This is a genomic window from Chitinophaga sp. SYP-B3965 (assembly GCF_009647655.1).
GTDB lineage: Bacteria > Bacteroidota > Bacteroidia > Chitinophagales > Chitinophagaceae > Chitinophaga.
In genome coordinates, this window is the sequence record NZ_WJFD01000002.1 from 691,775 (window position 1) to 807,117 (window position 115,343).

At 44.3% G+C, this 115,343-nt stretch carries 104 protein-coding genes (2 of these 104 running past the window's edge); 60 read left to right on the top strand and 44 right to left on the bottom strand.

The window, feature by feature from the left end; genetic code table 11:
- From GFS24_RS17050 to GFS24_RS17065, 4 genes are all read left to right on the top strand, one after another.
- A protein-coding gene (locus GFS24_RS17050) for an ATP-dependent helicase (protein WP_153661332.1) crosses the window boundary here: on the top strand, nucleotides 1–566 show its 3' portion. The gene continues 1,765 nt to the left of window position 1, outside the view; only the last 566 of its 2,331 coding nucleotides appear in the window; its start codon lies beyond the left edge, outside the window; its stop codon occupies nucleotides 564–566.
- Between the two features lie 11 nt (nucleotides 567–577).
- On the top strand, nucleotides 578–1,036 hold the full coding sequence (locus GFS24_RS17055) for a regulatory protein RecX (RefSeq protein WP_153661334.1): 459 nt from the start codon (nucleotides 578–580) through the stop codon (nucleotides 1,034–1,036).
- A 74-nt stretch (nucleotides 1,037–1,110) separates the two neighbouring features.
- Nucleotides 1,111–1,902 carry an amidohydrolase gene (locus GFS24_RS17060; RefSeq protein ID WP_153661336.1) on the top strand — a complete coding sequence of 264 codons (792 nt, stop codon included), beginning with the start codon at nucleotides 1,111–1,113 and terminating at the stop codon, nucleotides 1,900–1,902.
- 11 nt (nucleotides 1,903–1,913) lie between these two features.
- Nucleotides 1,914–3,590, top strand: a complete 1,677-nt coding sequence (locus tag GFS24_RS17065; protein WP_153661338.1) for a glycosyltransferase family 39 protein — start codon at nucleotides 1,914–1,916, stop codon at nucleotides 3,588–3,590.
- A 140-nt stretch (nucleotides 3,591–3,730) separates the two neighbouring features.
- On the opposite strand, the gene thiL is transcribed toward GFS24_RS17065, so the two are convergent.
- Nucleotides 3,731–4,762: a thiamine-phosphate kinase gene (gene thiL, locus GFS24_RS17070; RefSeq protein ID WP_153661340.1), complete on the bottom strand. Its 1,032-nt coding sequence runs from the start codon at nucleotides 4,760–4,762 to the stop codon at nucleotides 3,731–3,733.
- A gap of 3 nt (nucleotides 4,763–4,765) precedes the next feature.
- A complete protein-coding gene (locus GFS24_RS17075; RefSeq protein WP_153661342.1) occupies nucleotides 4,766–5,539 on the bottom strand; it encodes an inositol monophosphatase family protein in 774 nt (257 codons plus the stop codon).
- Between the two features lie 86 nt (nucleotides 5,540–5,625).
- Here GFS24_RS17075 and GFS24_RS17080 point away from each other — a divergent pair, with 86 nt between their 5' ends.
- Together GFS24_RS17080 and GFS24_RS17085 are read left to right on the top strand one after the other, a co-directional pair.
- Complete coding sequence (locus GFS24_RS17080) at nucleotides 5,626–7,167, top strand: GH3 auxin-responsive promoter family protein (protein ID WP_153661344.1); 1,542 nt, start codon at nucleotides 5,626–5,628, stop codon at nucleotides 7,165–7,167.
- Between the two features lie 14 nt (nucleotides 7,168–7,181).
- Entirely contained in the window at nucleotides 7,182–7,820 is a 639-nt protein-coding gene (locus GFS24_RS17085) for a LysE family translocator (protein WP_153661346.1), read from the top strand.
- Between the two features lie 108 nt (nucleotides 7,821–7,928).
- Here the strand turns inward: GFS24_RS17085 and GFS24_RS17090 are convergent, their stop codons facing one another.
- The 4 genes from GFS24_RS17090 to GFS24_RS17105 all read right to left on the bottom strand — a co-directional run bounded on the left by GFS24_RS17090 (nucleotide 7,929) and on the right by GFS24_RS17105 (nucleotide 13,075).
- Nucleotides 7,929–8,969 carry a 2-oxoacid:ferredoxin oxidoreductase subunit beta gene (locus tag GFS24_RS17090; RefSeq protein WP_153661348.1) on the bottom strand — a complete coding sequence of 347 codons (1,041 nt, stop codon included), beginning with the start codon at nucleotides 8,967–8,969 and terminating at the stop codon, nucleotides 7,929–7,931.
- Between the two features lie 28 nt (nucleotides 8,970–8,997).
- Nucleotides 8,998–9,342 carry a carboxymuconolactone decarboxylase family protein gene (locus tag GFS24_RS17095; RefSeq protein ID WP_074243154.1) on the bottom strand — a complete coding sequence of 115 codons (345 nt, stop codon included), beginning with the start codon at nucleotides 9,340–9,342 and terminating at the stop codon, nucleotides 8,998–9,000.
- Nucleotides 9,343–9,434: 92 nt separating this feature from the next.
- Entirely contained in the window at nucleotides 9,435–11,186 is a 1,752-nt protein-coding gene (locus tag GFS24_RS17100; protein WP_153661350.1) for an N-acetylmuramoyl-L-alanine amidase, read from the bottom strand.
- A 92-nt stretch (nucleotides 11,187–11,278) separates the two neighbouring features.
- Nucleotides 11,279–13,075 carry an acyl-CoA dehydrogenase family protein gene (locus GFS24_RS17105; protein ID WP_253906503.1) on the bottom strand — a complete coding sequence of 599 codons (1,797 nt, stop codon included), beginning with the start codon at nucleotides 13,073–13,075 and terminating at the stop codon, nucleotides 11,279–11,281.
- Between the two features lie 108 nt (nucleotides 13,076–13,183).
- On the opposite strand from GFS24_RS17105, the gene GFS24_RS17110 reads away from it, so the two are divergent.
- Both GFS24_RS17110 and GFS24_RS17115 read left to right on the top strand, forming a co-directional pair.
- Nucleotides 13,184–13,990, top strand: a complete 807-nt coding sequence (locus GFS24_RS17110) for an alpha/beta fold hydrolase (protein WP_153661352.1) — start codon at nucleotides 13,184–13,186, stop codon at nucleotides 13,988–13,990.
- A 56-nt stretch (nucleotides 13,991–14,046) separates the two neighbouring features.
- Nucleotides 14,047–15,138 carry a glycosyltransferase gene (locus tag GFS24_RS17115; protein WP_173003106.1) on the top strand — a complete coding sequence of 364 codons (1,092 nt, stop codon included), beginning with the start codon at nucleotides 14,047–14,049 and terminating at the stop codon, nucleotides 15,136–15,138.
- A gap of 15 nt (nucleotides 15,139–15,153) precedes the next feature.
- Here the strand turns inward: GFS24_RS17115 and GFS24_RS17120 are convergent, their stop codons facing one another.
- Complete coding sequence (locus tag GFS24_RS17120; RefSeq protein ID WP_153661356.1) at nucleotides 15,154–16,146, bottom strand: hypothetical protein; 993 nt, start codon at nucleotides 16,144–16,146, stop codon at nucleotides 15,154–15,156.
- Between the two features lie 289 nt (nucleotides 16,147–16,435).
- Here GFS24_RS17120 and GFS24_RS17125 point away from each other — a divergent pair, with 289 nt between their 5' ends.
- The 22 genes from GFS24_RS17125 (at nucleotide 16,436) to GFS24_RS17230 (ending at nucleotide 36,849) form a co-directional block, all read left to right on the top strand.
- Nucleotides 16,436–17,563, top strand: a complete 1,128-nt coding sequence (locus tag GFS24_RS17125) for an ABC transporter permease (protein ID WP_153661358.1) — start codon at nucleotides 16,436–16,438, stop codon at nucleotides 17,561–17,563.
- Between the two features lie 72 nt (nucleotides 17,564–17,635).
- Nucleotides 17,636–18,073, top strand: a complete 438-nt coding sequence (locus GFS24_RS17130; RefSeq protein WP_153661360.1) for a hypothetical protein — start codon at nucleotides 17,636–17,638, stop codon at nucleotides 18,071–18,073.
- A gap of 115 nt (nucleotides 18,074–18,188) precedes the next feature.
- Nucleotides 18,189–19,259: a glycosyltransferase gene (locus GFS24_RS17135; RefSeq protein WP_173003107.1), complete on the top strand. Its 1,071-nt coding sequence runs from the start codon at nucleotides 18,189–18,191 to the stop codon at nucleotides 19,257–19,259.
- Nucleotides 19,260–19,295: 36 nt separating this feature from the next.
- Nucleotides 19,296–19,643: a gliding motility protein GldC gene (gldC, locus tag GFS24_RS17140; RefSeq protein ID WP_153661364.1), complete on the top strand. Its 348-nt coding sequence runs from the start codon at nucleotides 19,296–19,298 to the stop codon at nucleotides 19,641–19,643.
- Nucleotides 19,644–19,662: 19 nt separating this feature from the next.
- Entirely contained in the window at nucleotides 19,663–20,112 is a 450-nt protein-coding gene (locus GFS24_RS17145; protein WP_153661366.1) for a GatB/YqeY domain-containing protein, read from the top strand.
- A 7-nt stretch (nucleotides 20,113–20,119) separates the two neighbouring features.
- Complete coding sequence (locus GFS24_RS17150) at nucleotides 20,120–20,662, top strand: CvpA family protein (protein WP_173003108.1); 543 nt, start codon at nucleotides 20,120–20,122, stop codon at nucleotides 20,660–20,662.
- 68 nt (nucleotides 20,663–20,730) lie between these two features.
- Complete coding sequence (locus tag GFS24_RS17155) at nucleotides 20,731–21,516, top strand: alpha/beta fold hydrolase (RefSeq protein ID WP_153661370.1); 786 nt, start codon at nucleotides 20,731–20,733, stop codon at nucleotides 21,514–21,516.
- Between the two features lie 112 nt (nucleotides 21,517–21,628).
- The gene (locus GFS24_RS17160) at nucleotides 21,629–22,291 is read left to right on the top strand and encodes a CBS domain-containing protein (protein ID WP_153661372.1); all 663 of its coding nucleotides are present in this window, start codon (nucleotides 21,629–21,631) and stop codon (nucleotides 22,289–22,291) included.
- A gap of 33 nt (nucleotides 22,292–22,324) precedes the next feature.
- On the top strand, nucleotides 22,325–23,806 hold the full coding sequence (locus tag GFS24_RS17165) for a POTRA domain-containing protein (protein WP_153661374.1): 1,482 nt from the start codon (nucleotides 22,325–22,327) through the stop codon (nucleotides 23,804–23,806).
- A 21-nt stretch (nucleotides 23,807–23,827) separates the two neighbouring features.
- Nucleotides 23,828–24,718 (top strand): NAD kinase, encoded by an 891-nt coding sequence (locus tag GFS24_RS17170; protein WP_153661376.1) that lies wholly within the window; start codon nucleotides 23,828–23,830, stop codon nucleotides 24,716–24,718.
- 60 nt (nucleotides 24,719–24,778) lie between these two features.
- Nucleotides 24,779–25,645, top strand: coding sequence for a DUF6089 family protein (locus tag GFS24_RS17175; RefSeq protein WP_153661378.1), 867 nt, complete (start codon nucleotides 24,779–24,781; stop codon nucleotides 25,643–25,645).
- 133 nt (nucleotides 25,646–25,778) lie between these two features.
- On the top strand, nucleotides 25,779–26,540 hold the full coding sequence (locus GFS24_RS17180; protein ID WP_153661380.1) for an isoprenyl transferase: 762 nt from the start codon (nucleotides 25,779–25,781) through the stop codon (nucleotides 26,538–26,540).
- Complete coding sequence (locus GFS24_RS17185) at nucleotides 26,521–29,268, top strand: outer membrane protein assembly factor (RefSeq protein ID WP_153661382.1); 2,748 nt, start codon at nucleotides 26,521–26,523, stop codon at nucleotides 29,266–29,268. The genes GFS24_RS17180 and GFS24_RS17185 overlap by 20 nt, the downstream gene beginning before the upstream one ends.
- 76 nt (nucleotides 29,269–29,344) lie before the next feature.
- Nucleotides 29,345–29,860 carry an OmpH family outer membrane protein gene (locus GFS24_RS17190; protein ID WP_153661384.1) on the top strand — a complete coding sequence of 172 codons (516 nt, stop codon included), beginning with the start codon at nucleotides 29,345–29,347 and terminating at the stop codon, nucleotides 29,858–29,860.
- 60 nt (nucleotides 29,861–29,920) lie between these two features.
- Complete coding sequence (locus tag GFS24_RS17195; RefSeq protein ID WP_153661386.1) at nucleotides 29,921–30,457, top strand: OmpH family outer membrane protein; 537 nt, start codon at nucleotides 29,921–29,923, stop codon at nucleotides 30,455–30,457.
- Nucleotides 30,458–30,969: 512 nt separating this feature from the next.
- Nucleotides 30,970–31,125: a 50S ribosomal protein L34 gene (gene rpmH, locus GFS24_RS17200; protein WP_012788729.1), complete on the top strand. Its 156-nt coding sequence runs from the start codon at nucleotides 30,970–30,972 to the stop codon at nucleotides 31,123–31,125.
- Nucleotides 31,126–31,147: 22 nt separating this feature from the next.
- Nucleotides 31,148–31,531, top strand: a complete 384-nt coding sequence (locus GFS24_RS17205) for a ribonuclease P protein component (RefSeq protein ID WP_371731050.1) — start codon at nucleotides 31,148–31,150, stop codon at nucleotides 31,529–31,531.
- 11 nt (nucleotides 31,532–31,542) lie between these two features.
- Nucleotides 31,543–31,773, top strand: a complete 231-nt coding sequence (gene yidD / locus GFS24_RS17210; protein WP_153661390.1) for a membrane protein insertion efficiency factor YidD — start codon at nucleotides 31,543–31,545, stop codon at nucleotides 31,771–31,773.
- Nucleotides 31,774–31,829: 56 nt separating this feature from the next.
- Nucleotides 31,830–33,491: a S41 family peptidase gene (locus GFS24_RS17215; RefSeq protein WP_153661392.1), complete on the top strand. Its 1,662-nt coding sequence runs from the start codon at nucleotides 31,830–31,832 to the stop codon at nucleotides 33,489–33,491.
- Between the two features lie 346 nt (nucleotides 33,492–33,837).
- Nucleotides 33,838–34,647, top strand: coding sequence for an endonuclease/exonuclease/phosphatase family protein (locus tag GFS24_RS17220; protein WP_153661394.1), 810 nt, complete (start codon nucleotides 33,838–33,840; stop codon nucleotides 34,645–34,647).
- 36 nt (nucleotides 34,648–34,683) lie between these two features.
- Complete coding sequence (locus tag GFS24_RS17225) at nucleotides 34,684–36,069, top strand: Gfo/Idh/MocA family protein (RefSeq protein WP_153661396.1); 1,386 nt, start codon at nucleotides 34,684–34,686, stop codon at nucleotides 36,067–36,069.
- 3 nt (nucleotides 36,070–36,072) lie between these two features.
- Nucleotides 36,073–36,849, top strand: a complete 777-nt coding sequence (locus GFS24_RS17230; RefSeq protein ID WP_153661398.1) for a DUF1080 domain-containing protein — start codon at nucleotides 36,073–36,075, stop codon at nucleotides 36,847–36,849.
- A 225-nt stretch (nucleotides 36,850–37,074) separates the two neighbouring features.
- Here GFS24_RS17230 and GFS24_RS17235 read toward each other — a convergent pair whose 3' ends face one another.
- Nucleotides 37,075–37,668: a superoxide dismutase gene (locus GFS24_RS17235; protein ID WP_153661400.1), complete on the bottom strand. Its 594-nt coding sequence runs from the start codon at nucleotides 37,666–37,668 to the stop codon at nucleotides 37,075–37,077.
- 259 nt (nucleotides 37,669–37,927) lie between these two features.
- Between GFS24_RS17235 and GFS24_RS17240 the strand changes: the two genes are divergently transcribed.
- The 3 genes from GFS24_RS17240 (at nucleotide 37,928) to GFS24_RS17250 (ending at nucleotide 40,184) form a co-directional block, all read left to right on the top strand.
- Nucleotides 37,928–38,620, top strand: coding sequence for a LuxR C-terminal-related transcriptional regulator (locus tag GFS24_RS17240; RefSeq protein ID WP_173003109.1), 693 nt, complete (start codon nucleotides 37,928–37,930; stop codon nucleotides 38,618–38,620).
- A 214-nt stretch (nucleotides 38,621–38,834) separates the two neighbouring features.
- Nucleotides 38,835–39,047 (top strand): hypothetical protein, encoded by a 213-nt coding sequence (locus GFS24_RS17245; protein ID WP_153661404.1) that lies wholly within the window; start codon nucleotides 38,835–38,837, stop codon nucleotides 39,045–39,047.
- Between the two features lie 186 nt (nucleotides 39,048–39,233).
- Nucleotides 39,234–40,184 (top strand): SPFH domain-containing protein, encoded by a 951-nt coding sequence (locus GFS24_RS17250; protein WP_153661406.1) that lies wholly within the window; start codon nucleotides 39,234–39,236, stop codon nucleotides 40,182–40,184.
- An 80-nt stretch (nucleotides 40,185–40,264) separates the two neighbouring features.
- On the opposite strand, the gene GFS24_RS17255 is transcribed toward GFS24_RS17250, so the two are convergent.
- The 3 genes from GFS24_RS17255 to ligA are packed head-to-tail and all read right to left on the bottom strand — an operon-like array spanning nucleotide 40,265 to nucleotide 43,065.
- A complete protein-coding gene (locus tag GFS24_RS17255) occupies nucleotides 40,265–40,534 on the bottom strand; it encodes a hypothetical protein (protein WP_153661408.1) in 270 nt (89 codons plus the stop codon).
- Nucleotides 40,535–40,975, bottom strand: coding sequence for a nucleoside deaminase (locus GFS24_RS17260; protein WP_153661410.1), 441 nt, complete (start codon nucleotides 40,973–40,975; stop codon nucleotides 40,535–40,537).
- The gene (gene ligA / locus GFS24_RS17265; RefSeq protein ID WP_153661412.1) at nucleotides 40,972–43,065 is read right to left on the bottom strand and encodes an NAD-dependent DNA ligase LigA; all 2,094 of its coding nucleotides are present in this window, start codon (nucleotides 43,063–43,065) and stop codon (nucleotides 40,972–40,974) included. Before ligA ends, GFS24_RS17260 begins: the two co-directional genes overlap by 4 nt.
- A gap of 73 nt (nucleotides 43,066–43,138) precedes the next feature.
- Between ligA and GFS24_RS17270 the strand changes: the two genes are divergently transcribed.
- From GFS24_RS17270 to GFS24_RS17305, 8 genes are all read left to right on the top strand, one after another.
- A complete protein-coding gene (locus GFS24_RS17270) occupies nucleotides 43,139–44,773 on the top strand; it encodes an amidohydrolase (RefSeq protein WP_153661414.1) in 1,635 nt (544 codons plus the stop codon).
- A gap of 35 nt (nucleotides 44,774–44,808) precedes the next feature.
- Nucleotides 44,809–45,513 (top strand): NUDIX domain-containing protein, encoded by a 705-nt coding sequence (locus GFS24_RS17275; RefSeq protein WP_153661417.1) that lies wholly within the window; start codon nucleotides 44,809–44,811, stop codon nucleotides 45,511–45,513.
- 558 nt (nucleotides 45,514–46,071) lie between these two features.
- Nucleotides 46,072–49,413 (top strand): methylmalonyl-CoA mutase family protein, encoded by a 3,342-nt coding sequence (locus GFS24_RS17280; RefSeq protein ID WP_153661419.1) that lies wholly within the window; start codon nucleotides 46,072–46,074, stop codon nucleotides 49,411–49,413.
- A gap of 378 nt (nucleotides 49,414–49,791) precedes the next feature.
- Nucleotides 49,792–51,570, top strand: coding sequence for a hypothetical protein (locus GFS24_RS17285; protein WP_153661421.1), 1,779 nt, complete (start codon nucleotides 49,792–49,794; stop codon nucleotides 51,568–51,570).
- 49 nt (nucleotides 51,571–51,619) lie between these two features.
- Complete coding sequence (locus GFS24_RS17290) at nucleotides 51,620–52,702, top strand: PA0069 family radical SAM protein (RefSeq protein WP_153661423.1); 1,083 nt, start codon at nucleotides 51,620–51,622, stop codon at nucleotides 52,700–52,702.
- Between the two features lie 196 nt (nucleotides 52,703–52,898).
- The gene (locus GFS24_RS17295) at nucleotides 52,899–53,231 is read left to right on the top strand and encodes a hypothetical protein (RefSeq protein WP_153661425.1); all 333 of its coding nucleotides are present in this window, start codon (nucleotides 52,899–52,901) and stop codon (nucleotides 53,229–53,231) included.
- An 8-nt stretch (nucleotides 53,232–53,239) separates the two neighbouring features.
- A complete protein-coding gene (locus tag GFS24_RS17300; RefSeq protein ID WP_153661427.1) occupies nucleotides 53,240–53,590 on the top strand; it encodes a hypothetical protein in 351 nt (116 codons plus the stop codon).
- A gap of 237 nt (nucleotides 53,591–53,827) precedes the next feature.
- The gene (locus tag GFS24_RS17305) at nucleotides 53,828–54,433 is read left to right on the top strand and encodes a hypothetical protein (protein ID WP_153661429.1); all 606 of its coding nucleotides are present in this window, start codon (nucleotides 53,828–53,830) and stop codon (nucleotides 54,431–54,433) included.
- A gap of 83 nt (nucleotides 54,434–54,516) precedes the next feature.
- Here the strand turns inward: GFS24_RS17305 and GFS24_RS17310 are convergent, their stop codons facing one another.
- The 6 genes from GFS24_RS17310 to GFS24_RS17335 form a co-directional block, all read right to left on the bottom strand.
- Nucleotides 54,517–55,083, bottom strand: coding sequence for a DUF6169 family protein (locus GFS24_RS17310; protein ID WP_153661431.1), 567 nt, complete (start codon nucleotides 55,081–55,083; stop codon nucleotides 54,517–54,519).
- 9 nt (nucleotides 55,084–55,092) lie between these two features.
- Nucleotides 55,093–55,287: a hypothetical protein gene (locus GFS24_RS17315; RefSeq protein WP_153661433.1), complete on the bottom strand. Its 195-nt coding sequence runs from the start codon at nucleotides 55,285–55,287 to the stop codon at nucleotides 55,093–55,095.
- 413 nt (nucleotides 55,288–55,700) lie between these two features.
- On the bottom strand, nucleotides 55,701–56,345 hold the full coding sequence (locus GFS24_RS17320; RefSeq protein WP_153661435.1) for a class I SAM-dependent methyltransferase: 645 nt from the start codon (nucleotides 56,343–56,345) through the stop codon (nucleotides 55,701–55,703).
- 4 nt (nucleotides 56,346–56,349) lie between these two features.
- A complete protein-coding gene (locus GFS24_RS17325) occupies nucleotides 56,350–57,345 on the bottom strand; it encodes an NAD(P)-dependent alcohol dehydrogenase (protein WP_153661437.1) in 996 nt (331 codons plus the stop codon).
- Nucleotides 57,346–57,357: 12 nt separating this feature from the next.
- The gene (locus GFS24_RS17330) at nucleotides 57,358–58,191 is read right to left on the bottom strand and encodes an ion transporter (RefSeq protein WP_153661439.1); all 834 of its coding nucleotides are present in this window, start codon (nucleotides 58,189–58,191) and stop codon (nucleotides 57,358–57,360) included.
- 105 nt (nucleotides 58,192–58,296) lie between these two features.
- On the bottom strand, nucleotides 58,297–59,916 hold the full coding sequence (locus tag GFS24_RS17335; protein WP_153661441.1) for a WG repeat-containing protein: 1,620 nt from the start codon (nucleotides 59,914–59,916) through the stop codon (nucleotides 58,297–58,299).
- A gap of 79 nt (nucleotides 59,917–59,995) precedes the next feature.
- Here GFS24_RS17335 and GFS24_RS17340 point away from each other — a divergent pair, with 79 nt between their 5' ends.
- Nucleotides 59,996–60,700 carry a DUF3575 domain-containing protein gene (locus GFS24_RS17340; RefSeq protein ID WP_153661443.1) on the top strand — a complete coding sequence of 235 codons (705 nt, stop codon included), beginning with the start codon at nucleotides 59,996–59,998 and terminating at the stop codon, nucleotides 60,698–60,700.
- An 11-nt stretch (nucleotides 60,701–60,711) separates the two neighbouring features.
- Here the strand turns inward: GFS24_RS17340 and GFS24_RS17345 are convergent, their stop codons facing one another.
- Nucleotides 60,712–61,176 carry a hypothetical protein gene (locus tag GFS24_RS17345; RefSeq protein WP_153661445.1) on the bottom strand — a complete coding sequence of 155 codons (465 nt, stop codon included), beginning with the start codon at nucleotides 61,174–61,176 and terminating at the stop codon, nucleotides 60,712–60,714.
- Between the two features lie 109 nt (nucleotides 61,177–61,285).
- Here GFS24_RS17345 and GFS24_RS17350 point away from each other — a divergent pair, with 109 nt between their 5' ends.
- From GFS24_RS17350 to GFS24_RS17395, 10 genes are all read left to right on the top strand, one after another.
- On the top strand, nucleotides 61,286–62,086 hold the full coding sequence (locus GFS24_RS17350) for an SDR family oxidoreductase (RefSeq protein ID WP_153661447.1): 801 nt from the start codon (nucleotides 61,286–61,288) through the stop codon (nucleotides 62,084–62,086).
- Entirely contained in the window at nucleotides 62,083–62,970 is an 888-nt protein-coding gene (locus GFS24_RS17355) for an AraC family transcriptional regulator (protein ID WP_153661449.1), read from the top strand. Before GFS24_RS17350 ends, GFS24_RS17355 begins: the two co-directional genes overlap by 4 nt.
- A gap of 141 nt (nucleotides 62,971–63,111) precedes the next feature.
- Nucleotides 63,112–63,681, top strand: a complete 570-nt coding sequence (locus GFS24_RS17360; protein ID WP_153661451.1) for an RNA polymerase sigma-70 factor — start codon at nucleotides 63,112–63,114, stop codon at nucleotides 63,679–63,681.
- Nucleotides 63,682–63,740: 59 nt separating this feature from the next.
- Complete coding sequence (locus GFS24_RS17365; RefSeq protein WP_153661453.1) at nucleotides 63,741–64,832, top strand: FecR family protein; 1,092 nt, start codon at nucleotides 63,741–63,743, stop codon at nucleotides 64,830–64,832.
- Nucleotides 64,833–65,034: 202 nt separating this feature from the next.
- Complete coding sequence (locus GFS24_RS17370) at nucleotides 65,035–68,325, top strand: TonB-dependent receptor (protein WP_173003110.1); 3,291 nt, start codon at nucleotides 65,035–65,037, stop codon at nucleotides 68,323–68,325.
- Nucleotides 68,326–68,343: 18 nt separating this feature from the next.
- Nucleotides 68,344–69,984 (top strand): RagB/SusD family nutrient uptake outer membrane protein, encoded by a 1,641-nt coding sequence (locus GFS24_RS17375; RefSeq protein WP_153661457.1) that lies wholly within the window; start codon nucleotides 68,344–68,346, stop codon nucleotides 69,982–69,984.
- A gap of 8 nt (nucleotides 69,985–69,992) precedes the next feature.
- Nucleotides 69,993–71,372 carry an arylsulfatase gene (locus GFS24_RS17380; RefSeq protein ID WP_153661459.1) on the top strand — a complete coding sequence of 460 codons (1,380 nt, stop codon included), beginning with the start codon at nucleotides 69,993–69,995 and terminating at the stop codon, nucleotides 71,370–71,372.
- 12 nt (nucleotides 71,373–71,384) lie between these two features.
- Complete coding sequence (locus tag GFS24_RS17385; RefSeq protein ID WP_153661461.1) at nucleotides 71,385–72,323, top strand: glycerophosphodiester phosphodiesterase family protein; 939 nt, start codon at nucleotides 71,385–71,387, stop codon at nucleotides 72,321–72,323.
- 2 nt (nucleotides 72,324–72,325) lie between these two features.
- Entirely contained in the window at nucleotides 72,326–73,231 is a 906-nt protein-coding gene (locus GFS24_RS17390) for a sugar phosphate isomerase/epimerase (protein ID WP_153661463.1), read from the top strand.
- Nucleotides 73,228–74,457, top strand: a complete 1,230-nt coding sequence (locus tag GFS24_RS17395) for a Gfo/Idh/MocA family protein (protein ID WP_153661465.1) — start codon at nucleotides 73,228–73,230, stop codon at nucleotides 74,455–74,457. The genes GFS24_RS17390 and GFS24_RS17395 overlap by 4 nt, the downstream gene beginning before the upstream one ends.
- A 285-nt stretch (nucleotides 74,458–74,742) precedes the next feature.
- Here the strand turns inward: GFS24_RS17395 and GFS24_RS17400 are convergent, their stop codons facing one another.
- Nucleotides 74,743–76,401 (bottom strand): tetratricopeptide repeat protein, encoded by a 1,659-nt coding sequence (locus GFS24_RS17400; protein ID WP_153661468.1) that lies wholly within the window; start codon nucleotides 76,399–76,401, stop codon nucleotides 74,743–74,745.
- A 141-nt stretch (nucleotides 76,402–76,542) separates the two neighbouring features.
- Between GFS24_RS17400 and GFS24_RS17405 the strand changes: the two genes are divergently transcribed.
- The gene (locus GFS24_RS17405; RefSeq protein ID WP_153661470.1) at nucleotides 76,543–78,003 is read left to right on the top strand and encodes a M20/M25/M40 family metallo-hydrolase; all 1,461 of its coding nucleotides are present in this window, start codon (nucleotides 76,543–76,545) and stop codon (nucleotides 78,001–78,003) included.
- A 6-nt stretch (nucleotides 78,004–78,009) separates the two neighbouring features.
- Here the strand turns inward: GFS24_RS17405 and GFS24_RS17410 are convergent, their stop codons facing one another.
- The 3 genes from GFS24_RS17410 to GFS24_RS17420 form a co-directional block, all read right to left on the bottom strand.
- A complete protein-coding gene (locus tag GFS24_RS17410; protein ID WP_153661472.1) occupies nucleotides 78,010–78,405 on the bottom strand; it encodes a hypothetical protein in 396 nt (131 codons plus the stop codon).
- 87 nt (nucleotides 78,406–78,492) lie between these two features.
- Nucleotides 78,493–79,029: a hypothetical protein gene (locus GFS24_RS17415; RefSeq protein ID WP_153661474.1), complete on the bottom strand. Its 537-nt coding sequence runs from the start codon at nucleotides 79,027–79,029 to the stop codon at nucleotides 78,493–78,495.
- Nucleotides 79,030–79,184: 155 nt separating this feature from the next.
- On the bottom strand, nucleotides 79,185–80,102 hold the full coding sequence (locus GFS24_RS17420) for a hypothetical protein (protein ID WP_153661475.1): 918 nt from the start codon (nucleotides 80,100–80,102) through the stop codon (nucleotides 79,185–79,187).
- Nucleotides 80,103–80,243: 141 nt separating this feature from the next.
- Here GFS24_RS17420 and GFS24_RS17425 point away from each other — a divergent pair, with 141 nt between their 5' ends.
- The 6 genes from GFS24_RS17425 to GFS24_RS17450 all read left to right on the top strand — a co-directional run bounded on the left by GFS24_RS17425 (nucleotide 80,244) and on the right by GFS24_RS17450 (nucleotide 87,735).
- Nucleotides 80,244–82,121 (top strand): transglutaminase family protein, encoded by a 1,878-nt coding sequence (locus GFS24_RS17425; RefSeq protein ID WP_153661476.1) that lies wholly within the window; start codon nucleotides 80,244–80,246, stop codon nucleotides 82,119–82,121.
- Nucleotides 82,122–82,127: 6 nt separating this feature from the next.
- Entirely contained in the window at nucleotides 82,128–84,341 is a 2,214-nt protein-coding gene (locus GFS24_RS17430; protein WP_153661479.1) for a DUF3857 domain-containing protein, read from the top strand.
- Nucleotides 84,342–84,866: 525 nt separating this feature from the next.
- A complete protein-coding gene (locus GFS24_RS17435) occupies nucleotides 84,867–85,433 on the top strand; it encodes a DinB family protein (protein ID WP_153661480.1) in 567 nt (188 codons plus the stop codon).
- Between the two features lie 90 nt (nucleotides 85,434–85,523).
- A complete protein-coding gene (locus tag GFS24_RS17440; RefSeq protein ID WP_153661482.1) occupies nucleotides 85,524–85,703 on the top strand; it encodes a hypothetical protein in 180 nt (59 codons plus the stop codon).
- Between the two features lie 97 nt (nucleotides 85,704–85,800).
- Nucleotides 85,801–86,241: a hypothetical protein gene (locus GFS24_RS17445; RefSeq protein ID WP_153661484.1), complete on the top strand. Its 441-nt coding sequence runs from the start codon at nucleotides 85,801–85,803 to the stop codon at nucleotides 86,239–86,241.
- Between the two features lie 90 nt (nucleotides 86,242–86,331).
- Nucleotides 86,332–87,735 (top strand): RtcB family protein, encoded by a 1,404-nt coding sequence (locus GFS24_RS17450; RefSeq protein WP_153661486.1) that lies wholly within the window; start codon nucleotides 86,332–86,334, stop codon nucleotides 87,733–87,735.
- Nucleotides 87,736–87,829: 94 nt separating this feature from the next.
- Here the strand turns inward: GFS24_RS17450 and GFS24_RS17455 are convergent, their stop codons facing one another.
- The 22 genes from GFS24_RS17455 to GFS24_RS17560 form a co-directional block, all read right to left on the bottom strand.
- On the bottom strand, nucleotides 87,830–88,951 hold the full coding sequence (locus GFS24_RS17455) for an acyltransferase family protein (RefSeq protein ID WP_153661488.1): 1,122 nt from the start codon (nucleotides 88,949–88,951) through the stop codon (nucleotides 87,830–87,832).
- A 395-nt stretch (nucleotides 88,952–89,346) separates the two neighbouring features.
- Nucleotides 89,347–91,251 carry an ABC-F family ATP-binding cassette domain-containing protein gene (locus tag GFS24_RS17460; RefSeq protein ID WP_153661490.1) on the bottom strand — a complete coding sequence of 635 codons (1,905 nt, stop codon included), beginning with the start codon at nucleotides 91,249–91,251 and terminating at the stop codon, nucleotides 89,347–89,349.
- Nucleotides 91,252–92,100: 849 nt separating this feature from the next.
- Nucleotides 92,101–93,687: a hypothetical protein gene (locus GFS24_RS17465; protein WP_153661492.1), complete on the bottom strand. Its 1,587-nt coding sequence runs from the start codon at nucleotides 93,685–93,687 to the stop codon at nucleotides 92,101–92,103.
- Between the two features lie 92 nt (nucleotides 93,688–93,779).
- Nucleotides 93,780–94,619, bottom strand: coding sequence for a glycosyltransferase (locus GFS24_RS17470; protein ID WP_153661494.1), 840 nt, complete (start codon nucleotides 94,617–94,619; stop codon nucleotides 93,780–93,782).
- A 40-nt stretch (nucleotides 94,620–94,659) separates the two neighbouring features.
- Nucleotides 94,660–95,595: a GDP-L-fucose synthase gene (locus tag GFS24_RS17475; RefSeq protein ID WP_153661496.1), complete on the bottom strand. Its 936-nt coding sequence runs from the start codon at nucleotides 95,593–95,595 to the stop codon at nucleotides 94,660–94,662.
- Nucleotides 95,596–95,601: 6 nt separating this feature from the next.
- Nucleotides 95,602–96,714: a GDP-mannose 4,6-dehydratase gene (gene gmd, locus GFS24_RS17480; RefSeq protein WP_153661498.1), complete on the bottom strand. Its 1,113-nt coding sequence runs from the start codon at nucleotides 96,712–96,714 to the stop codon at nucleotides 95,602–95,604.
- 75 nt (nucleotides 96,715–96,789) lie between these two features.
- Nucleotides 96,790–97,902, bottom strand: a complete 1,113-nt coding sequence (locus GFS24_RS17485) for a glycosyltransferase family 4 protein (RefSeq protein ID WP_153661500.1) — start codon at nucleotides 97,900–97,902, stop codon at nucleotides 96,790–96,792.
- Nucleotides 97,902–98,852: an NAD-dependent epimerase/dehydratase family protein gene (locus GFS24_RS17490; RefSeq protein ID WP_153661502.1), complete on the bottom strand. Its 951-nt coding sequence runs from the start codon at nucleotides 98,850–98,852 to the stop codon at nucleotides 97,902–97,904. Before GFS24_RS17490 ends, GFS24_RS17485 begins: the two co-directional genes overlap by 1 nt.
- 2 nt (nucleotides 98,853–98,854) lie before the next feature.
- Nucleotides 98,855–99,751 (bottom strand): glycosyltransferase family A protein, encoded by an 897-nt coding sequence (locus GFS24_RS17495; RefSeq protein ID WP_153661504.1) that lies wholly within the window; start codon nucleotides 99,749–99,751, stop codon nucleotides 98,855–98,857.
- Nucleotides 99,733–101,052, bottom strand: a complete 1,320-nt coding sequence (locus GFS24_RS17500; protein WP_153661506.1) for an O-antigen polymerase — start codon at nucleotides 101,050–101,052, stop codon at nucleotides 99,733–99,735. The genes GFS24_RS17495 and GFS24_RS17500 overlap by 19 nt, the downstream gene beginning before the upstream one ends.
- Nucleotides 101,049–101,774, bottom strand: a complete 726-nt coding sequence (locus tag GFS24_RS17505; protein WP_153661508.1) for a glycosyltransferase family 2 protein — start codon at nucleotides 101,772–101,774, stop codon at nucleotides 101,049–101,051. Before GFS24_RS17505 ends, GFS24_RS17500 begins: the two co-directional genes overlap by 4 nt.
- Nucleotides 101,775–101,786: 12 nt before the next feature.
- A complete protein-coding gene (locus tag GFS24_RS17510; protein WP_153661510.1) occupies nucleotides 101,787–102,968 on the bottom strand; it encodes a glycosyltransferase family 1 protein in 1,182 nt (393 codons plus the stop codon).
- The gene (locus GFS24_RS17515) at nucleotides 102,952–104,058 is read right to left on the bottom strand and encodes a DegT/DnrJ/EryC1/StrS aminotransferase family protein (protein ID WP_153661512.1); all 1,107 of its coding nucleotides are present in this window, start codon (nucleotides 104,056–104,058) and stop codon (nucleotides 102,952–102,954) included. The genes GFS24_RS17510 and GFS24_RS17515 overlap by 17 nt, the downstream gene beginning before the upstream one ends.
- 4 nt (nucleotides 104,059–104,062) lie before the next feature.
- Nucleotides 104,063–104,725, bottom strand: coding sequence for a class I SAM-dependent methyltransferase (locus GFS24_RS17520; RefSeq protein WP_153661514.1), 663 nt, complete (start codon nucleotides 104,723–104,725; stop codon nucleotides 104,063–104,065).
- 6 nt (nucleotides 104,726–104,731) lie between these two features.
- A complete protein-coding gene (locus GFS24_RS17525; RefSeq protein WP_216647442.1) occupies nucleotides 104,732–105,943 on the bottom strand; it encodes a DegT/DnrJ/EryC1/StrS aminotransferase family protein in 1,212 nt (403 codons plus the stop codon).
- On the bottom strand, nucleotides 105,940–106,851 hold the full coding sequence (locus GFS24_RS17530; protein WP_153661516.1) for a glycosyltransferase: 912 nt from the start codon (nucleotides 106,849–106,851) through the stop codon (nucleotides 105,940–105,942). The genes GFS24_RS17525 and GFS24_RS17530 overlap by 4 nt, the downstream gene beginning before the upstream one ends.
- Nucleotides 106,852–106,861: 10 nt before the next feature.
- Nucleotides 106,862–107,548: an FkbM family methyltransferase gene (locus GFS24_RS17535; protein ID WP_216647443.1), complete on the bottom strand. Its 687-nt coding sequence runs from the start codon at nucleotides 107,546–107,548 to the stop codon at nucleotides 106,862–106,864.
- Nucleotides 107,549–107,554: 6 nt separating this feature from the next.
- Nucleotides 107,555–108,259: an SAM-dependent methyltransferase gene (locus GFS24_RS17540; RefSeq protein ID WP_153661518.1), complete on the bottom strand. Its 705-nt coding sequence runs from the start codon at nucleotides 108,257–108,259 to the stop codon at nucleotides 107,555–107,557.
- A gap of 34 nt (nucleotides 108,260–108,293) precedes the next feature.
- On the bottom strand, nucleotides 108,294–109,592 hold the full coding sequence (locus tag GFS24_RS17545; protein ID WP_371731024.1) for a flippase: 1,299 nt from the start codon (nucleotides 109,590–109,592) through the stop codon (nucleotides 108,294–108,296).
- A 50-nt stretch (nucleotides 109,593–109,642) separates the two neighbouring features.
- Nucleotides 109,643–110,911, bottom strand: a complete 1,269-nt coding sequence (locus tag GFS24_RS17550; RefSeq protein ID WP_153661522.1) for a nucleotide sugar dehydrogenase — start codon at nucleotides 110,909–110,911, stop codon at nucleotides 109,643–109,645.
- 9 nt (nucleotides 110,912–110,920) lie between these two features.
- Nucleotides 110,921–111,997 carry a lipopolysaccharide biosynthesis protein gene (locus GFS24_RS17555; protein WP_153661524.1) on the bottom strand — a complete coding sequence of 359 codons (1,077 nt, stop codon included), beginning with the start codon at nucleotides 111,995–111,997 and terminating at the stop codon, nucleotides 110,921–110,923.
- 40 nt (nucleotides 111,998–112,037) lie between these two features.
- Nucleotides 112,038–114,485 carry an SLBB domain-containing protein gene (locus tag GFS24_RS17560; RefSeq protein WP_153661526.1) on the bottom strand — a complete coding sequence of 816 codons (2,448 nt, stop codon included), beginning with the start codon at nucleotides 114,483–114,485 and terminating at the stop codon, nucleotides 112,038–112,040.
- Nucleotides 114,486–114,943: 458 nt separating this feature from the next.
- On the opposite strand from GFS24_RS17560, the gene GFS24_RS17565 reads away from it, so the two are divergent.
- A protein-coding gene (locus GFS24_RS17565) for an RNA polymerase sigma factor (RefSeq protein ID WP_074241983.1) crosses the window boundary here: on the top strand, nucleotides 114,944–115,343 show its 5' portion. The gene runs 101 nt beyond the window's last position; the window shows 400 of its 501 coding nt (coding positions 1–400); the start codon lies at nucleotides 114,944–114,946; its stop codon lies beyond the right edge, outside the window.

Sequence of the window (115,343 nt, forward strand, 5' to 3'; positions counted from 1 at the left end):
GTCTTTTCCCCAGTGGTATGTCCATCAATTCCCGCGAAGAGCTGGAAGAGGAACGCCGGTTGTTCTATGTGGCGGTGACGCGTGCAAAAACACGTTTGTTCCTCACCTACGCTAATAGCCGTTATCGTTTTGGACAGCTGCAGCAGAATGAGCCGAGCCGTTTCCTGGAAGAGATGCCAGAGGATTTCATTGACCGCAGTTATGCTGGCGGCGGGATGCGCAATACTGGCCCGATTGGTGGTAGTGGTGCTTCCTGGGGTAATATGTTCGATAAAAAGAAAGCACCTGCTTCGAATACTGCAACTGCTGCTTCTTCAACCTCCGGACCAAGGCCAACGCCTAAAGCGCCGGCTGGTTACCATGTACCCAGTTCTAATTTTACTGCAGATGATCCTGCTACCATGGAAGCGGGGATGGATGTAGAACATCAGAAATTTGGTTTCGGTAAGATACTTGCCCTGGAAGGTGCTATCAATAACCGTATCGCTACGGTGATGTTCCCTAAAGGTGGTGGTGAGAAAAAGATCATGCTGAACTACGCCAAGCTGATGATTGTTAGATCATAGTTAGATAAGGAATGGAAGCTGATATCCTGAAACTCCGCTACTACTGCGCTTACCAGGAGCGTTGCCATATGGAAGTGAGAGAGAAATGCTGGGAACTGGGTCTGCGTGGCGAGGATATTGAAAACGCCATCGCTCACCTCGTGGAAAATGGTTTTCTCAATGAAGAGCGCTTTGCGAAAGCATATGCTGGCGGGAAGTTCAGGATGCAGCAATGGGGGCGCAAGAAGATCAGCATGATGCTGAAGCAGAAACAAGTTTCTGAATACTGCATCCGGAAAGGTTTGGCAGAGATCAATGCAGATGATTACATGCAAACTTTGGAACAACTCGCCTCCCGGAAATACGCCTCTTTAAAGTCTGAACAATATTTAAAACGACAATACAAAACGTTGCAATTCCTCCTGCAAAGAGGTTTTGAACAGGACCTGGCAAGGGCCGCTATTGAACAAATCGCAAAAAAGGGCGAATAAAGGGGGGATAATTTTTCATCTTTCTAACCCTTATCGCCGTAATTTTGGGGTCGTTTTGTAGTAATTAATACTTTATGTCTGATTTAACGGTCTCTCTGATACAAGCTAATTTACACTGGGAAGATGTTGCTGCCAACCTGGCGATGTTTGACGAAAAGATCAATTCCATCCAGGAAAGGACGGAAGTGATCATACTTCCTGAAATGTTCAGCACAGGATTCAGTATGCAATCTGAAAGACTGGCACAAACAATGGACGGTAGTGCAGTACAGTGGATGAAGCAAAAATCAAAAGAGAAGAACGTGATCATCACCGGCAGCCTCATTATTGAAGAAGGCGGTGAATATTATAACCGGCTGATCTGGATGTTGCCCAACGGCACATTCGGCATCTACAACAAACGCCACCTGTTTGGCTTTGCCGGAGAAGAAGATCATTACAAAGCTGGTGACAAACGACTGATCGCCCAGGTGAAAGGCTGGAAGATCAATCTTTCTATATGTTACGATCTTCGTTTCCCGGTATGGTCCCGCAATTCCCTTCTCGAAAATGGTGAGCCGGCTTATGATGTATTAGTGAACGTGGCCAACTGGCCGGAAAGACGTAACACGCCATGGCGCGCATTATTACAGGCACGCGCTATCGAAAACCAATGTTATATGATTGGCGTAAACCGGGTGGGTAATGATGGTAACGACATCTACCACAGCGGCGATTCCAGCATTATAGATCCCATCGGCGAGGTCATCTACCACAAAGCGCATGATGAGGACGTATTTACCTACACACTTTCCAAAAATCACCTGAACGAACTGCGTGCAAAGTTTCCTTTTATGAAGGATGCGGATAGGTTTATTATCCCGTAACTTTGCGGGCTATGATCCGCTTTTTCACCAAGAATCAGTACAAAAATACTGTACTGGCCCTCTGGGCCCTTCTGGCTATTTTACAAGCCTGCTTTACAGAGTTGATGGACGATGAGGCGTATTACTGGGTGTACTCCAACCACCTGGCCTGGGGCTATTTTGACCATCCGCCTATGGTAGCCCTGCTCATTAAAGCGGGTTACGCTTTATTTCATAATGAACTGGGAGTAAGACTGGGCATGATAGTCCTCAACCTCTTCACCCTCATCCTCATAGACAAACTCATCCCTCATAAGAACAACATCGTTTTCTATCTCATCCTTGCCGGGATGGGGGCTATGCAGATCGGAGGGATCCTCGCTGTGCCGGATATTCCACTCATCTTCTTTGCTACGCTGTATTTTTATATCTACCGCAACTTCCTGGAATCCCAGAGCTGGAAGAACACTTTTCTGCTGGGACTTAGCATGGCGCTGATGTTCTATAGCAAATACCATGGGGTATTACTCGTGTTCTTCACGCTGCTTTCCAATCTCTCCCTGTTAAAAGTATATCGTTACTACATAGCGGTGATCATCACCACGCTGCTTTTCTTCCCGCATATTTACTGGCAATACACACACGACTTTCCCTCTCTGCAATATCATCTTGTAGAAAGGAATGCTTCTTCCTACGATATCAGCTACACGCTGGATTATATCTTAGGGCAGGTATTGCTATTCGGGCCGCTCGTAGGGTGGTTGCTGTTATACAATGGGTTCCGCGCACAGGTGCGTACTGGTTTTGAACGTGCTTTGAAATTCTGCCTGGTGGGGGTGTTGGCGTTTTTTCTGCTGAGTACTTTGAAAGGACGGGTGGAAGCGAACTGGACGGTGATGATCTTTGCCCCCCTGGTGATATTGGCGCATCAGGCTATTGTGCGGCAGGGGCTTTCTTTGTCTTTCCGGATACTTAAAAGTACCTGGGTGATTTCTTTGCTGGTGGTTTTCGTAGCGAGGATATATATGGTGTGGGATTTTGTGCCGGGGATTGAGATCAGGCCGGAGATACATCATAACAGGGAATGGACTTCTGCTGTGGCTGCTAAAGCGCAAGGGCGGCCGGTGGTGTTCCTGAACAGTTACCAGGAGCCTTCTAAATATATGTTCTATACAGGTGGTGTTTCGTATAGTCTTAATAGTGTGCATGCGCGGAGGAGTCAGTATAATTACTGGCATATGGAAGAGGAACTGTGGGGGAAGGATGTGTTGCTGGTTTCTAATCACCGGCCTTATATTCCTGATCAGGATAGTGTTTTTGTGGGGCAGCGGAAGTTGTGGTGCAGAGTGGATTCGGCTTATTATTCTTATTCGCTGATACAGTTTGTTCCTGCGGTGACGGCGTTTACGGTGAAGCCGGGGGAGGAATTTACTTTGAAGTTGGGGGTGAAGAATGGGTATGATAGCAAAGTTCTTTTTGATAAAGATCCTTTTGTGGGGTATGCTTTTTCTTCAAAAGCGGATGAGGATTGGCGGAAGACGGTGGAGGGGAGTTTGTTGTTGTCTGATGCTTTGCAGCGGGATAGTGTAGAAGTGTTGGTGGTGGCGCCGGATGTGAAGGGGAAGTATACTTTGAAGATTGCGGTGCCTTCTGTGAGAGGGATGGATCCGACGCATAATAGTCCGGGGGTGAAAGTGACGGTGGAGTGATTGGCGGGTTTGTAAAATATTAAAAAGGAAACCCCTTCCGGCTGGGAAGGGGTTTTTTATTTTTATGAGGGAGTTTCTTTGTGGCAAGGAGCGTTTTTTCTTTTTAAGAAGAGCGTTCCTTTTTAAAGAGAATTCTTCTTCTACTTAAAAGCATTCCACCCTTGCGCAGTGATCTTATGTTTATTACCACTCCTTGTAATAATATGCGGATCTTCTGTATTTAGTTCCGTCATGTAACCGATCACGGCGATCTCTTCGTTTAGGGTGATCTTATCGTAATCTTCCTGTTTCATGGTGAAGAGTAATTCGTAATCTTCTCCTCCGCTGAGGGCACAGGCCGTTGGGTCTAAACCTAACTTCATGGCCAGTTCGCGGGTTTGATCGTGTACGGGTATTTTTTCTTCATAGATCACGCAACTCAGCTGACTTTGTTTGCAGATGTGCAGGATCTCAGAGCTGAGGCCATCGCTTACATCCATCATAGCAGTAGGCATAATATCTTTTCCTGCGAGGAAAGTAATGATATCATGACGGGCTTCAGGTTTCAGCTGGCGGCCAATTACGTAGGTCTGGTCTTCCAGATCTGGCTGAATCTTCGGATTTTCCAGGAAGATCTTCTTTTCTCTTTCTAATAGTGTGAGGCCAAGGTAGGCGGCACCGAGATCTCCGGAAACGCAGAGCAGATCACCTTTTTGGGCGGTAGAGCGTTTCACGAATTTATCAGGGGATACTTCGCCGATGGCGGTAACGCTGATCACAAAACCTTTCTGGGAAGAAGTGGTATCCCCTCCTATCAGATCTACACGGTATTTTTCGCAAGCGGCATACACCCCTTCGTAAAATTCGTTGAGGGCTTCCAGGGAGAAGCGGTTGGAGAATGCCAGGCTCATGGTAATGTGTGTGGGCGTGGCATTCATGGCATAGATGTCTGACAGGTTCACGATCACTGCTTTGTAACCCAGGTGTTTAAGCGGGGTGTACATGAGATCAAAGTGAATGCCTTCCACCAGCATATCCGTTGTAATAACGGTTTGTTTGCCGAACAGGTCAATTACGGCAGCATCATCCCCTACGCCGAGAATGGTACTGGCATTATATAATTCAATATTCCGGGTCAGGTAATCGATCAGGCCGAATTCCCCGAGGTCTTCTATTTCAGTTCTCTCTTCCATGTGTTATTGAATGCTGTTAATTTCTTTCAACAGATCTGTATGTATGTGGCCGTTAGTGGCCAGGATTTGTTTTTGATAAGGGGAATAAGGATTGCCTTTAAAATCCGTCACTTTTCCACCGGCTTCCTGAACAATGAGATAACCGGCTGCGGAATCCCAGGCATTGAGCGAATGTTCCCAGAAACCGTCAAAACGGCCGGCGGCTACCCAACAAAGGTCAATGGCAGCAGAGCCGAGGCGGCGGATGGGTAAACCCAGTTTCACAAAGCGTTCCAGCACGTTCATGGGGTTATTGGTGGTATTTTCCCATTCGTAGGGAAAACCGGTGACCAGGCAGGCATTGGCCATGGTCGTTTTTTGGGAAACGTGAATGAGTTTATCGTTCAGCGTAGCCCCAAACCCTTTCTGGGCAAAGAACAATTCATTCATGATGGGGTTATATACAGCCCCAAGGATCATTTCGCCATCCTGTTCCACGCCAATGCTTACGCAGCAAAGGGGAATGCCATGGGCAAAATTCACTGTACCGTCGATCGGGTCTATGATCCATTTGATGGTTGAACCCTTTTTGAGCTCTCCGATTTCCTCACTGAGGATATGATGATCAGGGTAATCTTCGTGTATGGCGGCAATGATTGCCGCTTCTGCCTTTTTATCCGCTTCCGTTACGAGATTATTGATCGTATCTTTGTAGGAAATTGTGAAAGTACCGTTAAAATATTCTTTTAAAACTTTAGCACCTGCTTGCGTAGCTTTGAGTAACGTTGATTTTAACATGGCGCAAAGGTACGAAGCTCTGCCAACTTCCCCAGTTTTACACACGAATTAACTATTTTTGCATTTTAAAACTTGAATCGCGATTAATGGCCATTATTGGTAATCTAATTTCCAGATCCCTACGTATAAGAAAGCAGTTCACATTCAAATTAGGGACGCCACGTCAATATCAGTTACAGGTATTACGGCGGTTAGTGGAGAAAGCCAAACATACACAGTTCGGTGAACATTATGGTTATGAGCAGATCCTCAATAGCCCTAACTGGGTGAGCCAGTTCCGGCAGAAGGTACCTGTGCATAATTATAATAAAATGCATACTGAATGGTGGTACAAATGCCAGGAAGGTGTGGCCAATGTGAGCTGGCCGGAAAAGATCAAATATTTTGCCCTGAGTTCAGGTACTTCTGAATCCGCCAGCAAGCACATCCCGGTTACAAAGGATATGCTGAGAACTGTGAAAAAGGTGGGTGTGAAACAGCTGTACTCCATGGTGAACTTCAATATACCCCCCAAATCTTTTGAAAAGGGGATCCTCATGCTGGGTGGTACTACTTCCCTGTTTGAGAAAGGGGATTATTATGAAGGGGATATGAGCGGCATCCAGGCCAAAAATATTCCCAAATGGTTCCGCCGGTTCTATAAACCGGGAGGGAACATTTCCCGCAAACCCAACTGGGAGCAACGGATCAAACTGATCGTACGCAAAGCCCCGCAGTGGGATGTTGGTACGGTTTGCGGCGTACCCGCCTGGGTACAGATCGTACTGGAAGAGATCATCCGGTACCATGGTGTTAAGAACATACACGAAATATGGCCTAACCTGGCTATCTATATTCATGGTGGAGTGAGCTTTGAACCTTACCGGGACAGTTTCCAGAAACTCCTGGGTAAACCTATTAACTTCATCGAGACCTATATGGCCTCTGAAGGTTCTTTCGGTTTCCAGGCCCGTCCTGGTGTGAAGGGGATCAAACTGGTGCTCAATGCCGGTATCTTCTACGAATTCATTCCTTTTAACGAAGAGAATTTTGATGCGGATGGGGAAGTAAGACCTGATCCGAAATCTTATATGATCCATGAGGTGGTGGAAGATGTGGAATATGCTGTGATGTTGTCTACCTGTGCTGGTGCATGGCGTTACCTGATCGGCGATGTGGTGAAATTCACTTCCGTGAAGGAACATGAGATCACTATCGTGGGCCGTACCAAACAGTTCCTCAGCCTGGCCGGAGAACATATGAGTATCGACAACATGAACAAGGCGATCGATATTGTGCAGAAGAAACTGGGTATTAATATCCGGGAGTTCACGGTGGCCGGTCTTCCTTATGAGAATCTTTTCGCACACCGCTGGTATATTGGAACGGATGCGGTGGATGTGGATGCGAATAAGGTGAGAGAGATCATTGATCAAACGATCAGTGAAGTGAATGACGATTATGCAGTAGAAAGAACGTCCGCACTGAAAGAAATATTCGTAGAAATACTACCTACCCAGGTATTCCTTGATTACCTGCGTTGCAAAGGAAAAGAGGGAGCCATGAATAAATTCCCAAGAGTATTGAAAGGTGAGAAGCTGAAGGACTGGGAGCAATTCCTGACAACTAAAGTTGCTGTAAAAGCATAACCAAGAAAGTATACATGATTGCCGCCATCATTGCCGGATTAGGTTTGGGAATGTTTTTGTCTGTATCGGTAGGGCCTGTTATTTTTGCTATCATCAAGTATAGCATCAGTAATGGATTCAGGGCCGGTATCAGTTTTGCATTGGGTGTGTCCGGAAGTGATATCATGTTTGTGCTGCTGGGTAATCTCGCTACTTCTTTCATCAGTAACCTGGGTTCCTATACTAAAACCATCGGCGTGAGTGGCGGAATACTATTGATCCTGATGGGTATCTATGGGTTATTATTTAAAAAAGTGAAGATCACTACGGGAGATGAAAGGCCTGAAATGTTCAGTACGCGTGATTATGCGAAGATCTGGCTGGGTGGTTTCCTGATGAATACGCTTAATCCTGGTGTGATCATTTTCTGGCTGGGGGTATGTGTGGCAAATGCGCCAACTACTGTGAGCCATCGTGTTACCATGTATAGCGTTTGCCTGGTTTTTGTGCTGGCGGCAGATGTTCTTAAAGTGTTTGTGTCTGACAAGATCCGGCATAAACTTACCTTAACGAATGTGATCTGGCTGAACCGTTTAGCGGGGGTGTGTATGATCGTTTTTGGATTGGTGTTGTTGTATAAAGTGTTGTTGAGCACTACGCCGTTGGTGCATTAAAAATTGCAATTAACCAGAACCGTATATTTAATGCTGAAGAGAAGGTGTAATGCCTTCTCTTTTTTATTTGCATAAAAAAAGCCGGCTTTATAAAGCCGGCTTTTTCTTTTATACGATAGTCCAGGTTTCTCTGCCTGCAATCAGCTTATCCAAATTACCGGGGCCGCGTTGTGCGATGGCTTCCTGTAATTGCTGCGCCATGATATCATCATACGTCGGTCTGAAGATCTGGTAGAATACGCCGAAGGGACGAGGTAAATGTCCTTCGATGCGGGAATCATCAAACATGCGTGTGAGGATCTGTGCTTTGCCGAAATCATTTTCGTCGTGGATCCAGAGGTCTGAAGCGCTGAAACCACTTCCTTCTTCCAGGCTTACCACTTCAGGGCGGTGGCCATTGAGACGGATACCTTTATTTTTCTGTGCGCCGAAGATCAATGGCTGGCCATGTTCTACGAAGATGGCTTCATCCTGTTTGCTGGATTTTTCCGTGAATACTTCAAAAGCGCCATCGTTGAAGATGTTACAGTTCTGATAGATCTCCAGGAAGGAAGATCCTTTATGTGCAGCACTGCGTTTCAGCATTTCCTGCAGGTGTTTAGGATCACGGTCCATACTGCGTGCCAGGAAGGTAGCATCTGCTCCCAGGGCCAGGGCCATTGGGTTGAACGGATGGTCGATACTGCCGAAGGGCGTACTTTTGGTTACCTTATTGGTTTCAGAAGTAGGTGAGTATTGTCCTTTTGTAAGACCGTAGATCTGGTTGTTGAACAACATAATGTTCACATCAAAATTACGGCGCAGCAGGTGAATGGTGTGATTACCACCAATTGACAGGCCATCTCCATCTCCGGTAACGATCCAAACGCTCAGTTCAGGGCGGGTAGCCTTTAAACCGGAAGCGATAGCTGTTGCGCGGCCATGGATAGAGTGCATTCCGTATGTATTCATATAATACGGAAAACGGGAGGAACACCCGATACCGGAAACGATCACAATATTCTCACGGGGTATGCCTAAACCCGGCATAATCGTCTGTACCTGTTTCAATATGGAGTAATCCCCGCAACCCGGGCACCAGCGTACTTCCTGGTCCGTTGCAAAATCCTTGGCCGTTAGTGGTTGCGGAGGGATAGTTGTTGTTGACATCTTATTATAGATATTTTATAATTCAAAGTTACGAATTCACCAGCTCTTCCCAATATTCTGCTGCACGGCGTGTATGTGGAATAACGATGGTGCCGCCTACGATATTGGCTACAGCAAAGATCTCATATATTTCTGTGGTAGAAATGCCTTGTTCATGACATTTTCCGAGGTGATATTTAATGCAATCGTCACAACGGAGCACCATAGAGGCTACTAAACCCAGCATTTCTTTTGTTTTGGTGCTCAGCGCACCTTCTGCGTAGGTGTTGGTGTCCAGGTTAAAGAGCCGGTTGATCACCAGGTTCTGTTTTCCCAGGATCACTTCATTCATTTTGGCTCTGTATTCATCAAATTCCTTCACTAGCTCGCTCATAAAGGCATATTTATCAAAGGGTAGCGTTAAAGGTACTAAATAAATGGCTGCAAAGATAGGTATTAATCTACTAGGATGGTAGGATACTGTGCTTACAGGGTATTCTCTTCTCCGGCTGTGGCCACAAAGTCCTTGATCCCCAGCACGATCTTATCTGCCATCCTTTGGCGGAAAGCGGGGTCCAGGATCATCATTTCATCTTCCGGATTGCTGAGGAAAACGGTTTCCACGAGTACATTGGGATATTCTGTGGAGCTGTTCAGCGCAAAGTTGAAACTCCCGATGTTCCCGAATTCCTTCAGGCCCAGTTCCAGCATGTGTTTATAAATGAACTGGCTGAGGGGCCGGAACCCGATGTGTTTATAATAAGTGCTGGTGCCCTTGATGCGGATAGGATCTGCGGATGAATTCAGGTGAATGCTTACGAGCAGGTCCGGATCTTTATCGCGGTAAGAAAGGATGCGGTAATTATTTTCTACGTAGGAATCGTTCAGCCGGGTCATTAATACCTGTGCGCCTTCTGCTCTCAGTGATTGCTGTAAAGCATTGGCTACGGCCAGCGCTATTTCTTTTTCGTAAACACCTGTTGGCCCTTGTGCGCCAAGATTACTTCCACCGTGACCAGCATCAACAGCTATGGTGAGATTCCCTAAGCCGGGTTGGGATGGTGGGCGTTTAACCTTTACTGTTAGGGAAGTGCCGTTATAGTAAACCTGGTAACCCCAGGATTGTTTATGTTTTAGTTCAATGGTCACGCGGAGGATATCATCTTCCAGCTGTTCGTAAAAAACGTTCTTTATTTCTTTGGTGCTTTCCAGCTGTGAGATCCAGTTGGTGTTGACGGTGGCGCCATAGATATCTAAGATGATGCGTGCGGGATCTACCTGTTGATTACTGCGGTAAGCTAATTTTTGTGTGAGGCCTACGGTTACATAATCGAACTTGTCGTCTCCCCAAACCCGCCAGGAATGTGTTAAGGAAGCAGGTGGGAAAGTGCCTGCGGGCTGCATTCTTACCATTTCCTGCGGAATATATGCAGAGAAGGTTTTCGATAATTTTACTCTGTAATCACCATCTACCTTGCCGGTGATATTGAGGTATACGGCTGTATCCAGGTATCCGACTTTGGCACCACCGAGGCGATCTTCTCCTAATCCGTATTTCAGGAAAGGTGCGTCCCCGATGGTTTTGCCGACGAGGGGCTGTGCTTGTGGATCTATTAAATTAAATACGTTGCTGGTGTTGCGGCGTACTTCTGTTTCTGTTGTTTTGAGTGTAACTGGTATACTGCGGCCATTGATCAGCGGATCATTACACTGTACAGTGTAGGTGCCCTGATAAATGCCGGGCATGTCATTGCCGGTGAGTTCCGTTAAATTGAAATGGCTGCCGACTGTTACGGTACCGCCGGGTTGTGCTTTTACTTTTATTTTGATGAGATCGCCGGGGGCCAAGGTGAGGTTACCTTCCGGGAAGGTCTGGATATAAGCGATGCTGGCGGAAGTAACAGGCTGCGGGGCTTGCGGGATATTGTAAGAGAAAAATACTTTTCTCAGGATGGAATCTCCATTGGGACCAACGGATTTTATTTCAAATTCATTGCTCCCTTCCTCGAGTTCCACCTCAATGGCAAAAGCGCCGGTGGGGTACACCTTTTGCACTTCGTCATTCACATACACCTTACATGTTTTGCAGGTGCTGCCTACCAGGAACTGGCGGGTGGCGGTTACTGCATTGTTTTGTTTGCCGGGCTGGGTAAGCCTTATAAAGCTTCTGTCCTGTGCCCATGCCTGTTGCATCAGCATCGTTGCTAATAACAGGACTCCTCCTATCCGTTTCTTCATACCCTCTAAAATTAATTCTTTCCATCCAAAAACAAACAGGGAACAAGGACAATGCCCTGTTCCCTGTGGAAAATTATGCGTTATTGAACATGTTAGAAACTGTACTTGTTATCGGCGATGAGTTTGGCGGCAATCCTTCTGCGGGCTTCCTTCGTGTTGAAGGGTTCTGTTTTGGTAAAGCGTTTCAGGCCCAGCAGCATCATGCGTTGTTCATCTCCTTCGGCAAAACCATTGATGGCATCTTTACCGGATTTATTTACACGGTCTGCAGCATCTGTAAGATAAGTGCGTACCATATCTATTTGCAGGGCCACGGCTTCTTCTCCGCGAAGTTCTGTGAGTTTGATCACACGGAGCAGGGCACTTTCGCTGATGAAGGTTTCAATGGCCATATCGGCAATGTTCATCAGTATTTCCTGTTCGGTATCAATTTTCATCATGAGTTTTTGAACGGCACCGCCGGCAGCCATGAGGATGGCTTTCTTCATGTTGAGGATGATCTTTTTTTCTTTTGCGAAGGCGCCTTCGTCATCATTTCCAAAGTCCGGAATGCTCATGAGTTCCTTCATCACATTCATGGCCGGGGTCATGAGGTCCAGTTTGCCTTTCATGGCACGTTTCAGGGTCATGTCCAAAGTAAGGAGGCGATTGATCTCATTGGTTCCTTCAAAGATGCGGTTGATGCGGGAATCCCTGTATGCTTTGGAGATGACATATTCATCGCTGAAACCGTTACCACCATGGATCTGCACACCTTCGTCCACTACATAGTCCAGTACTTCTGAACCATTTACTTTGAGCATGGCGCATTCTACGGCATATTCTTCTGCGGCGCCAAGCAGTGCTTCGTTGAAGGCTTTTCCTTCTGCCAGCAGTTCCTGTTCTTTCTGATCTATCAACTGCGATGTGCGGTACAGTGCGGATTCGCAGACCCACATGCGGATGGCCATTTCGGCCAGTTTATGTTTGATAGCGCCGAAGTTGGAGATGGGTTGTTTAAACTGTTCGCGGGTATTGGCGTATTGAATGGCAATGTTCATACTGCCTTTTGCGCCGCCCAGTGCAGCTGCGCAAAGTTTAAGACGGCCAATGTTCAGGATATTGAAAGCGATCAGGTGTCCTTTACCGATTTCGCCGAGTACATTTTCCACGGGCACCTGAGCGTCCTGGAAATAGATCTGGCGGGTAGAGGAACCTTTGATGCCCATTTTGTGTTCTTCCGGGCCTAGCGTGAAACCGGGAGTACCTTTCTCTACAATGAAAGCGGTGAACTTATCGCCATCTATTTTAGCGAATACGGTAAACACGTCTGCAAAACCGGAGTTGGTGATCCAGCATTTTTGTCCGTTGATGAGGTAGAACTTCCCATCTGCACTCAGTTTTGCTGTTGTTTTCGCGCTCAGTGCATCAGAGCCGGCATTAGGTTCTGTGAGGGCGTAAGCGCCTTTCATTTCACCGGAGCCGAGTTTGGGAATATATTTATCCTTCTGGGCATCTGTACCAAAATACAGGATGGGTAAGGAACCGATACCTGTATGTGCAGCCATGGCCACGGAAAAAGAGTGACCGGCACCCAGTGCTTCATTAATGAGGGTAGCGGTGATGAAATCTTTGCCCAGCCCGCCATAGGATTCAGGAAATGCTGCTCCGAGGAGACCCTGTTCACCAGCTTTATTGAGCAGGGAAGGCATGAGACCTTCTTCCAGCTTGTCCAGCCGTTCCAGCACAGGTGTCACTTCTTTGGCTACGAATTGTTCGGCCATTTCTTTGATCATCAACTGCTCTTCAGAAAAATCTTCCGGAATAAAAACCTCGGAGGCCACTGACTCCTTAACGAGAAACTCTGCACCTTTCAGGGCTGCTTTACTATTAACCGCGGTATTCATCATGCGTATTTTTAGTCTATTCGTAATTTACCGAGATTATACCAATTGGCAAATTCCATTAGCAATTAACAATTACGAATTTCGAATCGTAGATTTGTTAATTTCCATAAAGTGAACCTTTCGCTACCATATCTGCAAAGTACGTTTTCCGGAATCGTTGTTGGTTCGGGGGAAGAACTGCTGATCTGTTTTCACGGATTTGGGGAAAGTGCGTTGCATTTTAGTTGTATAGAACCTGCACTAGGCAATATTTTCACTATTGTTGCGTTAGATATGCCCTTCCATGGAAATACGGTGTGGCAGGAAAACAGGGATTTCAGTAAGGATGACCTGGAAGCGCTGGCCGGAAAAATATTGGAAAGATTTGGCAAACAAAGATTCTCCCTTCTGGGTTATAGTATGGGTGGCAGATTGGCTCTGTGTCTTGTAGAAAGAATGGCTTCCCGGATCAGTCACCTGATCCTGGTGGCACCGGATGGTTTGAAAAATAATCCGTGGCATATGATAGCCACACAAACAAGGATAGGCAACCGTGTTTTTTCATACAATACCCGGCACCCGGAACTCTTCTTCAGACTGCTTACTCTATGGCGGCGTTGGGGCCTGCTGAATGAAAGTGTGTACAAGTTTGCTTTTCACAGTATGGATAAGCTGGATAAACGCCAGCTCGTATATAATGTTTGGACGAATATGCGGAGAATGATGCCGTCCAAACAAAAGTGCAAACGTCTATTAGCACAATACAACATAGACACGGTGATGTTCTTCGGAAGGTTCGACCGTGTGATACCTCCGGTTTTCGGAGCACGTTTTGCAGACGGTTCTTTTCCGTGTAAACTGGTAGTACTTGAAAAAGGCCACCAGTTGCTATCAGAAGAACTGGGATTTATTATCAGTCAAAATATCAGGAGTAAGTAAGCATGAATGCTTTATTGATCGTCACCCTTGGTCTCGCTTTTTTATATGGAATCCTAATGCTGTCCTATTGTTACGGCTGGGCGCGCCTGCAGGTATTTCACCCTTCCAGGCATGCTTATACTTTTAATACGAAAGTAACCGTGATCATTCCGGCGCGCGATGAGGAAAACAATTTGCCGCCGTTGCTGGAAGCATTGCAGCAGCAGAGCTATCCGGATAACCTGTTTGAAATAATTGTTGTGGATGATTTTTCAGAAGATGGTACTGCTGATGTGGTGCGGTATTTTCCTGCGGAGAATGTGAAGCTGGTGCAGATGAGTGATCACCTGGATAAAACACAACGCCTTAATTCTTATAAGAAGAAAGCCATAGAACTCGCTATCAAAGAATCTACCGGCCACCTTATTGTAACAACAGATGCGGATTGTGTGATGGGGCCAAAATGGCTGGAAACTATCGTGAAGTTCTATGAAACATATCGTCCGCGGTTTATAGCGGCGCCGGTGGCTTATCACCAGGATGATAATTTCTTTAAGAAGTTACAGTCGCTGGACTTTATGACCATGCAGGGAATTACGGGTGCAGTGGCTTATCTGCAAACGGGTACCATGTGTAATGGGGCTAATCTGGCGTATGAGAAAAGTGCTTTTGAGGAAGTGGGTGGTTTCCTGGGGATAGATATGATCGCTTCGGGAGATGATATGCTGCTGATGTATAAGATCTATCATGCTTATCCGGATGGTGTGCGGTACCTGAAAAGTCGGGATGCTATTGTGCGAACTTTGCCTGTTGATACCGTGAACGGTTTTATGAATCAGCGGATCCGCTGGTCTTCCAAAGCAGATAAATATGAGGATAAGCGTATCACACGTACGCTGGTATTGGTGTACATCTGGAATGTGATGCTGGTGCTGATGGGCTTTGTAACTATTTTCAACCAGGAACTGCTGTATTGGTTTGCAGGATTGCTGGTGTATAAAGTGGTGATCGAGTTTATTTTCCTGGCACCGGTGGCCGGGTTCTTTCAAAAGCTTTCCCTGCTCCCCTGGTTCTTTCCGGGGCAGCCTTTCCATATTATCTACGTTGTTGTGGCGGGTTGGTTAGGTAAGTTTGGAACGTATGAATGGAAGGGGCGCCAGGTGAAATAGCGCCCCTTCGTAAAATCATGATCTCGAGATCACCCAGTTACCACTAGCCGTTTCTGTTATATTCATCTTATAACGGGCAGTATCTTGAAAGCTCCAGTCCAGATTTGCTCTCATCCATGCTTTGAGCACGCCAATGTAGCGTTTCAGTTCATCATCCACTTCTTCTCCGAAAGAGGGTACCGTTTCGCTTAATGCAATAAAGCGGCGTACTTCATCATCATGCATGCGGGCAGTTTCGGCTACTGCATCTTCCAGATCTAATTCCCTTTCTTCTTTTAATACTACAACCAGGTTGTGCACATCACCCTGGCGGCGTTCTTTTTCAAAAGAGAAGAGGTCATTTGCCCAACAGACAACATTGTTACAGGCGAGGGATAGTTGTTGTACGGTGTCGTGTAAACGAACTTCATCCGGGAGATAGATATTCTCCAGTACTTCTATCAGTTCAATGTCTGCAAACAGTGCTCCGGTATAGGGTCTTTTTTCAATGTAATCCGCTACGGAGGGGGCGCGGTGCTGGATGCGATTTTCTACTTCCCATAAGCAGGCATCCAGGTAATCGATCATACTTTTTACAAAACGTTTTTGCCAGGCGGCGTTGCTGGTCCTTTTCATCCGTTTCCACAAGTCTGCAAAACTGTTGGCAAGCGGCATACCTTCTTCAGGGGCAACCACATGACTGTTTTGGAGGATCTGGGTTACGAATGAATGTACCATCTGGAGGTAATCCATTTTACCGAACATGGACTCATCGTTCTTGTCGTCCAGCAGGAAAAGCCAGGTGTTGAATTCAGAGGCGATGCAGAGTTCATAACGTCCTGCAGTGGGAAAAGCCCTGGAAGACAACATGGCGAACCTTGCCCTGCGGAATTTTTCCCGGGCTTTTTCAGATTTAACCAATTCAAAGCGACTAACCCATTCAGCCGTGTGTTTTTCAGCTTCATTGGCGAATGGATTAAGCATAGAGGGGAACGGGCAGAAGATCTGCGGAAATTGGAGCGTTGACATACTTAAATGTTTAATGGTTAATATAAAATGGTTACAATCAATGCCTTATTTATCTGTGGGTGATGTCTGTGTCTAACTAAAATTTAAGCTATTTTATGGGTTTAGCGCCATGCATAATGACCGCAGTAGTTGAATTTCGTGTGATATGAATGCATGGTTTTCAACGATATATGGTAACGAACGTGTTATACATGGGGTGCTGGTATAAATAAAAAATATGGCACATATATAAAGTGTTTGGGATGGGTGCGCGAAATATCCGGGGTTTGAGTAACTTGTAGAATTCATCATGGCCAGATCTACTTCATTTTCCCAACAAGCCTGGAAACGCTTAAAGCGTAATAAGGGTGCTATGGCCGGAATGATCGTGATCGGTTTGACCTTGTTTGCGGGCATTTTTGCTTATTTCCTTTCGCCGGACCATACGCCCTATGCGAATGGGATGGTGTTGGAGATCAGTGGGCAGAAGCCAGGGTTCAGTATTCAGATGCTTAGTCTGGAGAAAAGGCAGCCTGTTGCCAGGCGGGGCTGGTTCCATTATCTGATCTATGGGCAGGAATCTAATGTAACTTTGGTTCCTGTGAAGCGCTGGCAGTTTAAGGGAGATTCTATCCGGGTGGAGAAATATGTGGATGAGGAAACGACGCTTGCGGAAACTTATGCATTGAGTGAAGTGGTTTCAGCTTCAGCTTCAGCGAAGGATGCTCAGTTCCTCGTGGAACATGAACATTTGCGTACCCATCATTATTGGCTGGGAACGGATAAATTCGGCAGGGATATCCTCAGTCGCTTGCTGGTGGGGACGCGTGTGAGTTTGAGCGTGGGTTGTATTGCGGTGTTGATCTCTCTGACCATTGGTATTTTTTTAGGAGCGATAGCCGGATATTTCAGGGGAGCAGTGGATGAAGCGGTGATGTGGCTGATCAATGTGATCTGGAGTGTGCCCACTTTGCTGCTGGTTTTTGCTATTTCCCTGGCATTGGGTAAAGGATTCTGGCAAGTGTTTATTGCGGTGGGTTTAACGATGTGGGTGAGTGTGGCCAGGATCATTCGTGGGCAGGTATTGGGATTGCGGGAATTGCAATTCGTGGAAGCCACGCGGGCATTGGGTTACGGGCATGTGCGGACGATTGTGAAACATATCCTGCCTAATATCATGGGGCCGGTAATGGTAGTGGCAGCGAGTAATTTTGCTACGGCGATTGTGATAGAGGCAGGGCTTAGTTTCCTGGGTGTGGGGGTACAGCCTCCGCAGCCGTCCTGGGGTTTGATGATCAAGGAGAACTATAATTTTATCATTACGCATAATCCTTTATTAGCCCTGGCGCCGGGTATTGCTATTATGTTGCTGGTACTGGCGTTCAACCTGTTAGGGAATGGATTGCGGGATGCGATGGATATAAAGGGGAAGATATAGTGTTAATTTTAAGGATATATTTGAATAGCAATATTATTTATTTTAATTTTAATTCGTTTTAACCATACTACTATGCCCTACAAACCATATTTATTGATCCTTTGCTGTGCGTTGGCTTTAATGTCAGGCAGTTGCAAAAAGAAGAATGGTCCCGGTGGCCCTGTTACTCCGCCACCTGCTCCTGAAGCTGAGCTCGTAGTTTCCGTTCCCAATATTAATCTGAACAGTGATGTGAATGCTGCGCAAGGGCCCACATTAACGATAACGATGAAAATTACTTCTCAGCCGATCCCAACGGATGGGGTGAATGTGGTGGTAACTGTTTTAGATCCTGCAGGGGTGCCTATTCCGCAAACAGGTACGGTTACTATTACAGGAGATACGATCACGATCACCATCAATGGGTTGCCGAGTTTGAAAGTGGCGGATGTGACCATCACGGTTACTTCCAAAGCGAAACCAACAAATACGAAAACGTATAAGTTTGGGGTGATGAATAAAACGCCTTAAGTTATTTATATGCATATTGTGAGGGGCTTGTTGTATGCTGAAAAGCATAGAACAGGCCTCTTTTCTTTTCCGCATAATTCCACTAGGTTTGTGCAACGTTCGAACAGAAATTGCCATGCGTATAGCCGTTAATGCTGTCCCGTTACTCCAGGATACTCCTGCAGATTCCGGGAATGTGACTACTGAAATGTTGTACCGGTTGTGCCGTTTGCACCCGGATGTTGAATTCCTGCTGATAACAGACCGTTCCTGGGAACCGCCGGTGATCTTACCGGCCAATGCACAAGACCTGGTGCTGAAACCATGGACTGGTGGGCGTTTGGGGAAGTATGCCTGGCGCCGGTGGCAATGGCAGAAAGCGATCAAAAAATATAAAGCAGACAGGGTATTGTGTATTGACGAAGTACTTGCGGTGCCTGCGAATATTCCTGCTTATTTAATGCTCACGCGGCAAACGGAAGTGCTGAACCGTGCTTCCACGGCTAAATACATCCGCCAGTACAGTGGTATTTTGCTGTTTTCTACTTTTATGCGGGAGGAGGTGATTAAACGTTTTGCAGACCTGGATGGTAAGATCCATACTTTGCCGCCGGGGGTATCTGAAACTTATATCCCCTTAAACTGGGAGGAAAGGGAAGAAGTGAAAAGGGAGTATGCGGATGGCATGGAATATTATATTTCTGTTGCCAGTATACATCCGGATAACAATATCAGACCTTTGCTGAAGGCATTCTCTATGCTGAAGAAAAGATTGCGGACCAGTATGAAACTTGTGCTGGCAGGGCGGTTGACGCATGAGGGGGAGGAAATTGCGGAGTCTTTGCAAACTTATAAATTCAGGGATGATGTGATCTGGGTGGAGGATCCGGAGGAAACGGAACTGGCGAAGTTGATTGCGGGGGCTTATGGATTGGTGCATACGGTTGGTGCGGATGGGCTGGCAGTGCCAATTTACATGGCTTTGCGGTGTCAGGTGCCGGCGGTTACTTTGTATGCGGGGGCTTCTCCTGAGGCTGGGGGGGATGCATCTTTGAATGCGGTGCCGGATGATATTACGGACCTTTCTGAGAAATTGGGGGCACTTTATAAAGATGAGATGTTGCGGAGTAAGCTGCTGGCGCATATTACGAGGACGGAGAGTTGGGATGAGGGAGCTTTGCAGTTGGGGAGGGTGATAACTGGGTAGAAAGTGTACTTTTGCAGTCTCTAATCAAGAAAAAACATGACAAAGGAATCTACGATACAGATCAAGGTGGCATTGGACGAAAACAAAGTGCCGGAAAAAATTGAATGGACGGCGTCTGACAGTACAGCCGACCGCATGAATAAAGCCAAAGCCATGATGGTGGCTTTCTGGGATGGTGCAGACAAAACCGCCCTCCGTATAGACCTGTGGACAAAGGAAATGATGGTGGATGAAATGGCTGACTTCTTCTATCAGACCATGATGACGATGGCAGATACTTATCAACGTGCCACTCCCTGGGCAGACCAGGCAAATGACCTCCGCGCTTTTGCCACAGATTTCTACAAGAAATTTGAGGAAAAGCTGAAAAATCAGAACCAGTAATCTTAAATAACAGAACATCATGTCCTTAGAACTAGATATCAACGGCGCCATCAAAACCGCCATGCTGGCTAAAGCAGAAGCTGAATTGCGTGCATTGCGTGCCATTAAAGCCGCTATCCTGGTAGCAAAAACGGCTGAAGGTGCAGGCGAGCTTACGGAAGAAGATGAGCAGAAGTTACTCCAAAAGCTATCCAAACAACGTAAAGATTCCCTCGAAATATTCCGCCAACAGAACCGTGAAGACCTGGCGAAAAAAGAAGAAGAAGAGCTGGTGGTGATTGCGCGTTATCTTCCGCAACAACTGGATGAAGCTGCCCTGCGTACTGCGCTGGGTGAAATCATCGCTGCGGTAGGTGCAAGCTCCCCTGCAGATATGGGGAAAGTGATGGGCGCCGCTACAAAACAGCTGGCTGGCAAAGCAGATGGCAAGATGATCTCTGCCCTCGTAAAAGAACTCCTGACCAAATAACCCGCTTTTGGCGATAGACATCCTTTTTGCTGTAATCATGGCTTTTGCCGTCTACAAAGGTTTTACCCGTGGCCTGATCGTTGCGGTGTTTTCCCTTGTGGCCTTTATTTTAGGCATGGCTGCCGCCCTGAAGTTATCTGCTGTACTGGCAGAATACCTTGCGGGGCATGGCATGCACGGCCGCTGGTGGCCGGTATTGTGTTTTATTGGTATCTTTCTGGCGGTAGTGATCTTAGTGAGGATCGGAGCGGCGGCACTGGAAAAAGTGGTGCAATGGTCCATGCTGGGCTGGATAAACAGGCTGGGCGGGATCATTTTATACGCCATTGTGTATGTGATCATTTACAGTGTATTATTGTGGCTGGCTAATCAATTATACTGGTTAAGTCCCGAAATGAAGCTACAATCAGTAGTATATCCGTACATTGAGCCTATTGGACCAAAGATGATGGATCAAATGGGCAAGATCATTCCTGTTTTCAGAGATGTGTTTGCGGAACTGGAAGGGTTTTTTGAAAACGCTGCCAAAGAAATACCTGCAAATAGATAGGCATTAGGAATTATATGAATTAAGAAAAAGGATTATTTTAGCGCAAATATTGACTTCAAGCATAGGTAATGAATTACGAAATCAAAACACAGGGCAAGTTTAAATTCATCGAAGAAGGAGAAGGAGAACCATTGATATTGTTGCATGGATTGTTCGGCGCCCTCAGTAATTTCAGCGGCCTTCTGGACTACTTCAAGCAGTATAACAAGGTGGTGATCCCTTTATTGCCGCTGTTTGACCTGAATATCCTGGAAACCTCCGTAAGCGGGCTGGCTAAATATGTTCACAAATTCATAGAAACACGTAATTACAGTGATTATCACCTGATGGGTAACTCCCTTGGTGGGCACGTAGCACTTGTTTATATCCTGAAACATCCTGAAAGAGTAAAATCACTCTGTCTTACCGGCAGTTCTGGTCTTTTTGAGAATGGAATGGGAGAAACTTATCCTAAACGCGGGGATTATGAATATATCCGCAGAAAAACAGAACTCACCTTTTATGATCCGGCCATTGCTACAAAAGAACTGGTGGACGAGGTGTTCGAGATCACGAGTAATCGTCTGAAAGTGATCAAGATCATCACGTTAGCTAAATCTGCTATCCGGCATAACCTGGGAGATGAGCTGAAAACCATTACCACACCTACTCTCCTGATCTGGGGGAATAATGATACCGTTACACCGCCTATGGTGGGAGAAGAGTTTCACAAGCTCATCCCCAATTCAGAACTGCATTTTATAGATAAATGTGGTCATGCGCCTATGATGGAAGTGCCGGAAGAGTTCAATAAGATCATGCACGATTACCTTAAAAGGCTTGCCAGTGGCGCTGTGAAGGTCAGCGCCAGCTAACCGTTCATCCTTACTGCCATACCATTGCTCCGGGATTACTTAATTTTTAACAGGTAAGTTTCGCGGTATTGGAATATTCTTTGCTATTATTGTAGCTGAAACACGATCTATTATGTTGGCACAGGAACTTATATCCACTGTAGTGCCGGTTTTGCATCCACTGGACACCGGAGCTAAAGCGTTACGTTTGATGAACGAGTATCATCTTACGCAATTGCCTATGGTGGTGGATGGCAAATACCTGCAGCTGGTGGAGGAAGAAGATATTATGGATTGGGAAGATCCGGACCAGTTACTGGAAACCATGGAGGCCAACCCTTTCAAACCTGCCGTTCCGGAAGGCACCCATTTTTACGAAGCGCTCAAGTTATTTTACGATCATAAATTGTCTGTGCTGCCGGTGATCTCCAAAGAACAGGAGTACCTGGGCATCATTACGAAAGACAACCTGCTGGCCATCCTTGCCCAATATAATGGCGTAAAGGAACCCGGCGGCCTGCTGGTACTGGAAGTTGAACCCCGGAATTACAGTCTGAGCGAGATTGCCCGTATTGCGGAAAGCAATGAAGTAACATTGCTGAGTGTGAACACCATCACCAATTCCAATACCGGTAAACTGGAAGTGTTGCTGAAAACCAACCGCCAGGAGTTACAGGGAATCTTAGCTACTTTTGAGCGCTTTAACTATACGATCAAGTATATGTTCAGCGAAGAGCTGGAGGAAGACCTGCTCAAAAAGAATTACGACCTGCTCATGAATTACATCAGCATGTGATCAATTCATTTAAAGGAGAACCTACAAGCCTGCATGCGCACTGTTCTAAACATTTCCGCCACATGGCTATGCCTGTTTTTTGCGTTGCCCGCGATAGGGCAGCAGCGGGATTCAAGTATTGTTAAACGGCTGATCACAGAACCAGATTCAAATGCGCTGAAACCTGCCACAGGTATACTCCAGCCACTCACACAGGATACCAATTACATCATCGTTCGCCACGTACTCGTTTCCGGTAATAAAAAAACACGGACCTCTATTGTATTGCGGGAGCTGAGCATGAAACCCGGCGATACGATCTATCTCAGTACACTGGCGGAATCGCTGGAGGCTAGTCGTAAACAATTACTGAATACTTCGCTCTTCCTCAATGCCACGGCCAATGTAAAGAACTGGGAGGGTAAAAATGCTGACCTTGCTTTTGAAGTAATGGAACGCTGGTACCTGTTTGCCTTCCCCATTTTTAAACTGGCTGACCGGAACTTTAACCAGTGGTGGGTGGAACAAAATCATAGTCTGAGCAGGGTGAATTTAGGTTTGAAAGCTTTTCAGGACAATCTTACGGGCAGGAATGATGATGTGTATGCAGATGTAACGGTGGGGTATACACAGAAATTCTTAGTGGGATACAATCTTCCTTACATTGACAGCAAATTTCGCCATGGTATTGGGTTTGTGGTGTCTTATAGCCGCAACCGGGAGGTGAATTATATTTCAGATGGCAACAAGCAGCAATTTTACAAACAGGATGATTTTCTGCGCAGGCAATTCCTGCTGGGGCTTACGTATACTTATAGAAAAGCCATCAGCACCCGTCATCAGCTGGTGTTAAATTATTATAATGAATCTGTGAATGATTCTGTAGTGCTGAGGAATCCTGATTACCTGGGGAATGGGAGGAAGGATATGAATTACCTGGAACTGGCTTACCGCCTGCATTACATCCAGGCGGACAGTTGGCAGTATCCTTTGAAGGGATTGCTGATCAGCGGGGAAGTATCTAAAGTGGGGATCGGTCCATTGAGCGGGCTGGATTATTTGAAATTCCGGCTGAAAGCTACCAAATACTGGGAGCTGGCTCCTAAGACCTATGGCGCGCTGGGTATACTGGGACAGGCAAAATTCTCTTCCGATCAGCCTTATATCGGGATGAGGGCCATGGGGTATAGTGATGATTACCTTCGTGGGTTAGAATATTATGTAATAGACGGCACGAGTTATTTTATCTTCAAATCTACTTTGCGCCGGGAAGTATTGAACTGGAAAGTAAAACTTCCCATCGTACCCAAAAAATTCAGTAACCTGCCCATCCGCCTGCTGGTAAAAACGTATGGGGATATGGGTTATGCTTATGCGAAGATGACGAAGAACGGGATCTTGAATAACAAGATGTTATATACGGCCGGGGTGGGTTTGGACCTTGTGTCATTTTATGACACTTGCATCCGCTTTGAATACAGCATTAACCAGTTGGGGGAAAAAGGACTATTTTTACACGCTAAGCTGGATATGTAACCATTCTAATCGATACTAATAATGCATGTAGCCCTTTATAGTCGTGGCTTCGTAAAAGAAGACCTGGAAGATATTCGTTTTCTCCTCGAGGAATTGAATCGTCAGGAGATCACGCCTGTTATATTTGAACCATTTTACAGAGAATTGCGGCCGCATGTACAGTTCTACCCTGAAACGGAGGTTTTTTCCAATGCGGAAGATCTGAACCAGCGGATCGAATTTTTGGTGAGCCTTGGCGGCGACGGTACTTTGCTGGACACAGTAAGTTATATACGGGATAAGAACATCCCGGTGATGGGGGTGAATTTCGGCCGGCTGGGTTTCCTGGCCAGCATTGGCAGGAACGAGATCCATGAAGTGGTGGATTCCCTTATTAGTCGTAATTATGTGGTAGATAAAAGAACCCTCATTCACCTGGATACGAGCATTCCTTTATTTGGAAATGTGCCGTATGCGCTGAATGAGTTTACGATACATAAGAAAGATACCTCTGCGATGGTGAAGATCCATACTTACCTGAACGGGGAATTTTTAAATACTTACTGGGCGGATGGGCTGATCGTGGCCACGCCAACCGGTTCTACAGGTTATTCTCTGAGTTGCGGCGGCCCCATTGTATTCCCGGAGGCAGCGAGTTTTGTGATCACCCCTGTGGCCCCTCACAATTTGAATGTACGCCCCATTATTGTTCCGGATAACAATATCATTTCATTTGAAGTAGAAGGCCGCAGTGATCAATTCCTGTGTACGCTGGACTCGAGGATGGAAGTAATAGATAACCGGGTGCAATTAGCGGTAAAGAAAGAAGATTTCTCCATTAGCCTGTTAAGATTGAACGAGGGGAATTTCCTGCATACCTTAAGGAACAAGCTGTTATGGGGGATTGATACCCGTAATGCGGGAAGAAAATAGGTCCCTATTACCCTTTTTCACCATACGAAAAACGTTTATTTTACGTTCTTACAGATATTTATGCTGCACACGCGTATTCATTATCGGGTTTTACTGGTAGCGATCTTTATGATGGCTGCTTCGTTTATAAATGGGGCCATGGCCCAGCAGGAAGAAAGTTATGTTGGCGAGCTGGGCTTTACGGTCGGCGGGGCGCATTATTTCGGGGACCTTAATACCTCCGCTGCGATCAAAGCCACCAAACCTGCTGTGGGTATATATTACCGCAAGTATTTCAATGATTATGTGGGTGTGCGTGCGCATTTCCGGGCGATGCAGCTGGGTTTTTCGGATGTATATAATAAGAATGAGTTTGAGCGTCGCCGGAACCTGAGTTTTAATACGGATGTGTATGAGCTGGCGGTTCAGGGGGATTTTAACTTCTTCCGTTTTGAGCCGGGCAGTGATGAATATCGTTTTTCGCCTTACCTCACGCTGGGGGCTTCTGCTTTTCATTTCAATCCTTACGCTTACTATAATAGCCAGAAATATTTCCTGCAACCCATGAAAACAGAGGGTCAGGGCAGTGCCCGCTTTCCGGACAGGAAGCCTTATCAGTTATTTTCTTATGCTTACCTGATAGGCGGCGGGGTGAAATATAACCTGAACCGCAGGCTGAACCTGGGTTTAGAGGTGCTTTTCCGCTTTGCACAAACAGATTATCTGGATGATGTGAGCACTACTTATGCCGGAATAGACAATTTTCCCACCAAATCAGACGGATCGGCTACGATTGCCGCTATTTTGCAGGACAGGTCTACTGCCACGGGGGCCACTCCAATTGGAGAAAGGGGCCGCCAGCGGGGTAACAGCCGGGACAGGGATCAGTTCGCCACCCTTGAATTAACATTAGGGATCCTCTTTACGAGGTACCAGTGTAAGTTCTAAAACCCCCTACCAGCAAACATTCCCGTTAAAACTACGTTAAAACCGCCTCCTGCCCTTTGCCGGAAAGGGCATAAAGTTATTTTTGTATCTTTGCACACTTTTAGTAAAACTGTTTTAACACGCCTGAATAGTCATGAGCTTGAAGGATCAATTAGACCTGCAACGATTGCCGCGTCACATCGCCATCATTATGGATGGCAATGGGAGGTGGGCCAAAGAACGAGGGCAGGATCGACTTTACGGGCATCATCAGGGAGTGGAAAGTGTGCGGGATATTGTGGAGGGTTGTGCTGAACTTGGCATAGAATACCTTACTTTATACGCTTTTTCTACTGAAAACTGGGATCGGCCGGTGTATGAAGTGAACGGCATCATGGAGCTGCTGGTTACCACTATCCGCAAGGAGGTGGAAACACTTAATAAAAATAACATACGCCTGCATGTGATCGGGGATATGTCAATGCTGCCTGCACACTGCCAGCGGGAGTTGCAGGAAGCAATGGATATCACTGCTCCTAACGGGGGATTGAACCTGGTAATGGCGTTAAGCTATAGCGCAAGGTGGGAGATCCTGCAGGCGGCACGTGCTATTGCAAAAGATGCGCAAAGTGGTAAGCTCAATCCAGATGAGCTTACACCTGAAGTTTGGGAAAAATACCTATGCACTGCAGGTTTACCGGATCCGGAACTGATGATCCGAACCAGCGGCGAACACCGTATAAGCAATTTCTTATTGTATCAACTGGCCTACGCAGAACTGTATTTCACGAATACGCGCTGGCCCGATTTCCGCAAAGAGAATCTGTACGAAGCCATTTTAAATTATCAAACCAGAGAACGTCGATTCGGCAAAACAAGCGAACAAATACAGCAGAATGAAGAAATTGTTTCCTAAAAGCCTACTGGCCGTAGTTTTATGTTGCAGCGCGGGATACACTGTGCGTGCCCAGCAAAAGGATACCATCCCCGTACCGGCACAAAAACCTACGGAAGGTGTAAATCCCTTTACGCTGGCTAATCCACAGCAATTCGACATTGCCGACATTGCCGTAACCGGTACTGAATTCCTCGATAAGACCCTGCTGCTTTCTCTCTCCGGCCTTGCCGTAGGGGATAAAGTTGTGCTGCCGGGCGACCATTTTGCCAAAGCCATCCAGAGCCTCTGGGGGCAACGCTTGTTCTCTAACATCGCTATTTACATCACCAAGATCGAAGGCACTAAACTCTGGCTGGAAATAGCCCTGGTGGAAAAAGCCCGTATGTCTAACTTCTTCTGGAAAGGCGTGAAGAAAGGAGATGGTGATGAACTGACCACCAAAGCTGGCCTGCGTAAAGGTTCTGTGATCACAGAAGCCATGCAGCAGAACACCATCAATGTGGTTCATAAATTCTATGCAGACAAAGGTTTCCGCAACGTAACCACCCGCATGGAAGAAAGAAAAGATCCGGCACCGGCAGTGAATTCTGCTACTGTATACTTCCACATCGACAAGGGTAAGAAAGTAAAAGTGAACGACATCAACTTTGTAGGTAACTACAGCATGTCCGACGCTACACTGAAAAAGAAAATGAAAGGCACAAAGGAAACAAGCCGTTTTACTTTGTATCCTGATATGGCCAATCAGTGGTCAGACAGTATGGTAAAGTCATCCAACTACTGGAAGGAAATGGGTTATCTTTCTGCTACCCGCTCCCTTGCACAACTGGATCCGTACTTCCGCTTTCACCTTTTCACTTCTGCCAAGTTCAATGAAACAAAGTATGCGGAAGACAAGGAAAAACTGATCGCTCACTATAACGCAAAAGGTCATCGTGACGCGCAGATCTTAAGAGATACTACTTATCCTTCCATGAAAGGCAACCTCAACGTTGAGATTGAACTGGAAGAAGGAAGAAAATATTATTTCGGTAACATTACCTGGAGAGGTAACACGGTTTATTCCGATACGGTGCTCTCCCGTGGTCTTGGTATTCGCAAAGGAGATATCTACAACCTGGAACTCTTAGGCAAACGTCTTGGAAATCCTCCAGGCCCTGAAGGTGGCGATATCGGAAGTTTGTATATGGATGATGGTTACCTGTTCTTCCAGGTAGATCCGGTGGAAATTGGTATCCGTGGAGATACCATCGATTATGAGATCCGTATCCAGGAAGGTCCGCAGGCTACTATTAAAGACATCCGCATTGCAGGGAACGAAAAAACAAACGAACACGTAGTGCGTCGTGAGTTGCGTACCTTGCCAGGCGATAAGTTCAGCCGCCAGAATTTGATCCGTTCCCAACGGGAGATTTCACAGCTCGGCTTCTTCAACCCGGAAACAATTGGTATCAACCCTGTTCCTAACATGCAGGAAGGTACGGTGGACATCGATTATAAAGTGGAAGAAAGAGCGAATGACCAATTGGAGCTTTCTGCAGGCTGGGGTGGTTATATCGGGTTGACAGGTACACTGGGTGTAACGTTCAACAACTTCTCCCTCCGTAATATCTTTAAGAAAGAAACATGGGATCCGTTACCAAGTGGTGATGGTCAGAAGTTGAGTGTACGTATCTCTTCTAACGGTAAAGCCTATCGTTCTTATAACTTCTCATTTACTGAACCATGGCTGGGTGGTAAGAAACGGAATCCTTTCTCCGTGAGCTTCTACAGCACTTTTCAAAACCCGAATGCCTTCGCAGAATATTACAATCAACCAGTGAGCAATCCTGGTGCTTACTTCAGGGTTGTGGGTGGATCCGTTTCATTGGGTAAACAATTGAAATGGCCGGATGACTGGTTCTCCCTGATGTACTCTGTGAACTATCAACGTTATAAACTGAAAGACTTTAACTATTTTGGTCTGGAAGGATTTGATAACGGGGTTTCCAATAACTTAAGCTTCCGTCTCACTTTAGCGCGTTCTTCTGTAGATCAGCAGATCTTCCCGCGCAGTGGTTCCAGCTTCATGATCTTTGGTCAGTTCACACCGCCTTATTCTTTGTTCAATCCTGATAAGGATTATACCAAAGAACCTATCAAGGACCAGTTCAAATTCATTGAATATCAGAAGTATCGTATGAACGCTGAGTGGTATGTTCCATTGAGCCGTCCGCGTGGTGCTGATAATAAATCACTGGTACTGAAGGTGGCCGCTAAATTTGGTTACCTGGGTAAATATAATAACCGTACTACTTTATCACCATTCGGCCGGTTTGAGCTGGGTGGAGATGGTTTGAGCAATTTTGCGGTATACGACAGGGATATCATCTCCCAACGCGGTTACCCGGTTTATTATACTTCCAATCCTAAATTAAATCCGGAAAGCACTGCGCCGCCAGCTGGTTACTCAGGCTTTACGATGTTCAATAAATATGTCGTGGAACTGCGTTATCCCTTCAGTCTCAATCCAAGTTCAACCATTTTTGGTCTGATCTTCATGGAAGCGGCGAATGGTTACCGCGACTTCAAAGAATATGATCCATTCCGCCTGAGACGCTCTGTGGGCGTGGGTGCGAGGTTCTACCTGCCCATGTTTGGATTGCTTGGATTTGACTATGGCATAGGTTTGGATAGATTAAGGCCAGGGGGTGGTATGAAGGATGCTGCTAAATTCACCTTCATGTTAGGCTTTGAACCGGAATAAAATATTTATTATATATTGCAAAACTTGTGCGGGGTCCGCACGTTAGATAGCAATAAGACTAATAAACCTTTTTCTCATGAAAAGATTATTCATCACTACGGCTTTAGTATTAGGTACAGTATTTGGCGCCCTGGCACAGAAATATTGTGTGATAGATACGAAGTATATACTGGAGAGCATTCCTGACTACAAGGATGCGCAGAAACAGCTGGATGCTTTATCGGAACAATGGCAGAAAGAAATTGATGCCAAATTCCAGGAAGTGGATAAGATGTATAAGTCGTACCAGGCAGAACAGGTGATGCTGACAGATGAACTGAAGCGCAAGCGGGAAGATGAGATCATTGCCCGGGAGAAAGATGCAAAAGACCTGCAAAAGAAACGTTTTGGCTACGAAGGCGATCTGTTTAAGAAAAGAGAAGGACTTGTAAAACCAATTCAGGATAAGATCTACAGTGCCGTACAAAAGCTGGCTGCCAGCAGGATGTATGATTTTGTACTTGACAAATCCGGTGGTATTACAGTAATATTCTCCGATCCTAAACTAGACAAAAGCGAAGAGATCCTCAGGTCCCTGGGGGTTAAGAAGTAATCCTTTTACCATCTTTACCTATAACTTTTTAAATTTCTTTTAAACACAAGACAACACATCATGAAGAAGTATGTAATTATTGCCTTTGTTGCATTCACCGGATTATTCAGTGTGAAGGCCAGCGCACAAGCCAAGATCGCGCATATCAACGCCCAGGCATTGATAGAGACAATGCCTGAAACTAAAAAAGCACAAGCTGACATTGAAACATTTGCAGCCGGACTGGAGAAAGAGAGCGGAACTTTGGTGGCTGAATACAATAAAAAAATGGCTGATTTTGACAAATCATCCGCTACCGATAGTGAAACAATGAAACAAGTGAAGGTGAAAGAGATCCAGGATGCTCAAAAACGCATTCAGGAGTACGAAACCCTTGCTCGTGAGAAGATCGGTGCTAAGCAAAATGAATTGCTGAAACCAGTTTATGACAAAGCCCGTAAAGCGATCGAAGATGTTGCTAAAGAGAAAGGTTACGCTTATGTAATTGATAGCTCTAGCGGTTCTTTGCTTGTTTCTCCTGCAGGAGATGATATCCTGGCTACTGTTAAGACTAAACTGGGTATTGCTAATACTCCAGCGGCACCAGCGGCTAAATAAGGCTTATTTAAGTTATTAATGAGAGGCTGACCTTTGGGTTGGCCTTTCTTTTTTGGCTGAGGGTTTGCCGCACAGCAAAGGGCGGAAGTTTTTTTTTATGAAGAAGTGGTGTTTTCTCTTTTTATATAGAAGGGTCTCTTTAAATAAAAGAACCCCCTTTGCAAAGAAGAGGCTTCTTAAATAGAAAGTATCCCTCTTTGCAAAGAAGTGCTTGCTTAAATAAAAAACACCCCTCTTTGCCGCCAGGGCGCGAAAGGGCATACTATTTTCACCTATGGCGCAGGAGAACCTCAATCAAACACGTATCGAACACGTGGTTAAGGATTGACCTCTTTGGGGGTGGTTAAAATAGTATCAGGGGCCTATTTTTATAAATCTTGGAATAGGCTTTTCATTTTAAATATTTTATCCTACCTTTGCCTTCCGTTTTAAACGGGGCTGATCACAGTCTGCCCGCCTGAAAGACGGGATGGGTAACAAGTTTTAAGTATAAAGGAAAATTAAAAAACAAGATGAAACGTACTTTTCAACCGCACAACAGACGCAGAAAGAGCGTACACGGTTTCAGAAAGAGAATGGAAACTGCCAACGGCCGTAAAGTATTGGCATCCCGCAGAGCGAAGGGCAGAAAGAAGCTGACCGTTTCTGACGAGCGCAAGCTGAAATAATTCGACATAAACTCATATTGCCATAAAAACTTATTCTTTTAACAAGGAGGAGAAGTTAAAAAGCAGGAAAATGATTGAAACGCTTTTTCGCAAAGGAAAAGCGTTTTCTATTTTCCCCTACCGGGTCATATACATGCCGGCTAAACTCACTTCGGACAAATATCCTGTTCAGGCCGGTTTCAGTGTATCGTCCCGCAAGTTTCCCCATGCCGTAGACCGTAACCGCATCAAACGTCTCGGCCGTGAATGTTACCGGCTGCAAAAGCAGGAACTTTACGATGCCCTCCAGGGCAAATCCTCCCAATTAGCCGTATTTTTTATTTATACGGACAAAAAAATCGCTGATTTACCTACCCTTCGCGATAAATTTTCGGTAATTTTAGAGAGATTGAAGAAATCGATCTGAGGTGCAGACTGATGAAGAAATTACTAATTATATTAAGTTTCCCATTTATATTACTGATCAAAATATACCAGTGGTGCATAAGTCCGTTCTTAGGCGCCCGTTGCCGGTATACGCCCAGTTGCTCCCATTATGGCCTGGAGGCCTTTAAAAAACATGGGATCTTCAAAGGTGGCTGGCTGACTGTTAAACGGATACTGAGTTGCCATCCCTGGGGTGGCCATGGTTACGATCCGGTACCATAATTCCGGCTGAAAGTCCCAAGGGGCTGATGCTATTAAAAACCTTTCAAAATCTTTCTATGCGGCGGATATCCAAAAAATTAGTGCTGTTCTCCTTGCTGGGCCTCTGCCTTGTATTTGCAGCTTTCCGTACCAGTGATAAATACTTCCTCATCGCCAAGAACCTGGACATTTTTGCCGCGTTCTACCGTGAGCTGAATACGTATTATGTGGAAGACCTTCCGCCTGAAAAACTCATGCACAAAGGCATTGAAGCCATGCTGGAAGAAACAGACCCCTTCACGGATTTTGTGCCGGAAGAAGAACTGGATGAACTGCGTTTCATGGCTACAGGTAAATATGGCGGTGTGGGTACTTCCATTTATACAGATGGAGAATGGACGGCGATCACAGATGTGTATGAAGGGAGCCCCATGGCAAAGGCTGGTGTGAAAGCGGGAGATATCATTGTTTCCCTCAATGGCAAAAGTGCGCAGAACATGGAACAGGATGATATCAGCCTGATGCTGAAAGGCAATCCTGGTACTACTTTGGATATTGTACTCCGTCATCCTTTAACCGGTGTGGAGAAAGCTTATAAGATCGTTCGCGATGATATTAATGTAAAACCAGTGAGTTATTCCGGCGTGATCCGTGACGACATTGGCTATATTAAAATGAGCCAGTTCACCGAGAACAGTGGCTTGCAGGTGCAACAGGCTTTTGAAAAACTCAAACAAACACAACCGCAACTGAAAGGACTGGTGCTGGATCTTCGTGGAAACCCCGGCGGATTGCTGGAAGAAGCAGTGAGCTTATCCAATATCTTCATCGACAAAAACCAACTGATCGTTAGTACCAAAGGGAAAGTGAAAAGCTGGGACAGGGAATATAAAACCACCCAAACAGCAGTGGATATTCACATTCCGCTGATCGTGCTGACCAGCCGTACTTCTGCATCTGCTGCGGAAATTGTTGCGGGTGCTGTACAGGATTTGGATCGTGGTGTAGTGGTTGGGCAACGTTCTTATGGTAAAGGGCTGGTGCAAACTACCCGTCCCCTACCTTATAATGCAAAGCTGAAAGTGACCACTGCAAGGTATTATACGCCTTCCGGCCGTTGTATTCAGGCCATTGATTATGCGCACAGAACGGAAGATGGAGAAGCGGTGTATGTGGCAGATTCGTTGCGTCGTTCTTTTGTAACGGCTGGTGGCAGGCCGGTTAAAGATGGTGGTGGTATTGAGCCGGATGCTAAAGTGGAAAGCATGGTGTTGAGCCAGGTGGCCATTACACTGCTGCGCAAACAATTCATTTTCGATTATGCTACCCGTTATTATTATGCGCATCCTCAGGTGAAACCGGCTACGCAGTTCTCTCTTACTGATGCTGAGTTTGCTGAGTTTGAAAAGTTCCTGGATGGCAAAGATTATAGTTATAAAACCCGCTCTGAGGAAGCATTGGAGAGTTTCCGCGGTACGGCTGAGAAAGAGAAATATTATGATGGTCTTGCTAAAGAGTTTGAAGCTTTGCAGCTGAAAATGAAGCACGATAAAAAGCAGGATATGCTAAAGAATAAAACGGAGATCCGCCAGTTACTGGAAGAAGAGATCATGAACCGTTATTATCCTCAGTTGGGCAGAATAGAAAAGGGATTGAGCTGGGATAAAGATGTGGATGAAGCGGTTGCTTTATTGAGGGCGCCGGCTAAGTACCAGGCTTTGCTGCAGAAGAAGGATTAATTATGAATTTAATTGAATTAAAAGATAAACTTTATTGGAATAATGTTCCAGAGCAATAGTACTCATTAGATGAAGGTTTAAAGCCGGATGCTTGCATTTTATACAAAAACTACGCTAAGTGGGAGTTTTTCTATTTGGATGAGAGGGGAGGAAGGAATGATTATAGGATCTTCGATAATGATCATGAAGCATTTGAATTTTTATGGAAAAAAATGGAATACTTATTAGATTTTTATAAAATAAGCCCAAAGGGGAAAGACAAATAATGTTAGCCATCCACCCCTATTGCAACCCATTGCAGAAAAATAACATTGCATAGCTAAATTGTTTTTCGTTTTTTTAGGGTATGTATGAAATAAGCCGCTTCCACCTTGCTTTAATGCTGGTGATAACCCTTGGTGCCTGCTCAACCGGAAAAAAGCTGACGAATGCTAAAACAAGCTCAGTCAATGTTCTGTGTTACAATATTCACGTAGCCAACCCTCCTTCTGTAAAAAATAAAAAAGATATCCCTGCTATTGCAAAAGTGATCACGGATACAAAACCGGATATTGTGATGCTGCAGGAAGTGGATGTGCATACGAACCGCTCCGGTAAAGATGTACACCAGGCGGAAGAACTGGCCAAAAGTACCAATATGGCTTATTTCTTTGCGAAGGGAATTGACCATGATGGCGGGGAATATGGCGTTGCCATCCTCACGCATTATCCCATTATCGAAACAAAAAGATATCCTTTAACAACCATAGCCGGTACAAATGGAGAACCGCGCGTATTGGCCACGGCTTTACTGAAACTCCCTGGTAACAAGCGTTTGCTGATAGCCTGTACCCATCTGGATGCACAAAGGGGAGATACCAACCGGCTGGTACAGATCAAAGAGGTAACAGCTATATTAAAAGATCAGCCGTATCCGGTTATTCTGGCAGGGGATTTGAACGCTCCTGAGGGCAGCGCTGTTATTAATATATTAGATCAGTATTTTACCCGCAGCTGTAAGGATTGCGGATTTACGATCCCGGTGGAAAACCCACACCGGTGCATTGATTTCATTTCCTTTACACCAGGGAAATTTGCCGTAGAGAAACATGTGGTGATCCAGGAGAAATACGCGTCTGACCACTTACCGGTGAACGCTGTATTACGTTTCAAGTAGCAATCGATTATCTTTAAAATATAAAATATACTTAGCATGACTGAAAATTCTAAAGGTAACTCACGGCGCGGTTTTATCACCAAACTGGCGAAGACCGTAGTGGGGGCCTCTTTACTGCCAAACATCATTACTGCGGCAGACAGGAAGAGAAGCCTGGAGCAACTCTCCCGTCAGAAAGAAAATTACAGTGCTAACGACCAGATCCAGATAGCGCTGATCGGAGCAGGGGGAATGGGAACGGCAGATGCAAACACGGCCATACAAGTACCGGGTGTGAAACTGATCGCAGCATGTGATCTGTATGATGGCCGCCTGGCGGATGCTAAAAAGAAATGGGGTAACGATATTTACACCACCCGTGATTACAAAGAGATCCTGGAGCGTAAGGATATTGATGCAGTGATCATTGCTACGCCAGACAGCTGGCATAAAGATATTTCTGTTGCTGCCATGAATAAAGGCAAAAGCGTTTATTGCGAAAAGCCCATGGTACATGATATTTCAGAAGGCAGCGCTGTAGTGGAAGCGCAGAACAAGAATAAAGTGATCTATCAGGTAGGTAGTCAGGGCGTTAGCTCACTGGGTAATGAAAAAGCCCGCCAGTTGCTGAAGGACGGGGCTATCGGACAACTGAACTATGCAGAAGGATTCTGGGCGCGTATGTCTCCGTTCGGGGCATGGCAATATCCTATTCCTGCAGATGCATCTCCATCAACAGTTGGCTGGGATGCTTATCTCGCTAACAATACTAAACGTGCGTTTGATCCTTTGCGTTTCTTCCGCTGGAGGAATTATAAGGATTACGGTACCGGTGTTTCCGGAGACCTTTTCGTGCATTTGTTTTCCAGTCTCCATTTGGTGACGGGTTCTATAGGGCCGGAAAAGATCATGGCTACGGGTGGTTTGCGTTACTGGAAAGATGGCCGTGAAGTGCCGGATGTAATGCTGGGTATGTTTGATTATCCTGAAACCAAAATTCATCCTGCATTTAACCTGAGCTTGCGTGTGAACTTTGTAGACGGAACCGGTGGTACCAACTATCTCCGCATGGTGGGCAGCGAAGGTTCTATGACGGTTGAGTGGGATAAAGTAACCCTCTACAGGAACAAAGCTTACGCAGCTACTGACGATCCGTTGCTGCAAACTAAAACACAGAAAGATACGGGCAGGCAATATGTTTACGAACGTAAGGATATGCTGGCGCCGGAGAAAATGGAATATGTGGCAGAGGAAGGATACAAAGGTGCACACTTTGATCACTTCTACAACCTGTTCAATGCTATGCGTACCAAGGGTAAAGTGAGTGAGGATGCGCTTTTTGGCTTCCGCGCTGCAGCACCTGCCCTGTTGTGTAACGATAGTTATTTCCAGAATAAGATCATGCACTGGAATCCGGAAACTTTGAAAACTGTAAATAAATAATTTATGAAAAGACTAGTGCTCCCCGCATTCTGCCTGGCTTTGATGACCTTTGCCTCCTGCGGAAATGCCGGAAAAACAGAAGAGAAAAAGGATTCACTGGCTATTGGCAGTGAAAACAGAACAGCTACAGAAGCACCTGCGAATGTTTTAACCGAAGCTGAAAAAGCGGAAGGCTGGAAACTACTGTTCAACGGTACTAACCTGGATGGCTGGAGAATGTACAAGAACAAGGAAAACAAAACCTGGTCTGCACAGGATGGTACGATCCATTGTACAGGCAGTACCACGGATAAAAGTGATATGCGTGCAGATCTGCTGAGCAATGATGAGTTTGAGAACTTTGAGTTGGAGGCGGACTGGAAAATAGCGCCACAAGGGAACAGCGGTATCCTCTACCTGGTAACGGAAGAGTTTGAAGCACCTTATATGAGTGGTCCTGAATACCAGTTGATCGATGATGAGAACTTCCCTGAGAAACTGGAAGACTGGCAGAAATCAGGAGCTAACTACGCTATGAATCCTCCTTCTAAACTGGCAGCTAAACCGGTTGGTGAATGGAACCATACCCGTATTGTATTGAACAAGGGGCATCTGGAACATTGGCTGAATGGAGAGAAAGTAGTGGATACTGAAATGTGGACGCCGGAGTGGCAGAAGAATAAAACTACCGGTAAATGGAAGGACTACAAAGGATATGGTGTTGCTAAGAAAGGCCATATCTGTGTGCAGGACCATGGTAGTGAGATCTGGTTTAAAAATGTGAAGGTGAAGGAATTGTAGTTTTTTGCTGAAAGATATAAATAGAAGGGCCTGTTTTACATATTAATATGGAGAGCAGGCCCTTCGGCATAGAGAAGAGGGGGGATTCTTTTCTATAATAAGAAAAGCCGGTGGGCTTTTCTTTCTTCAAAATAAGAAAAGGCAGCAGGGTTTAAATCCTGCTGCCTTTTTTGTTTTAGTTAGGAAGCCTTTAAAAGGCGGCCGATTCTAAATTAATTCTAAAGACTAAAAACGTGCGCTAACGGCATCCCAGTTCACTACATTCCAGAAAGCAGCGAGATATTCTGCGCGGCGGTTCTGGTATTTCAGGTAGTAAGCGTGTTCCCAAACGTCAACACCCAGGATAGGCGTGCCTTTAACTTCGGCAACATCCATGAGGGGATTGTCCTGATTAGGCGTGGAGGAGATCTCCAGTTTGCCATCTTTCACGAGCAGCCAGGCCCAGCCGGATCCAAAACGGGAAACACCTGCAGCGTTGAATTTCTCTTTAAATGCATCAAAAGAACCGAAGGTACTGTTGATGGCATCTGCCAGTTTACCGCTGGGTGTACCACCTTTGTTAGGTGCCAGGCTTTCCCAGAAAAAGCTGTGATTCCAGTGACCACCACCGTTGTTACGTACAGCAGGGCTGATAGCGCCAGCTTTGGCAACCAGTTCTTCCAGGGATTTATTCTCATTCTCAGTGCCGGCAACCGCTTTGTTGAGGTTGTCAACATAAGCCTGGTGGTGCTTACCGTGATGTATTTCCATCGTTTGCTTGTCGAAGTGCGGTTCCAGCGCATCGGAAGCATACGGTAATGCAGGAAGTGTAAAAGCCATAATCCAATTTTTTATGGGTTAAGAATAGTTTTTTCTTGTTAGAAGAACCAAATTTAACGCCTAATACGGTAATTGTCAAACCCTTTCTATTAACCAGTGTAATTAAGGGTTACAGCTTGTTAACGCCGGTTGGATATATGCCTTTTTCTTTTATATTTACATAAAGGTGTTATAACGGTTGTTTAGCATTTAATTATATTCGTATAGTATTCATCGTTAGTTTTCACTATTGTTTGTTTAAAACATAAATATGCAGGACATGGGCACAGAACCACGCGATTCTCAAGATGCGCTGATATCGGAGAATGCGCAATTGCGGAGCCGGCTACAACATTTTGAGAAGATCATAGACAACGTGCCGGCTATGCTATATACGTCCAACAACGCTAAAAAGGCCGTCAACTGGTGCAATCGTAATTTATCGGAAACACTAGGTTATTCCCTGGACGAGATCCTCACCCTTGGTACCCAGTTCTTTAAGGAGATCACTCACCCGGACGATGCGAGCATCCTCACGGTGTCCCAACAATCCTTCCAGGAAAAGAAAGGAATGTTCGGAGGAGTTATGCGGGTGCGCAAACGAGGGAAAGGAGAATGGTTTTGGGTAGTAGGTTTGGGCATTCCTTTTACGTTCGACAAGCAGGGGAATGTGGAAGACGTGATCTGCGTTTTCCTGGACTTTACCAATGCTATTGATACGGGGAACCAGATCAGTGAAGCACTGCGCACTGTTTTACGGCGTAATAATGAGGACGTACTCAACAAACTTACCGCCAGGGAAAAGGACATTTTTATCTTAGCTGGCCGGGGACACAACAATAAAGAGATAGCCGAAAAGCTCAATTTGAGCAGATATACCGTTGAAACCCATCGGAAGAACATCCGATTAAAATTAAAGGTTAAAAATACCCCTGAACTTGTTGCCCTTGCAAAACAGATAGGTTTGCAATAACCCGTAATAAATTATAGTTTTTTAACATTGATAATCAGTTTACATATTTCCAAATCTAATCTGTAATTCATTTCTACAACAGAAGTGTGATTCATACACGGGTTCAAAAAATACCCAAGCTTGGGTATTTTCATTCGTGTTAAACTCCACTAATTTAGTAGCCTGAATTATCACGGAGTTCATTTGGATAGTTTTTGAGGTAATACTTATCACTATGATAACCGAAGAAAATGCGTATGATATCCTGGCGTTAGATCAAACTGCCACACCCGAAGAAATTGTTACCAGGTATCAGACATTAAAGGACCAGTACAAAAAAATAAAAGAAGAAGCCGAGGATCTGAAAACCCAATTAGCCTATCAATTGAAGCAAATTGAGTTGGACGATGTATTCATCTACTTCCGGAATTGTCAAAAAATACAATGACTTACTTAGTATTTCATGCATTGTCTCGTGTTTAACCCACACGGATCATTCGTTGTTTGTTACCTTCCAAAAATCCACGCAAACCGGCCTTTTAAATCCGCGTGTTTGGAAACCCTGCTTTCAGTTGAATAACTATTACCCATAGTGGAGGATTTTCTTTACATTTATGTTCAAATCCTTTACACTATGGATAACATTTTTTTGTATGTTATAATTGGGTTGATTGTTCTTGTCCTGCTCTCGTCTTTTGTGACGGTGCAGCAGGGAACCATTGGCGTAACCACCATTTTCGGGAAGTACAACCGGATACTAATGCCCGGTTTAAACTTCAAAATACCGCTCATTGAAAGGGTATTTAAACGCATCTCTATTCAGAACCGTTCTGTGGAACTGGAATTCCAGGCTATCACCATTGATCAGGCGAATGTTTATTTCAAGGCCATGTTGCTCTATTCTGTTTTAAACAACGAAGAGGAGCACATTAAGAATGTGGCTTTTAAATTTATGGATGAACGCAGTTTCATGCAGGCATTGATCCGTACGATCGAAGGTTCTATCCGTGGTTTTGTGGCTACCAAAAAACAAGCAGAAGTGCTCGCTTTGCGGAAAGACATTACAGAACACGTGAAGGAACAGATAGATGTAACCCTGGAAACATGGGGTTTTCATCTGCAGGATCTTCAACTGAACGACATTACTTTTGATGATGCCATTATGCGGTCTATGGCCCAGGTGGTTGCATCGAATAACCTGAAAGCGGCTGCTGAGAATGAAGGGCAGGCTTTGCTGATCACTAAGACCAAAGCAGCGGAAGCAGATGGTAATGCCATCAAGATTGCTGCAGAGGCTGAAAGGCAGGCTGCGCAATTGCGTGGTCGTGGGGTGGCGCTTTTCCGGGAGGAGGTGGCCAAGGGTATGAGTATGGCTGCGAAAGAAATGCAGCAGGCTAACCTGGATACTTCTGTGATCTTGTTCTCTATGTGGGTGGAAGGGATTAAACATTTCTCGGAGAATTCCAGAGGTAATGTGATCTTCCTGGATGGGTCTTCTGAAGGCATGGATAAAACGATGAAGCAGCTGATGAGTTTGAATCAGTTGATGGAGACTAAGAATGAAACAGCTCCGGCTAAGAAATAAATTTTTATAGAAATAGAAAGGACCGTTCTGAGAAGAGCGGTCCTTTTTTTATTAGTAGTATTCCCATGGGAGTATCTGTGTTATGCATCAATTCCCAGATATGCTTTGGCAATACTTTCAGCCTTTGCTCTTGCCGCCGCTCCACCTATAAATGATATTTCATAATTATAGGAGGCATCAATTACTTCTTGATTATTTTGCATGTCATAAACAGCCCACCACCAGAAATCTTCATCCATCCATTCAGCCCTTAGCATTAATCCAGCCCATTCGGCAGTACAATCATCTGAAAGGTCTCCCAGCCAGACAATTGGTTCTTTAGCTAATAATTTTCTTTTATCGTCAGTCATTTACTTTCTCCTAACAGCAAAAAACTCTTTTACCATTTTCAAACTCTCCTCGCCATATAATCCGCTTTCTAATTTTGTTTTGGGATGAAAAGGAGAACGGTCTCCGGCTACTCTTCTGTATCCATTTTTTTCATCTTCTGCACCATATACAATACGGCCTATCTTGCTCCAGTAAAGGGCGCCGGCGCACATGAAGCAGGGTTCCAGTGTTACGTACAAGGTGGCATCCATGAGGTATTTGCTGCCTAAATAACTAAAGGCTGCAGTGAGTGCGATCATTTCTGCGTGGGCTGTGCAATCGTTTAACATCTCTACCTGATTGTACCCGCGGCCGATTATTTGTTCATTCATTACTACCACTGCGCCAATGGGTACTTCTCCTTTCTCTTTTGCTTTCAGCGCCTCTTTCAAAGCCTGCTGCATGAAATATTCATCACTCATGAAACCATGTTTATAAATTCATCTTCCGTTAAGATCTTGATCGTGTTGATCTTCTTGGCTTTTTCTAATTTGCTGCCGGCATCTTCTCCTACTATCAAATAATTCAGCTTGCTGCTTACACCACTTAATAATTTTCCGCCGTGTTCTTCTACCATGGCTTCTGCATCACTGCGTTTGAGTTTGCTGAGCGTTCCGGTGAAGAGGAATGTTTGTCCGCTTAGGGTGCCTTCTGCGGAGAGGGAACCTTTTGTGCTGTGTAGATTTAAGCCTAAGGCTTCCAGCTCTTTTAAGATGTGCAGGTTATCTTCATTGGCAAAGAACTGACGAACGGAACCCGCTACTTTGGGGCCGATGTCTTCCAGTGCGAGAAGTTGTTCTTCGGAAAAATTCACGAGGTCCATGAGATGATCTACGGCTTTCGCTAAAGTTTTGGCCGTGGTTTCTCCTACATAACGGATGCCTAATCCAAAGATCAAACGATGCAGCGGTTGGGCGCGGGAGGCCTCTATTGCGGTTTGCAGGTTGGTGATGGACTTCGGCCCAAAACCTTCCAGTTTGGCGATCTCTTCAAAGTTCAAAGTGTAAATGCCCGGTACAGCTTTCATCAGACCCAATCCATAAAACTTGCGCACCTGGCTTTCTCCAAGGCTGCGGATATCCATAGCATCTTTGCTTACAAAGTGGATCATACGTTCTACTACCTGTGCTTCGCAGTTGATGTTCACACAACGCCAAACACTTTCTTCTTCCGGTTTAAACAATGCATCATTACATACAGGGCAGTTAGTGGGGAATACGATATCTTTTTCACTGCCATCTCTCAGATCTGCCATCGACTTTACGATGTAAGGGATCACATCACCGGCTCTTTCTACTAATACGGTATCTCCTATCTTCAGGTCTTTTTCCCTGATCACATCTTCATTGAATAAACTCATGGAACCAACCATCACACCACCAATAGGAACAGGATCTATTTTCCCTACGGGAGAAACAGAACCGGTGCGGCCTACCTGGAACTCTACACTGCGGAGTTTGCTGGTGGCCTGCCTTGCTTTGAATTTATAGGCAATGGCCCAACGGGGATGATGGGTGGTCATGCCCATTTTATCCTGTATGGCATAATCATTTACTTTGATCACCATGCCATCTATTTCATATGGAAGATCGTCACGCTCGGTTTCAAATTTGAGGCAATGATCAATCACGGCCTGTATGCCGCGCACTATTTTCTTCTCTTTGGCAGGACTGCGGAAACCCAGTTGCCACAACATATCCAGCGTATTGCTGTGTGTTTGTATGGCTTCGGGTTCTGCCTGATCATTTATCATGGTGTGGTAACTCATGTTGTATAAAAAGGCTTCCAGGCCGCGTTTGGATACTTCTTTCGGATCTACGATACGTAAAGAACCGGATGCTGCGTTGCGTGGATTGGCAAGCGGCGGCAGGTTATCTGCTATGCGTTGATCGTTTAATTTCTTGAAGGTGGTTTTGTTTATTAAGACCTCTCCTCTTAATTCTATCTGTTGGATACCGTATTTGGAAAACTCCGCGGATAAAGGAATAGAGCGGATCTGGCGGATATTGACGGTGATCTCATCTCCCTGTAATCCATCTCCACGGGTAGCACCACGTGAGAGCAGATCATTTTCATAAATGAGGGAAATACTGGCGCCGTCAAACTTTGGTTCGATGCAATATTCCAGTTCTTCGAGTCCGCTGGCTTCACGGGCTTTACGATCCCAGTCGATCAGATCATCTGCATCATATGAGTTTTCCAGGCTCAGCATGGGTACCAGGTGCTGCACCGTAGGGAACACTTTTGTGAGGCCCTGGGCTACACGCTGTGTGGGGGAATCTGGTGTTACCAGTTCCGGGTGTGCTGCTTCCAGTTTCTTCAATTGGGAGAACAGCTGGTCATACTCCTGATCGCTGAGGATGGGATCGTCCTGAATGTAATAACGCCAGTCGCTATGGCGGAGCACCTCCCGCAATGCGGTGATGGTTTCTGTGATATCAGCATTCGGTGCCTGGCTCAGGAGCGATTTGCCAAGGCGGGCCAATTTGATTTCTGTTTCCTTGTTATACATGATAAGTCAAAAGTCTGCCGTAAATTTAAACTTTAGTTCCAATGTGCGCACGGCCCATCTTTAAAAATCTGGTATGAAGCAAATAATCTATACCGCAACCCTCTTTCTGCTGATAACGGCTTGCGGCCAGCCGAAAGAAAAAGCTGACCTCATTATCCATCACGCCGTTATTTACACAGCAGATTCCCTTTTTACCGTAGTGGAAGCCATGGCCATTAAAGGAGGAAAGATCCTCGCCAGGGGCACCAATGAATTCATCCTGAAACAATACGATGCAGATTCCAGTGTAGATGCAAAAGGGGCAGCGGTGTATCCTGGCTTCAATGATGCGCATGCCCATTTTGTGGGCTATGGGCAATCACTCCGGCAAGTGGACCTTGTTGGGACAGAGAGCTGGGATGAAGTGGTTGAACGTGTGAAGGCATTTGCAAATGTTAATAAAACAGCCTGGATAGAAGGACGTGGTTGGGACCAGAACGACTGGCCCAATAAAACCTTCCCCAACAAATCCCGGCTGGATAGTTTATTTCCCACCACGCCGGTATTACTGGAACGGATAGATGGCCATGCTGCTATTGCCAACCAGGCTGCTTTAGATCTGGCCGGCGTAAAAGCAGGACATACTTTAACAGGCGGAACGGTAGAAGTGATACAAGGTAAACTAACGGGTATATTAGTAGATAACGCTATCAGCCTGGTGGGATCAAAGATCCCCGCTGCCTCCAAAGAAGAATTCTCCCTGCGACTGATGGCAGCAGAAGAAAAATGCATCGCAGCAGGATTGACCAGCATTACAGATTGCGGACTTTCCGTGGCGGATGTTGAAATGATCGGCAAACTCTACGAAGAGAATAAACTGCATCTGCGTTTAAACATCATGTTGAGTGACCAGGAAGATAACATCAACTGGCTGCTGAAAAAGGGACCTTTCATTAAAGAGCGTTACCAGGTAAGGAGCATCAAATTCTATGGAGACGGAGCATTGGGTTCCCGGGGAGCTTGCCTGTTACATGACTATACAGATAAACCGGGATGGAAAGGATTCCTGCTGAAAGACGCTTCCTATTTTATGAACAAAGTTTCCCAGCTGGCAAATACAGATATCCAGATGTGTACACATGCCATCGGGGATTCGGCCAACCGGGAGATATTAAAGATCTATGCAGCCGTATTAAAAGGCAAAAACAACAAACGCTGGCGGATAGAACATGCGCAGGTACTGGACTCTGCGGATTTTCACTGGTTCGGGGATGATAACATTATTCCCTCTGTGCAACCCACACATGCCACTTCAGATATGTATTGGGCGAAAGATCGTTTAGGGCCTCAGCGGGTTCGTTATGCTTATGCATTTAAGGACTTACTGAAACAGAATGGCTGGATACCATTGGGCACGGACTTTCCGGTGGAAGATATCAGTCCGCTGCGCACATTCTTTGCCGCCGTTGTGCGGAAGGATGGGAAAGGGTTTCCGGCCGGCGGATTTCAGCCGGAGAATGCACTGACCCGGGAGGAAGCTTTGAGAGGGATGACGATCTGGGCCGCGAGGGCTTCTTTTGAAGAACATACGAAGGGAAGCCTGGAACCCGGTAAGGTGGCGGATTTTGTGATAACGGATCAGGACCTGATGAAGGTACCGGAAGAAAAGATCATGGCCACGAAGGTGATAGCCACATATATTTCCGGCAAAGCGTTGCATCAGTTATAAATTTGCTATATTTAATACGTTCCACGAATAGTAGTATGTACACCAAAAACATTAACACCCATCTAACCGAGATCATAGATTATTTTAAGGCAGCTATCTCCATCGATTGTGTAATATTCGGGTTTGACGAGGATGAATTGAAAGTACTGCTCATTGAATCTGATCTCAAAGAATTCAAAGGAAAATGGTCGTTGCTGGGAGATATTGTGCATCCGGATGAAGATCTGGAAACGGCCGCCTACCGTGTATTGCGTGAGCGTACAGGATTGGAGGACGTATATATGGAACAGGTGCAGGCCTTTGGTGGTTTGAACCGGCATCCTGTGGGCAGAGTGATCACCATTGCTTATTATTCCCTCGTGAATATCCAGCATGTGGAATTGAAAACGCATAGCAATGAACTGCACTGGCATGCGGTGAAGGATATCAAACAGATGGCCTTTGACCACAAGGATATCCTGGCCACTTGTTACCAGCGCCTGCAACATAAAGTGATTGAGCAGCCGGTGGGCTTCAACCTGCTGCCCAAGAAATTCTCCCTCCGGGAATTACAGAACCTGTATGAAGCCATCCTGGATGTGAAACTGGACAGGCGGAACTTCCGCAAAAAGTTCTTTGCCATGGATTACCTGATAGATCTGAATGAAGAAGAACAGGAAGTAAGGCATCGTCCGGCCAAGTTGTATCGGTTCAACCAGGATAAATACAATCAGCAACACAAGAAAAGTCTCGGGTTTTGATAGGATTTTAACCGTCCTTCAAATTATAATTTCCAGGGGAAATGCTTTTCTATATGGATTTTGGAAGGTGGTATGCCAATGCCATGGCAGATTCCCTATTCCTGTATATTTTAAGGGAATCACCCCATGAAATTTGTTTTTTAACAAAATTTTAAGTAAGATTGTGTAGGATATACACAGTGTATCTTTTTTCTATTGATTCCGTAGCCAGACAACCAAAAATCTTAAAAAGACTAGCAGAGTAATTTTTCACAAACTATTTAGAAAACCCAGTCACTCGTCACAGTAGCCACTAAAGGTGGTTTCAAAAATATTTTTATATATCGCGTTTTATCGATTCCACGTTATGAATTAGCAGGATTGATGTCTAATTTCATTTCTCCTGCTGAAGAGGCTGTTTACGAAGGTTCGTTCCTTTCTATGCAGCCTCTTTCGTTTTTATCCACTTATAACCGATCGCTGTTAAACAATTTCCAAGGATTATTACTTCTTGTTCAATTGATACTAATTCCCCGCTGCAACGTGCCACAGCCGCTATTTTCGTAACTTGCATTCCTTATGTCATATACACCACAACACAAGGTTCGCATAGTTACAGCGGCCGCTCTTTTTGATGGACACGATGCTGCCATCAATATCATGCGCCGGATCATGCAAAGTACAGGAGCAGAGGTGATCCATCTTGGTCATAACCGTTCTGCCGCAGAGATCGTTGATTGCGCTATCCAGGAAGATGCGCAGGGTATTGCCGTAACTTCCTACCAGGGAGGGCATATTGAGTTCTTCAAATACATGTATGACCTGTTGAAGGAAAAGAACTGCAGCCACATCCGCATTTTTGGTGGTGGCGGTGGTACCATACTTCCGGTGGAAATTGAAGAGTTACATGCCTATGGCATCACCCGTATTTATTCTCCGGACGATGGACGGAAGTTTGGTTTGGGTGGCATGATAGAAGACGTGATCCGCCAGTGTGATTTTGAAACGGTGAAACAAGGTGAGTGGGACCTGGCCAAAGTGAAACTGGCACAGGATGCTTCGCCTGAAATTGCGAAAGCGATCACCTATGCAGAGAACTATGCCATGAATGGTCAGCTGGCTGGTTTGAAAGCCCTGGCGGTGGCGGAAAAAACTCCTGTACTTGGTATAACAGGTACCGGCGGCGCCGGAAAAAGCAGCGTGACGGATGAACTGGTTCGCCGCTTCCTGCATGAATATGATAATAAAACGATCGCGGTTATTTCTGTAGATCCCTCCAAGAAAAAAACGGGCGGTGCTTTATTGGGAGACCGGATCCGCATGAACAGTATTCATCATCCCCGTGCTTACATGCGTTCCCTTGCTACCCGCGAAAGTGATAAGGCTATCAGCCTGCACATCCAGGAAGCAATAGACATTTGTAAAGCGGCGCACTTTGATTTTATCATCCTGGAAACTTCTGGTATCGGGCAGAGTGACACGGCGATTGTGGATTACTGTGATGTGTCCTTGTATATTATGACGCCGGAATATGGTGCTGCCTCTCAACTGGAGAAGATCAACATGCTGGATTATGCAGACCTGATAGCCATTAATAAATTTGATAAAGCGGGTGCACTGGATGCTTTGCATGATGTGCGCAAACAATATAAACGCAATAATCTTCTGTGGGAAGCAAAGGATGAGGACCTGCCGGTGGTTGGTACGATTGCTTCTCAGTTCAATGATCCTGGTGTGAATCAGTTATTCGGCAGGCTGATGCATAAGATCGTAGAAAAAACAAATGTGCATTTTGGAGAAGATCAGCCGGATAAACCTGTTTTCGAAACGTCTACCAAATCGTTGATCATTCCTCCATCCCGTGTGCGTTATCTTGCGGAGATCGGTGAAAGTATAACCGCATATGGTAGTTGGGTGAATGAGCAATGTGCTATTGCTACGCAATGGTACCAGGTGGAAGGGGTGTTGCAGGTGCCGGGGCTTTCACAAGTGGAAGAACTGGAAGAGATCAGCCAACATCTGCAATCACAGCTGCATGCGGATTGTAAAGCATTGATCACGGGCTGGCCTGCTTTGCAGGAAAAATATACGGCTGATCATTATGCTTTCCAGGTGAGGGATAAAGTGATCAAATTGCCGTTGTATACAGAAAGTCTTTCTCATTCCCGTATTCCTAAAATTTCATTACCACAATACAAAGACTGGGGAGATATCCTTCGCTGGCAGTTAACAGAAAACCTGCCGGGAGAATTTCCTTATGCGGCAGGTGTATTTCCGCTTAAACGTGAAGGGGAAGATCCTACGAGGATGTTTGCGGGAGAGGGTGGTCCGGAACGTACGAACAAACGGTTTCACTATGTGTCTGTAGACCAGCCGGCAAAGCGACTTTCCACGGCTTTTGACAGTGTGACTTTATATGGAGAAGATCCTGCTTACCGTCCGGATATTTATGGGAAGGTGGGGAACTCTGGGGTGAGTATTGCTACAGTGGATGATGCGAAGAAATTATACAGCGGGTTTGATCTGTGTGATCCCAAAACTTCTGTATCCATGACCATCAATGGCCCCGCGCCTATTCTGCTGGCTTTCTTTATGAATGCGGCTATTGATCAGCAGTGTGAGAAATACATTGCTGAGAATGGGCTGACGGAGAAGGTGAATGCGATCATTCATAAAAAATTTGCAGATCATCCACAATATGCCGGTGCATTGCCGAATGGTAATAATGGCCTGGGACTTCAACTGCTGGGGATCTCAGGGAGTGATGTATTGGAGCCGGAAGTATATGAAAAGCTGAAAGCGCATGCATTGAGTACAGTGCGAGGAACTGTGCAGGCGGATATCCTGAAAGAAGACCAGGCACAGAATACCTGTATCTTCTCTACGGAATTTGCTTTGAAGCTGATGGGTGATGTGCAGGAATATTTCATCACGCGTAAAGTGCGTAACTTCTATTCTGTGAGTATCTCCGGATATCATATTGCGGAGGCGGGCGCTAATCCTATTACGCAGCTTGCGTTTACTTTAGCGAATGGTTTTACTTATGTAGAGTATTACCTGAGCCGTGGTATGAACATTGATGATTTTGCGCCAAACCTTTCTTTCTTCTTCAGCAATGGTATGGATCCTGAGTATGCGGTGATTGGTCGTGTTGCCAGGAGGATCTGGGCGAAGGCGATCAAGTATAAATACAAAGGGAATGATCGTTCGCAGAAACTGAAATATCATATTCAAACTTCTGGTCGCAGTTTGCATGCGCAGGAGATAGATTTCAATGATATCCGTACTACTTTGCAGGCGTTGTATGCGATCTATGATAACTGTAATTCGCTGCATACAAATGCTTATGATGAAGCGATCACTACACCTACGGAAGAAAGTGTTCGTCGTGCGATGGCGATTCAGTTGATCATCAATAGGGAGTTGGGTACGGCGAATAATGAGAACCCTAACCAGGGGAGTTTCTTTATTGAAGAATTAACGGAGTTGGTGGAAGAGGCTGTGCTGGCTGAGTTTGAGCGGATCACAGAACGTGGGGGTGTATTAGGAGCAATGGAAAGGATGTATCAGCGGAATAAGATCCAGGAAGAAAGTTTGTATTATGAATCACTGAAACATACGGGGGAGTTTCCGATCATTGGGGTGAATACTTTTCTGAATAAAAATGGGTCGCCTACGGTGATACCGATGGAGGTGATCCGTTCTACGGAGGAAGAGAAGGAGTTTCAGATCAATACGCTTTTGTCCTTCAAAGAAAGGCATGCGGCGCATGCGGATGCTAAGCTGAAGCGGTTGCAGGAAGTAGCGGTGCAGAATGGGAATCTTTTTGATGAGTTGATGGAGACGGTGAAGTATTGTTCCCTGGGGCAGATTACGAATGCGTTGTATGAGGTTGGAGGGCAGTATCGGAGGAATATGTAGGCTGGGAGTTTGCCGCGCAGCAAAGGGCGGAGGTTTTTTCTTTTTTGTGGAAGATGTTTTTTGTAGAGAGGGTTCCTTTTTGTGAGGATGTTTTGGCAGGAAGCATGCCGCGCAGCAAAGGGCGGTATTTTATATTTTTTTGTGGGGATGTCTTTTTATAGGGCGGTTTCTTTCTTTTTGAGGATGTTTTTGGCAGGAAGCATGCCGCGCAGCAAAGGGCGGAGGTTTTTTCTTTTTTAGTTTGTAGAGAAAAGAACCAACCGTACAAGTGAGTGACACAACGGCGGCTCAATAGATAACTAATGCCTGCTACATAATTAAAATACAAAAGCCTGGGTACCCAATACCCGGGCTTTTATATTTTTGTATCTTTCCGTTATGCAACCGGCAGCAACTTATCAACAACGCATCGAACTATTTAAGAAACAACTGGCACAGACAGAAGGGCATCTGAAGAACCTAAGTGTGGCGCGCCTTGTATGTTTCGTAGGTATATCATTCACCGGCTGGCAATACATTGCCACTAGTTTTGAACTGATCTGGATACTCTTTGTATCTGCCCTCGTGATCGCTTTTGTAGCATCTCTTGTGTTCTACCAAAAGGCGAAAGACCGGCAGGCATTACTGCAGGGGCTTCTGCGGCTGAATGAGAAAGAGTTGCGCGTGGTTACGGAACAGATCGCGGACTTTGAAGATGGGGAAGAATTCATTAACGATCAGCATGATTTTTCCGGCGACCTGGATGTATTTGGGCCTTCTTCCCTTTTTCAATACTTAAACAGAACGGGTACTTATACGGGCAAACAACGTCTGGCGAGCACTTTGCAAGATCCATTGATGGAGCCTTCAAAGATCCTGGCAGTGCAGGATGCCGTGAAAGTTTTATCTGCGGAAATAGATTTTCGTCAGCATTTTACAGTGCACGCACAATTAGCGGATGAAGGGAAGGACGACGTAAAAGGGATTCAGCAATGGCTGGATGCGCCCATGGAATTCATTCATAAGAAAGCGCTGTACATAACCAGTTGGGTGATGCCTTTGCTGGTACTGGCGGGCATTGTGTATTATGCGGTAACGGGTAATTATGTGTACTTCCTTTTGTCCCTGATGGTGAACTGGTGCATCCTGCTGCTGCATGTGAAGAAAGTAATGGCCATGCACAACCTGCTCTCCAATAAAGAAAAGGTACTGAAGAAATTCGCGATGCTGTTACAGATGATCAAACAGGCGGACTGGAAAGGATCTTCCCTGTTACAGGAACAACAGCAAACAGCAGCAGAAGCAGGTAAAGCATTACATCATTTAGCGAAGATCAGCAACCAGCTGGACCAACGCCTTAACTTACTGGTAGGTGTGGTACTTAATTCTATCATGCTGTATGATCTGCATTGCGCCTTCCGTTTAGAGCGCTGGAAAGAAAGATATAAAAATAAATTAGGTACCTGGATCGGTGTTATCGCACAACTGGAAACGGCTAACAGCATTGCTTCTTTTGCTTATAACCATCCGGGTTATGCTTATCCGCAGATCACTGCCAAGCAGGGTGTGAAAGGTACTGCCATTGGGCATCCGTTGATTCCGGCTGGTGAAAGTGTAATGAATGACTGCAGCATCGGGCATGGGGAACAGTTCTTAATTATTACGGGTTCTAACATGTCCGGCAAAAGTACTTTCCTGCGGAGTGTGGGCGTGAACTGGTTATTGGCCATGACAGGCGCGCCGGTTTGTGCTGCTGATTTTTCCTGCAGTCCCCTGCGGATTATGACTTCCATGCGGATCAAGGATTCCATTGCGCGGCATACTTCTTATTTCCAGGCGGAATTGTTACGCCTGCAACATATTATAAAGGTGCTGCAAACAGGACAGCCGGTTTTTATTATTCTGGATGAGATCCTCAAAGGCACGAATTCAGAAGATAAATTATCCGGCTCGCAACAGCTGATCCGGCATTTCCTGCGTTACAGCTGTTTGGGCATGATTGCCACGCACGACCTGGAACTGGGTGCCCTGGAAGCAGAAAATCCGGATAACATCAGGAATTATTGTTTCGAGAGTTCCCTGGAGAATGGGCAGCTGCACTTCGATTACCGTATGCGGCCTGGTATTGCGCGAAATAAGAATGCTACTTTCCTCATGAAACAGATGGGAATTATATAATTTGTGATTGCTAATAAAATTAGTACATTTACTAAAATTATTAGTGTCTATGACGCTCCCATTTACCGACACACCATTAGAAAATCCGTACTACAAAGGGAGAGGCGCCCAACTGAACCCTAAAAACAAATTCCTGGCGGAGGAATATGCCAAGGAACATCCGGAAGGTATCGACGAATGGTGGCAGGCAGATGTGCCTACCCAGATCTTCGAGGAACATTCCAAAACCCTTGTCAATAAAGTGGATAGTCCGGATGTAGGCATGTGGTATTCCATGAATCCCTACCAGGGATGTGAACATGGCTGTATCTATTGTTATGCCCGCAATTCTCATCAGTATTGGGGTTTCAGTGCAGGCTTGGATTTTGAAAGAAAGATCGTAGCCAAAACCAATGCACCTGAGCTGCTCCGTAAATTCCTGAACAATAAGAGCTGGGTGCCCAAACCACTTTCGCTGGCCGGCAATACAGATTGCTACCAGCCGCTGGAACGTAAGATGTTCCTCACCCGGCAATTGCTGGAAGTAGCCTGGGAATACAAACAGCCCATCGGTATCATTACTAAAAACTCCCTCGTTTTAAGAGATAAATATATCCTGCAGCAAATGGCGGAACAGAAACTCATTTGCGTATATGTATCCCTCACTTCTTTGCAGGAAGATCTCCGGCAGAAAATGGAACCGCGGACAGCTACTGCCACACAGCGTTTGCGGGTGATCAAGGAATTGTCTGATCTGGGGGTTCCGGTTGGTGTGATGACGGCGCCTATTATTCCTGGGTTAACAGATCATGAGATACCGCGTTTGCTGGAACAGGCTGCTAACAATGGTGCAAAGTATGCAGGGTATACTGTGGTGCGATTGAATGATGCGGTGAAGATCATTTTCAACGATTGGCTGTATAAGAATTTTCCGGACAGGGCGGATAAAGTGTGGCATTTGATTGAGAGCATGCATGGCGGGAAAGTGAATGATAGTGATTTTGGGAGACGCATGCGGGGCGAAGGGAATATTGCAGAGTTGATCAAACAGCAGTTTAAGCTGCATGTGAAGAAGCAGGGGATGAACCAGGAAAGGTTTGAGTTTAATACTTCTTTGTTTTTACGGCCTACGAGTCAGTTGAGGTTGTTTTAGGTAGGGCGAAATGCGATTTTGTTTTTTGATATGCATCTTGATTTTCGAAATGCATATCTTTTTATTTGGTATTCACTTACTCTTATTATATAAATATAACTGCTGCTATCAAGCTTCATCTCTATTAACTTTAGAATAACAGGAAATAGGTATTATTGCTTATACTTTCGCATGAATATTTATAAAAGAGATTATAATGAAGAAATTATCTAAAGATTTTTCTTTTAACTATCAAATTAATAATACTATTTATATTATCTACGGCAGTTACTTTTCTGAACCTGATGCTGATTGGATTAATAAAGACGCAGTTCAGGATATGTTCAAAGTGAAATTTAGAGTACAGGGTAGCGATCTTCCGGAAATATTCACAGACCTTAACCCGGTATATATTCGGGAAGTGGATAACATTTGGTTTACAGGCAACATTGTTAACCAGCGCTTTGATCCTATTAGGAATTCATTTCTTGATGATCTAAAGGATGTTATTATTGAGAGGTATAAGGCAGATGAAAAGAAGGTAAAATAATTCTTGTTATGGAGCATTTACAAAAAACTTATTCTTTTTCCGTTTCGGATAATTTTAATAGCATTAAATTTTCTGGAACAATTGAAAATGCTGTTCCTGAGACGGTGATTAAAGGATATGAAAATTACTTGGTATTTATTGTATCGTTCATAACTGATCAATTTATAGAATCTGCTCCCTTGAAACGATCGAATAATTTGATGTTTTTGGTTGGCTCGGGTGAAGATTTAAAGCTGGGTACCATTATCAACGATAGTTTCAACGAATTAGATGAAGAGAATCTATTAGTTCGTGGTATAAAAGCTAAGTTATTGGAGATTATTTTGATATCACCCAGCACTGGACATTTATCCAATTAACTTTTGTATCAGGCGGGTTCGTTGAAAAAAATTAACCGCCTTGAAGGTAAAGTTTCCACCGGTTTCTGTTTTATTATTTTTTGCAAAAAGAGATAGTGACTTATTACCATGCTTAATCTTGACCAAAAACCCTTTAACTGGCTCCCTTTCCGAAAGGGAGATTTACTAGATTTGACAGCAGAGTATCTTATTTCTTTACTGAAAAATTTGGACCTACAATATGGAATAATATCAGGCATGGCTGAAGAAATCACTGAAAATTTAAGTACAATCGAATTGCTAGATTATCCTCCAGGGTTTTTCCAAAGAATCGATCAGTTTATAGATAATTATTCAAGGCTAGTGAAAAGCATAAAACTATCACTTGGCGATAATGTCGGTAGAGCAAAAAGCCGGCATACTATCCTATCCTACTTATCATATACTCCAAATTCCACCCTGCAGAATGCAGTTATTCACAGTGTCCGAAATACAGCTCAGCATTTTGAAGAAAGATTGCAGGATCATTATGGTACAATTAATTCATTTGCTGAAATTCAGTATAAAGGAATGTATCCTGCCTGGACATTAAAATTTGGAAATGGCGGGTATACAGCAAGCGGTGGATATGATAAAGTATTAAAAGAAGACTTCAGTATCAAGTTATTATTCTTTAGTTCCTATCAACAACAAGGATCAGTATTATCTCCAATAGAAATTAACATTTATGAGGTTTGGTTAGATATAATCCAGATTAAAAATCTTCTTGAGATCAATTTAGATAAAGCAATCAGAGAAAATTCAATTTGTTGCCCACCTGTTAGAGAAGTGAGTATAATGATGATTACGGAAAATGGTATTTAATCCATATATACTACTCTTGAATTTAAATACTTCTTTTTTTTAAGGCCTAGTAGTCAGTTGAGATTGTTTTTTAGATAGGAATTTTATGAATTTTGGCTACGTACAACATTCATAAGCTTTCCTTGTACGGCTTGATTCTCCATAAAATTTTCAAAAGCGGTAGGATAAACTTCAAAATTAGGATTATCGGTATGAATTAGCAGTCCTAGATAGTAAGGTTGAATACCGATGTCTTCTCCAGTTATTTCGTAACTAAACATAACCCAATTTTCTAATTGAGATTCATTATACCATTTCTCAGTGAATAACTTATGCCTTGCAGCTTCTTTTTCATCTTCACTATCACATATAAAGAAATATATAGGAAGAATGCCTTTGGTAGTAATGAAGTTATCAATAATATGTTGAATAGTTGGTTTTACTAGTGAATCATACTTTTGCTGACCATTTTCTGGCGGGGCTTCTAAATAACTTTTCTTTATACTTATTTCATAAGTTAATCCAGAGTTCAACAGAATTAAATCATCTTGATCAAACCGACTTGATCCGTTGTAAAATTCAATAATGTAAAGGCATCCTAAATCTGTGGGGAAAACAAAATTTTCAGAAGGTTCATTGATTGGCCCAGGAGCATAAGGATAAATGGGCATAGAATGGAACTATAAATTTTCAGATTTTACAACAGTGGTGGAATTCCTGCTTTTAACTTTTTTTAATTGCTCTACGAGACCTGAATGAATGACCGCTTGTTCAGTATCATGCATACGCTTCTCCCTTTCTTCTCCGAACTGCCTAACTTTGGCATGGAAAGAACCCTGAGTATTAGAAATTTTTTTGGCAACTATCTTTTTCATATTACTACAAATTTAATGCTTTTCCCACTTATCTGCAAATATAAGCAGTTGTCTATGAAAACTACTCAATACACCTTTTTTACATTTAACATGCTGATAATTAATTGGTAATAAAGTGTGCTAATTTTGAATATCGATGGTAATAATGGGATGCAAATAATCTTTAGTATGGACGAAAGATCTTAAGCTGACCGCGTCAAGAGGTTTGCAGGAAATCATTGAAAAGGATATACAAAATTTGAAACCATTGGATATATCTATACTTTCTTACAATTTCGGAATCGAATTCCGAAATTGTAAGAACTGTTATAATGAATTGATAATCATTGTATTGATTTTGCTACAAAAAGATGAACAAATGAAGAAAGAAAACGAGCTGTTTGGGGCTTTTTAAAGACAGAAGAGTTCAGTTGTTACTTCTTCTCCGCCCAGATATATCCACGCTTGCTTTGATATTCCTCTTTGTTGGGGTATCGTTCCAGGGCTTCGATTATTTCAAAGCCGGTCTGTTGAAGTAATGTTATGATCCGTTCTGTTTGGAAATAGTATAAGTCTATATCCACTGGTATATCGTGCGCTGTATCATAATGTACTGTTTCGTCTCCCACGTGAAAGGAGCATAAAAAGTGGGCTCCGGTTTTCAGCACCCGGTTTACTTCACTGAAAGCCTTTCCTATCTCTTCATAAGTAAAATGCACAATTGCATAGAATGCGACGGCACTGCCGAAGTGGTTTGAGTCGTAGGAAATATTCAGCAGATCGCCGGTTTCAAATTTTATTTTCGGATGGAGTTTTCGGGCTTCTTCGATCATGGCTTGAGAGATGTCAATGCCTGTGATATCTTTTATATCATTATCGTATAGGAATCTTGTGGTTTGTCCGGGGCCGCAACCAAAATCGGCAAAGGGGCCTTTATGTTTGTTAGCTGTGGCAAACGCTTTCAGTAACAATGGGTCGAATGTTTTTTTGGACAATTCATCGTGGCGTTGGGCGGCATAACTTTCTGCTACCTGGTTGTAGGTTTGGATGATCTTTTTCTCTTGTGGTTGCATTTTCATCGCTTTATTTTTCTAATACCAATCTCGCCGGCATATTCTGCTTTCTGAGGATTTCTATCGCTTTATTCATTTCAGAGAAGGGCATCACATCTACGAGACCTTCTATATTATGCTTTGCCGAAAATGCTAACATATCGATCATGTTTTTGCGGCTGCCAACATAATTTCCATAGATGGTACGCTGGGCGTAATCATACAATAAGCCGAGGCTGATGGGCTGCTTCTCCAAAGGAGACGCAACCAGGCACAGTTTTCCCGTTGGTTTTAATACTTTTAAATAAGCGTCTATGTTGAAGTCTACGTTTAACGTGGAGAGGATGAAATCAAATTTTCTGTGTAGTTGTGATAGATCATTCTTGCTATCTACATATTCAGCGCCGGCATCTTCAATCATTTCCTTTTTGCCCGGAGAATGAGAGAATACGGAAACCTTATGTCCCATTTTCTGAAGGAACTGGACAGCCAGTAAACCAAGTCCCCCTGCGCCCAGGACACCAGTAACAGCATTGGGTTGCAGATCTGCTCTGCTGATGGCTGAATATACTGTTATGCCGGAGGACATTAATGGGGCTGACTTTGCGGAGTCCAGGTTTGTGGGGAGTTTAAATACGAATCTGCTGTCCGTGATAATATGATCTGCTAAACCGCCGTAACAGTTCACGGCTATCACTTTCTGATCCTGGCAAAATTGTTCGTTGCCCTGCCTGCAAAACTCACATTCAAAACACGCTTCCTGCTGGTAACCGATACCAACGCGATCACCGGTTTTCAGATCAGTAACATCTGATCCGATATTTTCTACTATTCCAACAATTTCATGACCCACAACCAGTGGGAAATTTGCATCGCCCCAATCATCATTCAGGAATTGAATATCGCCCCTGGCGATACTGCAATGCGTTATTTTAACCAATGTATCATTTTTACCAAGCTCTTTCTCGTAGTAGAAGGGTTCGGGGCTTCCGCCTTTCTCTTTAACTGCGTACGCTTTGATCTTCATGATTGTTTTGTTTTAAAGTTTCGCTGAACAGTATTTGCAAAAGCGGGCGTCGTGATCATGGCCTTCTCTGCCGCAGGATGGGCAGGCCTGGCTTTCTTGTTTTTGGCTTTTGGCTGCCAGGGCCATTTCTGTGGTAACGATGCCGGTGGGTACTGCTATGATGCCATAACCCAATAACATGATGAAACTGGCAATTAGTTTGCCAAGTGGTGTAACAGGGGCTATATCTCCGTAACCTACTGTTGTTATCGTAACAATGGCCCAGTAAACGGATTGCGGAATACTGGTGAATCCATTGGTGCGGCCTTCTACCAGGTATATTACAGAACCCAGGATAACAACGGCACTGATCACAAACAAAATGAAGATGCTGATCTTCCGGAGGCTACTGATCACTGCTACATGTAAAAAACGCATCTCTGAGAGGAAATGAACCAGCCTGAAAATCCGGAATACTCTTAATAACCGCAGTGCCCTTAGTACCAGTAAAGATTGTGCTCCGATATATATAAAGCTCAGGTAGCTGGGAATGATAGCGAGCAGATCTATAATGCCTAATATGCTGAACATATATTTGAATGGCCTGCGGATGCAGATGAGCCTTAGGATGTACTCTATTGTAAACACCACAGTGAAAAACCATTCCATGAAGAAGAAGAACCTGCCATAACTTTCGTTTAGTTCTTCCACACTGTCCAGCATGACTATTACGATGCTGATAATAATAAATGCCAGCAAAGTAGTGTCGAATATTTTTCCGGCGGTGGTGTGGGATTCGTAGATGACTTCATGCAACCTGGATTGCCATGAGCGAACGGCTGTATTATGTGGGCTTTCCTGTTTCATGCATGAATTTACTGAAAAAAGGAGAAAGGGGCCATTAAAGGGGCCAATGGGGCCATAAAGGCGCCAAAAGGGGCCATGCTTTCCAAACTGCCCTATATTATTTGATTAATCCGCCATAGAAGGAAGGTTAAACGCTTTCCAGAACCCATCTACCCTCATCAATCCACCAAGTTTGATCTTCACTTCCTTATCTCCTGCTTTAAATGTTGTAGAGCCAACCACGCTTTCTACGCAGAATTGTTCACTTTGTAAATAGGTGATGCCGTTATCTACGTATTGCAAATTCTCTAGCTTTCCGGTGAAACGCTTCAGTCTATCAAACCACATGGTGGGAACATCTTCCAGGGCATATGCTTTCTTTCTGAGATCATAGAGAAGCGATGGGTCTTTGAAGCCGCTGCGCTCTAAAAAGGATACGGTGTGTTTGTCTGGTGTTACGTTATTACAGAATGCACGGATGATAGAATCGTTTTTTGAGTTCATGGCTGTGGCGAATGCTTCGAGTAGCGTTTTTAAGTCGGTGTAACCGCGTGCGTCTGATGAGCTGAATTTGCCTTGGTCTCCATACGCATTGATGATGCTCATTTGATCTCCTTTAAAAACACTGGCTTCTCCGTCTATGTAAATACCGATATTATCATAGACTTCCTTTGTAATGATGCGGCCTTGTGCATCTATTACTTTACACTTGCCATTGGTGCAGGCTTTATAAAATCCTCCTGAGATACTTTGGATATCGTCATACTGAAAAGCAACCACTTGCTTTTTTGACAGGTCTATCAATCCATATTTCCCTTTTGCCATTGCGAGCAATGGTTGTTTGGGGTCTTTCAGTGAAAAGAATTTCAGATGATCGTATTGGATGGGGATTATCAATTCGTTTTTAGTATTGATAATGCCATATTTATTGTTATTTACTACAATGAAATTCCCTTCGCAGGCATCTGTTATTTTATCATAGAGAGCGGCTGTGTATGTTTGTGTTTTTGAATCCCAAACGCCTTTTTTTGAATTGTTTGTAATGATGTAATATGGGGTGTTTTTTAAAGCGTTGTTCATGAAACGCTCAATGGAAGTATACTGAATAGGTAAGAGGACTTTTCCTTCTTTTGATATAAATCCTTTTAGCCCTTTGGAGGCTACCTTGTACACATTACCAATTGATCCCATTTCCTCATATTGAAAGGGGATCTTTATCTCTCCCTTCAAATTGATCATTCCCCATTTTCCTGCTTTTGAAGCCGGGAAGGAACTGCTTTTATCAAAGTATATATGTTCGTATACTAATGGCAGTATGGTTTTGTGATGTATATCGATAAAACCGGACAACCCATTTTTCTTTACCTGGAAGATGAAATCCTTATCTGAAAGCACGTCTTCGTAAGGATCATTAGAGGAGATATTATGGAACAGCAACTGCTGGTAATCAAACGCTATTACTGTTTTCCCCTGCCCATCCAACACACCATAGTTCCCATTTTGCTGGGCAATAAAGTAAGGGAAGGCATCGCCGATCTTTTCGATGTTATCGTATTCAAAGGGGATCAGGGTTTCCAGGGTTCTGGTATTGGCCAGGCCCATCTTGCCATTACGCATGGAAGGGCTTACATTTTTGTAAGGGAGACTTGCCGGGTCCTTGTATATAGGTGTCTCTTTTTCAACGTTTTGTTGGGAATAAGCGGTGCCGGAAAGCAGGCAAAGGAGGATAAATAATGGCCATTTCATAGTCAGGATAGTAGGTTTTCATTTCAAATTTACTGTTTTCCTGCTGTAACTTATTGCCATTTATGATCGTTTTGATATTATGTTTCGTACCCTTTGCTTCCTTTGCCTATTTTACCTTGCTGCTTCTTCGGCCGCTGCGCAGAATAAAAGATCCCACTGGCCCAAACGTCCTCAGAAACGGCCGCCGCCTGTTGTAATACCACCCAAACCTGGCCTGGTCATCAGCAGCAATCTTTTTTCCTTACATGAGCCGGACGGTGGCCCCAGTTTAGGTTTAGAATACCGCGCCTCCCTGCATTGGGCTGTGATGGTGGAAGGTACCGCCATTTTATATACTACTGTACCTCGTGATGCTGCTGAGAGTAAGGGCTTTCGTATTCAACCTGAATTAAGGTATTATTTCTCTGGCAAACACAGGACCTTCAGGGGATTTTTTAGCCTGCAGGGGATGTATAAACAGACAACTTTTCCGGACAGCACTTTTAAAGAGGTACCCAGCAGCACAAACCCTTCCCGTTCCGTTTATGAGAGCGTATATTATGAATCAAAGAAAGAGGTATTTGGAGGGTCTGCCAATATTGGGTTTCAGGCTCGTTTTGGAAAAGCAAACCGTTTCATGGTGGAAATGTATGCCGGGCTGGGTTTAAAATCCAAGGATTATTTTGGCAAACCCATTGACGCCAAAGAGCCGATGGATAAAGTGATAAAGGTCATCCCTGAATTTGATAAAGCCGGGACGTATCCGCATATACCTATGGGGGTAAGAATGGGATATTGCTTCTGATGTTTCCACTATTAGTTGAATGTTGATTTGAACTTGTCCCAGAAAGAGATCTTATCGAATGGGTCAAACATCTCCTCATATGCGCTTTCCACTATCCGGCCAGGTGCATATTTCCTTCCGTCCTTGTCTGTCAGCGTGGGAAAGCAATGAAATGTTTTCCTGTAAATTGTAGGATCTAAGAACTGTATCCTGATCTTAGCTTCTACTATGAAATCAGCCGGAAAACCATGGGCGTTTAATTCCTTTTGAATAATTGGTTGAAGGTCTTTGATGTGCATGATCAAAGGCGGAATATTAAGTTGAGCAGGATCGATGTTTGCAGAGAGAATGTCTATCGTCACTTCTGATATATTCAACTGCCTGGCCATATTGAACAGCCAGTCTCCCATATATCCACATACATAATAACGTTCTGTTCCGAACAAACTCCTTGTCAGATTGTGGGGAAGGCCGTTTAATTTTTTACGTTTGGGCATGGGTTAAATATAAAACATCTCACCGTATTTTTGGCTACAACAAATACCAATCTGGCTACATCCGGCCAGGTTTACTGCAGCACCTTTGTGTTACAAAATTCAATGTAACATGAAAACGATCTTCATTACCGGCGCTTCTTCGGGATTAGGTAAAACCACTGCAAAATTATTCGTCTCAAAAGGCTGGCATGTTATTGCCACCATGCGAAACCCTGAGAAAGAAACGGAACTCAACAAACTTGAAAACATCACTTTGCTGAAACTGGATGTAACTGATCCCGCACAAATAGAACACGCAGTGCGTGAGGCCATAACGCTGCGTCCTGTAGATGTTGTGCTTAATAATGCCGGTTACGGATTGCTTGGCCCGCTGGAAGCCCTCAGCGATGAGCAGATCACCAGGCAGATAGATACTAATCTACTGGGGGTAATTCGTGTGATGAAAGCTTTTACGCCTTATTTCCGGGAAAGGAAAGCGGGATCATTTATAACCATCACTTCTATGTTCGGGTTGATCGGTTATCCTACCTGTTCACTTTATTCCGCAACAAAGTGGGCGCTGGAAGGGTTTTGTGAAAGTATGGCTTACGATCTGGCCGCATTTGACATCCAGGTAAAAACGATTGCGCCGGGTGGTATTCAAACGGATTTTGCAGGGCGTTCTATGGATGGTGCTTTTCATGCAGCTTACCAGGAATTGGTGAATAAAGTGAGTGAAGGGTATAGCGAAGAAAAGCAAAGTTTGTTTTCAACGCCTGAAAGCATTGCAGATGTGATCTATGCTGCTGTTACAGATGGTAAGGACCAATTAAGATATCTTGCCGGGCCAGATGCCGTATCTTTATATGAGAACAGGATTTCCATAGGGGCGGAAGCACATTACCGCCAGATAAAAGAAATGATGGCATGACACCAAAACGCTACAACACTATTTCTGAACTATTGCGGGACCTGGGATTACCCAGGCCCCTGCATCCGCTGGTGGCATTGGTAGATTATAAGGACATCACCGTTAATACGGAAGATATAGGGAAAGGTTACATCCTCAACTTCTATAAAATATCCTTCAAAAAACATTTTAACGGGCAGATCAAATACGGGCAGGGGCATTATGATTTTGAGGAAGGCGGATTATCTTTTACATCTCCTCATCAAATCATTTCTGCTGCAGCTGAAGAAACAGATTACAGCGGTTACACCCTGCTTTTTCATCCGGACTTTATCCGGAATTATCCGCTCGGCGCCAGCATCAGTAAATACGGTTTCTTTTCTTATGCGGTGGCGGAAGCTTTGTACTTATCTGATAAAGAGAAGAAGGTGATCTTCTCTCTCTTTGATGCCATCGCTATAGAGCTAGATACGAATATTGATCATTTCAGCCAGGATGTAATGGTTTCCCATATTGAACTGCTGTTGAATTACAGCAACCGGTATTATAACCGGCAGTTCATTACCAGAAAGGTTGTACATCATGATCTGCTGGTGCAGATGGAAAATTTTCTTTCGGACCTTTTCAATGGGGATACATTACCTACGGTGCAACAGGTAGCAGATCACCTGAAGGTTTCTCCCCGTTACCTGAGTGATATGTTACGTTCACTTACAGGGCAAACCACGCAGCAGCATATTCATAATAAACTCATTGAAAAGGCAAAGGATATGCTAAGCACTACGAACCTTACTATCGCAGAGATCGCTTATCAACTGGGCTTTGAACATCCGCAATCTTTTAATAAGTTGTTCAGGCAAAAAACCAAAGTATCTCCTGTGATGTTCAGGCAATCCTTTAACTAATATGTTAATGCTTTTTTCTATATCAGGGAGGCTAAAAAAAGCGTATTTTAGCTAAACCGGATTCTTAACACAAAGAAAATATCGTTTTAATTAATAAGCGATATTGGTTCCGGATATTGCGGACCATACCACGGGGTCAATATGATGGAATCTGTTACACAAATCTTTATTGATTTGATTGCTGAGAAGAAGGATGGAGATGCATACAAATTTTTGTACAAGCAATATCATCCTACTCTTTTACAGTTTGCCACAGCTTATCTGAAGGCGAAGGAGCCTGCGGAGGAGATCGTGAATGATGTCCTTTATAAGGTCTGGCAGAAAAAAGAGAACATTGCTACCATCAGCAATCTCCGGGCTTTCCTCTTTACCGCTGTAAGGAATGCCTGCTTAAATCTCATGGTAAAATTAAAGGAGGAACAATCCTTTTTGTCCGCCATCCCCTTCCAGGACCTTACTGCCATTGATCCTGAAAGCATTGTTATCTCTACAGAACTCAGTGATTGCATCCGGCATGCCATTCAATCCCTTCCCCCCAGATGCCGGCAGATCTATGAAATGGTACGCATTGAAGGATTGCGTAATAAAGATGTGGCGGAACAACTCCAGCTTTCTACCAATACCATTGATGTACAACTGGCTATTGCCCTGAAAAGACTCGTTCTGGCAGTGAGTACTTTCAATATGCAGGGGCTTTCAAAAAAATATTGATCTCCACTTAGTAGAATGGTTGCTTTCGCTTGTCTTATTAGAAAAGCAACCTTAATCAAATGAAAGATACCAACAGGATCTGGTTCTTGATGGGTAAGGAATTATCCCATTCCATAACATTAGCTGAGGAGGAAGAACTTAGAACGCTGCTGGCTTCGGAGCCTGAATTATGGTATTCCTATGAACTGCTACAGGCAGTTTACCATATGGATGATGTTACACAAGAGTACGTGCAGGAGATCAAATCATTACTGGATAACAGGATAGAGCCGGAAAGGCTGAACATGATATTATTAACAAAGCTGGAAGATACAGACCGGCAGGCACCATCTACCCCTCCTTCAAAATACAAATCCCTTTATCGTTTTGCGGCTGTTTTTGCAGGCATTGCTGTGCTGGCAATGACCGGATGGCTGTTATTCAAACCGGCTGTGATCAATAAACCGGATGTGGTGGCCATGAATGAGATCATTGCAGCAAAAGGCTCCAGGAAACATATTACGCTGGCGGATGGCACAACGGTATGGCTGAACGCGGGTAGTAAACTGAGTTATCCTTCTAATTTCAATCTGGCCAACCGGGAGGTATATCTAAGCGGAGAGGCTTATTTTAAAGTGATCCATCACGACCAATACAACTTCATCGTTCATACCGCAGAAGCGGATATCAAAGACCTGGGCACCACCTTTAATGTAAAGGCCTATGAAGGAAGTTCGAAAACAGAAACCACATTAATAGAGGGTTCTCTTGAAGTATCGCTCAAGAAGGACCCGGCAAAGAAAATGTTAATGTCTCCCAGGGAAAAACTGGTGTTGCAGAATAAGCAACCTGCAGCGCAAAAGGAGCAGGAGCAACCGGTACAGGTCTTTGAAGTGTCTACCATTGTGCCTTTTGCGAAAACAAATGATATCGTGGAAACGGCCTGGGTGGAGAATAAGCTCATTTTCCGGAATGAACGTTTTGAACACCTGGCCACTATGATGGAAAGAAGATATAATGTTTCAATTGTTATCGAGGATAAGACCATTAAAGAATATCAGCTCACCGGCATATTCAAGAACGAGAATCTCACACAAGCGCTGAAGCTCCTGCAGGTTATTGCACCGTTTAAATTTAAAATAAATAATGAACAGGTTGTTATTTATAAGTAGAAGTGATTCAGGATAATGTCAACTTCTATTAAACAAGAAAGAGAGATGCGCTAACATCCCTCCTTCCTTAATTCTGAATTTTATTGGAAGCATACGTTTCGAAGGCATCTTCCAAAAAACTGTAAAAAATAAAAGTATGAAAAAAAATCTACTTATCGGATGGTTGTGCCATCTGATTAATGTTAAGCAAATTGAAAAGACCATGCGACTTACGCTAATTGCTGTTTTTCTATTTTGCATGCAGTTGTCCGCCAAAGTATACTCACAAAAGGACGTTAAACTCTCACTGGAAGCAAAAGACATCAAGCTTTCAAAGGCCCTGGATAAAATTGAGACTGCAACCGGCTGCCGCTTTTTCTACAATTCAAGGGAGGTTTCCCTCAATAAACTGGTATCTATCAGTACCAATGGCAGCCAGAAATTAACGGAGGTATTATCCGGTTTGCTGGCGCCCATGAACCTGAACTACCGGTTATTATCGGATAGTGTGATTGCGATCACTATTTCCCCGGATACCCGTTTTGCTACGGTAAAAGGAACCGTAAAGGATAGTAAAGGGGTTGCTTTGCCAGGTGTTACGATCATGGTAAAGGGTTCTAATAAAGGTACTGCCACCACTGCAGACGGACGTTTTGAGATGGAAGTGCCGGACAATGCAGTACTGGTTTTTACTTATGTGGGTTTTCAAAATCAGGAACAGGCGGTGAATGGAAGAGCTATGCTGGATATCGTTTTGCAGGATGAATTGAAGGGACTGAATGAGATCATCGTGGTGGGTTATGGTACACAGAAAAAGGCTTTTACTACAGCGGCTATATCTACTGTAAAAAGTGATGACATTGCCCGGAACCCTGTGGCCAATATGAATAACAGTATTGCCGGCCGGGTTTCTGGTGTGCTTGCTTTCCAATCCAGCGGTGAACCAGGAGAAGATGCATCTACTATCAGAGTGAGAGGTGTTGGAACAACGGGTAGCAGGAATGGTCCGCTTACGGTTGTAGATGGTATTCCCCGTAGTTTTTCCCAGATAACGCCGAATGAAATTGAAACCATCACTGTATTGAAAGATGCTGCGGCTATTGCTCCTTATGGTTTGGCGGGTGCGAATGGTGTGATCCTGATCACTTCTAAAAGAGGTAAACAAGGTAAAAGCCAGCTGAGCTTTGGTACCTGGTATGGGTTACAAAGTCCTACCCAATACCCTCATTACCTTGATGCTTATGGTTTTGCCTCCACTTTGAATGTGGCGAATAAAAATGCTGGGCTTCCGGCAGCTTATACGGATGCACAATTACAGAAATACAAAGACCATTCAGATCCTAACCATTATCCTGATGTTGACTGGATGAAGGAAGTGATAGATTTTGAAGCGCCGATGAATACGCAGAACCTTACTTTTTCCGGCGGATCAGAGAAAATGCGTTTTTACAGTTCACTGGCCCGTCTCTATCAGCAAGGTTCTGTAGACGCCATCAATTATACAAGGTATAACCTGGCCACTAACCTGGATGTGAATGCTACGAAGTCTACGGTGATATCATTAGACATTAAGGGTACTTTTGAAGTAACTAAAAACCCAGGTTCTCAAAGTGGAACAGGGATCTATACTTCTGTTACTAAAAATTCCCCTTTACTGAATACGCCGCTTAAGTTCTCTAATGGTTTGCCAGGTAACGGCCTGCTGCCTTCCATCTATGAAAGCGGTTATAACAGGAAGAAGGAGAATCTCTTCTTCTCCCAGTTATCCATTGAGCAATTTGTTCCAGAAGTACCCGGCCTTTCATTCAAAGCAGTAGCGGCTTACGATAAGAGCTACTCGACCTCTAAACAGTGGCAGATCCCTTACACCACTTATTCTTTAAATGCGCAGGATGAATTTATTCCTACAAAAGCTGGTGTAGTGGCGCCTAGTTTGAACCAGGGTTTTGATGAAAACATCAATACTACTTTACAGGGGTATATCACTTACAAACGTACTTTTGGCAAACATAGCCTGAATGCATTGGTGGTGGCAGAACTTCGCCAGGGAAACACTAACTCTTTTGATGCTTCCCGTTTAAATTACCAGGTGGCACTGGATGAACTTTCTTTAGGTAGTTCTTCTAAAAATGACCTGGACAATGCTGGTTCTTCCGGATCCAATAAACAGCTGGGTTTTGTGTACAGACTGGGATATGATTTTCAACAAAAGTATCTCGTTGAGTTTTCCGGCCGGTATGATGGGCATTACTTCTTTGCTCCTGGTAAAAGATTTGCTTTCTTCCCGGCGGTTTCTCTGGGATGGAGATTGTCTGAAGAGAAATTCATCAAGGATAATTACAAATGGATCGATAACCTGAAACTCCGTGGTTCTTACGGTGTGTCCGGTAACCTGGCAGGTTCTCCTTTCCAATACCTCAGCAGCTATGGTTTGAATAGCAGTTATGGTTTTGGTGGAACTCAGTTCTCACAGGTACAGGGTGTTTTTGAAAGAAGTGAACCGAATCCTAACATTACCTGGGAAACTGCGAAGAAATCAGACATCGGTCTGGAAGCTTTGCTGTTCGGTGGTAAACTGGGATTTGAATTAGACTTCTTTAAAGAAAGACGTTCAGATATGCTGGTAACACCAAGTGCGGTAGTTCCGGTAGAATATGGTATCGGCATTTCACAAGTGAATGCAGGGATCATGGACAACAAGGGTTTTGATTTCTCCATCAACACTTCCAATACTTTCAAAAATGGATTGACGTTGAATGCAGGCGTTAATTTCTCTTATGCCAAAAATAAACTGGTACAAACGTTTGAGAATGCTTCTACTTTAAATGATCCTAACAGAAGACGTACTGGCAGACCTTTGGATACGCAGTTTGGTTTGAAGGCGATCGGCCTGTTCCAATCACAGGAAGAGATCGATGCAGCACCACCACAATTTGGTAAACTGGTACCAGGTGATATCCGCTATGCAGATATCAACGGTGATAAAAAGATAGATGATAACGACCAGGTTGTTATTGGCGATCCTGCTTTCCCGCAATTGATCTTTGGTGTAACGTATGATCTTGCCTGGAAAGGATTTGATCTGAGCATGATGTGGCAGGGTGCAGCGATGAGCAGCTTCCAGCTTACGAATGAAGCTTCTCTCCCTTACTTCAACGGTGCCAAAATATTTAAAGAACAACTGGATTACTGGACGCCTGATAACAGGGATGCCAAATATCCGGTGATCATGCCTTCTCCTAATACCAACAGCCAGCAGGTTTCTACATTCTGGCAAAGGGATGGTGCTTACCTGAGATTGAAAAGTGCAGAGCTGGGATATACTATTCCTGCCCGCCTTACCAACAGGTTGCGGATGACTTCCGTAAGGGTATATACTGCAGGCCAGAACCTGCTCACTTTCTCTGCTGAAAAATATCTCGATCCGGAAATTGGTGTGAGCAGCGCCAGTAAAAGGGCCCGTTACTATTTCCAGCAAAAGGTGTTCTCTTTTGGGATAAGCGTTAATTTCTAAACTGATCAATTGTACAAGATGAAAAATTTACATCTTCTTTATATAGTGGCTTGTTCACTGTTGTTCACGGCTTGTGATGAATCTCTGGACATTGAACCAACAGATCAGCTCACAGATGCTTCTGTATGGAAAACACCTACGAATGCAGGTTTATTCCTCAACGATATTTATAACAGTCTGAACCCGGGGCCACAGTCCACGGTGTTTACGAACGTGCCTTCAGAAGTCAGCAATGATCCGCTGGATAACTTTTCCGATAACAGTCTGAGCGGCCCTATTGCAGGTATTCCTTCTTATGTGAATTTTGCACAGGGATCCTATGGACCGTCTACACCTATCTTCACACCACACTGGAAAAATATGTACACCAACATCCGGAAGTGCAATGTGTTTATTGCGAATGTAACGGCTTCCAGTTTTGATGATGCCACTAAAAAAGGCATGCTGGCACAAGCGAAGTTCTTAAGGGCTTATTACTATAAATCCCTGATGGACATTTATGGTGGCGTACCTATCATTACCATTCCGCTCAACCGCGAAGAACAAGGTGAAGCCATCTTCAATGCAAGGAACACTTACGAAGAGTGTGTGGCATTCATTCAGAAAGAGTGTGATGAAGCTGCGGTGGACCTTCCTTTAACCGTTGCCGCTAAAGATGCAGGCAGGGCTACAAAAGGTGCTGCATGGGCATTGAAAGGTGAGCAGGAATTATATGCCGGCAAATGGCCGGAGGCTGCAGCGACGAATCTGAAGATCATGCAGTCTGGCGCAGGATACGATCTGTTTGGTGATTATGGCCAATTGTTCTTACTGGCTAACGAGAATAACAAGGAAGTGATCTTTGATATTCAATATGCTGCCAACGTAAAAGGTGAGATCAAAGAAAAATACTGGAACCCGGTAAAAGTTTCCGATGGCGGTGGATGGGGTGCTGTAAATCCTACACAGGACCTCGTGGATGAATATGAATTCCTGGATGGTAAAACGGAAGCAGAAGGATCTACGCTTTTTGATCCTGAAAATCCTTACAAGAACAGGGATAAACGTTTTGAAGCTACGATCATTTATGATGGCGCTACCTGGAAGAATGGTATCATCTATACCCGTTTAGGCGTTCCTAATAACAGTAATGAACTGGATGCATCAGGGGCAGGTGGTAAAGGACGTACCGGTTATTTCCTGAAGAAGATGGTAGACCCTTCTATTATTCCTGGTAATAGCGCTGGCGCTAACTCCATCATATGGCGGTATGCGGAAGTATTGCTGAACTATGCAGAAGCGCAGAACGAAGCAGTGGGTCCGGACCAAAGTGTATACGATGCCATGAAGAAAGTAAGGGTAAGAGCTGGCCTGCCAGAACTGCCAGCCAATTTAACGCAGGCAGAGATGCGGATCAGGATCAGAAGAGAACGCAGGATAGAAATGGCATTTGAAGGAAAGAGACTCTTTGATCTCTGGAGATGGAGAACAGCGGAACAGATCTTTGGCAAAAATTTACGTGCCATGAAGATCACGGTTGTTGGTGGCAAACCGGTATATGAAAAAGTGAATGCAGGTGGTGGAAAGATCGCCTTCGATGCTTCTAAAAACTACCTGATGCCTATTCCGCAAACGGTGATAGCACAGAATCCGAAGATATTGCAGAACCCTAAATATTAGAATAGCTGATGTATAAAACTATTCTTGCTGTGGCCGCTTCACTGGGATTTTTACAACTCCCGGTGAAGCAACCGGCCGCGGAGAACAAACCAAACATCATACTCATCATGGCAGATGACATGGGGTATGGAGATCTCGGCTGTTACGGACAAAAAATGATACGGACACCGAATATTGATGCACTGGCAAAAGGCGGGCTGCGTTTTACCAGCTATTATGCGGGTAATACTGTTTGCGCGCCATCCAGGGAAGCATTATTAACGGGCAAACATACGGGGCATACTTCTATCCGGGGTAATTTCCTGACGGATGAAAAGGAAGATCCGGCGATGCCTGGTGAAAAGGTAACGATCGCGGAACTGTTGAAAGGTGCGGGTTACCGGACGGCGTTAATTGGAAAATGGGGATTGGGTGGCGAAGGCCATGGTCCTGAAACCCAGGGTTTCGATTATTCCTATGGGTACCTGGATCAGATACAGGCGCATGATTATTATCCTCCTTTCCTCTATGAGAACGGGAAGAAAATAATGCTGGAACAAAATGCGGATAACAAAAAGGGGGCTTACAGTCATCATCTTTTTGTGGGTAAAACGGTTGAGTACCTGCAGACCTCTAAAGAACCCTTCTTCCTGTATCTCCCTTATACTATTCCGCATGGTGATCATGTGATCCCTGATAATTCTGCTTATGCAGGAAAGGACTGGCCTACGCAGTTTAAGAACTATGCTGCCATGATCACTCAGCTGGATAGTGATATCGGGCGGCTCATGCAGCTGCTGAAAGATAAAGGGCTGGATAAAAACACCTTGATCTTATTCACGAGTGATAATGGCGCTAATCCTGGCTTTGCGAAATTCTTTCGCAGTAATGGGGATTTCAGAGGGAACAAGACTAACCTTTATGAAGGTGGTATCCGTGAACCGCTGATCGCTTACTGGCCTGGTAAAATTAAAGCAGGTCAGGTATCCGGGCATGTTGCTGCAGGTTGGGATATGCTTCCTACTATTTGCCAGGTTGCGGGGATTAAAATACCTGGAGGCATTGATGGGGTTTCTTTCTATCCTGGTTTGTTTGCTGAGGGGAAACAGGCTACGCATCCTTATCTCTACTGGGAGTATTACACCTACAATTACAACTGGAATAAGCCGGATGCTACACAGCCGAGGAACTGGCTGGATAGCAGAGCAGTACGTTTGGGGAACTGGAAAGCGGTGGTGAAAACTACGCCTACGGATCAGGTTGGTAAGATTGAATTATACGACCTGGCTAAAGATGCGGCGGAGACGACGGATGTTGCCACAACGCATCCGGAAGTTGTTTCGCGGGTGAAAGAGATCCTACTGAAAGCTACCAAAGCGGATGCACCCTACTTTCCATATAAGCACTAAAAAAATTACATCATGCAAACTAAAATTCTTATTCCTGTATTATCGGTATTGATGCTGACAGGGATCTATAGCGCCAACCCGGTTAAGCTGCATAACATTAAAACAAACAATGCTGCGGCGGTGAAAGATTTCATGCGTTATACGCCGGATCGTCTTCCTTTTATTTGTGCTCACCGTGGTGGGCCAAGGAAAGGTTTTCCGGAAAACTGTATCGAAACATTTGAAAATACTTTGGCCCAAACGCCGGCTATGCTGGAAATTGATCCGCATTACACCAAGGATGGTAAGATCGTGCTGATGCATGATCCTACCCTGGATCGTACTTCTAACGGGCATGGAAAAATTGCTGACTTCACACTGGAAGAACTGAAGAAACTGCGTCTTAAAGATACAGAAGGTAATCTTACGGATTATCATATGCCAACCCTAGATGAAGCATTGCAGTGGGCTAAAGGCAAAACGATCCTGGTGATCGATGCTAAGGATGTACCCATTGAAGTACGTGCGCAAAAGATCGTGGAGAATAATGCATTGGGTAATGCCATCGTGATCGCTTACTCTATAGAAGACATCAAGAAATGTTATGACCACAGCAAGGATGTCGTGATGGAAATTATGATGGGCAAACCGGAGAACATTACGGCACTTGACAACAGCGGCGTGCCTTGGGCAAATGTGATCGGGTTTGTAAGTCATGATATGCCTGCTGATAAAACAATTTTCTCAGAAGTGCATAAGCGTGGTGCAATGTGTATCCTCGGCAGTTCCCGAAATATCGACAAGCAGTTTACTACCGGTAAGATCAACGCAGATGAATTGAAAACCGGTTATTTAAACCTGATCAATCATGGTGCCGATGTGATAGAAGCTGACCTGGGTATTGAAGCTGGTACAGCATTGAAAGACCTGCAAGGTGCAAAATCTTCCAAATCAAAATACTTTTCAAAGTAGTTATGGGACTAACAAGAAGAGAATGGAGCAAACTGATGTTAACGAGTGTTGTGGGGTTGGGGATGCCTTTTAGGAGAAGCTTTGCTCTTTCTACGCAGGCGCCGGTTGTAATAGGTCTGCAGACTTATAGCCTGAGGGATCGTTCTTTGGAGGAAGCCATCAAAGCCATGGTGCAGTTGGGTATTACTAGCTGTGAACTTTGGGAAGGGCATGTTGAACCTTTGGAGTTACAATGGAAAAGAAATAGCACGTCTGCTGAAACGTCTCGTAATAAGGAGTTGCTTACTGCCTGGCGTAATGAGTTGCAGATGTCCTCGATTTCCGCTATCAGAGAGAAGCTTTCTCGCGCAGGGATAAAGATCCAGGCTTACAGCGCTACTTTTAAGGACAACATATCCGAACATGACCTTGAGCTGGCTTTTAAAATTGCACAGGCATTGGGGACTGATACACTTACCTCTTCTGCTACGGTGAGTGTGATGAAACGGGTAGATGTATATGCACGTCAGTATAAGATAAAAGTGGGCATGCATAATCACGCGCATGTAGATAAACCGAATGAATTTGCAACGCCGGATAGTTTTGTACGCGGGGCTGCAGGGCTTTCTGAGTATATAAAGATCAACCTGGATATTGGTCACTTTACGGCGGCGAACTTTGATGCGGTGGCATTTATTCGGGAGCATCATCAGAATATTGTGTGTTTGCATTTGAAAGACCGTAAGAGGGATCAGGGGGCTAATTTACCTTTTGGCTCCGGGGATACACCTATTGCGGATGTTTTACGTTTGGTGAGGGACAACAACTGGCCTATTCCGGCTAACATAGAATATGAATATAATGGTGCAGATACTGTGACGGAACTGGAGAAATGTATATCTTATTGTCAGCAAATAATTAAATCATGATTAGTCGCAGGAAATTTATTGGCAATGCTGCAGCCTTGTCTACCTTTTTAATTCTGCCAAGGCATGTGTTGGGGGGTAAGGGGTTTACAGCGCCGAGTGATAAGATCAATCTGGGATTTATTGGTGCAGGCAGACGAGCACTTAACCTGAAGGATTCTTTCAAACCTATTGAAGAAGTGCGGATCGCTGCTGCTTGTGATGTATATAAATCCAAAGTGGATAGTTTTTGCGCGGGGATGGACTGCAAGGCCTATCATAACTTTACAGAGTTGTTGGCGCAAAAGGATATTGATGCGGTGGTGATTGCTACGCCTGATCATTGGCATGCTGCGATGGCTGTGAAAGCTGCAGCTGCAGGGAAAGATATTTATTGTGAGAAGCCGCTTTCTCTTACTGTCGTGGAAGGGCGTAAAATGGTGGATGCTACTTTAAAGTATAAACGTGTTTTTCAAACGGGGAGTATGCAGCGGTCCCGGCCGGAATTCAGGCAGGCGGTGGAGTTGATCCGTAACGGGTACATCGGGGAGATCAAAAATGTGAAAGTGAGTATTGGTGGGCCTCCCGTACCTTATAATTTACCTGCGGAAACTGTTCCGGCGGATCTTGACTGGAACCTTTGGTTGGGACCGAATGAATTTGTGCATTATAACCATGAGTTGAATCCTGTGATCGGTGATCCGTTGTGGGGTAGATGGAGGGATTTTAAAGGATTGGGTGGCGGAGATATCACTGACTGGGGAGCGCATATGTTTGATATTGTGCAGTGGGCGTTGGATATGGATCATAGCGGGCCTGTTGAGTTTATTCCGCCGGGGAGTGATGTGCAGCACCTTACGATGAAATATGCGAATGGGGTTATCATGACACATGAGGATTTTGGGAAGCAGCATGCTATTCAGTTTAATGGGACTTCCGGGGTGATTGAGATCCAGCGGGGGAAGTTGGTAACGACTCCTGATGCATCTTTGCGGGATAAAGTGGTTGCTCCGAAAGTGTATCATAGTGATAATCATTATAAGGATTTTCTGAAGGCGATCAGGGATAGGAGTAAGCCGGTTTCGGATATTGAATCCGGGCATAGGAGTGCGTCTGTTGGGAATTTGGCGAATATTGCCTATGATTTGAAGGTGCCGTTGAAGTGGGATCCGGAAAAGGAGGTTTTTGTTGGTAATGAGGGGGCGAATAAGTTGCTTTTTAGGAAGATGAAGAAGGAGTGGGCGGTTTAGGTAATGTTGTTGTCGGCTCCGGCGGGAGCCGGTGGGGTTTTTCTTTTTTGTTTGGGAGATTTTTGTTTGGGGAGAGGTTCTTTTCTTTTTAAGAGGGGGCTTGTTTCTTGGTCTTTTTTTCAATGATGACTTTGTTGTTTTGTGATTAAGATAATATTGCTACCCGCTCCGGCGGGAGCCGGAGTTTTTCTTTTCAATGAGCTTCTTTGTTATTGTTAATTGAAAATAAAAAATTACCACCAGCTCCGGCAGGAGCTGGTGTGTTTTTCCTTTTAAGAGTGACGCTTACTTTTTTAAAGACAACTTTGCTATTTCCAGTTCTGGGCGGTCTGTGTTTGTTGCGATAGTTATTAGTTGCTGGTGGTAGGTGTTTGCTTTCTCTTTGTCTCCAAGCTTTTTGGCTGCTATGCCTGCGCCATATAGAGAATTAAAGCGGTTGGGGTGTTCTTTTAGGGTTGCTTCGTAAGCTATCAATGCTATAGCTGGTTTGTTCATTTGTAATAACATATCACCTAAGAGTTCTCTTGCAGGTATTACCTCTCCTGGTGTGACGGGGTGTTTTTGGGTGTAATCTTCCATATTGGCAGCGGTGTTCATAGCTTCCAGGGCTTCGTTGTTCTTTCCTTCTTTAAAGAAGATCCAGGCTTCTGCTGTTTTTATCTGGATCTGTACCTGGTTGGCTTTGTAGGGATCTCTTTGTTCTACTAGCGTGTCATGGATCACGGTGAGGTTTTTTAGTTCTGCACGGGCTAGATCTATCTGGCCTGTGTTGGCTGCGCCGAGTACCCTGGTGAAATGAATAATGGCTTTTTGCCAGGGGAATTTTTCCCATGGGAAGTTGAGGGGGTGTATTGGAAGAGCGGCGGCTTCTTCCCACATTTTGTTTTCAAGGAAATACCGCGCGGGGATGGCTGCAAAGGCATATGCTACTTTAAAGTTGGCGGGCCATACTTCATCGATCGTTTTCAGGTATTCACATTGTTCATGAGCCTGTTTATTGTCCCCTTTTTGGAGGTAGGCGTAAACGAGGTAATCCATTCCATGTAACTCTTCATCCCAATGCCCTTTGATGCCAGTATTCTCTGCATAACATTTTGCCGCAGCGGTGGAAACGCGATTTGAATAAATGCATTCATCCCAAAGCCCCAGCCGCGTAAAGATATGAGAAGGCATATGCTGTGCATGTGCAGAAGCGGGAGCAATGGTGGCGTATTTTCTTGCAGCGGGTAAAGCGATTGCTGCGAGTGCGGGATAATCATTGGCGTGGATGATATAATGAATGATGCCGGGATGGTCCGGAGCTTTTGATTGCAAGGCGGTGAGAATAGCACTGGCCTTTTTTTGTTTGATGAAAGACCTGTCTGCCGGATCTGCTGCGCCGGTTAGTGCTAAGGCATAAAATATGGCGGCTTCTTTATCGTTGGGATAATTGAGGTAGTTTTTCTCCATGGCTTCTTCAAAGTTGCGGAAGCGCGTAGGATGATCTGTTTTATCCCAGTGATGATAGAACTTTGCGATAGCTTCAATATAAGCGGTTTCCCTTGCTGTTTTTGATTTGATGGATTGTGCAATGGCTATAGCTTTGGCACCTTTTTCGAGTTCTGCCGGTAAGGGTGGTGCCCAAAGCGGATGGTAGTTACACATGGCTACACCCCAGTAAGCCATGGCACAACGAGGTTCTTCATCGATCACCTTTGCGAATACTTTTTCTGCTTCGTCATATTCAAATGAATGAAGTAATGCGATGGCAAGATCTACGTCTTTTTGCACTTTCGGAGAACAGGATGTTTCAAACAGGACTTTGCCGAATTGCTTTTCCGATGGGCCGCAGAGCACTACTTTGCCTCTTTTCAGATCGATGGCATTGATGGTTTCTCGTGTCGGGGTTTTGTTTTTGCCAACGCATCCGCTGAGGATGAAAACTATGAGCAATAATCTTTTCATGTCAATGGGAGGGGTTTATGGGGCTGTAAATTCTTATGCTGGTTCCGTTAACTGGTCTCTTACGCTGGAATGCCTGGCCGGGTTGCCTAAAGGTAGATACTTTCTGAAATATGGGCTATATTTAAAGCACAAACCCTATAGATGATCAAAAAAATACTAACCGTACTGGGCCTTGGTCTCCTGCTCCTGATCACAGTTATCCTTGTCAACACTTTTCGAAAAAAACCTTTTCCGGTTGTATCAGAGAAGATCGAAAACCGGCCGTTTCCGGATTCGGCTATTGCTCATATGAGCGGGGCTGTGCAGATCCCTACCATTTCCATTAGTGAATATGGCGCTATTGATACGGCTGCGTTTAAGGCTTTTGGTGTTTTTATTGAACAGTCTTATCCGCTGGTGCATCAGCATCTTTCCAAAACCCTTATTAATGAATTCTCTTTTGTTTTTGAGTGGAAAGGGAAACAGGCTGCCATGGCTCCTTTTATCATCATGGGGCATTATGATGTGGTGCCGGTGGAAACATCTTCCCTGGAAGAATGGAAGGCGCCTCCTTTCAGCGGGGCAGTGATGGATAGTTGTATCTGGGGGCGTGGTTCGCTGGATGATAAGTATGGTGTGATCTGTATCCTTGAGGCAGCAGAAGCTTTGTTGCGAAAAGGATTTACACCGCAGCGGACTATCTATCTGTGTTTTGGGCATGATGAAGAACTAAGAGGCCGCAGTGCAGCGGCAGTGGTGCAATACCTGGAACAGAAAAAGGTAAGGGCTGAGATGGTGCTGGATGAGGGAGGGCAGATCAATGTGGAAAAAATAAAAGAGGTGAACAGGCCTGTGGCAGTGATCGGTGTGGCGGAGAAGGGATATGCTTCTTTTGAATTGTCAGTACATAAAGAGGGAAGTCATTCTTCGATACCGGATAAGGAAACTGCGATTGATATATTGGCTGCTGGATTACACCGGTTAAGAAGTAATATCCCTCCGGCAAAAATAACGCCGCCTGTGAGGGAGTTTTTAAGCAGGGTGAGTGTTTCTTCTGATGATTTCCTGCTCAGAGCTGCGGGTGCTAATATGTGGTTGTTTGAGGGTGTGGCGAAAAAGATCATGTCTGCCCGGCCGGAAGGTTACGCTATGATACATACTACGATCGTTCCGGTTATTCTTGAAAGTGGATTGAAGGAGAATATTATTCCTGCCAATGCAAAAGCTATTATTAACAGCAGGATACTTCCTGGTGAAACTGCGCAGACGGTGGAAGATTATATGCGACATGTTATACATGATGAGCGGGTGGTTATTAAGAATGTCAGCAAGGCGGGTTCTGATCCTTCTACGGTTACGAGTATTACATCCGCTGCTTTTAAAAGAGTGGAAAGTGCTATTCATAAAACGGTGCCGAATGTGCTTATTACTCCTTACCTCAGTGTGGGGGCTACTGACTCCAGATACTACCGGAAGATCTCGGATGGTGTGGTGGGTTTCCTGCCGCTAACTGATAGCAAGGGCTTTCATGGGGTGAATGAAAGATTGCCTTTGCGGGATCTGCAAAGGGGGATCAATTTCTTTATGACTATTATGGAAGAGGAGCGTCAGGAGTTTAAATAGGCGTGACTACCAAAACTTCCAGAAGGGTTTCTTTGGTTTTATATTGACTTTGGGATTAGCATTTTCAACGCTGATCTTCGCGATGAATTCTTCCAGGTCTTTTTGCCGCTTTACTAAATCCTCATCGCTTGCATCACACTCCCGCCAGAGTTCGATGTCCTGCTTGCTTTCGACGATATCTTTTACCCGTGTGAAAATTGCAGGATCCAGAGATCCTGTTTCCCATTGCGCTAAAGCGAGCGCCAGCCAGAAGTCGTTACTGTCGATCGAATCCTGGTTATTGGCAATGACGTTTTTTGATATCCTGGCAGGATGCACTCCTTTGTCGAATTCTTCAAAGAATTCATCATAGATATCTGCGGAATTATCATTGTCTGTAATACCTGTTCCCCATGTTCCCATAAACATAAATATAAGAAGTATTTACCGCCAGTGCAATCAACTGGCGGTAAATTTAAACTCCCGGGGTTAACATGGGATAGGGATGTTTTAATTCTCTTTATATTCTGCAATGACGGAGAGGATCTGGATCTCCCCTACGCTAATGGGAAGCGGGCCATTCGTATGAATATATCTGAATGTGGCGGTCCATATATCGTCCGCGTCCGCGTTCATATAAACAGGACCTGCTTCATACATATTCACTTGCATGCGGCATATCCCAGTCACAAAAGCATGGTTGACTACAGGAGGAACGGATGTGCCAACGGGAATATCTACCTGGAAAGTAAATGCACCGTCCGCCTGGTTAGGACCTGTGGGGGCATATAGGATTGGCATATTGATAGTACGTATGCCTGGCCTTGCAAAATCAATGTCTATGGTAATAACGGTGTTTGGCAGCTGGCTAACGAGATAACCACAACCTTTGATACTTAAGAATCCGCTCTTCTTGCAAAATGTAGAAGGTTTGAATGCCATAAATACTTCGTTAGCACCTGTAATGGAGGTTCCATAAGTACGTAAATTGCCAGCGCTGGCTGTAGTGGGGTTAACGAAATAACTCTTGTTCGTTGAAATAATCATAATTGTTCTTTTAAAATAGTTAATGAATGCAACGCCTGGGGTTATTACTGGGGTGGTTAACAACGGCGTCGGATACAAAGGAACTACCTCGCTGCGCTGTAGATTTGCGCAGTGAATTTTTAAAGGGAACAACTAATTTTGAGCGGTGAATTAGTTTAAGGACGGCTGGCTATGACCCCCATATCAGTGATCAATAACTCTTTGAATGGTTTGAAAGGAGGTAAACCCTGGCTGCTTTTCGTCCAGTTATTACCATTGTTGTCTGATCTGTAAACACCATCCCACTGGCAGGCAATCAGCCGCTGGCCGATATTTTTTATCTGGAATGTATATTGATTGGGTAAACCGCTATCTGCTTTCAGCCAGCTGATGCCATCATCATTTGTTTTAAATACTTTAGCCTCGTAGGACATAGCAAAAACATAAGCTCCGTTGCTGGAGATATTGTGTACGGTTGCTTTGCGATAAATGAATTTCCATGTCTCTCCTTTATTGGAAGAAAGGATCACACCATCGCCGCCGGCTACATACAATTTGTCTTTTAAAGATGTGATGCCATTTATTTGCCGGTTGGGAAAGATGTTCCTCCAGCTCCTGCCTTTATCTGTTGAAATATAGATGCCGTTATTTGTTCCTGCCAGGATTCTTGTTTCATAAATATAGAAACAACGAACGGTAGAATCTGTGAGACCCGTATTGGAAGGAAACCAGTTCTTTCCATTATCATTAGAGATAAAGAGGCCGTGTTTGTGGCTGCCCAGCAGGATCCTGTTCTCAAACACTTCAAGGGCATCGATCTTTATATCTTTAGGCAGTCCGCGGTTAGATGCATGCCAGGTATTCAGCTGGTCTTCGCTGATGAATAAACCATGTGCCTGCGTGCCTGCCAGTACAATACCTTTTACGGAAAGAAGATCGTTCACCACTGCCTTTTGCGGTAAACCTTCATCCATCCTCTTCCAGGTTGTTCCTGAATCTTTGGATAGAAAGATCCTGCCATCCTGCGCAAATGCAAGGCTGGAAAGGAGGCTAAGGATAAAAGTAGTTAGGACTGCTCTTCTATTAATTGGCATGCGCTGGGAACAATTTATCACGAAAGTAATAAACTGTACTTCAATTAGTTTGCATCACAGGAGCATTTGTTGTAATTGTTGGGTATGAATTAATAAGATATGATATATTTTGTATCTTTATAACCCTTATACCTACTAAATATGCAAATCACACTTAAGTGCCTGTATATCAGCGCATTAATTTGCACAGGGCAGTTTGTTACGCATGCACAGGAGGATAAAAACATCGTGATCCGGGAACGGAAGGAACGGTATGCATTCGAAAAAGGTGACAGCAAGAACCCCGTACTGGTAAAGCAAAACTTCTCTACTTCTTACCGTTGCGACGAATTTCGCGGCAGCATTCCCTACATGGAGTTCTATAATGTGAACAGCACGGTGGATGAGGTAAAGGTATATGTGAACGGAGACCGTGTGAAATCCATCAAACCGGAACATCGCTATCATTCTATAGACGGTTACTTTTTCTCTGACGCCAGGGTCTGCGGTTTCATGCTGCCCCTGGAAAAGAAGGGTACAGAAAGCAAAGTTGAACTGGCAAAGACGATCCTCGATCCCCGTTATTTCACCAGCATCTATTTTAATGAGAACTTTTTCCTGGAGGACAAGGAAGTAACACTGGTTGTTCCCCGCTGGATGCATCTCGAAATTAAAGAGCTGAACTTTGGCGAAACGGGCATCAGCAAGAAGGTGAGTTTTGATGAAAAGAATAACGCAGATGTATATACTTATACGATGAAGAATTTGCCGGCCAGTACATCTGAAGCGTATTCGCCGGGGCCCAGTTATGTGTATCCGCATCTGTTGGTTTGCAGTCATTATGCAGACGGGAAAGATGGCAAGATCACTTACTTTGGCAGTGTGAAAGACCTGTACGCCTGGTATAGCAGCCTGGTTAAAGAGATCGGGAATGAGAAGGAACTGGTGAAAACGAAGGCGCTGGCTATTACGAAAGATGCAAAAGATAACCTCGGCAAGATCAAAGCGGTTTATACCTGGATGCAGGAAAACATCCGCTACATTGCTTTTGAAGACGGCATGGCAGGATTTCGCCCTGCAAAGGCACAGGAAGTTTTAGAGAAGAAATACGGAGATTGCAAAGGCATGGCTAACCTTACGAAAGAGATGCTGGTAGCCTTAGGGATAGATGCCCGGTTATGCTGGATAGGCACACGGCATATTGCTTACGATTATTCTACCCCTACCTTGTCTGTAGACAATCATATGATCTGTGCGGTGATGCTGGAAGGCAAACAGTATTTCCTGGATGCCACGGAAACTTATATCGGCTTTGACCAATATGCAGAACGCATACAGGGCAGGCAGGTACTGATAGAGAACGGCGAACAGTTTTCGCTGGCTAATATTCCGCAGCGCACATATGATCAGAACAAACAGATCGAGAAAAGGACTTTACGTATTGAAGGTAATAACCTGGTTGGTGTGGTTGGTCATCAGATGACTGGAGAAAGTACGGAAAGCATTCTTACTGCTGCCCACAGCACCAAGAAAGAAAACCTTAAGGAAGCATTGCAGGAATACCTCACGGCTGAAAACAGGCTGTATAATATCACTAATCTCAAAACCTCTGACCTGCATGACTGGAGCGTGGACCTTACCATGAACTATGATGTACTTCATAAAGATGCGGTGAATAATTTTGGTGATGAACTGTACGTGGAACTGGATTTCAGGAAGGAGTTCGATGATTCTGATATTGATACCAGCAAACGTAAGAACGATTTCTGGCTGAACTATAAACGGCAGCTGGTGCAGGAAACCACACTGGCCATTCCTGCCGGGTTTAAAGTAAAATTTTTGCCGGCAGCGCTTTCCATCGACAATGACAAATACTCTTTTAAAGCAGGTTATCTGCAGAAGGCAGACCAGATCGTTTACCGGAAGGAGATCACGATCAAGGATACGCATATCCGCCGCAGTGAATTCGGGAAATGGAATGATGATATCAAACAATTGAAACAGGCTTACCTGGAACAAATAACCCTTACCAAAAAATAATTCCACATGAAAAGCATAATGACCCTGTGTATGCTGTTACTGGCAACAGGTTTAATGGCACAGGATAAAGGTCCGGCCGGATGGGATGTGAAAGGTGAAAAGCGATATAAGAAACGCATCCTTGAAATAAAGGATGAAGTATGGGGCTGGCAAATGCCTGCTTTTAAAAAACGTACAGTACCGGATGAATATAAAAATGAATCTGCGGTGGTGCTGGCAAAACATGTGGACCTCCGGACATTTGACGATGACCATGAGATCCATCGTACGGTGCGTGTACTGGTAAAGATCAATGATAAAGCTGCGCTGGAAGAATATTCTGAGTTCACTTTCAATCAGTATGAACTGGAGAAAATGGGTACGGTGCTGGACCCCTTCGATAAATTCACGACGATGAACTACATCGGCGTACGGATCTTCAAACCAGATGGGGCGATGCGGGAGATCTATTCTGATGAGGCAGTGGTAACAGAAGTAAACCGCTATAGTAAAAAGGAGCGGAAGCTGGCTATACCTGACTTACAGGTAGGTGACCTGGTGGAATATTTTGTCCGTACGGAAAGATATGTGATCCACACAAATGCTTATACGGAAGAATTGTTTGTATTGGGAGATGAGGAACCGGTGATGGAATATTCTGTGCATGTGGAAGCATGGAAAAAAGTATTTGCCCTGGAATACCTGTCTATGAACGGAGCACCTGATTTTAAGGAGAAAACGGATGGCAGGATGCTGGAGCTGGACCTCCTGGTAAGGAACATTCCACCGCAACCGGTTAAATTATGGATGAACCCTTTCCGCCAGATCCCTATGGTGCGGCTGCATCTTTGCATTGGCATCCGTAAAGAAATGGAAGGCAGACGGAAAGAAGGGACTATTTACAGAAACCCTAATGCCCGGAAGGTGCGGGGAGAAAGTAAAACCAACCTGGAACGCACGAGGGACATGATGGGCAGGGCTATTTTGCCTTTCGAGAGTGACATGAACCGGCAGATCAAAGAATACAGAAAAGAACATGAAAATGCCAAAGAGGAAGAACTGGCGGCCTATATCTATTACCTGGTGCGCTATATGGGATTGTACAGAGTGAAACCGGGAGATGAGATCTTTGTGGATCAGCGCCGTAACTATTCCCGCTTAAATGAGCAGAACTTCCTCACTTATGTGAACTACCTGCTGGTGAAGAACAAGATCTCTGCAGACTTTGTGATGGTAACACCCCGTTACGGTCCTTCCCAGGACCAGGTTTTTGATACGGAAGACTATAGCCTGGTATTGAAAACAAACGGTAAGAAGCCCATATTCATGAGTGCGGAAGGGATCTTTTCCAATACCCACTATATTCCCAGTCAGTATGAAGGGCAGGTAGCACCTGTTGTACATGGGGAAAGTGACAAGGGCGCTTTTAAGGAGGAAGAGATTCCCCTCAGCCCTGCTTCCCAGAATAAACAATTGGAGCATTATAAGATCAGTTTTAATAAAAGCGATCTCCAGCAACTGGAAATAGAACGGAACAGTGTGGTAACCGGTCACTTTAAAACGGACATCCAAAAAAGCCTGCTCCTGTTTGAAGATTATTATGAAGAGGAGCGCAAGGCGCTGGGGATCAAACAATCTTTCATGGAGGAGTTTGCGGACAGTAAAAAGAACCGCCCGCTGGCAGAGGAATATCGTAATGCTTTTGATAAAGCGCGGAAAGAGGTGAAGGATGCCTTCGTTTCTGAAATAAAGGAGCAGTTTGATAAAGCGCCGGAGTCACTTGATAATTATAAGATCCTCAAAATGGGGTTGCGTGATACGGACCCTGCTGTAACTTATACGACCAGCTTTAAAATGAACGGGTTTATGAAGAAGGCGGGTAATAATTATATCCTGGATGCGGGTAAACTGATTGGTTCTCAAATGAGTGTCAAGACTTCCCAGCGTGACCGGAAAGCGGATGTGCACATGCCTTTTGCCCGGATGTTTGAGTATAATATGGAACTTAATATCCCGGCGGGATATGTGGTGGAAGGGGCTGACAAGCTGGTGCGGAACGTTGATAATGAATGGGGTAGTTTCATTGTGACCACAGATAGTAAGGATGGCAAACTGATCATACAGGTGAGGAAAGTCTATAAAAATGCGATCGTGCCGGCAGCCAAATGGCCGCTGCTGCTGCAAATGATCGATTCGGCTGAAGAATTTCAGCAGCAGAAGGTGCTGTTAAAGAAAGTATAAATACGTTTTTTTGCCGGAAACAATTATTTAACGAAAAAAAATTGCACAAGGAAAAAAATTATTTTTATCTTTGTTGCATAAACAAATCACAAAACAGAATGTCACGCAATTGTACATACAATATTAAGGTCTCAAAGCGCATGTGGAAGCAGGCGACGGGAGATTGCGGACTGGTTTATAACTAGAAGTTAACAAGTAAAAAAGTTATCAAAAAGATATAACAAGGGTCCTGCAGAAAAAGCTGGACCCTTTTTTTTGTGCTGATGGAGAAAGATTTGATTATCAATAAGCTGTCTGTAGAGCGATGCAAGAAGAGTAGTGCATCAGAAGGGAATTGTATGCGATACAATCCCGGCGGAATAGGTATGTTATGATGTAAACGAAAAGTTTAACGTTATATAATGGCCCGGTCCGCTGCAAAGCGCACCGGGCTTTTTTAATGTGGTATGGAAATTGACTAAAATGAACATCTATATATAAACATGGTAAGCGTCTGAAAAGGCGAGTGCCCCAAAAACAAGAGGTATGAGAAACGTTGTACAATTCGTAAGAGAGGCCCTGATAAACAACTTCCGGGAACTGGACCGTTGGTTCAAAGAGGATGAAGCGCTATTGCAGTATAAACCCTCGCAAGATTCATGGAGTATCCGTGAAGTATTGGAACACATTAGTCTTACCAACTATTTCCTGTTACTCACTATCAATAAAAGTACCCGGAGAGCGCTGGACCGCAAGCTGGATGGGCTGATCATAATGCCGCCGCATGATTATGAGGAAAAATTCCGTCAGATCGAGATTGTGAGCAGCAAATCCTTTGGTTGGGTAAATCCTGCTCACCTGGAGCCTACAGGCACCAAAGACATGGATGAAGTGAGAGCGGTACTGAAGCAACAGTTTGCACAAGGCATGTACAACCTGAGCTTACTCAAGAACGGTGAAGGCAGATTGGTGAATACGATGATGACAGTCAATAATCTGGGCAAACTGGATATCTATCAATATATCTATTTCCTTACAAAACATATTGAAAGACATCAGGCACAAATGCAGGAGTTGCGCGAACAATACGAAGAAAGCGCTGTGATGATCTGACATGTAATTACGCAAAAAGGTAAGAGTCAACCCTTGGCCCTCGCTTTTAGCGAGGGCTTTTTGTTTTTATTCAATTTTAAAACTAATACAATGAGGTCTAAACATAAAGACGAAAGATTGAGCCGCTTAGCGGCATTATCCCTGAACTATAATATCAGGTTTGATGGTCAGTATGATGATCAGGGCAGCAAATTATTGCTGGCACTATTGGCACATACAAGGCCTACTGGTAAAGGAAAGATCAGGAAAAGAAAAAAAGATCAGACGTAGGAGAAACTTTGGCAAGGAATCTGCATTTATAAAGATGCAGATCCCTTTAGCCGGAAAAACGGACCCTGCGTTTTAACGAATAAACGCATTCCACAAAATGGAAAACAAGAACTTATACAACATACTTATCAACGCGAATCTAACAGATACCTGCTACTTTGATAGCAAAACATTCTATTACGATTGCTTTGGTACCCTGGCCAATGTTAGCGCTATCTCTCCCGTTGATCACCAGAAAGCGGCTACCGAAATCAAAACGGCTTTTGCTGATAAGATAGACGAGATCTATATCCACCGTTCCCTTATTATCGTTGTGATGAAGGAAACTGTACTGGTTGAACTGGGCAGCGCTAATGCAGAGATCCTGCATGGCCCTGACAACATGGAACTGGTGGAAGCACTCACTTTATTCATGCTGCAATTCAAACTGAAACGCAGGAGCCGTGAGATAAAATTGCGTGCCGGCGTGGCCAGGCATTTGAAAAGAAAAACGAACAGATCGCTTTTAGGGCGGCTGTTCAATTATAGGAATTTTTGATGAGGGGAGGCTGCTCTTAAATGAGCACCGGGCACTCATTATAAGAGCAGGTTGTTAAGCAACAGCCTGCTCTATTGTAAGTATACAACAATGGCTAAATTAAAATTAAGCGGTAAAGAACTTCGTAAGATAGGATACCCGGAAGGGCCGGTGATCTCTGTAGCGATCACCGTGATGGAACAATATTATAAACATCATTCTTCTGCTGATGCACTGGCATTGCTGGAAAAAGTCCTGCAGGACCCGGAGGCATTCAGCGGAGATGAACAACTCTCGCGGATTGCAGAGAAGCTGATCGTGGTGGAGTCTTCAGAGATTGCATTGTTGGCTTCACCGATGGATTATGCGGTGTATGGAAAGGAATTCATAGAGGACGGAGCTATCCGCCAGATGGATTATGCGATGCGATTGCCGGTTACTGCCGCAGGGGCTTTGATGCCGGATGCGCATCAGGGGTATGGATTACCTATTGGCGGCGTATTGGCTGTTAGAGGAGCTGTGATACCTTATGGTGTGGGCGTGGATATTGGTTGCCGGATGTGTTTGAGCATACTGGATATTCCTGCTGCACAACTGGAAAAGAATGCTTCTGTTTTTAAACGGGAGTTGATTGCAGGGACGGTGTTTGGTGCGGGGGCTACGTGGAAGTCTTCTTTAGAGGATGAAGTGCTTTCCCACCCTGCGTTCTCTGAGATCGGGCTGTTGAAGCATTTGCATGCGAAAGCGGCGGCACAATTGAGCACCTCTGGTTCCGGGAACCACTTTGTGGAATGGGGGATCGTTGAAGTGAATGATCTTCCCGGGGTGATGCCGGGACTTTATTTGGGGTTATTGTCTCACTCTGGTTCCAGAGGATTGGGGGCACAAATTGCGGGGCATTATACTAAAGTAGCCCGGGAAGTTTGTGTTTTACCGCGGGAAGTGCAGCATCTTGCGTGGTTGGAACTGTCTTCTTCTGAAGGAGCGGAATATTGGATGGCGATGAACCTGGCAGGTGATTATGCTGCTGCTTGTCATCATCATATCCATCAACGGTTGATCAAAGCGGTTGGGGCTGAGTTACTTGGCCGGGTGGAGAATCATCACAACTTTGCATGGAAAGAAACGCATAACGGTGAAGAATTGATCGTGCATCGGAAAGGAGCTACGCCTGCAGGGGCTGGTGTACTTGGAGTAATTCCGGGGTCTATGACGGCGCCGGGGTTTATTGTCCGGGGGCGTGGGGCTGCTGCTTCTTTGGATTCTGCGGCTCATGGTGCCGGGAGGCAAATGAGCCGGTCTAAAGCTACACAGTCTTTTACTGCTTCCGGATTGAGTAAGCTTTTGGGGGAGCAGAAGGTTAAATTGATCGGTGGAGGATTGGATGAGGCGCCAGGGGCTTATAAGGATATTTTTGCGGTGATGGCGGCGCAGACTTCGCTTGTGGATGTGGTGGGGTCGTTTTATCCTAAGATTGTGAGAATGGCTGATGGTTCCGGGCCGAGGGAGGATTAAAGTTTGAGCCTATGTCAAGCCTACCTTGAGCCTATGTCAAGATAAGGAATCTATTAAAAAGGGCCTCAGTTAGTGCTGAGGCCCTTTTCGTTTTTTATACCCTGATGTAGATCTTTTTGCGATCCATCCATAATCCTAAGAGCCAGAATAGTAATACATGGAATATAGCGAAGGCTACAGAGCCGCCGTAATTTCCTAAGGTGCTTTGGAAGATGGTGGTGTAAAGCCAGCCGTAGAAGTTTTGGTCTCCTATGATGATGAGGCCGTATACTCTTACTAATACGCCAGACATTACATAAATGAACAGCGGGTTTTTGCCGAAGACTTCGAAGAAATAAGTGCCTTTCTTCCATCCTTTTAGTTCTATTAAATGGATCAATCCGGCTAGTATTATTGTGGCGATGCCTACGGTGTATAATGTATAAGAGCTGGTCCAGATCTTTTTGTTGATAGGGAATACGGTACCCCATAATAAACCGAGTACCATTAGAATTACGCCCGTTGCTAATAACTTGTAGAGCATTTCGTAGTTCTTTCCTTTTTGCTGGATGAACCTTCCTATTAAATAACCGAATACTACGTTTCCTATGGCCGGGAGGGTGCTTAAAAGTCCTTCTGGTTCAAAGGGGACGCCTTCTCCTTTATACATGTGGTCTTCTCCTATGATCAGTTTATCTATGGCGAGACCTATGTGGTCATTCATACTGTATGGGTCTGCTCCTCCGTAGAACCACATGATCCACCAATAGGCGAATAATATAATGATCGTGGCTATCAGGGCGCCTTTTGGTTTTAGGTAGTGTATTAATAATGCGGCGATGCCATAGCATAATGCTATTCTTTGAAGTACGCCGAAAATGCGGAGTTTTTCTATTGTTTTGAATACTACGTTTCCGTCTGCATCATATCTGATGAAAGGGAACCAGCTTAGTAAAACGCCTATGATGAAAATTAAGGCGGTGCGTTTGAATATTTTTCCCAGTACGGCTGCGTTGCTCATGGTTTCAAACTTCTTCATGGCAAAGCTCATGGCGTTGCCTACGGCGAAGAGGAAGAAAGGGAAGACTAAGTCTGTTGGGGTGCAGCCGTGCCATTTGGCGTGTTCTAAAGGTGGTAGTACGTAACTCCAGCTGCCGGGATTGTTTACCAGGATCATGCCGGCTACGGTGAGGCCCCGGAAAACGTCCAGGGAGAGGAAACGTTGATTTTGGTTCATATAGTAAGGTCGGGTTTATCTCTTAAAGCTAATAAAATTTGGATTAGTTGGGGGCTGGGAGTTTGCCGCGCAGCAAAGGGCGGTGGTTTTTTTCTTTTTTGGGAGAGGGGTGTTTTTTTGGGAGAGGTGTTTTTTGAAGAGGCGGGCTTTTCCAGGAAGGAGGCTTCTTCTTTTGGAAGGGGAATTCTTTTTGACGGAAAGGGCGTTTTTTTAGGGAGAGGTTTCTTCTTTTGTGAGGGGTGGTTTTTTGAGTGAATGGGCTGCTTTTTGAGGGAGGCTTCTTCTTTTTGAAGGGCTGGTGGTGTTTAAGCTGGCGTATGGTTTAGCTATTCTTAAAAAAACATCACCCCATTCAAACCACTTGTGGTTTGAATGGGGCAACTATACTTTATTTATTACTCACTTAGTTCCAGCCAGCGCATGCCTTTTTCATCTAATAAGCGAATGACTTCGCCGATGCGGAGGGAGGCTTTTTCTATTTCAGCATAAGGGATGCTACCGTCTGCGAGTTTTGTGTCCAGGGCGGCTTTTTCCTTTTCTAAAGCGGCAATTTCTTTATCCAGGGTTTCCAGCTCGTGCTTTTCTTTGAAAGAAAGTTTGCGGGCCGGGGTTGATGGTGCTGCTGCCGTAGTTGGTGCTACTGATGCCGGAACAGCCACTGCAGCTGGTTTAGGTGGTTCGATGGATTTGATCTTTTCCTGGTCTCTTTCCCATTCGCGGTATTGGGAATAGTTGCCGGGGAAATCACGCACCACGCCCTCTCCTTCAAAAACGAAGAGGTGATCTACGAGTTTGTCCATGAAATACCGGTCGTGGCTCACGATGATGATACAGCCCTGGTAGTTTTGCAGGAAATCTTCCAGGATGGTCAGCGTGGGCAGATCCAGATCGTTCGTGGGTTCATCGAGCACCAGGAAGTTGGGATTGCGGAAAAGTATGGACAGCAAGTGCAAGCGGCGTTTTTCACCACCGCTTAACTTGGAAATATAAGTGTATTGTTTTTCCGGAGGGAAGAGGAATAATTCGAGGAACTTGGAAGCGCTTACTTTTGTGCCATCTGCCAGCGGGAAGTTTTCTGCGATGTTCTTTACGAACTCTATGATGCGCATATCTTCTTTAATAGCAAGGCCGGACTGGTTGTAATTTCCAAATACTACAGTTTCTCCGATATTGATCTTTCCGGAATCGGCTTGTTCTGTGCCTAATAACATATTGAGGAAAGTGGATTTGCCTACACCGTTCTTTCCTACCACGCCAATGCGTTCTCCTTTCTTAAAAGTATAATCGAAACCTTTGAGGATGTGGAGATCGCCGAAGGCTTTGTTCACTTTTTTGAGTTCGAGGATCTTGCCGCCCAGGCGGGTCATTTTTACATTGAGTTCCAGCTGTTGCTGTTCGATGCGTTTGGCGGCTCTTTCCTGTACTTCGTAAAATGCGTCCTGGCGGGATTTGGATTTGGTGGTACGGGCTTTTGGTTGCTTGCGCATCCATTCCAGTTCCTTGCGGTAAGTATTTCTTGCTTTTTCTGTACTGGCTTTGTCCATTTCCTCGCGGGCGGCTTTCTTTTCCAGATAATTGGCGTAGTCTCCTTTATAAGTATAGAGGATACTGTTATCCAGTTCCAGGATCTCGTTACATACGTTGTCGAGGAAATACCGGTCGTGGGTTACGAGGAGGAGGGTCACTTTTTCCTGGTCCAGGTAGTTTTCCAGCCATTCGATCATGCTAACGTCCAGATGGTTGGTGGGCTCATCCATCACCAGGAGGGTGTGCTGGTGTTCAAAACCTATGTCTATCAGCACTTTGGCAAGAGATACCCTTTTTTGCTGACCTCCGGAGAGTTTGCCTACGGGTTGATCTAAGTGATGGATATTGAGTCTGCCGAGGATCTGTTTCACTTTGGCGTCGAAATGCCAGGCGTTGAGATCGTCCATTTTGGTGATGGCATCTGTGAGGGCATCCATATCTGGTTCTGCGTCATCGTCTGTGAGGAGTTCGTATTCCTTGATGGCGTTGAGGATGGGATGTGAGTGATCGAAGATATTTTCGAGGATGGATTTGTCCAGATTGAAATTATGGGTTTGTTCCAGCATAACAACTGTAACACCTTTATGGATCCATACTTTACCATCGTCATACGTTTCTTTACCTGAAAGGATCCTGAGGAGAGTAGACTTGCCTGTGCCATTTAGGGCCACCAGGGCTATTTTATCACCTTCTTCTATATGAAAAGAGATATTCTCGAAAAGGGGGGTGATACCGTAAGATTTGGTCAACCCTTCCACCGTTACATAATGCATGGTGCGAAGTTAACCCGTTTTGTGAAAAATGGGTTTTTTCAATTATTTTTTCGTATATTCATAAAGGAAAATATCAGGACAGACCGTACGCTATGAATACTTGATGATTGAGCTGCAAAGGTGAACCTTATTTTGAATATCCACAATTTTCATACTATATATATAAGCTGAAACGTAATGCAGATTGCGTGTATGCTTCCTGTGATATTGATAGGCCGCGAAAGCAAGGAGGATGCACTTCATTCCATGAATTTGCCCCCTTTAAGGCACGGCCTTTATCCATGTATGGTATCCCCTTATTTCCGAAAGATAAAACGCCTTCCATGACATCGGGGGGCGTTTGTTTTTTTAAGGCTGGGAGGAAGCGGGGCAGAGAGGGGGGTATTTTTTTAAGGTATTTGCTTCTTCCATCGGGAGGGGTTTGTTTTTTAAGATGAGCGAGCAAGCCGGTATACAAAAATAAAAACGCCTACCAGTGATGGAAGGCGTTTTTATTTGTCAGGTACAGCGCTCTGGCGCAAAGAAGGCATAGTGTATATCTCATGCCGGATTAAGTACAGCGCATTTGCGCTTAAAAAAGGATAGCGTGCATTGACGCTAAATAATTTGATCAGTTCACGTTTTCAACTTTTCTCATAACCTTCGAAATAGTGAGACAGGTTATGATCAGAATGATCATTGATGCGAAATGTGGAATTAGCCCCGCCATAGTGTATAAGTTTAAAAATCCCTCGATACTACTAATTTACGCTATTTTGATGTAAGTGTTACACCATACATTCGTGTGATTTTTGGCGGAAGAACTACTGTTGTTACTTACCCACTATGGACTATTCGTATGAGAAGTGATTAAAAATCATAATATAGCTGGCGGAAAGAACTTCGGAGTCCGAATGAGAAGATGAATTCTCGCTTCGTTTTCAGCTCATTTGTTTCCTGCCTGCCTGCTGCTGAAAGTTCCAGCCGGAGGTTATATTTTGGATTGAGCACAAAGGCCACGGTGCCCTGTCCATAAAGGAAATCTGTTTTAATGCCCTGCCCTGTCTTATTATCATAATCCTGCAAGCGGTTCTCGTAACTTTTAAAAATATCCTGCCCATAACTTTCTGCTGCAACCGGATCAAGGCCGTATTGCGCATATGTTAACTGCCCTCTCACATACCAGCGTTTGTAAGTATAGGACGCAATGCCCAGCACTTCTTTGAAATTGGCGCCCATTGGATGTGCGAGGGATTGATTATAGTGTGCATAATTTCCCTGGCCATTACGGAAGGAGTAAGTATAAGGCCGCACGATATTCAATTCACCCTGAAGATCCAGTTTGGGAACTTTAAACAGATCGAAAGAACGGAATCCTACTTGTGTGGACCATTTATTTCCCCACCATCCTTTCCCGCTGGTCATTTCTTTCAGTTTGAATTCATCCAGCATCAACTGTCCGTAAATGGTGGTTTTGGGAAAGAGTTTGTATTTCACCGTCATCCCCACTAATGCATTATCTGAAGAGCCTGCGGAATATTCTGCGGGACGGAGGAAGATAATGGGGTTCATGTATGACCAGTCGAACCCTCTTTTCTTACCGGATGAATCCGTATCGGGCCAGATCACTGCGTCGAATAAACCGATGGTCAGTTTTTTGGAGGCGTTCCAGTCGAGATAATGGAATACGCCCCATTTCTTATTATATCCCAGATCTTCGTAAGCTTGTCCAAATGATTTATCTGAAAGGTCCATGAACTGTGCCCACATGGAAGTGTATTGAAATTGCCCTAATGTGCCGGTTAGTTTCAGGTAAGGATAACTGAAACCAATGTCTGACAAGATCAATGACCGGTAGCCATCTCCGATGGAGTTGTTACCGTAACCCAGTGTAAGGTTAAGATATTTGTTAGGCGTATAAGATAAGAGTGCGTTTACATAAGAGAAATCATAACTTTTCCCGATCTGATCGTTGTACTTTATTTCTCCCTGTCCGGGAATTACTCTTCTTTTTGCAACAAAGCTATCCAGGTAAACCGGGAATACGCCCTGGTTTTCGTAGAATGAAGTTTCGAAATAGAAGTTCCTGCCGATATTGGCCTGTATCCTTGCGCCCCGTGTATTGAGCCAGGGAGTTTTATCCCTGTTGCTTTTTCCTATCTGGAAATCCGGCAGGAAATCGATGAACACATTGTATTCCGGCTGACGGAATTCAAACAGGTGTTCCTTGAAGAGCTTGCGGTAGAACCAGCTGCGTTTGGTGGTATCCTGCTGTGTGTACATGCTGCTGGTGTCCTCATGCAGGATAGTTTTTAGTGCTGTATGATGATTAACAGAGTCGAGATATAGTTCCCTTATGTTCTGAGCGTGATAAGGGGCAATCACTGGTAATTTTTCCTGGGCTAATGAGGAAATGGAAAGCAGCAGGGCAGTGGATATTAGGATGAATTGCTTCATTCAAGATAGTTTGGTGATGGAATGGCAAAAATTGTGCCTTAGAGGGACTAACCTGGCCGGTGAAACCGGCATAGCTGTAAATTGCTGATCACCTACACACTTTTTCTTTCCCGTAAAAAGCGAAAATAGATGAGCTGTAAAACCCTTTTCGGCATCGTTCTTAAAAAGATCCTGTACATTATATTCCTGATGAATACAGCGCTGGTAATAAAGTTGTCTGCTTTCATTTGCCGGAAGAATCCATATTCGGCTTTTAAATAACCTATCCCGTGTCTTCTCCCGATCATATTGTTCCCCACTCTTGCATCCATGAGTACCTCCTGGAGATTGGCGAATTTATAGCCCCGTTTTATCATTTGATACCAGAGGTTATAATCTTCCAGTATTTTTTTATCCCAGTATCCTCCGGCGAGCTGCGCACACTCTTTTTTATAAACGATGGTCATGTGGTTAACCGGGCTTCTGTTCCTGCAATAAACGGTTATCTCGTCATGTTTTTCGGGTAACTGCCTGATAAGGCCAAGATCCCCGGGAACGGCTTTAAATTCTTCGATCAAAGCTCCTAAGGCATCAACTTCAGGATGGTTTTTTAAATAATTGATCTGTTTTTCAAACCTGTAAGGCCGGGCAATATCATCGGAGTCCATTCTTGCCACCCACTTGTATCTGCAATGATTTAAACCTTCATTCATTGCTTTACCCATTCCCATATTAACGGGTAACACTACCCGTTGAAATAATAATGGGTGATCGTTTTTATACTTTGACAATAAGGTATACATTTCATCAGAGAGGGGGCCGTCTTCAACAATCACTATTTCATCCGGAAGTAATGTCTGATGAAGGATGCTTTCAATTGCTTCTTTAAAAAAAACGATATCCTCTTTGATGTAAACTGGAATTAATACGGAAAACCTAAAATCTTCCATCATAATTTTCTCTGTTTTTTTACTTCTAATAAAGTAATCAATCTTACCTGGCCCAGTTATGTTTTTGTATATCCTGGTATACTTGTGTGATGCCTTCTTTCAATTCTATGGATGCTTTCCAGCCAAAGGAATGCAGCTTGGAAATATCCATTAATTTACGTGGCGTACCATCGGATTTTGTGGTGTCGAAGGAAAGTTTTCCGGTATAACCTACAATGTCTTGTATCATATGAGCGAGGTCGCTGATACTGAGATCATGGCCTACTCCTATATTGATCAATCCGCTTTCGTTATAATTCTGCATAAGTGAGAAACAGGCGTCTGCCATATCATCTGCATGCAGGAATTCACGTTTAGGGGTGCCTGTTCCCCATACTACTACTTCCGGATGATTATTGACCTTTGCTTCATGGATCTTCCTTAGTAAAGCAGGGAGCACATGTGAATTATTCAGATCATAATTATCGTTCGGGCCATATAAGTTGGTAGGCATTACAGAAATGAAGTTACAGCCATATTGTGCGCGGTAGGCATCACAAAGTTTAATGCCGGCGATTTTTGCTATCGCATAAGGTTCATTGGTAGATTCCAGCAGACCGGTGAGAAGGTATTCTTCTTTCATGGGCTGAGGAGCGAACTTTGGGTATATGCAGGAAGATCCGAGAAACATGAGTTTTTTAACACCATTCAGGTAGGAATGATGAATAACGTTGTTCTGGATCATGAGGTTCTCATAAATAAATTCTCCGCGGAAGGTATTATTGGCCATAATACCGCCCACTTTGGCCGCTGCCAGGAAAACATAATCGGGTTTTTCCTTTTCGAAGAAATCTTTTGTAGCGTCCTGATTACGGAGGTCCAGTTCTTCGGAAGTACGGGTGACGAAATTATTAAAGCCAGCTTTTTCCAGTCTGCGTTTGATAGCTGACCCTACCATGCCGCGATGGCCGGCTATGTAGATTTTATCCTGAATTTGCATGATGATCTATTCAAACTGGTTTAATACTTTGTATCCTGCGTCCTTCAATAATTTTTCTCTTTGGAAGTGGTCTACGTCTGCTGCAACCATTTCTTTTACGAGTGCGGGCAGATCATATTGAGGTTCCCATCCCAGTTTGGTCTTAGCTTTGGTAGGATCTCCTATCAGCAGTTCAACTTCTGTTGGTCTGAAATAACGGGGATCGATGGATACTATTTCTTTGCCTGTTTCCAGTTGATAATCAGGATTGCTGCAGCTTTTCACGTATCCTTTTTCTTCTATCCCTGCACCTTTAAATTCCAGTTCAATGCCTAATTCCCTGAAGGCCATCAGGATGAAATCCCTTACGGTAGTGGTAATGCCGGTTGCGATCACAAAATCTTCTGGTTTTTCCTGCTGCAGGATACGCCACATGGCCTCTACATAATCTTTGGCATGGCCCCAGTCCCTTTTTGCATCGAGATTACCCATGTAGAGTTTATCCTGCAAGCCCAGTGCGATCTTTGCAGTGGCGCGGGTGATCTTGCGGGTCACAAAGGTTTCGCCGCGGAGGGGACTTTCGTGGTTAAAGAGGATACCATTGCAGGCAAACATATCATAAGCTTCCCTGTAGTTAACGGTGATCCAGAACGCATACATTTTTGCAACTGCATATGGCGACCTTGGATAAAAAGGTGTTCTTTCTGACTGTGGCACTTCCTGTACGAGACCGTATAATTCCGAAGTGGATGCCTGATAGATCTTTGTTTTTTTGGTTAAGCCCAATAAGCGAACCGCTTCCAGGATCCGGAGGGTACCGATGCCATCAGCGTCTGCGGTATATTCAGGTGCTTCAAAGCTTACCTGCACGTGGCTCATGGCCCCGAGGTTGTATATTTCGTCCGGCTGTACTTCCTGAATGATCCGGATCAGATTGGTGGAATCTGTTAAGTCCCCATAATGGAGCTTAAACCTTACATTCTTTTCATGGGGATCCTGATATATGTGATCAATACGGCTGGTATTGAATAAGGAACTTCTTCTTTTTATCCCGTGGACCTCATAGTTTTTCGACAACAATAAGTCAGACAAATAAGCTCCATCTTGTCCAGTTATTCCAGTAATGAGGGCCTTTTTCATTAGTTTATTTTTTCTTGTATTGTTAATGAAAGTTGCTGCTTTCAAAGCATTTTGCAAATATATGCCTATTTCTGATTAATGTGTTTGCAGGCTGGCATATACTGCAGCGTATGATGATGCCATTTTTGAAGCACTTAAATGATCCTTCACGATATTAACACCTGCCTGCCTCATCTCCTCTTTTTCTTTGGTAAGGATGTTGCGCAGGCAATTGTATGTTTCGTTTATGTTATACACCGGGGCTAATAAACCGGCTGTTTGGTTAAACGCAAGGATCTCTTTGTGCGGTTCAATATCAGAGAGGATCACGGGTACGCCGAGTGCCAGGGATTCCAGCACAGAGGTGGGTAATCCTTCTGCTTTTGAGGTGGCGATATAAAATTCGCTGGCGTTGAGATAAGGTTTGGTATCGGACACTTTTCCCACAAAGCGGATATTGGCAGCATTCCCTGCTATCCTTTCACATTCTTCTTTGAGGTCACCATTTCCTACCATGATCAGGCAGACGTCTTTGTTCTGTAATTTCAAGAAGGCTTCTATGGTTACCTGTGGCAGTTTGCGATCGGTGAGTGTACCTATGAAACAAAACACGGTCTTATAATCCTGTACGCCCAGGCTGATCTTGGCTTGTGTGATCTCCTGCTGAGTGGGGGGAATAAAGTACTGGAGGTCTATTCCATTATTGATAACGGAGATATGCTTCAATCCTTTTTCCTTCATTTTAACGGCTACTGCATTGGAGCAGGTAACGGGCTGATCGAACCGTTTTAAAGACAGGGTAGTTAAAGCTGCCATAGCCCCTCCTTTCAGCTTCCCGTACGTCATGGCGTAATCAAAGTAGGGATAGTTTTGCAGGGAGGTTACTTTTTTATATCCTTTGAGAAAGAACCCTGCCAGGATATCTGCTCTGAAACCGTTGGTATGTATGATGTCCGGGGAGAGCTCCTGCACTGTTTTCTTCAAGGTGGAGATCATTTTTCCGGAGAGGATCTGGTGCCGGGCATCGAGTGTGATCACTTTCAGATCCAGGTCCAGGAAATCCTGCTTACGGGAACCGGCTCCTTCTGCTGATAAAGTAAGGATAGTTACCCGGTGTGTATTTTTATCGAGGTATTTTACCAGGTTGAACAGGATATTTACGGGTCCTGATCGTTGCAAGGTAGATATGATATATACGATGTGTGTCATTAAGGTTTCTTTTTATAATGAGTTTTATGCCATTCCCAGATCCGCTCTACGCCTGTTTCAAAAGAGATGGCCGGCTTCCAGCCGAGGGCTTCTATTTTTGAGCAGTCCAGCACATTATAAGGCACGTCAAAGTCGCGTGCGGGGAGTATGTTTATTTTCATTTTCTCCACGGTTTCATGTTCATTCCCGGAGATCTTTCTGATGGTGTCAATGACATCAAAATTAGATTTCCCTATGCCGGACCCGATGTTATAGATATGATTTACGTTCCTGTCTTTTTCTATTACACAGAGGATACCGCTTACGAGGTCGTCAATATAAATATAATCCCTAACAGTTCCATTCAATCCATAGATATCCAGGGGTACTTCGTTCATAATAGCCCCGATGGCCGTTGCTATAAATCCCTGGCCCCTGAAAGGCTCCTGTAATTCTCCGAATGGGTTGGAGGGCCTTACGATGCTGGTAGGGAGTTTATACATTTCCGAATAGAAATTAGCATACTTCTCTATGGCCAGTTTAGTGATACCATAGGGAGAAATGGGATGTGTTTCTTCGGATTCTTTTATAGGGGTAGTGTGTTTAACCTTTCCATAAATGGTACCACCGGAAGAAATGTAAATAAGCTTCCTGATGTTCTTCCTGATCAAAACAGAAAAAATGGAGATGGCCAGGGGCAGATTCTCCTGAATGTCTTTGATAGGATTTTCAAAAGAGGTTTTAGGGATTGAATTATAGGCGAGGTAAATCACTGTATCGTTAGCCTGTATAATATTTTCCAGGAATGTGGTATCATTGGAATCGCCCTGCATATAAGAGTAATGCTTATGCCGGATAAAATCATCCTGCGCTCTTCTGCCAATAGCTATTACTTCCTCTCCCAGGGACAAAAGCTTTTCAGATAAATGCTTCCCAATAAATCCGGATCCTCCTATAACAATATAACGCATTACTATTTTTGTATGGTGAACAGAAATTTCTTTATTAGTTTTCGAATGACCTTATTGGCTTTCATTTTATAATTAATGAATTCGAAACTTCCCTGAAGTTTTTCCATCCCGGTTAGTTTCCCGAGGCGGTAGTTTAACAACCGGATATTCCTTTGCACTAATTTATTGCTGCTGAGTTCCGGGTATTTCTCCAGTGTAACCTGCCAGAGGTCCATGGTGCTTTTCACCAGGTTCAGTTGATCATGGCTGTAGTTGCCTGCATGTATGGAGGCAATATAAAGTGATCTGTGAAGATATTTTACCTTCATGGAAGGATTTTTATAGAACAACCAAACCCAGCAGAACTTATCGTCTGCCCCGTGATATTTCAGCGGAACGGGGAACCCTGTTTTTTCTATACGTTCTTTTTTAACGATCACCTGACCGGGGGAACGAATGAAATCATCCAGTATTAAAGACCGGAGGGATAATGGGGGCGGGATGTAATAGATAGTATGTTCTACGCCGCTATCGAATTTAAATTTCCCGTTATACAGCAGGAAATCGAATGTTTGCAAAAATCCGGCCGTTATATATTTAAAGAAGTTAATGTCCAGTAGATCGTCCTGGTCAATAAATAAGAGGTGTTCCTGATTGCTCAGGCGGATGCCTTCGTTCCTTGTAGCGGCCACCCCTTTATTTTCACTGTTCTTTTCTACCTGAAAAGTTATATCGGGGTGCTGATATGCATGAATGATCTCTTGTATCTGTGTGATACCGGATTCCATGGAATCGATGAGGATGATCACCTGGATGGGATACCCGGGCTGATGTAAAGTGGCGCTGTCAGTAATGGAACTGATCAGCTCATTGATATGTGACTCCCCTCTGAAAAAAGGGATTATAACCGATAAGCCCATTTTTTAGAAGGATAGTAAAATAGTGATGTAATGAATAAGTTAAAAACGATGATCATTATTAGAACGATAACCAGATTATTAATATATGTTATGAATAAGGTCATGTCTGCTTCTATTGCATTGCATTTCAGCAGCAGGTAAACGCAGGCAAATTTAAAATAACTATTATTAATTGTCATCCGGGGCATGAAAAACCGGATGAAGGAAACGAGCAGGCCGAGGAAAAAGGAATAAATGATGCTGCCGGCAAAGCCAAAGTACAGCAGGCCAAAAACGTTATGCCGCATGTTGGCGCCCTGGATCAGGTCTGAATCATGATGATACTTGTAGAAATAAACACCGGGATATTCCTGGAAACTGGCCCAGTCCATGATCCTGAAAAAGCCGAGGAAGTCGTTAGACATCATCAGCCAGCCATTTTGAATGGGTTTGTATGTATAGATAACGTCATTGGGGTAAGTGTACCAGTATACATCTCCAGATGCAACAAAACGGTAGATGAGGGATATTACGGGAGAACCTGCATCTGTTTGCGACAGGGACTGGACGGTAATGATGAGGAGTACGAAGAACAGGGCCCCGGGAATTATCACGAACCTGAACCTTTTCCATATGCTGGTGACCAGGGGAATTTGCCTGTTGATATAGTAATAGCAAAAGATCGTGTATGCAACGATCAGTATGGATGATTTACTGCCTGATAAAACGAGGGTAGCAAAATAAAAGCAGAAGCCAAAGGTGTAAAAGAGATAACTCCGAAAGTTCTTCGTGATCTTTTTTTCCGCTACTTTTTCAAAAAGTGAATAGAACAGGAAAACGGGCAATACATCCAGGATGCGGGAAAATATACCGAAACCACTGCCGCCTGTATAGTATTCCAGCCGGGAATCATACAAGAGGGGAATACCTTTGGCATAATAAACATAGAGCTGGATGCCGGCATATAATAATGTGATGGCAATCAGGTTGGCATTATTAATGGGTGGCAGGCTCACAGTTGCGGGAGGCATTTTGATCCGGGTATTCTCAAATTTGCTGAGGGACAGCATGCCCACCGTGAATGCTCCCTGGGTGAGCAGGTAACTCAGGAAATAATAAGGTTTGATAGCGCCTGTAAAGAACATGAGCACTACATCTGCAAACCCGAACAAAGAAAAGAGGATGGACCAGAATAAGGGGTCAATAACGGTATGTACTACTTTCCTGAAGAGGAAGTAATAGAAGATACCAAGGAAGATGAAAATGGCAAAGTATGCACTTATATTATCTATTAGCAGATCAAGAAAGTCATAATTATTCATTTACTTATGATCTTTTTAATGAATGTTCTCAGCCTGGCATACAAAACCACATACCAGGGGAAGCTCCTTTTTAAGAAGGACATCCTATCCTGAAGATAGGCCTTATCCGGGCTTATGGCAGAACTTCCTTCATCATTATACAGGCAGACTGTAACGGGGATATATTGAAACCGGTATTGTTTGTTTGCTTTCAGTTCCAGGTTCAATACATAATCTGCCAGGTATTTGTATTTCAGGTCATACTTAAACTGCTTAAAGATGGCTGCCGGGTAGAAGATAGCCTGATGGGATATGTTCCTCAAACAAAATTTCCAGTCGTTGAATTCGCCATCGTACACCCGGTTGGTTTTTTTGAAAAGCACGTTCCCATAAAAAATGGTATCCTTTTCATAGGCGGCTGTTATTGCCCTGCTCACTTCTTCCAGAACATTGTTGTTCATGAACACATCGTCCGCACCAATAAAATATACATAATCTCCAGTGATCTTATCCAGGGCTTTGTTCATGGCATCATAAATACCTTTGTCTGCCTCACTTACCCAATAACTGATCCCTGACTGGTATTGCTTAATGATATCAACGGTATTATCCCTGGACTGCCCATCGATAATAATGTACTGTATATTGGGATATGTTTGATCAACTACACTTTTGATGGTTTCTTCCAGTGTAGCCGCGCCATTATACACAACGGTTATTATCGTAATTAAGGGTGACTGCATATTTATGCCGGCTCAGCGGATCGTTTTTTCTATGAAATTAATGTACTGGGAAGCAACGTTGTTCCAGCTATAGTAACGCACATCTTTCAGGTTACTGCTGATCTGTTCTTCTCTCAGTGCATCGTTGAACCAAATGTTCTTCAGCAGGTCTGCCAGTTCCTGTGCGTTCTGTGGTTCAAACAGGTTCATGGCCAACTTCTGGTTCATTTCCACATTAGGCGGTGTTCTGGAAGCAATAACGGGCAAACCGGCTGCGGCAGATTCCAGGGCCGGCAGACTGCTGGACTCATACAATACGGCTGTAATGAAAAACCAGGCATTGTGATACAGCTGTATTAACTCGGGGAAAGAGACTTTACCCAGGTAGTGTACATAGCTCATCTTATTGTCCTCTATATATTTCATGATCTCTTCGTGCGCAGAGAATTTGGCCCCGGTCATCACCAACGGAATTTCTATACCCTGGTTTGCCAGGATATGGAGTGCTTTCAATACGGTGATGTGGTTCTTATGTTTCCATAACTGCGCCGGGAAGAAGATGAATTTTTCAGGAAGCGCATATTTGCTTTTAATGCTGGTATCGGTTCCGTTTTTGGTGAAGGTTTCTATTTCAACCCCTTCATTGATCACCACAATGTTCTTAGCTTCCAGGTTGCTGAAATGGGCCAGGAGATCGTCTTTGATAAATTGTGTGCTGGCTTGCAGATAGCTAACATGCCGGCTGCTGGCACCAAAATTCACATGCCGCCACATCAACTCCCTTTTCGTGAAAAATTCAGGATAGTGGAATTGCTGAATGTCGTGCATGGACAGGATGGTGGGCACTTTGATGTTGTATGTGGACAAAACAGTGTTGGGGCAATACAATACATCACAGTGCTGGTTTACCTCAGCGGTGAATTTACTTAATGTTATATTGGTGAGTTTTTCCCACAGGCTGATGGAGCCGACATATTGTGCGGCGGCCAAAATGCCCCTGGTGAATACGGAAGGCTGGTGATGCAAATAGATCACTTTGAAATTCGGATACTTTTCATATTTGGCGAACAGCTCTTTATTTCCGGAATTGGTAAAGATCACAAACTGGTGATCAAATTTTTGTTCCGCGAAACCGTTGAGCAGTCCAAATGTGTATGTATTTACACCACCTGCGTAGTTAGGGCTTGTGTAAAGGCAATCAATTCCTATCCGCATAAAATTCTTTGATCTTTTTAATAACTGTATCCTGTTCTTCTGTTGTTAAGAGGTAGGAAGAGGGAAGGGAAAGGCCGTGATTATAAGCGTTGGTAGTGGCTTTAAAATCTTCCGGATCTGCAGCAATGCCAAGGGAAGGATCCTGGTAGCAGGGTTGCAGGTGTAACGGATAGAAGAACCTGCGGGTTTGCACGCCGTTGTTCTTCAGGAATTCTGCCAGCTCTTCTAATTTTTCCACCCAGTAAGAGGTGAACCAGAATACGGGCCTTACTGCGGGATTCACATAAAGGCTTTCAAAACCGGGGATACCTGCGAGTTCCTGTTCGTATTTATCATGGATCTCTTTTTTCCTGGCAATGATCTTGTCCAGTTTCTTCATCTGGGCTACGCCAATTGCGGCCTGCAGTTCAGTAAAGGAGAAGTTGAAACCGATGTGTTCATGTATGAAAGTACCTTTTGTATCCCTGCCATGGTTCTTTAAGCGGTAGCATTTTTTAGCCAGCTCTTCATCATTGGTGAGGATGATGCCACCTTCAGCAGTGGTGATGGTTTTATTTCCATAGTAGGATAATATACCGATGTCGCCAAAAGTGCCGGCATGTTTTCCATCGAGTAATACGCCTACCCCTTGTGCTGCATCTTCAATTACTTTAAGGCCATGTTCACCTGCGAGTTTCATTACTGCGGGCATATCTGCGCTCTGGCCGTATAAATGTACGGGCATGATCGCTTTGGTTTTTGCGGTGATCTTTGATTTTGCGGACGCAATGTCTATGCAGAATGTTTTGCTTTCCACGTCACAAAAAACAGGGGTTGCACCAGCCATGATCACTGCGTTGGCAGTGGCAATAAATGTGAGGTCCGGAACTATCACTTCGTCTCCTGCGCCAATGTTCAATGCTTTGAGCGCGCAATACAAACCAACTGTGCCATTGGCTACAGCGATCACATATTTTGCACCAGTCAATTGCTGGGTCATTTGCTCAAATTCTTTTGTTAAAGCAGCTTCTGTGATAAAAGTAGATGCTATAACACGAGTAAGTTCCTGCAGCTCTGCATCATCTATCCATGGTTGAATCTGTGGGATCATTTTATTATAATTTTTCGAATTTAAAAATTACCTGATTGGCATATTTGCGTCTAAGGAATTTGATGTGCTGCAACAGCACATCAAATAAGGCTTTGAAGCCAAAGCTTCTTTTTGAATTTAATACGGACAATGAAGAACAGCTGTAACCGCATTCTTTCATCATGGCCAGCAGATGGTCTTCTTCGAAATACTTATTCCCGGAAACGGGGGTGGATAAGAAGATGACCTTATTTGCCGGCAGGAATTTGTTTATATTCTGGATCATCACTTTTCTCTCGGGAACATCCAGGTAGTACAAACTTTCCAGTATGAGAACGATGGGTTCTTTTTGCGGCGGAACTTTGGTATAATCAAAGCCCAGCATATCTGCACAGATGAAATCAACACCGGTAAGCTGGCCGTTATTACGGATATTGGTTTCCGTGGCCACTTCTGAGATATCAATGGCCAGCACGTGTGCGGACGGGAAGTTGGTGAGGACCCTTGAAGTAAAAGAACCATCAAAGCTTCCGAACTCCACAAATACCCCCTTAAATGAAGCTTCAACGGTTTGGCCAATGAATTTTATAGAGTCGTCCAGGCGTTTTATCACGAAGGGTGTGTGATATCCCCAGGGGTCACCATTATTTTCTTTGAACCATTGATCAAATTCCGTTTTAGTTCTCATACGCCTTTATTGATTAACGGGTAATGCTACTTTTGCTTTTAATAATTCCCCGAGGGTGGCTACTTCTTTTTCATCCAGGTCCGGATTATTTGGAAGATAGAAACCGTTCTGGTGTACCAGTTCCGCGTTAGGAGATTTGGCATCTGATTCACAGTATTTTTTATAGAAGGGCTGGCTTAACATGCTGCCACCTACTACCGGCCTGATCTCCACACCTGCTTCCAGGAATTTCTTCTTGTAGATCTCAAACAGGGCCTTTTCCCTGAATATAACGGGGAAAGCGAAGTTGGATACTTTTTCTATATGCTCTACATTGAGGGGAACGATATCCGCGTTCTCAAGAGATGCATCGTGCAGGCGCTTAAAGTTAGATGCCCTTTTAGAGATGATCTCATCTGCAAACTGCAGCTGTTTGGTGGCGAGGAAACCTGTGATCTCTGTTGGGCGAATGTTGTAGCCTAGTTCGTAGAAGGTATACTGATCGTAGAACGGATCAATATTATGTTTTTCCCGGAGGCTTTTTTGTTTTTCAGATGTGAGGTTACGGTCCCAACCATGGGCGCGGGTCATGATCAGCATTTGGCCCAGTTCTTCATCATCGGTGCAGATTGCGCCGCCTTCAATAGCAGAAAGATGGTGTCCTACGAAGAAGGAGAAGGTGGAAGCCAGGCTGTAATTACCGAGTTTGCGGCCTTTGTAAACCGTTCCCAGGGATTCGCAGTTGTCTTCGATCAGCAGTATGTTCTGTGCTTTGCAGATCTCTTCGATCTTATCGATATCATCACAGAAACCGAGTACGTTTGTGATAAAGAACGCCTTGATCTTGTTGGGGGCGTTACTGATGGCTTCCTGGAACAGGGTGCTGCTGGAATTGAGCGTGTCCAGTTCAATATCAACGGGATACGGTACCAGTCCAAGTTGCAGGATAGGCATTACGTTGGTGGCCCAGGTTAATGCGGTGAACGCCACGGTATCTCCTTTTACAAGATAGCCGAGATTGAGCATGGCCTGCAGCAAAGCGAGGTTTGCTGAGGACCCGCTATTCACCAGTGTAGTATATTTCCTGTTCTGGTATTTTGAGAATACGTTTTCAAAATTGTAGCATTCTTCGTGCATGCTAAGCCTGTCTGCGTGCTTAAGGAACTCGATGAGCTGTTCTTTAATAACTGACTCCTGATAAAAGGAGTTCTTCATCAGTTTTATCTTATTGTTTATCATAGAGAGGTGTTAAAAAGGTGCTTTAATTTTCTTCTAATTCTTTTTAAGATGGTTAGGCTAAATTTTTTCCTTATTAAGTAATTTATTTTTTTGTTGGATGCGGTAACATCAAAAGCCAGGTTTTCGCCGAAGGATTGATCCAGGGCTACTTTAAAGGCATCTGTTGTTTCGCAGTGGGTACCGCTGCCATCAAAGCCTATATTATCTATGAGCGACTGAACGGGCAATACACTGAATTGCCGGTTACGGGCGCAATGATAATCGAAGCGGATGGACCATGAGTTGATCTCTCCTTTTATCTGCTGGTGCAGCATCCTGGTAAGGTCATTACCTCCCTGGTTAAAAACACGCTGCTGTTCCCTGCTGTTGCAGAATTGCTGGTAATCTTTCACTTCCCAGTCTATCTTTTCCCAGACTCTTTTCCAGGTACCCCAGCCCCAGCTGCTGTGGCGGAAGCAGTAATAGATATCATGGGGATAGCCTGCGGGGATCTCTTCTTTGCTTAAGAAGGAGAAACCGGAAACAGACCCGATATTTTCTGCATCCTGGCGTGCGTGGAGGGCCTGGTTCATGAAAGTGAGAAAGTAGGTACTGGTAATAAGGTCGTCTTCCATGACGATGGCTTTGCCATATTTCCCGATCACTTCGCTTACACCTGCTATTACTGACTTTGCGAGACCAAAATTCACTTCCCGGTGAATGACGGTGACGTTTTTAAAACCCTGGATATTGGCAATGAGTGCCCGTACTTTGTTTACATTTTCCCGGGCAGCCGGATTCCGCATGGCATCTGAATAGATGAACAATTCACTATCGGCGGCCAGTTTGTTCGCTTTCAGGGCAGTGATGGTTTGCTCTGTGTGCGAAGGCCTGTTGTAAACAAATAATATGACGGGTGCTAATTCCAAATCTCTTTATTTAGTTCTTCCTTTCGTTTTTATAAAATGCGGTATTAAATGTTCTCGCGATCAGTTTATAGTCCACGGATTTCATGAACCGGAACTGTTCTCCCTGGAGGGAATCTTCGATGCTGCTATTCAGATCTTCAATCAGTACGATCTCCGGCCTGATCTTGTTCCAGTCGTTCGACTTTAATACTTTCATGTCGTAACCTTCTATATCTATGGATAAGAAATCTATAGACTGCCCGGCAGGCACGTATTTATTCACTACATCTGTTAATGTGGATGTTTCCAGGCTCCTTACATCTGTGATCTTAAAGCCGTTCACGCCATCTTTTTTCCTGGCTTCGGTTTCGTCGAAGGTGTTGAGTGCTTTTTCATTAAAGATGTAATAATTGAGCACTTCCTTTTTATCAGAAAGGGGTAATTCCAGGTTGATATCTTCCTTGCGGAGTTTCCGGAACCTTTCCATACTTCCGGGCATGGCATCGATATTAATACCGCGCCAGCCTCTTTTAAAGAACTTATAGGTATTGGAAAACCTGATGGGATGATGGGCACCGATATCTATATAGAACCCGTTTGCCTTATCTCCCAGGAAACGCTGCAATACCATATCCTCTCCTTCCTGTGAATAGCAGATCTCTGAAAACTTGAAGTCCCACGATATATACTTCAGGGCTTTGTAAATTAAATTGATCATAATAAACTAGTCCTCTACGTTCAACAATGAATAAGGAAGTGATTTAGGTTGTTCTTCCCGCAATGGTTTAAAGTTAAAATTACGATCCAGGAAAATGGAGGTGGTCCAGGTATACGCATTGATCGGACCCAGGCCATGGAAATCTATCTCAATGAGGTTTTCACCACGCAGATATTTTGCTGTGTTTTTAAACCAGTCAGCATTATCGAGGATGATCATTCCGCCTTCGTTGAGGTATTTAATTGCTTCCCGTGCACATTCAACACGGTATTTTCCATCAATTATGATGATATCGAATTTTGTATTAAATGTATGGATGATCTGTACATATTCCGTTTCGTCTTTGGCAAGACTGAGGGTATGATTCGGTTTTTTTGTTTTGTTGACGATATTGAACCATTCTACATTGTCTTCAATACTAACAATGGATTTGCACAAACCGGCAAACCAGGTAGATGAGTTCCCGGAGCCCCATTCAAACACTGTTTTATTGGTAAGGTCCAGCTGAGATAAATAATCAATAGTGGGATAGGTAAACCAGGGGATAGCTCCCTGATGATTCACACTTTTCTTTTCGGTGATAGACTTATCATATCCATAGGTGTTTTCAAAGACTGTATAAATAGGTAAAACCCTGCATTGATTGACAAGGAACATTGTAAATGGCTTGACGAAATACTGTTTACCTTTCCTCAGGATTGATCTTATCATATGATACCTTTTAAAACTGATTTTCCTTTACTTATTAAATAATTTTAAACTTCTTTGCCAGTGAATAAGGGGCCAGCAGGCTCCTTACCTGATAATAAAACAAGGGCCGGGTTCGTTTGAATGCAAGAACGGCAAAGAAAGTTGCGACATAATATGATATTAATGTGGCATATGCGGCTCCGATACTCCCAAACCGGGGTATGAAATAATAATTCAGGCCAATATTTACACACAATCCTATGGCTGTGCGATAAAAGGCGAATTGTTCCAATCCTTCAATGATCAGATACTGACTGGATGCAACCCCCATAAAAACCGCGATCAATGACCATACATGGATGATCAGGATTGTACTGGTTTTAGGAAACTCCGATCCATAGAGCAAATGAACGATGAATCCGGAGGAAAACGAAATTACAATAATGATCAATAATGCCGTTAAAAAAACAATATCAAAGAAAAATTGCATTTTTTGAAGGTATTCTCCGCGGGTATTACTCTTATGGGATTCTATCAGTTCCGGTAAAAAGCTGCTGGAAATGGCCATGGGGATAAAAAAGAACATTTCGGATATTTTAACGGCGGCGCTGAACTGCCCCAGTTCCAATTCCCCGTCCATATTCCCGAGCATGATCTGGTCCACCTTCATATATAAAATAACTACTAAGCTTGCCAGCATGAATGGCCAGGCTTTTTTAAACAGGTAGGGGACCAGGGTTTTATTGAATTTCCAGTTCCGGAAGTTGTTGTTTTCTTTGCGCTGGTAGGTGATGAACAGGAATAACATGGCAAAAACCGTTTCCATACCCAGTACGGCGGCGAAATATGCCAGGGGCATCTTATTCAGGATGAGTATTATTTTAACGGCGGCGCCCAGGATATAGGCCACGTTCTTTGATACAACGGTGATCCGGGATTTGAGGATGGACTGATAGTAGATGTCTATCAGGTCCAGGGGGGTGAAAACAACTGTAAGGATGAGGAGGGCGTAGATCAGGTAATATTCTGAGGCCAGGCCCATATATTTAAAGATGCCCAGGGGCACGGCGATACTTATCAGAATGATGGCTATTCTCATAACGAGGCTGGTACCCAATACTTCGTTCTTTGACTCCGGTTGCATCACCAGTTCCTTGACCAGGAAGTTATCCATCCCCAAAGTGGAGATAGACATAATAATTGCAATGTAAGCCATTACATAATTCAGCTTTCCCAGTGAAACCGGTCCCAGATATCTTGCCATCCACGCTCCTACGATAACACCGAGCAGCATTTTAAATATCCTATCTCCAAATAGCCACAGTATATTTTTAAATGTCTTTTTATTTATCACAAATTCACACTTTGTTAAGGATACTTATATTGAAAAATATTTTATTGTGTTTATAATCGTCCGTCCACCAGCTCTCTGTCAAGAAAGGCTTTTGTATCGTAAATAATCGCTTTCGGGCCATTTTTGAGCCGGGCATAGTCCAGATCTTTGAATTTATCATGGGCAACGGCCAGGATAATTACGTCATATTTCCGGTCCAGGGCTTCCAGCAGTTCAATTCCGTACTGTGTTTTCATGTCTGCCGGTTCCACGTATGGGTCAAATACATCCACCATCAGGCCGAATTGCATCAGTTCGTTGTAAATGTCTATTACCCGGGAATTCCTTATATCCGGGCAGTTTTCTTTGAAGGTGAAGCCCAGGATCAGTGCCCTGGCCCCGTCTATCTTATATCCCTTCCTGATCATCAGCTTAATTACCTTATTGGCAACAAACATGCCCATGTTATCGTTCACCCTGCGTCCGGAAAGGATCACCTGGGGATGATAGCCAAGGGCTTCTGCTTTATATGCCAGATAATAGGGATCTACGCCAATACAATGTCCTCCAACGAGGCCTGGTTTATATTTGAGGAAGTTCCATTTGGTGGCAGCGGCTTCTATCACGTCGTTTGTATCAATTCCCATCCTGTCGAAGATGAGGGCCAGTTCATTTACAAAGCTGATGTTCACATCTCTTTGTGCATTTTCAATGGCTTTGGATGCTTCTGCCACTTTTATGGAGGGGGCTTTGTGTGTGCCGGCGGTGATGATCTTTTTATACAATGCATCCACTTCATCAGCAATTTCGGGTGTGGACCCGGACGTTACTTTTTTGATGGTGGTGAGTGTATTGATGCGATCTCCGGGATTGATCCGTTCCGGGGAGTAACCGCAATAAAAATCTATATTGAACTGCAGACCGGAAGATTGTTCCAGGACGGGAACGCAATCTTCTTCTGTACAGCCGGGATATACGGTGGATTCGTAAATAACAATATCTCCTTTCTTTAAAAACTGTCCGATCATTTCTGAGGCCTTTAAAAGGGGGCGCAGGTCGGGGGCTTTAAATTTATTGATGGGAGTGGGTACTGTTATGATATATATATTATAGCCCTTCAGGTCGTTTACATTATTGGAGATCTTCAGGCCCTTTTTCATTGCATCCTTCATACCGGCCAGGTCTGCTTCATTGGTACTATCTTTGCCGTTCAGCAATTCAGTCACGCGTTTGGGATCGATGTCGAATCCCAGCACGTCATATTGCTTTCCGAACTCGATAGCAAGTGGTAGTCCAACATAACCCAGGCCAATAATAACTATTTTATAAGAGGATGCCATGAATGTTATTTATGCCATTATTTCTTTATAAAGTTTCCGAACCATCAAAAACAACACGATCAGAAAACCGCTTATAAAGCCTCCTATGATCAAACTTTTTAGTTTACCCAGTTTTTCTTTCCTTAAGGGAAGGATGGGGGAATCTACTACCTGGATGATGGGCATTTCCTGTGCCATGGACATTCTGCTCACTTCAAGGTTCTTCATTACCTCAATGTACATGGTTTGCAGTACTGCTTTATCCCTGGATGCCAATTCAGTATTTACGCTGGCCACACTGCGGCCGGGGTTCCTGTTCAGATCCTGCGATGCTGCTACGGAATAGGTTTTACGGTTCAATAGTTCTTCAATTGAATCTGCCTTCTCCTGCAATTTATCTACGTTTATTTTGGAGCGTTTTGTTTTGGTTTGCACATAAAAGTCCGTGGCTTCTTTCACGAGGCGTTCTGTAAAGACCTTTGAAAATATTTCATCGGGGGAGATACATCTTACTGCTATAAAGCTGAGTTTTTTATCTGGCTTTATTACCTGGAGGTTTTCCTTGATGATACTCAGCCAGATGGTATTTAATACGCTATCCTGTTGACGGGAAAAGTTTCTATGATCTGCATCTGGCGGAAAGGACAGGTTTTTTATGGGTGATGTGGATGCCCAGTTCTTCCTGATCTCTGTGATATCCAGGTAGAAGTCTGCGAGGCTGATCTTTTTCCCGTTTACGTTCAGGGGGGATAAGAGTGTTTTTTCCACCATTAAACGGGAGCGTAAGAACTCGAGTATATTATCACCTGTAAATACGCCGCCACCGGAGCCGCCGCCGATGTCGATACCAAACTGACTGGCTATTCCGGAGTAACCGGCCAGGGGGTTGGACTTACTGTCCTCCATTACAAAGGTAAGTTCTGCAACGAATTTTGGTTTTTTAAACCAGGCATACGCAAGGCCAATTCCAGCTCCCAGGATTCCGAAGAGTAAGATCAATTTCCATTTAAAAAGTAAATATTTCCCCCAGTCCTGCATTTTGATAATGAGGTTTTTAAGGGAAACTTCGTTTTCCTGAGAAATTGGAGTTAGTGTGGTATGCTCCATGTAACGATAATTAAAAGACCTGTACGGTCTAATATTTTTATTATTTAATTCTATCTAAAATGGTGATAATGATCAGTGCCAGCGAAGCAAAACCGGTAGTGATCCCAACTGCTTCCTGACCGGTGAGGGCTCTTCCTTCTTTTTTAGCAGGAACATATATTTCGGCACCGGGACGTACTTTAGGATACCGGTTAAAGAACAATACTTTGCTGGTGCTTTTTACTTCTCCATTCGCGTAAACGATATAACTTCTTCTCTTTAATGCGCTGTTGGTAAAGCCACCTGCACCCCGTATGTAATCCCTGAATCCTGTATGCTTGTCAAATCTTACCTTCTTAGGGAAATAGATCTCACCAAACAATTGTACGGTCTGTAATTTCTTGGGGATCTTGATGATATCTCCTTCTTCGAGGAACAGATCGAACTTAGAACCTGGCTGATCCAGGATCTTTTGCAGGTTGATGCCCAGTAATTGTTCTTTCCGGGAAACCACACTTTGCATTTTGCTGATGTCCGTACTATCTTCCAGCTTATTATAGAACACCTGTAATTTGCTATCCAGCAGGGCGCTATCGGAGGCGTTCACAAATGTTTTGCGCAGTAATACTGCCCCTTCCGGATATGCCTCCGGTCTTAAACCTCCTGCTCTTTTCATGAGATCGGAGATCTTTTCCCGTTTGGAATTAATGGTATAAGCACCGGGATATACTACTTCCCCGTCAATTGATACAGAGGCTTGTTCCAGGTAGGTGGGTGATTTCCGCACTACTACTTCATCGAAGGGTTGTAATGCGTAACCGGCCATGGTGCTGAGGTCTGAAGAGAGATCGAACTGTGCAACGATGGAAGTGGTGCTATCCTGTGCATTATACATTTTACCCCGGACACGGCGGGATACTTCTACTCTTTGCAGGGAAGCGGCATCTTTTAAACCGCCTGCCATGAGGATAAGGTCTTCCAGATAAAGACTGTCCGCATAATTAAAATAACCGGGAGCGTTCACCTGGCCGCTGATCTTCACCTGGTAGTGTTCTCTCAGGCCTAGTTTTGAGTAGATCACTACGCTGTCTTCCCGTTGAAGGGTGATGTTTTGTTTTCCGGAGAGTACGTCCTGCACATTAAAGCTGGTACCTGCGGGTGTGAAATCATCATTGAGGCGGAAGATCATGGCGCGGGGCAAAGAAGCCTCTTCTTTTACGCCGTCTGCTTTTTTGATCAGGTCAGCCACTGTCATATTTCCTTCCAGGGCATATTCACCGGGGTGAAATACGGCACCGGCAATGGTTACGCGGTTTGTGTAGCGATTGAGCACAGAGTCTATGAAGATCCTGTCGCCAGATTGCAGTTTGAAAGAAGCTACCTGGCTCGCGGGGATATTCACTACTTCGCGTTCCTTATTATTGATACGGGTGGCGCGGATCATTTCTCTGAAAGATTTGTCCGTGTAGCCGCCTGCGAAAGAGAGGATATCCTGAAGGGATTCGCTGTCCTTTACTTCAAAAATAGCGGGGCGTTTCACTTCTCCCACCAGTTCCACACGGGTTTTGTAGGGATTCACTTTCACGATGTCCTGATCCTGCAAAACGATATTATTAGTAAGATCTCCGTTGGTGAGGAAATCGTATAGATCGAAACGAGCGAGCGGGTTTCCATTACGGATCACCTGGATATCGCGGAAAGAACCATTTTCGTTAGGGCCGCCGGATACATAGAGTGCATTGGCAACGGTGGCTAAAGACGGCAGGGTGTAAGATCCCGGGCGATCAATTTCCCCTATCAGTAATACTTTGATGCTTCTGATGGTGCCGAGGGAGATCTGTACGAAAGTGTTGCCGGATTTTATACCGCCATATATAGTAGCGAGTTGTTTGGTAATGCGGGTGGTGGCTTCGTCCATGGTGAGGCCGTTTACGTAAACAGGCCCCAGGTAAGGAATGCGGACGTATCCTTCCGGGCTTACTTTTAATTTATGTTGTACTTCTGAGTATCCGTAAACGTCTATCACTAATTCATCGCCGGCGGCTAAACGATAATTGGGTGGCGTGGCCATCCGGAGGTTTGGTTCAAAAGTGAGGTTCTTATTACTGAACAGTTCTGCCCCGAAGATCTTCATTCTGCGTTTGTCCGCTGCGCTCATGGGTTGGATATCGCGGGCGGAGATGGTATTTTCATTATCTACGGTACGTTCTGCATCATCCAGTTTGGTAGCGCCGGGTGTACCGCCGGTAAATTCTTTTTCGAGGTTGAGGGTACGGATCCGGTCTTTCAGTTTTAATACCTGGTCTGCCGGGATTCCTTTTTGCTGGGCATAGGAGTCAATTTGGTCAAAGGAAAGTTTATTCCGCTTCATTTCTGCCACGATCTGACGGACCTGTTCGTCAGAAAGATCGTCCACCTTCATTTGCTGGGCCTTTTGTAAAGAAGGGACCTGGGCGAATGAACACATGCCAATCAACAGGAATATTTGAACCAATAATATTTTCTTCATGCAAGTAGTTAGCTTTTCTCGGAATGTTTAGGCCACCATCACAAACTCCCTGCCACGCACGGGGTTTGCGTCAAATGATCGGCAAATTTATTAAAAATAACATATAAATGTTAGCCGATTGAAAATCAGACCTATTATAAAGGTGTTTTAACTCCCGAAACTTTTTTTTGGGTCCGGCAATCCGGATGGGTATTTAATTCGTAAATACCCCTGAGTCTACAGCAAACATATCCTTGAACTAACATTTGTTTAAATTAATATACATTAATAGTTAAACGTTATACGCCCCAGTTAACCGGTCATGCAAACTGCTTAAAAACACTCCTTTTCAACTGCTATACCCTGATTATGAAATTGTTAATCATGGTCAATTTAGCTGTGCAACGAAAAATAATCGTTCAAATTGTTTGGAGTAACGTCTTTTTTTGTTTAAATTAGAATAACAAAACTTAAACAATATGTCATCCGCTGAATTTAACACCCTATTGCTCAGCAATGCTGACTTTCTGAAACCGTTTGCCATTACTTTAACGAAAGATCCCGAATCCGCGAAGGACCTTTACCAGGAAACTATGTTCAGAGCCTTGTCCAATCAGGAAAAGTACCTTGCCGGCACCAATATCCGGGCCTGGCTGTACACGATCATGCGGAACATCTTTATTAACAATTACCGGCGAAAATCAAAACAACACCTCTGTTTTGACAATTCCTCCAATGATTTTCTGTTGAACACCCAGCAGGTAATAATTGGGAACCAGGCTGAAAGTGGTTTACGGGTAAAGGACATTCAGACCTCTGTGCACCATTTACCGGTGATCTTCAAGAAACCGTTTGTGTTGTACCTGGACGGATTTAAGT

What these genes read in the sequence shown, in the direction of transcription:
- GFS24_RS17055 (WP_153661334.1), top strand. Translation starts at nt 578, where the DNA reads ATGGAAGCTGATATCCTGAAACTCCGCTACTACTGCGCTTACCAGGAG.
- GFS24_RS17060 (WP_153661336.1), top strand. Translation starts at nt 1,111, where the DNA reads ATGTCTGATTTAACGGTCTCTCTGATACAAGCTAATTTACACTGGGAA.
- GFS24_RS17065 (WP_153661338.1), top strand. Translation starts at nt 1,914, where the DNA reads ATGATCCGCTTTTTCACCAAGAATCAGTACAAAAATACTGTACTGGCC.
- thiL (WP_153661340.1), bottom strand. Translation starts at nt 4,762, where the DNA reads ATGGAAGAGAGAACTGAAATAGAAGACCTCGGGGAATTCGGCCTGATC.
- GFS24_RS17075 (WP_153661342.1), bottom strand. Translation starts at nt 5,539, where the DNA reads ATGTTAAAATCAACGTTACTCAAAGCTACGCAAGCAGGTGCTAAAGTT.
- GFS24_RS17080 (WP_153661344.1), top strand. Translation starts at nt 5,626, where the DNA reads ATGGCCATTATTGGTAATCTAATTTCCAGATCCCTACGTATAAGAAAG.
- GFS24_RS17085 (WP_153661346.1), top strand. Translation starts at nt 7,182, where the DNA reads ATGATTGCCGCCATCATTGCCGGATTAGGTTTGGGAATGTTTTTGTCT.
- GFS24_RS17090 (WP_153661348.1), bottom strand. Translation starts at nt 8,969, where the DNA reads ATGTCAACAACAACTATCCCTCCGCAACCACTAACGGCCAAGGATTTT.
- GFS24_RS17095 (WP_074243154.1), bottom strand. Translation starts at nt 9,342, where the DNA reads ATGAGCGAGCTAGTGAAGGAATTTGATGAATACAGAGCCAAAATGAAT.
- GFS24_RS17100 (WP_153661350.1), bottom strand. Translation starts at nt 11,186, where the DNA reads ATGAAGAAACGGATAGGAGGAGTCCTGTTATTAGCAACGATGCTGATG.
- GFS24_RS17105 (WP_253906503.1), bottom strand. Translation starts at nt 13,075, where the DNA reads ATGATGAATACCGCGGTTAATAGTAAAGCAGCCCTGAAAGGTGCAGAG.
- GFS24_RS17115 (WP_173003106.1), top strand. Translation starts at nt 14,047, where the DNA reads ATGCTGTCCTATTGTTACGGCTGGGCGCGCCTGCAGGTATTTCACCCT.
- GFS24_RS17120 (WP_153661356.1), bottom strand. Translation starts at nt 16,146, where the DNA reads ATGTCAACGCTCCAATTTCCGCAGATCTTCTGCCCGTTCCCCTCTATG.
- GFS24_RS17125 (WP_153661358.1), top strand. Translation starts at nt 16,436, where the DNA reads ATGGCCAGATCTACTTCATTTTCCCAACAAGCCTGGAAACGCTTAAAG.
- GFS24_RS17130 (WP_153661360.1), top strand. Translation starts at nt 17,636, where the DNA reads ATGCCCTACAAACCATATTTATTGATCCTTTGCTGTGCGTTGGCTTTA.
- GFS24_RS17135 (WP_173003107.1), top strand. Translation starts at nt 18,189, where the DNA reads ATGCGTATAGCCGTTAATGCTGTCCCGTTACTCCAGGATACTCCTGCA.
- gldC (WP_153661364.1), top strand. Translation starts at nt 19,296, where the DNA reads ATGACAAAGGAATCTACGATACAGATCAAGGTGGCATTGGACGAAAAC.
- GFS24_RS17145 (WP_153661366.1), top strand. Translation starts at nt 19,663, where the DNA reads ATGTCCTTAGAACTAGATATCAACGGCGCCATCAAAACCGCCATGCTG.
- GFS24_RS17155 (WP_153661370.1), top strand. Translation starts at nt 20,731, where the DNA reads ATGAATTACGAAATCAAAACACAGGGCAAGTTTAAATTCATCGAAGAA.
- GFS24_RS17160 (WP_153661372.1), top strand. Translation starts at nt 21,629, where the DNA reads ATGTTGGCACAGGAACTTATATCCACTGTAGTGCCGGTTTTGCATCCA.
- GFS24_RS17165 (WP_153661374.1), top strand. Translation starts at nt 22,325, where the DNA reads ATGCGCACTGTTCTAAACATTTCCGCCACATGGCTATGCCTGTTTTTT.
- GFS24_RS17170 (WP_153661376.1), top strand. Translation starts at nt 23,828, where the DNA reads ATGCATGTAGCCCTTTATAGTCGTGGCTTCGTAAAAGAAGACCTGGAA.
- GFS24_RS17175 (WP_153661378.1), top strand. Translation starts at nt 24,779, where the DNA reads ATGCTGCACACGCGTATTCATTATCGGGTTTTACTGGTAGCGATCTTT.
- GFS24_RS17180 (WP_153661380.1), top strand. Translation starts at nt 25,779, where the DNA reads ATGAGCTTGAAGGATCAATTAGACCTGCAACGATTGCCGCGTCACATC.
- GFS24_RS17185 (WP_153661382.1), top strand. Translation starts at nt 26,521, where the DNA reads ATGAAGAAATTGTTTCCTAAAAGCCTACTGGCCGTAGTTTTATGTTGC.
- GFS24_RS17190 (WP_153661384.1), top strand. Translation starts at nt 29,345, where the DNA reads ATGAAAAGATTATTCATCACTACGGCTTTAGTATTAGGTACAGTATTT.
- GFS24_RS17195 (WP_153661386.1), top strand. Translation starts at nt 29,921, where the DNA reads ATGAAGAAGTATGTAATTATTGCCTTTGTTGCATTCACCGGATTATTC.
- rpmH (WP_012788729.1), top strand. Translation starts at nt 30,970, where the DNA reads ATGAAACGTACTTTTCAACCGCACAACAGACGCAGAAAGAGCGTACAC.
- yidD (WP_153661390.1), top strand. Translation starts at nt 31,543, where the DNA reads ATGAAGAAATTACTAATTATATTAAGTTTCCCATTTATATTACTGATC.
- GFS24_RS17215 (WP_153661392.1), top strand. Translation starts at nt 31,830, where the DNA reads ATGCGGCGGATATCCAAAAAATTAGTGCTGTTCTCCTTGCTGGGCCTC.
- GFS24_RS17220 (WP_153661394.1), top strand. Translation starts at nt 33,838, where the DNA reads ATGTATGAAATAAGCCGCTTCCACCTTGCTTTAATGCTGGTGATAACC.
- GFS24_RS17225 (WP_153661396.1), top strand. Translation starts at nt 34,684, where the DNA reads ATGACTGAAAATTCTAAAGGTAACTCACGGCGCGGTTTTATCACCAAA.
- GFS24_RS17230 (WP_153661398.1), top strand. Translation starts at nt 36,073, where the DNA reads ATGAAAAGACTAGTGCTCCCCGCATTCTGCCTGGCTTTGATGACCTTT.
- GFS24_RS17235 (WP_153661400.1), bottom strand. Translation starts at nt 37,668, where the DNA reads ATGGCTTTTACACTTCCTGCATTACCGTATGCTTCCGATGCGCTGGAA.
- GFS24_RS17240 (WP_173003109.1), top strand. Translation starts at nt 37,928, where the DNA reads ATGGGCACAGAACCACGCGATTCTCAAGATGCGCTGATATCGGAGAAT.
- GFS24_RS17245 (WP_153661404.1), top strand. Translation starts at nt 38,835, where the DNA reads ATGATAACCGAAGAAAATGCGTATGATATCCTGGCGTTAGATCAAACT.
- GFS24_RS17250 (WP_153661406.1), top strand. Translation starts at nt 39,234, where the DNA reads ATGGATAACATTTTTTTGTATGTTATAATTGGGTTGATTGTTCTTGTC.
- GFS24_RS17255 (WP_153661408.1), bottom strand. Translation starts at nt 40,534, where the DNA reads ATGACTGACGATAAAAGAAAATTATTAGCTAAAGAACCAATTGTCTGG.
- GFS24_RS17260 (WP_153661410.1), bottom strand. Translation starts at nt 40,975, where the DNA reads ATGAGTGATGAATATTTCATGCAGCAGGCTTTGAAAGAGGCGCTGAAA.
- ligA (WP_153661412.1), bottom strand. Translation starts at nt 43,065, where the DNA reads ATGTATAACAAGGAAACAGAAATCAAATTGGCCCGCCTTGGCAAATCG.
- GFS24_RS17270 (WP_153661414.1), top strand. Translation starts at nt 43,139, where the DNA reads ATGAAGCAAATAATCTATACCGCAACCCTCTTTCTGCTGATAACGGCT.
- GFS24_RS17275 (WP_153661417.1), top strand. Translation starts at nt 44,809, where the DNA reads ATGTACACCAAAAACATTAACACCCATCTAACCGAGATCATAGATTAT.
- GFS24_RS17280 (WP_153661419.1), top strand. Translation starts at nt 46,072, where the DNA reads ATGTCATATACACCACAACACAAGGTTCGCATAGTTACAGCGGCCGCT.
- GFS24_RS17285 (WP_153661421.1), top strand. Translation starts at nt 49,792, where the DNA reads ATGCAACCGGCAGCAACTTATCAACAACGCATCGAACTATTTAAGAAA.
- GFS24_RS17290 (WP_153661423.1), top strand. Translation starts at nt 51,620, where the DNA reads ATGACGCTCCCATTTACCGACACACCATTAGAAAATCCGTACTACAAA.
- GFS24_RS17295 (WP_153661425.1), top strand. Translation starts at nt 52,899, where the DNA reads ATGAAGAAATTATCTAAAGATTTTTCTTTTAACTATCAAATTAATAAT.
- GFS24_RS17300 (WP_153661427.1), top strand. Translation starts at nt 53,240, where the DNA reads ATGGAGCATTTACAAAAAACTTATTCTTTTTCCGTTTCGGATAATTTT.
- GFS24_RS17305 (WP_153661429.1), top strand. Translation starts at nt 53,828, where the DNA reads ATGGCTGAAGAAATCACTGAAAATTTAAGTACAATCGAATTGCTAGAT.
- GFS24_RS17310 (WP_153661431.1), bottom strand. Translation starts at nt 55,083, where the DNA reads ATGCCCATTTATCCTTATGCTCCTGGGCCAATCAATGAACCTTCTGAA.
- GFS24_RS17315 (WP_153661433.1), bottom strand. Translation starts at nt 55,287, where the DNA reads ATGAAAAAGATAGTTGCCAAAAAAATTTCTAATACTCAGGGTTCTTTC.
- GFS24_RS17320 (WP_153661435.1), bottom strand. Translation starts at nt 56,345, where the DNA reads ATGAAAATGCAACCACAAGAGAAAAAGATCATCCAAACCTACAACCAG.
- GFS24_RS17325 (WP_153661437.1), bottom strand. Translation starts at nt 57,345, where the DNA reads ATGAAGATCAAAGCGTACGCAGTTAAAGAGAAAGGCGGAAGCCCCGAA.
- GFS24_RS17330 (WP_153661439.1), bottom strand. Translation starts at nt 58,191, where the DNA reads ATGAAACAGGAAAGCCCACATAATACAGCCGTTCGCTCATGGCAATCC.
- GFS24_RS17335 (WP_153661441.1), bottom strand. Translation starts at nt 59,916, where the DNA reads ATGAAATGGCCATTATTTATCCTCCTTTGCCTGCTTTCCGGCACCGCT.
- GFS24_RS17340 (WP_153661443.1), top strand. Translation starts at nt 59,996, where the DNA reads ATGTTTCGTACCCTTTGCTTCCTTTGCCTATTTTACCTTGCTGCTTCT.
- GFS24_RS17345 (WP_153661445.1), bottom strand. Translation starts at nt 61,176, where the DNA reads ATGCCCAAACGTAAAAAATTAAACGGCCTTCCCCACAATCTGACAAGG.
- GFS24_RS17350 (WP_153661447.1), top strand. Translation starts at nt 61,286, where the DNA reads ATGAAAACGATCTTCATTACCGGCGCTTCTTCGGGATTAGGTAAAACC.
- GFS24_RS17355 (WP_153661449.1), top strand. Translation starts at nt 62,083, where the DNA reads ATGACACCAAAACGCTACAACACTATTTCTGAACTATTGCGGGACCTG.
- GFS24_RS17360 (WP_153661451.1), top strand. Translation starts at nt 63,112, where the DNA reads ATGATGGAATCTGTTACACAAATCTTTATTGATTTGATTGCTGAGAAG.
- GFS24_RS17365 (WP_153661453.1), top strand. Translation starts at nt 63,741, where the DNA reads ATGAAAGATACCAACAGGATCTGGTTCTTGATGGGTAAGGAATTATCC.
- GFS24_RS17370 (WP_173003110.1), top strand. Translation starts at nt 65,035, where the DNA reads ATGCGACTTACGCTAATTGCTGTTTTTCTATTTTGCATGCAGTTGTCC.
- GFS24_RS17375 (WP_153661457.1), top strand. Translation starts at nt 68,344, where the DNA reads ATGAAAAATTTACATCTTCTTTATATAGTGGCTTGTTCACTGTTGTTC.
- GFS24_RS17380 (WP_153661459.1), top strand. Translation starts at nt 69,993, where the DNA reads ATGTATAAAACTATTCTTGCTGTGGCCGCTTCACTGGGATTTTTACAA.
- GFS24_RS17385 (WP_153661461.1), top strand. Translation starts at nt 71,385, where the DNA reads ATGCAAACTAAAATTCTTATTCCTGTATTATCGGTATTGATGCTGACA.
- GFS24_RS17390 (WP_153661463.1), top strand. Translation starts at nt 72,326, where the DNA reads ATGGGACTAACAAGAAGAGAATGGAGCAAACTGATGTTAACGAGTGTT.
- GFS24_RS17395 (WP_153661465.1), top strand. Translation starts at nt 73,228, where the DNA reads ATGATTAGTCGCAGGAAATTTATTGGCAATGCTGCAGCCTTGTCTACC.
- GFS24_RS17400 (WP_153661468.1), bottom strand. Translation starts at nt 76,401, where the DNA reads ATGAAAAGATTATTGCTCATAGTTTTCATCCTCAGCGGATGCGTTGGC.
- GFS24_RS17405 (WP_153661470.1), top strand. Translation starts at nt 76,543, where the DNA reads ATGATCAAAAAAATACTAACCGTACTGGGCCTTGGTCTCCTGCTCCTG.
- GFS24_RS17410 (WP_153661472.1), bottom strand. Translation starts at nt 78,405, where the DNA reads ATGGGAACATGGGGAACAGGTATTACAGACAATGATAATTCCGCAGAT.
- GFS24_RS17415 (WP_153661474.1), bottom strand. Translation starts at nt 79,029, where the DNA reads ATGATTATTTCAACGAACAAGAGTTATTTCGTTAACCCCACTACAGCC.
- GFS24_RS17420 (WP_153661475.1), bottom strand. Translation starts at nt 80,102, where the DNA reads ATGCCAATTAATAGAAGAGCAGTCCTAACTACTTTTATCCTTAGCCTC.
- GFS24_RS17425 (WP_153661476.1), top strand. Translation starts at nt 80,244, where the DNA reads ATGCAAATCACACTTAAGTGCCTGTATATCAGCGCATTAATTTGCACA.
- GFS24_RS17430 (WP_153661479.1), top strand. Translation starts at nt 82,128, where the DNA reads ATGAAAAGCATAATGACCCTGTGTATGCTGTTACTGGCAACAGGTTTA.
- GFS24_RS17435 (WP_153661480.1), top strand. Translation starts at nt 84,867, where the DNA reads ATGAGAAACGTTGTACAATTCGTAAGAGAGGCCCTGATAAACAACTTC.
- GFS24_RS17440 (WP_153661482.1), top strand. Translation starts at nt 85,524, where the DNA reads ATGAGGTCTAAACATAAAGACGAAAGATTGAGCCGCTTAGCGGCATTA.
- GFS24_RS17445 (WP_153661484.1), top strand. Translation starts at nt 85,801, where the DNA reads ATGGAAAACAAGAACTTATACAACATACTTATCAACGCGAATCTAACA.
- GFS24_RS17450 (WP_153661486.1), top strand. Translation starts at nt 86,332, where the DNA reads ATGGCTAAATTAAAATTAAGCGGTAAAGAACTTCGTAAGATAGGATAC.
- GFS24_RS17455 (WP_153661488.1), bottom strand. Translation starts at nt 88,951, where the DNA reads ATGAACCAAAATCAACGTTTCCTCTCCCTGGACGTTTTCCGGGGCCTC.
- GFS24_RS17460 (WP_153661490.1), bottom strand. Translation starts at nt 91,251, where the DNA reads ATGCATTATGTAACGGTGGAAGGGTTGACCAAATCTTACGGTATCACC.
- GFS24_RS17465 (WP_153661492.1), bottom strand. Translation starts at nt 93,687, where the DNA reads ATGAAGCAATTCATCCTAATATCCACTGCCCTGCTGCTTTCCATTTCC.
- GFS24_RS17470 (WP_153661494.1), bottom strand. Translation starts at nt 94,619, where the DNA reads ATGATGGAAGATTTTAGGTTTTCCGTATTAATTCCAGTTTACATCAAA.
- GFS24_RS17475 (WP_153661496.1), bottom strand. Translation starts at nt 95,595, where the DNA reads ATGCAAATTCAGGATAAAATCTACATAGCCGGCCATCGCGGCATGGTA.
- gmd (WP_153661498.1), bottom strand. Translation starts at nt 96,714, where the DNA reads ATGAAAAAGGCCCTCATTACTGGAATAACTGGACAAGATGGAGCTTAT.
- GFS24_RS17485 (WP_153661500.1), bottom strand. Translation starts at nt 97,902, where the DNA reads ATGACACACATCGTATATATCATATCTACCTTGCAACGATCAGGACCC.
- GFS24_RS17490 (WP_153661502.1), bottom strand. Translation starts at nt 98,852, where the DNA reads ATGCGTTATATTGTTATAGGAGGATCCGGATTTATTGGGAAGCATTTA.
- GFS24_RS17495 (WP_153661504.1), bottom strand. Translation starts at nt 99,751, where the DNA reads ATGGGCTTATCGGTTATAATCCCTTTTTTCAGAGGGGAGTCACATATC.
- GFS24_RS17500 (WP_153661506.1), bottom strand. Translation starts at nt 101,052, where the DNA reads ATGAATAATTATGACTTTCTTGATCTGCTAATAGATAATATAAGTGCA.
- GFS24_RS17505 (WP_153661508.1), bottom strand. Translation starts at nt 101,774, where the DNA reads ATGCAGTCACCCTTAATTACGATAATAACCGTTGTGTATAATGGCGCG.
- GFS24_RS17510 (WP_153661510.1), bottom strand. Translation starts at nt 102,968, where the DNA reads ATGCGGATAGGAATTGATTGCCTTTACACAAGCCCTAACTACGCAGGT.
- GFS24_RS17515 (WP_153661512.1), bottom strand. Translation starts at nt 104,058, where the DNA reads ATGATCCCACAGATTCAACCATGGATAGATGATGCAGAGCTGCAGGAA.
- GFS24_RS17520 (WP_153661514.1), bottom strand. Translation starts at nt 104,725, where the DNA reads ATGAGAACTAAAACGGAATTTGATCAATGGTTCAAAGAAAATAATGGT.
- GFS24_RS17525 (WP_216647442.1), bottom strand. Translation starts at nt 105,943, where the DNA reads ATGATAAACAATAAGATAAAACTGATGAAGAACTCCTTTTATCAGGAG.
- GFS24_RS17535 (WP_216647443.1), bottom strand. Translation starts at nt 107,548, where the DNA reads ATGATCAATTTAATTTACAAAGCCCTGAAGTATATATCGTGGGACTTC.
- GFS24_RS17540 (WP_153661518.1), bottom strand. Translation starts at nt 108,259, where the DNA reads ATGATAAGATCAATCCTGAGGAAAGGTAAACAGTATTTCGTCAAGCCA.
- GFS24_RS17550 (WP_153661522.1), bottom strand. Translation starts at nt 110,911, where the DNA reads ATGGCATCCTCTTATAAAATAGTTATTATTGGCCTGGGTTATGTTGGA.
- GFS24_RS17555 (WP_153661524.1), bottom strand. Translation starts at nt 111,997, where the DNA reads ATGGAGCATACCACACTAACTCCAATTTCTCAGGAAAACGAAGTTTCC.
- GFS24_RS17560 (WP_153661526.1), bottom strand. Translation starts at nt 114,485, where the DNA reads ATGAAGAAAATATTATTGGTTCAAATATTCCTGTTGATTGGCATGTGT.